We start from the raw sequence: 115343 nt of genomic DNA, 5'->3' as shown, positions 1-115343 counted from the left end.
ACTGTACCGATGCGGATCGCGGTGGCGTCCGAGTCCGCCAAGTCCGAGACCCGGGTGGCGATGTCCCCGGAGACGGTCGGCAAGGTCGTGGCGCTCGGCTACGACGTGACCGTCCAGTCCGGGGCGGGTGCGCCGGCCGGGTTCGACGACGCCGCGTACGCCGAGGCGGGCGCGGAGGTGGTCGACGGTCCGGTCTGGGATGCCGACGTCGTCGTGATGATCAACGCGCCCGGCCCGGAGGAGATCGGCAAGTTCCGGTCGGGGTCGGCGCTGATCGCGATGCTGGCGCCGCGGTTCTCCGAGGAGCGCACCGCCGCCCTCGCGGCCCAGGGCGTGACCGCGCTGTCGATGGACGCGGTGCCGCGCATCTCGCGCGCCCAGTCGATGGACGTGCTGTCGTCGATGGCCAACATCGCGGGCTACCGGGCGGTCATCGAGGCGGCCCACGCGTTCGGGCGGTTCTTCACCGGTCAGGTCACCGCGGCCGGCAAGGTTCCGCCGGCCAAGGTGCTGGTCGCCGGTGCCGGTGTGGCCGGGCTGGCGGCGATCGCCGCGGCCAACAGCCTGGGCGCGATCGTGCGCGCCACCGACCCGCGCGCCGAGGTCGCCGACCAGGTCAAGTCGCTGGGTGGTGAGTACCTGGCGGTGGAGGTGGAGCAGGAGGCGTCCACCGACGGCTACGCCAAGGCCACGTCGGAGGCCTACGACAAGCGGGCGGCGGAGATCTACTCCGAGCAGGCCGCCGACGTCGACATCATCGTGACGACCGCGCTGATCCCGGGCCGTCCGGCGCCGAGGCTGATCACCGCGGCCGACGTGGCGTCGATGCGTCCCGGCTCGGTGCTCGTGGACATGGCCGCCGCGCAGGGCGGCAACGTCGAGGGTTCGGTGGCCGGGGAGGTCGTCACCACCGAGCATGGTGTGACGATCATCGGTTACACCGACCTCGCGGCCCGGCTGCCCGCGCAGGCCTCGCAGCTCTACGGCACGAACGTGCTGAACCTGCTCAAGCTGATGACCCCCGGCAAGGACGGGCGGCTGACGCTCGACCTCGACGACACGGTCGTGCGGGGGCTGACCATCGCGCACGGGGGTGAGGTGCTCTGGCCGCCGCCCGCGGTGTCGGTGAGCGCGGCCCCCGCCGCACAGCCCGCAGCGGCGCCGGCTCCGGTCAAGGAGGAGAAGGAGCGTTCGCCGCTGGCCAAGGCGTTGCCGCCGGTCATCGGTGCGGTCGCGCTGTTCCTGGTCACGGCGTTCGCGCCGGCGGAGCTGGCCGGGCACCTCACGGTGTTCGTGCTGGCCATCGTGATCGGCTTCTACGTGATCGGGAACGTGCACCACGCCCTGCACACGCCGCTGATGTCGGTGACCAACGCGATCTCCGGGATCATCGTCGTCGGCGCGATCCTGCAGATCGGTACCGGCGGCAGCGGGCTGGTGCTGGGTCTGGCCGCGGCGGCGACGCTGCTGGCGTTCATCAACATCGTCGGTGGCTTCGCGGTGACCCGCCGGATGCTGTCGATGTTCTCGCGCAGCCCCGGGAGGAGCTGAACCATGCAGACGTGGACGACGGCGGCGTACCTGATCGCCGCCCTGCTGTTCGTGGTCAGCCTCGCCGGGCTGTCGCGGCACGAGACGTCGCGCTCCGGTGTGGTGTTCGGTATCGCCGGGATGACGATCGCGCTGGTCGCCACCGCGATCGTCGCGTTCGGCTCGGCCTCCGGGCTGGGCATCACGCTGCTGCTGGTCGCGCTGGTCATCGGTGCGGCGATCGGGCTGTGGCGGGCCCGGGTCGTCGAGATGACCGGCATGCCCGAGCTGATCGCGCTGATGCACAGCTTCGTCGGTCTCGCCGCGGTGCTGGTGGGCTGGAACGGCTACCTCGAAGTAGAAGGCGGCGCAGCGGAAGGCGGCGCCGGTGGCGAGGCCACCGAGTTGAGCGGGTCGCTGCTGGGTATCCACCACGCCGAGGTCGCCATCGGCGTGTTCATCGGCGCGGTCACGTTCACCGGTTCGATCATCGCCTACCTGAAGCTGTCGGCGAAGATGAAGTCTGCGCCGCTGATGCTGCCGGGCAAGAACGTGCTGAACCTGGGCGCGCTCGTCGTGTTCGCGGCGTTCACCGTGTGGTTCGTGATCACCCCGCAGCTGTGGATCCTCGCCGTGCTCACGGTGCTGGCGCTGCTGCTCGGGGTGCACCTGGTGGCCTCGATCGGCGGCGGTGACATGCCCGTCGTGGTGTCGATGCTCAACAGCTACTCGGGCTGGGCCGCCGCGGCGTCGGGCTTCCTGCTGGGCAACGACCTGCTGATCATCACCGGTGCGCTCGTCGGCTCCTCGGGTGCGTACCTGTCCTACATCATGTGCAAGGCGATGAACCGGTCGTTCGTCTCCGTCATCGCCGGCGGGTTCGGGGCGACGGCCACGTCGGCCGCCGCGGTCGAGGGCGAGCACCGCGAGGTCAACGCCGCCGGGGTGGCCGAGCTGCTGGCCGACGCCCGCTCCGTGGTGATCACGCCGGGCTACGGCATGGCCGTGGCGCAGGCGCAGTACCCGGTCGCCGAGCTGACCCGCAAGCTGCGTGATGCCGGTGTCGAGGTGCGCTTCGGGGTGCACCCGGTCGCGGGGCGGCTGCCGGGGCACATGAACGTGCTGCTGGCCGAGGCCCAGGTTCCCTACGACATCGTGCTGGAGATGGACGAGATCAACGACGATCTCGCGTCGACGGACGTGGTGCTGGTGATCGGGGCCAACGACACGGTCAACCCGGCCGCGTCGGAGGACCCGGGCAGCCCGATCGCGGGGATGCCCGTGCTGACGGTGTGGGAGGCCAAGGACGTGATCGTGTTCAAGCGGTCCATGGCCACCGGCTACGCGGGCGTGCAGAACCCGCTGTTCTTCCGGGACAACACCCAGATGCTCTTCGGCGACGCCAAGGCCCGCGTCGAGGACATCCTCGCCGAGCTCGGGGCGCACGTCCGCACCGGCTGACGCCACCGCCCCGCCGAGCCCCCACCCAGGTCGGGGCTCGGCGCGGGCGGCCGGTCCGGCCCCGTCCTACTGCGCCGCGGCCGGGTCGGTCGCCTCCTGGGCGCGGACCGCGATGGGTGCACCGGCGAGGTCCTCGTCGTTGCACAGCAGTTTGACCTCGTAGTAGACCCCGTCGGGGCTGTCGTCGTAGTCGAGGTGGACACCGATGACGTCGACAGGCTCGCCGAGCCACTCCTGCACCTCGCGCAGCCAGCGGGCCGACCGCTCCAGTGCCGAGGGCAGGTCGTCGTCGCGGAAACCGACGGGTCGGAACGGAACGTCCTGGATCGCGTCGTGGCGGTGCAGCGGGCGGGGAAGGCCCCGGGCCAGACCGGCGTCGTCGAGGTCCAGGGCGACAGAGTTCTCACTCACGCGTCCAGGATGACGCCGGAACGCGGTGACGGCAAACACGACGACCCCGGACGGTCCTGCGTCTGCCGTCGACACGTCGCTGCCGTCACACGTCGCTGCCGTCGACACGTCGCCGGCGCCGATGTCCGGCTTCGGCCATCACGACTACGCGGTGTCGGGGATTGTGGTCGAGCGTGGCCGACGACGACGTGCCGGGCTCGGGGCCTGGTGTGCTCGGCGAGGACCTCGCCGTCGAGGTCGGTGACGATGATCGTGTCGCCGGGCCGGTTTCCGTCGCTGACGACGAGGACCTGTGTGAACGCGTGGGCGCCACCGACCTTGTAGGTCGCCCTGTCGAGGCCGATGGTGCCGGTGGAGCTCACCGTTCGTGGGTGTGTGCCGGCGGGTAGGCCTGCGGGCGTGCTCGGCCGGGGCACCATGGTGGGGGCCGGCGGCCTGTAGACGGGCCGGTCGGGTTTCGGGCGTGATGGATCGGCTTTCGGGGGCGTCTCCCACGCGGCCAGCGGTGTGATCCGCCCGGGCGGCCCTTGGTGGGGGCGCCCGGTGTTGTCGATGTGGTCGAACGCGTCGATCGGGCCTGGAGGCTGGGCGTGTGGCCGCCGAGGGTTGCTTGTCGAGGTAGCGGAACAGGGTCTGGTGGAAGCTTGTCCGGCTTGCCGGTGATCGCCTCGACGCCCAGCGCAGCGACATGCCCGACGAGCCGCCCGACCAGACCACGACGTGAGGGGTTGGGTTGAGCGCGAGCCCGTTGTCGGTCAGCAGCCGTTGTGGGACGCCGTGGGCGGTCACGGCCCTGGTCGGAGACCGCGATCGCATCCTGGGCGGTCTCACCGGCCGCGGCGTGGGAGGCGAGCGCGTAGCGGGGGTGGTCGTCGATGAGTTGGAAGATCACGCATTTGCGTCCGCCGGTCAGCACGTACTCGGTGGCGTCGAGTTGCCAACAGGCGTTCGGCGCCGGATAGACGAACCGCCGCCACGCCGAGCGGGGCTTCTTGCGCGGTTCGCGCCGGGCGACACCGGCCTCGCGGAAGATCCGTGCCAGCGACGCCGTCGAGGGCACCGGGCTCAGACCCATCGCGCGCATCTTGTCGTGAACGCTGATCGGGCCGTGGTCCAGACCGGATGCCTCGAGCGCGGCCCGCACCGCGACAGCCTGGGCCTTGACCTGCTCGGTCAGCTTCGACGGGCTCGAGCGCAGCCGTCTGGACCTGGGCTCGAGCACCGCCGCAGGCCCTTCGTCCCGAGCGGGTTTACGCAGCTCGTAGAACGACCTACGCGAGATGGCGTGCTCGGTGCAGAACGTCGAGACCGCCCCGCGCGGCGCGTCGTCAGGCACCGCCGCAGCCTTGCCACCGAAGTGTCACCACCACGTAGACCCACAGTGTCACCGATGTACTGCGACATGACAGGCTCGCCCGCCTGCGCGGAAAAATATCGAACGTGTGTTCGAAAGATGGCGGTTGAGCTGGTAAGATCGGCTCATGACCGCAATCGTCGACGATCTCTCCCCGGCAGAGTCCGGGGGACTTTCGCGAGCGCGGCGGGCTGAGCGGGTCGCCCGGATCGAGCAGCTCGTCCGGCTGCGCAACTCGCTCGACGCGGAGATCGCGGCGGAGGTGCGGGAGTTCGCGCTCGAGGAGGTCGAAGCTCGCCTCGAGGAAGTCGTGGTCGCGCCGGAACGGGTGGAGGCCGGGATCGTCGCGCAGCTCGGGTTGGCGCTGAGGGTCTCGCCCACGCGCGCTCGTGTCCAGCTGCGGTTGGCCCGGGACCTGCGTGCGGGTCTGGATCGGGTGCGGGATGCCTTCGCCGCCGGGGACCTCGACGAGCGGAAGGTGGCTGCCATCGTCGCCGCCGCAGCGCATCTCGGCCCGGACCAACGTGCCGAGGTGGACCGACGGTTGTCCGAGCGGGACCTGTCCGCGTTCGGCCATCGCCGGGTCGCCGATCTGGCCCGATCGATCGTCGCGGCCGTTGCGCCGGAACGCTTCGCCGAACGTGCTCGGGCCGCCCGCGCCGACCGGCACGTGTCCATCCGGCCTCTCGAGGACGGCATGGTCCGGCTCAGCGCCGTCCTCCCGGTGGAGCAGGGGGTCGCCTGCTATGCGGCGCTGCGCAGAGCCGTCGTCGAGCACTGGGTCGACCCCGACCCGGTGACCCGCACCCGCGGGCAGGTCATGGCCGACACCCTCGTCGAGCGGCTGACGGGTCTGGATGCCGCTGCCCCGGTCGCGGTCGAGATACAGGTGCTGGTCCCGGTGGAGGCCCTCCTCGATCCGCAGGCCCCGCTACCCGCAGAGATCCCCGGCTACGGCCCCACCGACCTCCTCGACCGCGCCGTCGTGGCCGGCTGGCGGCGGTTGGTCACCCAGGACGGCATCGTCGTCGGCGGAGACTCGCGTCGGCGCGCCTTCACGGGGGTTCTCGCCGACCTCGTCCGCATCCGGGACCGTGGACGATGTGGCGAGGTCGGATGCGACGCCCCGATCCGGCATCTCGACCATGTCGCCCGCTGGAGCGACGGCGGCCCGACGTCGCTCGGCAACGGGCGTGGCGTCTGTGTGTTCCACAACCTCGTCCGCGAACAGCCGGGCTGGAGAGTCGAGAGCCGAGGCGGCACCCGCACGACCACCACACCCAGCGGGCGCAGGTACGCGCTACGCCTGTAGCCCGGCCGGGTCGACTGTGTCGCCCGGCGTCGTTCAGACGGTGGGAATGGCTGACGGGGACGAAGAATCGTCGGGGTCGGCTGCATGGAGGAGGAGCTACCGTGTCCGGCGGTCCGCACGCCCGGCCGTCTGCGTTGGGCGAGTCCGGGCTGACGTGCGTGTTCTTCCGCGCCGAGAACGGCCTTCCGCCCCCGGGGCTGCGGCCGCACCTCACTCCGGCGATGGTGCAGGCAGTCGGCGGGCTCGCCCCGGCCGACGCCGGGCACCTCTGCCGGGGCCACGGGTGCCGCGGTCACCGGCCTCGGCCAGTCTCGGATCGGCGACGTGCAGGTCCGGCATCTCGCGGCGCGGGTCGGCACACGCGACGGCGCCGAAGGGTGGGAGCCCCCTTCGACGAGTGAGTCGTGTCGTCTCCGGGTGACCGGTGCGGGGGCGTCGGCACCGGTGACGCGGCGGGTGTAGCGGAGGGTCGCCGGGGCGGCTCGTCAGGAAGTCGCCGTACTCGCCGCGTTCTGCGCCGGTGCGCCCGCGATCAGGAAACCGATGAGGATGCCCTTGGCCGACATGGCTTCTCCGTTTCTTCTCGGGCGGCGGGGCCGGGCGGCGGGGCCGGGGCGGCTCCCTTCCTGATGTCGACGGTCGCGTGCCCGGACCTGCGGAACATCCCCCATGTCGCCCGTTCGCGCGCCCGGCCGTCTCGGTGACATGGCGGATGTTCCGTGTCGCCGGGGCACGGTCCGGCGCGCACGTCGCCGGGCCCCCGGGTCGGTCGGACGCCCGGCGAGCGCGTCAGCCGCCTGCCAGGGTGGCCCGTACGTCGTCGGGCCACGGGGTCGCGGCCGGGGCGTCGGGCGTGGCGTTGACGACCGTCGTCGACCCGGCCGCGGCGATCGTGGATCCGGAGCGGACCTCGAAGTCGTAGCGCATCGACGTGGTGCCGACGTGTCCGATCGTCAGGTCGATGTCGACCGCGTCGCCGAACCACAGCCGGGCGCGGAAGTCGGCCTCGTAGCGGACCCGCGGGATGCGGCCGAAGAGGCCGGCGAGACCGAGCCGGCCGAGCAGTTCGGCCTCGGCCGCCTCGACCCAGCGCAGGACGACACCGTTGTAGTAGTGCCCCGACGCGTCGGTGTCGGACCACTCGACCGTCCGCCGGATCGTGACGGTGGGCCGGGTCGCGGCCGCGGTCACGGGGGCGCCCCCGTCACAGGGCGACCGTGGCGGGCGGGTCGGCCAGCGCGTACCCGCCGCCGAGCAGCGCGCCACCGAGGGGCGCGACCGCGGGCAGGTCGAGTGCCCGCAGCATGCGGTGGGTCGTCGCGACGGCCGCCGACAGCACCGGTTTGCCCAGCAGCTGCTGCACCTCGTCGATCACGTCGAGCGAGGGCATCTGGACGCATGCCGAGAGAACGACGGCGTCGGCGTCGGACCGGTCCAGCTCCTGCGCGTGCGTGATCAGCCCGCGCGGGTCGAGCGCGGCGACGTCGAGGTTGTCGGGCACGCCGAGCGCGCGGTGGTCGAGCACGTCGACGCCTTCGGCCTCGATGTAGTCGACGACGGTGCGGGTCAGCTCGGGCAGGTACGGCGCGATGAGCACGATCCGCCGGGCGTCGAGTACCCGCAGCCCGTCGACGAGCGCTCCGGCGCTGGTCACGACGGGTGCTGGTCCGCCGTTGTCGACGGTCCGCGCGTGCAGCCGGCGTTGCGACTCGCGGTGGTAGCCCGGTCCCATGCTCATGATCGCGACGAGGCAGGCGTAGCCGAGGACGTCGACGCGGGCGTCGGAGAGCTCGACGGCGCAGCGGTCGGACTCGCCGTCCATCGCAGCCAGTTCGTCGGCGGTCACCCGGGTCATGCGCATCCGGCTGGAGTGGAACGTGAACCGCTCGGGCGCGACGGTTTCGCGCGCCCGTAGCAGCGCCGGGATCTCGGTCTCCATCGTCACGTTGGAGCTGGGGACGATCTGGCCGATCCGGAAGGGACGGCTCATCGGGCGTCGACCACCGGGTTGCGCAGGGTCCCGATGCCCTCGACGGTCGCCTCGACGACGTCGCCGGGGCGCAGGAACTGTGGCGGGTTCTGGGCCGCGCCGACGCCCTGGGGTGAGCCGGTGGCGATGACGTCGCCGGGTTCGAGGGTCATGCCGGAAGAGATGTCGGCGATCAGTTCGGCGACGGTGAACAGCATGTGGGCGGTGTTGCCCTTCTGCTTGACCTCGTCGTTGACCTTCAGCCCGAGGGCGAGGGCCTGCGGGTCGGGGACCTCGTCGGCGGTGCGGACGGCGGGGCCGAAGGGGGCGTAGGAGTCCTGGCCCTTGGAGAAGAACCACTGCCCGGAGCGGCGTTGGTCGCGGGCGGAGATGTCGTTGACGATCGAGTATCCGAACACGTGGGTGAGCGCGTCCTCGCGGGACACCTTCCGCGCGGCCCGCCCGATGACGACGGCGAGCTCGCACTCCCAGTCGAGCTGCTCGGTGAGGGTGCCGTCGTGCAGGATCGGCTCCCCGGGCCCGACGATCGCGGTCGCGGGTTTCGAGAACAGGACCGGGCGCGTCGGCAGCTCCTTGTGGGTGTCGAGGGTGCGGGCCGACTCGTCGACGTGTTCGACGTAGTTGAGCCCGACCCCGACGATCTTCCCGGGGCGGAACGGGGCGTGCAGCTGCACGGAGTCGCGTGCGACGCGCGGGCCGTCGAGGGGCGGGAGCGCCGCGCCGAACAGCCCGCGCAGGTCGGTGACGTGCGCGGACAGGTCCACGACCTCGTCGCCGTCCAGGGCGCCGGGCCGGGGCGGACCACCGTCGACGGAGAAGGTGACCAGGAGCATGGGAGGTTCCCTTTCAGACGGTCTGGTGGCCGTCGTTGTCGGCGTAGGCCTCTTCGCGGTAGAAGCCGAGCGAGCGCATCACCGGGAAGTCGGTGAACGAGAACAGGCACGCGTCGTCGGACGTGCTCGCGTTGGCGTGCTCGTGCCAGGCCCACGACGGGATGGCGAAGATGTCGCCCTCGGTCCAGTCGTAGTGGACCCCGTTGATGATCGTGTGGCCCGAGCCTTTGGCTGCGGTGTAGACCTGCGAGCCGACCTGGCGGTGGGCCAGCGTCCGCTCGCCGGGGCGCAGCATCTGCATGTGCGCGCTCATCGTCGGCATGACGGATCCGCCGGTCAGCGGGTTGGAGTACTCCATGATGATGCCGTCGTAGGGCGAGCCGTCCGACGCCTGCGCCGCGTTCTGCAGCGCCTCGTAGGTGGGCTCCCACGGGTAGGCGGTCAGCGGTGAGTACCGCTTGTCCCACGGGTCGCCGACGGGCCGTAGCTGGCCGGCGCCGTAGGTGAGCACCGACGAGTTCGTGACGCCGTCCTGCTTCTGGTAGACGTCGGGGTGCACCTCGTAGAACGGGGCGTCCAGGGCGTTGACCAGTGGGATGTCGAGTCCGTCCTGCCAGATCACGGCGCCCTCGGACTCGAGGCCCTCGTTGCCGTGCTCGTGCCACGTCCAGTTCGGGGTGATCGCGAAGTCGCGGGGGCCGACCTTGAGCTTCTGTCCGTCGACGATCGTCCAGGCCCCCTCGCCTTCGAGCACGAACCGCAGTGCCGACGCCTGGTGGCGGTGCGCGGTCATGGACTCGCCGGGGGCCATGACCTGCAGTCCGGTGTAGAGCAGCCCGCAGGTGGCGGCGATGTCGCGCAGGTCGGGGTTGTAGAGCGCGACGACGCGGCGGCCGGCGTCGTCGCCGCTGACCAGGCCGAGTGCCTCCAGCACGAGGGGGCGCAGGTCGGCGTAGCGCCACAGCATCGGGCGTGAGCGCGGCTGCGGGTACCAGGGCTCGATCTTGTTGGCGATCTTCCACAGGGCGCCGGCCTCGAGGTCCTCGAGACGGCGGTAGTAGGCCTCCAGCTCCGCGGTGTCGCGCACGCGGGCACGCCCGAGGACGTCGTCACTCAGGTCGGTCATCACGTCTCCTCGTCTCTCGTCGCCGACTCAACATAGCGTCTTTTCGACGACAGCAACAGATGCTAATGTTGCGTCCACTCAACCAGCGTCAGGAGTGAGGAATATGAGGATCGCCGTCGTGGGTGGAGGTCCGGGCGGCCTCTACCTCGCCGCGCTGGCGAAGCAGCTCGACCCGGCGCGCGAGGTCGTCGTGTTCGAGCGCAACGCCGTCGACGACACGTTCGGCTTCGGCGTCGTCTTCTCCGACGAGACCCTCGACGGGCTCGAGCAGGCCGACCCGGTCCTGTTCGCCGCGGTCTCGGCCCGGTTCGCGCGCTGGTCGGACATCGACGTCGTGCACCGCGGCGAGACGGTCACCTCCGGCGGGCACGGGTTCTCCGCGATCAACCGCCGCGTGCTGCTGGAGCTGCTGGCCGAGCGCTGCGCCGAGGTGGGCGTCGACCTGCGGTTCCGCACCGTTGCCCCGCCCGTCGAGCAGCTGCGCGCGGAGTACGACCTCGTGGTCGCCGCCGACGGCGCCCGGTCCGCGATCCGCACCGCGCACGCCGACGTGTTCGGCCCCGACCTCGACGTCCGTGGCGCCCGCTACATGTGGCTCGGCACCGACCGGGTGCTCGACGCGTTCACCTTCGTGGCCAAGCAGACCCCGCACGGCGCGCTGATGGTGCACGCCTACCCGTTCTCCGACGAGCGGTCGACGTTCATCGTCGAGACCTCCGAGAACACCTGGCGCGCACTGGGGTTCGACGGGGTCGACGCCGACGCGCTGCCGCCGGGGGTCAACGACGAGGCGAGCATCGCCGCGATCGCCGAGCTGTTCCGCGAGGAGCTGGCCGGTGCCGCGCTCGTCGCGAACAACTCGAAGTGGCTGCGGTTCACCACGGTTCGCAACCGGCGCTGGCACGACGGCAACCTCGTGCTGCTCGGCGACGCCGCGCACACCGCGCACTTCTCCATCGGCTCGGGCACGAAGCTCGCGATGGAGGACTCGCTGGCACTGGCCGCGGCGCTGCGTCGCCACGACGACGTGCCGACGGCGCTGGCCGCCTACGAGGCCGAGCGCCGGCCCGTCGTCGAGTCCACCCAGCGGGCCGCGCAGGCGAGCCTGGAATGGTTCTCCGACGTCGACCACGTGACCGGGCTCGACGCGGAGCAGTTCGCGTTCAACCTGCTCACCCGCAGCCGCCGCGTCACCTTCGACAACCTCGCGGTCCGCGACCCCGACTACGCCGCGCGCGTGCGCACCCACTTCGCGCCCGGGGCGCCGCCGCTGTTCCAGCCGTTCACCCTCGCGAACATGCTGCTGCCCAACAGGATCGTCGCCGCGCCGGTCACCGTCGACGCCGCCCGCGACGGGGTGCCCGGCGACGCCGAGATGCTGATGCTGTCCGCGGCGGCCGTCGGCGGGGCGGGGCTGGTGCTCACCGGCGGGACCGCCGTCGGACCCGATGCCCGTGCCGCGAAGGAGAGCAGCGGGCTCTGGTCCGATGAGCATGTCGCGGCCTGGCGCGCGATCACCGACCGCATCCACGCGACGTCCGACGCCCGGATCGGGGTCCAGCTCACCCACGCGGGCCGCCGCGGTGTCGCGCCCGTCGCGCCGACGCCCGTCCCGTACCGGGCCGGGGAGGCGGAGCCGGGACCGGTCGACGAGGACGCCGTCGTCGCCGCGTTCGCCGCCGCCGCCCGCCGCGCCGCCGACGCCGGGTTCGACGCGCTCGAACTGCACGCCGGCCACGGTCACCTGCTGTCGACGTACCTGTCGCCGCTCACCAATCCCGGCGCACTCGCCGACCGGCTACGGTTCCCGCTGCTGGTCCTCGACGCCGTTCGCGGCGCGTGGGCGGGTCCGCTGCTGGTCCGCATCTCCGCGGTCGACCACGCGCCCGGCGGGCAGACCGTGACCGATGCTGTCGAGATCAGCCGGGCCCTCGCCGAGCACGGTGCCGACGCCGTCGACGTCTCGTCGGGCGAGGTCGTCGCCCACCAGCGGCCCAACTACGGCCGCAGCTACCAGACCCCGCTGGCCGAGCGGATCCGCCACGACGCCGGCGTCCCGGTGATCGCGGTCGGCGGCATCTCCACCGCCGACGACGCCAACTCCATCGTCCTCGCCGGCCGCGCCGACCTCGTCGCCGTCGGCCGGGCGATGCTGCACGACCCCGCCTGGGCCCTGCACGCCGCCGTCGCGCTGGGCTGGGACGACGTCGAATGGCCCGCCCACCTGCGCGCCGGGGCCACCCCGCCGCCCACCGCCCGGCGCGTCCCGCCGCGGCTCACGCTCACCGATCCCGAGCCCGCGCCGGTCCACCGGCGCTGGCGTCCGCTGCTCACCTCCGCGAAGGGCTGACCGCCATGCTGGAGCTGCCGCGTTTCACCGCCGCCGCCGTCCAGACCGCACCCGTCTACCTCGACGCGGCGGCCACCGTCGCGAAGGCCGCCGACCTGATCGCCGAGGCGGCCGGGAACGGTGCGACGCTCGTCGCGTTCCCCGAGGCGTTCGTGCCCGGCTACCCGTACTGGAACTGGACGATGAACCCCGTCCAGGGCTCGCCGTGGTTCGAACGCCTGTACCGCAACGCGATCGACGTCCCCGGCCCCGAGGTCGACACCCTGCGCGACGCGGCGCGGCGCCACGGCGCCACCGTCGTCATCGGGGTGAACGAGCGCGGCGCGCACAGCATGGGCGTCCTCTACAACACGATGCTCACGATCTCGCAGGACGGCGAGCTGATCGGGGTACACCGCAAGCTGGTGCCGACGTGGGCGGAGAAGCTGACCTGGACCGGCGGCGACGGCAGCTCGCTCGTCGTGCACGAGACGCCGGTCGGGAAGCTGGGGGTGCTGGCCTGCGGGGAGAACACCAACACCCTCGCCCGGTTCGCGCTGCTGGCCCAGGGCGAGCAGGTCCACGTCGCGTCCTACATCGCGCTGCCCGTCGCGCCGGAGGACTACGACATGGCCGACGCCATCGCGATCCGCACCGCCGCGCACGCCTTCGAGGGCAAGGTCTTCTCGGTGGTGTCGACGTCGGTGGTGTCCGAGGAGATCGTCGACGCCGTCGCGGGCGACGACGAGACCGTCCGCAAACAGCTGTCCCGGCCCCGCAACGCGCTGTCGGGCATCTTCGGGCCCGACGGCCGCCCGGTCGTCGAACCGTTGATCGACGACGAGGGCATCGTCTACGCCGAGATCGACCTCGCGCGCAGTATCCAGGCCAAGCAGATGCACGACATCATCGGCCACTACAACCGGTTCGACGTGTTGTCGCTGCACCTCGACGCGACCCCGAAGGTCCCGCTCGTGGTGAAGGGACGTCAGGAGGCCGACCGATGACCGCCCATGTCGACACGTTCTGCCGCGACGGGCTGCCACCGGCCGACCAGCAGCCCGAGTTCGTGTTCGACCTTCCCGAGCTGCAGTACCCACAGCAGCTCAACGCAGCGACCGCGCTGATCGACGACACGATCGCGCGGTTCGGCGCCGACCGCCCGTGTCTGGGCTCGCCCGGCGAGACCTGGACCTACGGCGACGTCCTCGCCCGCGCGAACCGCATCGCGCACGTCCTCACCGCCGACCTCGGTGTCGTCCCCGGTAACCGGGTCCTGCTCCGCGGGCCGAACACGCCGTGGCTCGCGGCGTGCTGGCTCGCCGTCCTCAAGGCCGGGGCGGTCGCCGTCGCGACGATGCCGCTGCTGCGCCGTCACGAGCTCGACAAGATCAACGCGACGGCCCGTCCCGCCGTCGCGTTGTGCGACGAACGGTTCCTCGACGAGCTCCCGCCCGAGGTGGCGGTGGTGTCGTTCGGGACGGACCTGCAGGCCCGTTGCGCCGCGCACCCGGTGACGTTCCCGGACGTCGCCACTGCTGCCGACGACGTCGCGCTGCTGGCGTTCACCTCCGGCACGACGGGGCGTCCGAAGGCGACGATGCATGTCCACCGCGACGTGCTCGCGATCGCCGACACGTTCTCCGCGCACGTGCTCAAGCCCCGGCCCGACGACGTGTTCGCCGGGACGCCGCCGCTCGCGTTCACCTTCGGGCTGGGTGGGCTGTTGGTGTTCCCGTTGCGGGCGGGGGCGTCGGTGCTGCTGGTGGAGCGGGCGACGCCCACCGAGCTGGCGGCGATCGCGGCCGAGCAGGGGGTGACGGTCCTGTTCACTGCGCCGACGGCGTACCGGACGATCCTCGATGCCGGTGTCGGGCATCTGCTCGCGGGGGTGCGGCGCGCGGTGTCGGCGGGGGAGGCGCTGCCCGCGGAGGTCGCGGTGCGTTACCGCGAGGTCGTCGGGCGGTCGTTGATCGACGGTATCGGCGGCACGGAGATGTTGCACGTGTTCATCTCGGCGGCCGACGACGACGCCCGTCCTGGGGCCACCGGCCGGGTCGTCCCCGGTTTCCGGGCCGAGGTGCACGACGTCGACGGCCGCCCGGTGCCCGACGGGACGCCCGGCCTGCTGGCGGTGAAGGGCCCGACGGGGTGCCGCTACCTCGACGACCCACGTCAGCGCGACTACGTGCGCGGCGGCTGGAACCTCACCGGTGACGTCTACGTGCGTGACGCCGAGGGCTGGTTCCATCACGTCGCGCGGGCCGACGACATGATCGTCTCGTCGGGGTACAACATCGCCGGGCCGGAGGTGGAGGAGCTGCTGGCCACCCATCCCGACGTCGTCGAGTCCGGTGTGGTCGGGACCCCGGATCCGGAGCGCGGGGCGGTCGTGACGGCGTTCGTCGTGCTCCGCGAGGGAGCTGTTCCCGGTCCGGCGACCGCGCGGGCGCTGCAGGACCACGTCAAGGCCGTCGGGGCGCCGTACAAGTACCCGCGTCGGGTCGAGTTCGTGGATGCGTTGCCGCGCAACGCCTCCGGCAAGCTGCTCCGGGTCGCTCTACGCGAACGGGCGGCCGCGTCGCCCACCGAGCCCGAGGCCCCGGCCGCCCACCCGACCCCTCGCGCAGCCGCCACGGCATGAGGCGCGCCCTGACGAACCCTGTGAGCGGTAATAGTCGCTATAGCGACTATTACCGCTCACAAGGGTCGTCGGCCGTGCGAGGGCAGCCTGACGGGTCAGCCGGCGGCCGGGAGGGTCTCCGCGGGCCCGAGCAGGGCCTCGACGTGGCGGGCGGCGGGCTCGCGCAGCCGGGCCGAGAGTGTCGCGAACAGCTCGTGGGCGCGTTCGCCGTTCCAGCCCGCGGGCAGCAGCTCCAGCGGCAGTCCCGGGTCGGCGTAGGGCAGCCGCCGCCACGCCGTGAGCATGTCGACGAGATCGACGAAGGCGCGGGCGTCGTCGACAGCGCCGTCCCCGCCGGCGAGCCACCGCGCGCCGACCGGCTCGAAGCGGTCGAGGAAGTCGGCGTAGAGCTCCTGGAGCCCGTCGAGGTCCCACCAGGACGCGACGAGCTCGGCCAGCTCGCCGCCCGCGACGTGCGGACCGGCGAAGACCTGCGTGAACCCGGCCAGCCCCGCCCGCTGCAGCGTCTCGACCGTCGCGGTCTCCAGATGCCGCGGCGCGATCCAGGTGCCGGGGGAGACGGTGCCGAAGCCGAGCCGGGTCAGCATCGAACGCAGCTGGTAGCGCTTGGCGCGTTCGGTGTCGGGCACTGAGAACACGACGAGCAGCCAGCCGTCGTCGGCGGCGCCTCGGGTGTGGCCGAAGATCCGGACGTCGCCCTCGGCGAGCAGGCCGTGGGCGTCGTCGGACAGGGCGTACCCGGCGGCGTCGGCGCGGCGTTCGGCGTCGACCAGGCCGCGCCGCTTGAGCCGGTGGATCGCCGACCGCACGGCCTGCACGTTGATGCCGACCTCGCCGAGCAGCCGGACGAGCCCGGCGATGGGCAGCCAGCCGCCGCGTTCGCGCGCGTACAGGCCGTACACGGTGAGGATCAGCCGGCCGGGCTGGCCCGCGGCACCTCCGCCGTCCTCGTCCTCGATCGCCACGGCGACAACACTACTGGCGACGTTCAGCGGTGCCGCTGCAGCGTCTCCGACGGCAGCTCGCCGAAGCGGTCGCGGTACCGGATGCGTGAGGGGGCGCGGGACTGCGACGGCGCCACGACCTGAGGTGACACGACCCGCCCGGCGACCCGGCCCCGGTCGGACTTGTTTCGCCTCGGTTGGTTTGGACGTCGACTGCTCGGGCAGGCGACTGCGGGCCCCCGATCCGGCGGTCCGCAGCGGTCCAGCCTCGCGCCGCCATCCCCGGCTCACCCCCCACACATTGGAGGACCGTCCGTGTTCCTGCACCGTCAAGAACTGCAGTTCACGTCCACCCCCGACAAGCCCGACGCCGTGTACGCCCGCAAGCTGCAGGAGGTGCTGGGCGGGCAGTACGGCGAGATCACCATCGCCATGCAGTACATGTTCCAGGGCTGGAACATGCACGTGCCCGGGAAGTACCGCGACCTGGTGTTCGGGATCGCGTCCGAGGAGATCGGGCACGTGGAGATGCTCGCGACGATGATCGCGCAGCTGTTGGAGAAGTCCCCGCTGGGCATCACCTCCGATGCGGTGCAGGACGACCCGACCGTGGCCGCGATCGTCGGTGGAACCGATGTGCAGCACGCGATCGTGGCCGGTGCGGGCGCTCGTCCCGTCGACAGCAACGGCAACCCGTGGCAGGGCTCCTACATCACCGGTTCGGGCAACCTCTTGGCCGACTTCTCGCAGAACGCCGCTGCGGAGATGCAGGGGCGCGTCCAGGTCGCGCGCCTGTACCACATGATCGACGACAAGGGTGTGCGCGATCTGTTGGCGTTCCTGCTGGCCCGCGACACGATGCATCAGAACATGTGGCTGGCCGCCGTCGCGGAACTGCAGGAGGAGGGCGCGGAGAAGCTGCCGGCGCCGAGCAACTTCCCGCAGTCCAAGGAGCACACTGAGGTCTCCTACCAGTACCTCAACTTCTCCGACGGTGCGCACGCCGCGGAGGGACGGTGGGCCAAGGGGCCCAGCCCTGACGGGAACGGTGAGTTCACCTATCACGACGGGCCGACGACGAGCGCGCCGATGCCGCCGCCCACCCACCCCGACAGCCGCTTCTACGGCACGACCGAGCTGCCCAACGCGGTCGAGAAGGTCGCCGGGGCCGCGCAGGATGCACTGAACAAGGAGTAGCGGCGGGTTCTCAGGGGGTCCGGTCGCGCAGCCAGGTGGTGCTGCCGGCCGCGAGCCCGCGGGACTTCGGCGTCGACCCCACCGGCGTGACCAGCAGCGCGGCCTCGTGGGGCAGGCACCACTTCACGGCGTGGTAGACCGCCGACAGCGATGCGGAGCTCTCGATCAGCAGCAGCCCCGGCGCCGCCTCCCGGGCCTCCTCCCACGGCCCGACGAGGTCCACCGGTGGGTGCGAGGTCCAGGCGAGGTAGACGGCCACGGGCGTCACGTACCCCGGACGTCCGTCCGGCACCCGTGGCTCCACCGGTCGCGGGAGCGCTGGGGGTGCGACGATCGCGGCGTGGCGGAGGACGCATGGGCGGAGCTGGCGGACGCGTTCGTCGACGGCGCGTACGCCACGGTGAAGGGCCGGGTGCGGACCCACGTCCTGCACCGCCAGCTGCTCGGCCATCTTCCGCCGCCGCCCGCGGCGGTGCTCGACGTCGGTGGGGGAGCGGGGCACCAGTCGCTGCCGCTCGCCCGGCTCGGGTACGACGTGACGATCCTCGACCCGTCGCCGGCGATGCTGGCGCGCGCCGCGACGCGGGTCGCGGCGGAGCCCGACGAGGTGCGCGGGCGGGTCCGGCTAGTGGAAGGACCCGGCGAGCGGGCCGACGAGCTGACCGCGGGGTCCGGGTTCGCGGCGGTCCTCTGCCACGGCGTCCTGATGTATCTCGACGACCCACGCCCGACGGTCGACGCGCTGTGCCGCTGCGCCGCGCCCGGCGGGATGGTGTCGGTCACGGCGCTCAACGCGCGGACGCTCGCGGTCCGCCCGGCGCTGGAGGGCCGGTGGGACGACGCGCTGGCCGCGTTCGACGCCACCACTGAGATCGGGGTGCTCGGCGCGCCGACCCGTGGCGACACCGTCGACGGCCTGTCGGAGTTGTTGCGCGCCAACGGGGTACGTCAAGAGGCGTGGTGTGGGGTGTGGCTGTTCGTCGACTGGGCGCAGATCCCCGACGACGCGGACGCGCAGGCCGTCGCCGAGGTCGAGCTACGGGCGGCCGCGCAGGATCCGTACCGCACGCTCAGCCGCGTGTTCCATCTGGTCGGCAGACGGGGATGAACCGCGGGCCGGCCGCCCCTCCGCAGCCGGCCCGCGGAGGCTCAGCTGTCCCCGGAGCCGCTGTCGTCGGCGCCGCTGTGCTCGGCCTCCCAGGCCCGGACGCCGCCGAAACCGTAGGTCGGGCCGTCGTAGCTCTGGCCACGTGCTTCGAGCTCCTCGGACGCCTTGACGACCTGCACCGCGTCGCCCAGCTGCAGGTAGTCGTACCAGGCCTTGGCGTCGTCGGTGGCGAGGTGGATGCACCCGCCCGACGCGGCCTCGGGGTCGCCCTCGTGGAAGGCGATGCCGCCGTCTTCGAAGAACACCGAGTACGGCATCGGGTCGGCGACGCCGTTGGTGAAGGACTCGCCGCTGACGTGGTCGATGTCCTTGAGGTAGACGTGCAGGTCGTGCCCGACGGGCGTCGGCTCCGTCTTCCCACCCGACGCGACGTTCACCGGGCCGCGGGTCACCACCCCGTCGTTGATGAGCCAGGCGCGCTGCGAGTCGAGGTCGACGCACGCCTTCGCCGTCACCGAGCACGGGGTGCCGGGCACCAGGGCCTGGGAGCGGACGGCCGCGGTCGCCGCCGACTCGCCCGTCGCTGGGTCGGGTGCGGTGTTCGCCGCGAACGCGGTGCCGGCGAGCAGGACGCTCGTCGCGACCGTGACGACCCCGAGCCCGACCGCGCCGTACGCGTGCCGCCTTCTCACAACCGCTCTCCTCTCGTGCCGGCCGTCGAACACATCGACCGCCGATACAGGTGGAGACGATCGTCGGCTGATCGGGTTGCGCGTCGGCACCGGAAAACCGCTCGTCGTCGCCCAGCTGCGTCGGGTTCGCACCGACTCGTCGCGGCATGGGCGGTTCGTCCGCGGCGCTCGGCCGGAGCTCGGTGCGGCGGCCGGTCGAGCGGTCGTCGAACGGCGCTCTCCGTGTGGGCGACAACCACGCGGTGACGTCAGAACCGCCACGTCGTCGCGCCGCCGGGTTCGACCGTCTGCAGCGCCGTCGCCGACTCCGGCGTGATCCGGTAGACCCGCCACGGCGGTGTCCCCGCCGACGGAGCGCTGAACGGCGCCGTCAACGCCGCACCCGACCCGTCGACCTCGCACGGCCAGCCCCCGGCCGCCCAGTCGGCCGCCCGCGCCGCCACGACCTCCCGGTCGGTGACCATCTCCGCCCGGCCGCGGACCACGAGGTCGAACGTCGTCGTCGCCACGCTCAGGGCGCACCGCGGATCGCGGGCGATGTTGCGCCCCTTGCGGGTGCGCTCCCCGGTCTCGAACCAGAACGCGCCCTCGGCCCACAGCGCACCGATGCCCGTCACGTGCGGGCCGCCGTCGGCGTCCAGCGTCGTCAACCAGCAGGTGTGCCGGTCCGGGCCGCCCTCACCCGGCGCCTGCGGGAAGCCGGCGTCGAGCCCGGTCCGGATCGTCTCCCAGTCGAGCGCGGGGACGTCGTACAGGTCTGCGAGGTTCGTGGTGTCCATGACATGAGGACCGCGGTGAGCGCCGGAACTCATCTGTGCGGGCCGCAGCGGCTCGACGGCGGCCGTCAGCGGAGACGTTCCGCGTCCGGCGGCGTCGCGAGCAGGTCCTCCGTCAGCGTCTGCCAGGGGACGTCGAGATTGATGTCGAAGTGGTGATGGACAGGTCGGTCCCGGCATCCGGGCGGCAGCGGCCACGGCACCTCGGGGTGGTCGGTGCGGACATCGGGGCCGACGTGCTCCGCGGCTCCACCGACGATCTCGACCAGCTTCGCCGACGCGAGCCGGAGCGGCTCGTCCTCGTCGAGGTCGGTGCGGGCTCGACCCGTGCTGTCCGCGACGGCCTTCGTCCGGCATCGCGGAGATGCCGCAGCCGGACCCCGTCCTCAGGCCGCATAGAAGGGGCGTGCAGCAGTAGGCCGGGGGTACGGCCCGGGAGGAACTCGACGAGCAGGTCGACGTCGCTGGTGGGGCCGAAGGCCGTGGCCAGCGCGGAGCCGTAGAGCGCGAGCCGGCTGATGCCGTGCCGCACGGCGAAGTCGTCGACGACGTCATCGTCGACGACGACGCCCTGTCGGATCTCCATGGACGCGTTGTGCCGCAGTGCCGGGGCGGACGAGGGCACCCGCACGCCGACGTGTTGTCCCGGACGACGTTCGTCGAGGACGTCGCCGCGCGGTGACCTGATTCCCGGCCCGGGGCGCCGATCAGGAGCCGTCGAGGACCCTGCGCAGGGTCGCCGCGAACTCCTCGGGCTTGCCGGGGTAGCCGAACTCCCCGCCTGCGAACCCGCCGTGGTGGCTGGGGAACACGGTGACCTCCTGCCCCAGCTTCTCGGCGAGCGCGGTGGCGGTCCGGCCGGCGAACACGCCCTCGGACTCCTCGCCGACCGCGGCCACCACCCGCGTCGGCGCCGCCAGCAGGGCCTCGATGTCGGGACTGTAGCTGCTCACGGCCCACGAGATGTCGGAGAGCAACGGGTCGTCGCGCCGGCCGTCGTCCTCCGTCGGCATGCCGAACATCGCCGGGTCGGGCGCGGGCGCGGCGAAGTACTCGTCGGTGAACTCGCCCTTCCAGCTCGTCATCGCGATGAACGCGGCCATTCCGGCGTTGCCGCCCTTGGCGTTGTAGACGTCGAAGAACCCGGTGCGGGCGCGTTCGGCGGCCGCGGCGTCGGGCAGCAGGGGGATGGCGGGCGGCTCGTGGGCGACGAGGGTCCGTACGTCGCCGGGGTGGGCGGTGACGAGGGCGAGCCCCACCACGGCACCGCCGCTGCTGCCGAAGAGGTCGACCGGTCCGGCGCCCAGCTCCTGGATGAGCCGGTGCAGGTCCTCGGCCTGCACTTCGGGCCGGTGGTCGGTGCGGCCGTCCTTGCGGACGCTGCGGCCCAGCCCGCGAGGGTCGTAGGTGACGACGGTGCGGTCGGTGAAGTGCGCGGCCAGGGTCGTGAAACCCTCGGCGGTCATCGGCTGGCCGATCATCAGCAGCGGTGGCCGGCCGTCGGCGGTGGGCAGCGGGCCGATCACGTCGTAGGCGAGGTCGACGTCGGGGGTCGCGAGGGTGTGAGTCGTCATGTCAGCTCAGACGCCGCCCGCGCACGGAACTCATCGGTCCCGGGCACAACGGTCGTGAGTGGCGATGGTCGCCATGGCGACCATCGCCACTCACAGCGTCACACCGCGGTGAGGCGGCCCAGTGTCGCGACGGTGTCCTGGTGGTCGGCCGGGACCACCGCCGAGTAGAGCGCCGTCCAGCACGACGGGCAGCAGTACTGGCGGAACACCACGGGCGCGTCGACGTAGTCGGCGGCCGTCGCGATGATCTGCGGCCCCGCCTCGGTGGGCGGGCCCTCGTACAACGCCAGGGCGAGCGGCTCCTCGTTGTCGCCCAACGTCTCCGAGCAGTGCCGGCAGGCGACGGTGCCGTCGCCCACCTCGACGAGGTTGTCGTCGAGGCGCCGCGCGGCGGCGAGGTCGGCCCGGCCGCGGGTCTCGCCCAGCAGACGGGAACGGTCCCGGCGCTGCGTCCGCCGGCTGTCGCGTTCGGCCGCGGTGGCGGCGTCGTCGATCTCCGTGCCGTTCGCGACGACCCCGTAGACCGCGCGTGCGCCCGCGGCGGTGATCTTCTGCTCCCGCAGGTCGCGGGCCACGGCGGCGGGGTCGCGGGTGAGCGGGTCGCCGTACCCGCCGCCACCCTGCCAGGTCATCGCGAACACCTCGCCGGGCGCGAGGTAGCTCGACGCGTAGTTCTGGCCGGGTTCGAGCGTGTCGCTGATCTCGGCGAGGTCCGACGGCATCCGGCCCGCGGCCAGCAGCTCGGCGACGCGGCTGCGCCGGGCGACGACGTCGAGGCCGCTGTTGCCCGGGTGCCCGCCGGACAGGCCGGCGTTCTGCGCGACGGCCTTGCCCGCCGACGCCAGCACGAGCCCCATGGGGACGCTGGTGCCGTGGGGGGTGATCGCCACCGATGCGCCGAGCCCGCCGCGGTGCCGCCCCGGCCCGCCGGAGTCGGGCTCCTCGCGCCGCCACAACGTCAGCACGGGGTAGAGGAACTCGGTCATCTCGACGTCGGGCACCCGGCCCATCGGGATGCAGAAGAGCCCGCCGGTGTCGATGCCGTCGGCGTGGGGGCGGGCGCCGTAGCCGCCGGCCATGGGCTCCATGATGATGTTGAGGAACGGCGCCGGTTGCTCGCCCCGTTCGTCGAGGCCCGCGATGACGGCGGTGTCCCAGGTGCCGCAGCAGGTGGCCTGGACGTTCCTGCCGAGCTCCAGGTCGCGGTCGAGCATCTGGGCCAGGCACTCGGCGACGAGGCTGCCGGTCAGCCAGGCGGGGCCGATGGGGCCGCGGCCGACGGCGGCGGGGAAGGTCGCGTTGTTGATCGTGCCTTCCTCGGTGACGAGGTCGAAGCAGCGCATGAGCCCGCCGGCCGACCACGGGATGTCGCCGGCGAGGATCGGCAGCAGCGCGAGCATGACGCCGCCGCGCATGCCGGCGTAGGTGCAGTTGATGACGCCGGCCTGCGGGTCGGTCCCGGTGAAGTCGAAGCTCAGGTGGTCGCCGGACTTCGTCGTCGTCACCGTGATCTTGTGCAGGTTGCGGTCGCCCTCGTGGGACTGGTCCTGGTAGCCGGTGGCCGACCACGAGCCGTCGGGCAGCGCGGTCAGCTTGGCCCGCAGCCGGGACTCGGCGTCGGACATCATGCGCTTCATGACGGCCTTGACGGTGTCGGGCCCGTACTGCGCGATGAGGGCGTGCAGGCGCTCGGCGCCGACGTTGTTGGCGCCGATCTTGGCGCGCAGGTCGAGCCCGATGAGCATGGGGACGCGGGAGCGGCGGACCCACAGGTCGGCGACGTCGCGCTGGAGCTGCCCGCCGCGCACGACCTTGACCGGTGGGGTGGGCAGGGACTCGGAAAACACGTCCTGCGCTGCGGGGGAGAAGGAGCCGAGGCCGACGCCGCCCAGGTCGGGCTGGTGGGCGATGGCGCTGGTCCAGGCGAACAGCTTCCCGTCGTGGAACACCGGCTGGTAGACCATGACGTCGTTCTGGTGCAGCCCGCCGCCGACCCAGGGGTCGTTGGTGAGGAACATGTCGCCGGCCTCGATGCCGGGGTTGACCGCGCGGTTGCGCAGCGTCCAGTAGATGGCCAGGTCGACGGCGCCGACGAGCATGGTGTTGTAGAGCCCGACCTGGACCTCCTGGCCGAGCTCGTCGGAGATGGCGAAGTCGAAGTCGTTGGCGTCGGTGACGATCGGCGAGCCGGACATGCGCTTGAGCGCCTCGCCCATCTCGTCGGTCACCGACCAGAGGCGGTGCCGGACGACCTCGTAGGTGAGCGGGTCGAGGGCGTCGACCTGTTCCTGGGTCACCGAGTGCACCGGGAGCGACGACGGGAGACTCCTCGCCAACTCGGAAGGGTCGACTGGACGGCTGGAGAAGGCCTCCGAGCCGGGGATCGGCATGGTCATCTCAAGCACTCCTGCGGATCGTGAGGTTGCCGAGGTGGTCGACGGTCCCGGTGGTGCCGCCGGGGACGACGACGGTCGTGGTGGGCACCTCGACGATCGCCGGACCGGTGAGGACGTGGCCCGCGCGCAGCTCGCGGTAGTCGTAGATCGGCGTGTCGACGTAGCCGAGGCGGGCGTCGAGCTGGACCGGGCGCGTGGTCGTCGGGGTCGCGTCGGACTCCGCGGGCGGGATCTCGGGAAGTTTCGGGCTGAACGGCAGCACCCCGACGCCGCGGACGCGGAAGGTGATGGCCTGGATGCCGGCCTCGCGGAACCCGGCGTCCTTGCCGAACAGCTCGGCGTAACGGGCCTCGAACGCGGCCGCCGCGTCCTCGATCGCCGCCACGTCCAGCGGGCCGTCGGCCACCGGCGCGGTGACCTCGGCCAGCTGCATCGAGTACCGCATGTCGACCTCGCGGAACAGCTCGACGGTCTCGAACGTGACGCCCTGGCGTTCCAGGCCGTCGCGGACGCGCTTCTCGAGGTCGGCGAAGTTGCGTTCCGCGCGCTGCGGATCGAACGGGACGACGGTGGGGTCGGACAGCTCGGCGGCCAGCACGATGTCGCTCGACGCCAGCCCGAAGGCGGAGAACGCCGACGCCACCGGCCCGAGCGGGACGACGACCTCGTCGCAGCCCACCTCGGCCGCGTACCCGGCGCAGTGCGCGGGGCCGGCACCGCCGAAGGCGTAGAGCACGAAGTCGCGCGGGTCGTGGCCCGCCTCGACGACGGTCTTGCGCAGCAGGTCACCGGTCTGCGCGTTCTGCACCGTGTAGATGGCCGCGGCGGCCTCCTCGACGGTGAGGCCCAGCGGTTTGGCGATCTGGGTGTCGATGGCCTGGCGCGCCAGGTCCAGCGACAGCGGTTTGCGCCCGCCGAGCAGGCCCCGCTCGGGCAGGATGCCGAGGACGAGGTTGGCGTCGGTGTTGGTGGGCTCGGTGCCGCCGTTGCCGTAGCAGGCGGGGCCGGGGACGGCCTGCGCGCTGCGCGGGCCGATCCGCAGGTTGCCGCCCGCGTCGAGCCAGGCGATGGCGCCGCCGCCGGAACCGATGGCGTCGACGTGCAGGGTGGGCACGTTGATGGGGTGGTGGTTGATCACCGTGGTGGTGTCGCGCACCGGTTCGCCGTCGACGATCAGCCCGGCCAGGAACGTCGTGCCGCCGACGTCGGTGGAGATGATGTCGCGGTGCCCGAGCTGTCGGCCGAGCGCGACCGATCCCACGACGCCGCCGGTCAGGACCGACCCGACCGTGCTGATCGCGGTCGCCGGGGCCTGGGCGGCCGCGACGGCGCCACCGTTGGACTGCATGACGAGCAGCGGGCCGGTGAGGCCGTTGTCGCGCAACGACGACTCGAGCGTGCCGAGGTAGTCGCGCAGGCCGGGCCCGATCTGGGTGCTCATGATCGTGGTGGCGTTGCGGGCGAACTCCCGGATGCGGGGGCTGACCTCCGACGACAGCGCCACGAACAGGTCGGGTGCCTCCTCGGCGATGAGCTCGCGCAGCCGGCGCTCGTGCACCGGGTTGCGGAACGACCACAGCAGCGAGACCGCGATCGCCTTCACGCCGTCGGCGAGCAGGGCGCGGATCGCCGCCCGGGCCTCGTCCTCGTCGAGGGCGACGACGACGGTCCCGTCGCGGTCGATGCGCTCGGTGACCTCCAGGGCGTGCCGCTTGGGCAGGAGGGAGTGGTCCTTGGCCTGGCCGAGGACGTGCTGCAGCTCGTGCGGTGAGCGGCCCAGGTAGCGGCCCTCGACGTTCATGATGTAGATCGAGTCGCGGTGGCCCTTGGTGGTGAGGAACCCGACGGGCGGTACGTCACCGGTCACGAGCGCATTGAGCGACGAGGTCGTGCCGTGCGCGATGTGGTGGGTGTCGGCCAGCATCTCCGGCAGCGTCCGGCCGAGCTGCTCGGCGAGCAGCCCGAGCACGTCGAGGACGCCGCGGGAGTAGTCGGGCGGGGTCGAGGGGGACTTCGCGGCGAGCACGGTGCCGGCGTCGTCGTCGAGCACGGCATCGGTGAACGTGCCGCCCACGTCCACGCCGATGACATAGGCCATGACTCACGCTCCTTCGCGCGACGAGAGAGCCGCGTCGGCGCCGGGAGACCCCGGACCGCGGCATCTGACGGTTGCGTAGACTATTCAACACATTCGCTAACAGTCAAGCGGCCGAGGCGCTTGACGACCGCACCATCCATATCGTCGAATAGTCGACGTAATAGTCAAAGTCGGTGGCTGTGCCGCTGCCGGCGGGGGAGGTCGGGATGGATCTGCATCGCGTCGCGGTGCTCGGCGGTGGACCGGGCGGGCTCTACGCCGCACGACTGCTGAAGCTCGCGAACCCCGGGTGCGAGGTGGTCCTGCACGAGCAGGGTGAGCCCGACACGACGTTCGGCTTCGGGGTCGGACTCGCCGCGGGGACGCAGCGCAAGCTGGAGGCCGCCGACCCCGACACCCTGCGCGAGATCGTCGCCGCCGGGCTGCGCCACGACATGACGATGACCGTCGACGGGGGCATCGCGCGCGTGCGCAACGACCGGCTCGTCGGGATCGCCCGCACCGAGCTGCTGGCCGTCCTGCAGCGGCACGCCGAGAAGGCCGGGGTCGACCTCCGCTTCGGTGACCGTCGTGCGGCCGCGGACCTGGACGCCGAGGTCGTCGTCGCCGCGGACGGGGTCGGCAGCGCCACCCGCGAGGCGGGCGACTTCGGCGCGTCGATCGACGTCGGCCGCGGGCTCTACCTGTGGTGCGGCACCGACTTCGCCCTCGACGACGCCGTGTTCGCCCCGGTCCGCACCGAGCACGGCGTGTTCGTCACCCACGCATACCCGTACTCCGGCGCCGGTGCGACGGGCACGAGCACCTTCCTCATCGAGACCGACGAGGCGACGTGGCGGCGCGCAGGCTTCGACGCCACCACGGACGCGACCGACGCCTCCGACGACACCTCGTTGCGGTACCTGCAGGACGCGTTCGCCGGCACGCTGCGCGGGCACCGGCTGATCGGCAACCGCACCCGCTGGTTGCGGTTCCGCACGGTCCGCTGTGACCGCTGGTCCGACGGGCGCACCGTGCTGCTCGGCGACGCCGCCCACACCGCGCACTTCTCCATCGGCTCGGGCACCAAGCTCGCCATGGAGGACGCGATCGGGCTCGTCGACGCGCTGCGCGAGGAGCCCGACCGCGCCGCGGCGTTCGCCCGCTACGAACGCGTCCGCAGACCGTCGGTCGAGCGGCTGCAGGAGCTCGCGCGGCGCAGCCGGCTGTGGTGGGAGTCGTTCCCCGACCGGCTCGACCTGCCCGTCGAGCGGCTCATGGTCGCCTACATGTCCCGGGCGGGGAACGTGCCCCTCGAACGGTTCGCGAGCACCGCACCGGACGTCGTCGCCGCAGCGCTCACGCAGTACGGCGGCGACGGCCCCCCACCCGCGGGCGCGATCACCGACTGGGTGCTCGACCGCACCCGCCCGGCCCCCGCCGCGATGCGGGAGCTCCACGCCGACCTCGACGACCCCTGGTCTCCCGAGGGGGACGCGATCGTCGCCCGCGCCGCCGCCGGCACCGGGGCCGTCGTCCTCACCGGGGCCGCGGACCGGCCCGCCGTCCTCACCCGTACCGATCTCGCCGAGCGGGTACGGCGTGAGGCAGGGGTGCAGGTGGCCGTCGCCGCGCCCGCCGCCCTGCGTGACGACCTGGCCGCCGCGCTGGTCAGCGGCAGGATGGACCACATCGTGCTCACGGAGGAGCGATGACCACCGACCCCCGCCTGGTCCGCTACCCCGCCGACGACGCCGCCGCCTACCGCGCCGCCGGGCTGTGGGGCACTGCCACGATCGCGAACGAGCTGACCCGCGTCGCCGCCGCGCACCCGGACCGCGACGCCGTCGTCGCCCTCGACGGCCGGGTCACCTTCGGCGAGCTCGACACCCGCACCGACCTGCTCGCCGCCGGGCTCCTCGACCTCGGGCTGCGCCCCGGCGACCCCGTGCTGTTCCAGCTCACCAACCGGCTCGATGCCGTCGTCGCCTGGTACGGGGTGCTCAAGGCTGGGCTCGTGCCCGTCTGCACGCTCGCCGCGCACCGCGGCCACGAGATCGGCGAGATCAGCCGCCGGGTCGGTGCCGTCGCGCACCTCGTCGAGGCCGGCACGCGCGGGTTCGACCTCGTCGGGTTCGCCCTCGACCAGCAGCGCGACCACCCGACGCTGCGCCAGGTACTGGTCGTCGGCGACGACGACCGCGGCGTCCCGGTCACGTCCCTCGGCGCGGGGACCGACCCCGCCGCCGCGCGCGTCGCCGTCGAGAAGGTGCAGGCCGCGATCGACCCCGACGACGTCGCCGTCTTCCAGCTCTCCGGCGGCACGACGGGCGTGCCCAAGGTGATCCCGCGGCTGCACGCCGAGTACTGGTACAACGCCGCCGAGTACGCCCGCTCCTGGGGCTGGGACTCCACGACCCGCGTCGCCCACCTCATCCCGATCATCCACAACGCCGGGATCGTGTGTGCCGTGCACGCCCCGCACAGCGTCGGGGCGGCCCTGGTCCTGGGCACCGCGGACCTCGACGAGTCGTTGCCGCTCATGGCCCGCGAGGGCGCGACGCACGTCCTGCTCGGCCACGGCCACTTCCGCGCCGCCGACCATCCCGGGTTCGCCGCCGCGGCCGCCGCGCTCACCCAGGTCGTGCTCTCCGGGGCCAAGGTCCCACCCGCGCTGTTCGACGCGATCGAGGCACGCGGCATCTGGTCGGGACAGCTGTTCGGGATGGGGGAGGGCCTGTTCCTGACGACGCGTCCCGGCGCGGCGCGCGAGGCCCGCGCGACGACGGTGGGCACCCCGCTGTCGCCGCACGACGAGATCCGCATCCTCGTGCCGGGCAGCGAGGACGAGGTGCCCGACGGGGAGGTCGGCGAGCTCGCCTGCCGCGGCCCGTACACGCTGCGCGGCTACTTCGACGCCCCCGACCACAACGCCCGCGCCTTCACCTCCGACGGCTTCTACCGCACCGGCGACCTCGCCGCGGTGCGCAGCATCGGCGGCGACCGGTGCGTGTCCGTCGAGGGGCGGATCAAGGACCTGATCAACCGTGGCGGGGAGAAGATCAACGCCGAGGAGGTCGAGCTGCTCCTGCTGCGCCACCCCCGCGTCGCCGCCGCGGCGGTCGTCGCCATGCCCGACCCGCGGCTGGGGGAGCGGACCTGCGCCTACGTCGTCGTCCGCGGCGAGCCGCTGGACCTGCCCGAGGTGCAGGCCCACTTCGCAGCGCTCGACGTCGCCAAGTTCAAGTGGCCCGAACGCATCGAGCACCTCGACGAGATCCCCCGCACGCTCGTCGGCAAGACCGACAAGAAACGGCTGCAGGCCGCGATCACCGCCACGCTGACCGAGGAGAACCCATGACGCCGCACCGCATCGGGCTGGTCGTCCCCAGCTCGAACGTCACCGTCGAGACGGAGATCCCGGCGCTGCTCGCCAGGCACGCCGACGCGACGTTCTCCTTCCACGGCAGCCGGATGCGGATGCACCGCGTCTCGCCGGAGGAGCTGCGTGCCATGAACGCCCAGCGTGAACGGTGTGTCGACGAGCTGGCCGACGCCGGCGTCGATGCCCTGCTCTACGCGTGCCTGGTGGCGCTGATGGCGCAGGGGCCGGGGGAGCACCAGCGCGTGGAGGCCCTGGTGGGTGACCAGCTGCCCGACACCGTCGTCCGGTCCAGCGCCGGCGCGCTGGTCGAGGGGCTGCAGGCGCTGGGCGCGCGGCGGATCGCGCTGGTCACGCCGTACCTGCGGCCGCTCGCCGAGCAGGTCGTCGGCTACCTGGAGGCCGAGGGCTTCGAGGTCGTCGACTGGGCGGCACTCGAGGTGGGCGACAACGCGGAGGTCGGCTGCATCCCGGGCGAGCGGGTCATGACCGCCGCCCGCGGGCTGTCCATGGCGGGAGCCGACGCGCTCGTCATCTCGGCGTGCGTGCAGATGCCCTCGCTCGACCTCGTGGCCCCCGCCGAGGCGGAGTTCGGCCTTCCGGTGCTGTCGGCCGCGACGGCGGGTGCCTTCTCGCTGCTGCGGGCGCTGGACCTGGATCCCCGGCTGCCCGGCGCGGGCACGCTGCTCGCCGGGGCCGGCTCGTCGGTCGGGGCCTCTACGATCGCGTCATGAGCGGTGCGGAGTTCCGGGGACGGCGTGCGGCCGGTGTGACGACGCGGCGCGAGCTCGTCGAGAACGAGCTCCTCGAGCACGCCACCCGGCTGTTCGCCGAACGTGGTTTCGCCGGGACGAGCCTGCAGGACATCGCCGACGCCCTCGGTATCACCCGGCCCGCCCTGTACTACTACGTGAAGAGCAAGGACGAGCTGCTCGCGAAGCTCGTCACCGAGGTCACCAACGGTCCACTCGACGAGCTCGACGCGCTGGCCGCCCGCGCGGACGTCGACGCGGTGGCCAAGCTGCGCGGTGTCGTCGAGATCATCGCGGGCCGCAGGGTCACCCAGCCCGAGCAGTTCCGGCTGCTCATCCGGTCGGAGGCGGAGCTGCCGGCGGAGCTCACCGAGGCGTACGCCGCATCGCGCCGCGACGTGCTGCGCACCATCGCCGGTGTCGTCGAGGAGGGGGTGCGCGCGGGCCTGTTCCGTCCCGTCGACGCCCGGGTCGCGGCCCTCGGGGTCCTGGGGATGTGCAACTGGGTGGCGTGGTGGTTCCACCCGGGTGGGCGTGACTCCGGGTGGTCGGTGGTCTCGCAGCTGGCCGACATGGCCGTCGGGGCGCTGGCGAGGCCGGACGCGCAGACGCTCGACGGTGAGGGTCCGGCGGCGGCGCTGAAGATGCTGCGCCAGGACCTCGACCATCTCGAGCGCGTGCTCGATCTCTGAGGCCCCGAGGCCCCAAGGCCCGAGGTCTCTGAGGCGAGGTGTCCAGAGGGCTCTCCACCGCTGGTGGAGGGCCCTTTTCGCGTGCCGCGACGGCGGATGATTCAGCGCATGCGTAGAACTGTTGACGCAACCGTAAGCGCGCGCGTACCGTCGGGCTCATGACGGAACAGGACCATCGGGTCCGCGGCGTCGACCACGTCGCCTTCCCGACCTTTGATCCCGCGGCGACGGTGCGCTTCTACCGCGACGTCCTGGGCTTCCCGGTCGTGCACTCGATCTGTGCCGCGGGCTGGGGCCCGGAGAACCACCCGGACTTCATCCACTTCTTCTTCGACATCGGCAACGACGACCGGATCGCGTTCTTCTACTACTTCGGTGCGACGCCGCAGGTCGGCGGCCCGGTGGGGGAGAAGGGCGACGTCTACGCCCGCTTCGGCGCCGACGTGCCGGAGTACTTCGTCCGTTCCCGGCACCTCGCCATCCATGTCGACTCCGAGGACGACCTGCTGGAGTACCGGCGCCGCCTCGACGCCAGCTCCTGGCCCGTCGAGATGCAGATCCAGCACGAGACCATCGAGTCGATCTACACCCACGACCCGAACGGCTACATGTTCGAGATCACCCGCGCCATGCGGCCCGTGACGCCGCAGGAGGACGACGACGCCGCCCTGACGATCGACGCGCTGCTCGACGTCGTCGCCGGCCCCGAACCGACATTCGGGAAGCTGTTGGCGCGCAAGGCCGAACTCATCGTCGAGCGGGTGCCGGTGTGACCACCCTGTACGTGCTCGACGTCCCGGAGAACACCGCTGTCGTCAAGATCGCCGATGAGGACCCCGAGGTGACCGTCGGGCGGCGTGGCTGGTACTTCGAGATCAGCTCGGCAGGCTCGATCGTCGTCGACCGGCGCGCGACCGGCTGCCGCCACGCCGTCTGGTACTCCTGCGTCGCCGGGGTGGGCCGTGATGGCCGGATCACCCAGCACGACAAGAACGCCCTGCGCGTGGACCCGGTGTGAGCACCGGCCTGGGCGCCGGGCGCTACCTGGCCGCGGGCCGACGGCCGGCCTCGACGACGACCACGGTCCACGAGCTGACCACGGCCGACGGCGCGACCGTCCGCGGCGTGCTGGCCACCGTGCCGGGCGCGCGGACCGTCGTCGGCCTCATGCACCCGCGCCAGGACCTCACCCATCACCCCCTCGTGCCCCTGCTGCTGCAGGCCGGTGCCGCGGTGTGGACCCAGCACACCCGGTCGGTCAACAACGACCTCACCCTCGTCCACGAGCAGGCGCTGCTCGACGTCGCCGCCGGCATGGTCTTCCTGCGCGACGAGGGATTCGACTCGGTGGTCACGCTCGGGCACTCCGGCGGCGGCACCCTCTACGCCTTCTACCTGTCCCAGGCCTCGCTGCCTGCGGCGCAACGGCTCACGCGCACCCCGGGGGGTCGTCCCGTCCCGTTGGCCGACGCCGACATGCCCGTCGCCGACGGCGCCGTCTTCCTCGCCCCCCACCCCGGGCAGGGGGCGCTGCTGCTGGGCTGCATCGACCCGTCGGTGGCCGACGAGGCCGATCCGCTCTCGGTCGTTCCCTCGCTCGACCCGTTCTCCCCGGACAACGGGTTCGCCGCGCCGCCGCGCAGCTCGTCGTACTCCGCGGAGTTCCTCGACCGGTACCGCGCGGCCCAGCGCGACCGGGTCGCGCGCATCGACGCCGTCGCCCGCGCGTCGCTCGCCCGCACGGCCTCGGCCCGCGCGGCGTTCAGGAGCACCGGTGATGCCGCCGACCGGCGGCGTGCCCTCGCGCCGCGGATCCTCACGGTCTTCCGAACCGACGCCGACCCGCGCACCGTCGACCTCTCGATCGACCCCAGCGACCGGCCGTACGGGTCGCTCTTCGGCACGCGTCCCGACCTGATCAACTACGGCCAGGTCGGGTTCGGCCGGCTCACCACGCCCGAGGCGTGGCTCTCGACGTGGTCGGGCCTGAGCTCGAACGCGGACTTCGCCCGGTGCGCCCCCGGGGTCACCGTGCCCACGCTGTTCGTCGAGCTCACCGGTGACCAGGCCGCCTTCCCGGCCGACTCGCGCCGCATGACCGCCGCCCTCGGTGCCGCCGACCTCACCGTCGAGACCGTGCGCGGGTTGCACTTCGGCGGTGCCCTCGCCGAGGGTGAACCGACCGGCAACGAGCTCGCGGCCGCTCGCATCGCCGACTGGCTGGGCGAGCGCTACGGGCTGGCGCCGCCGGGCTGAGCAGTGTCCCTCGGAGCCGGGCCCGCCACGGTGGGCCCGGCGCGTCCGTGTGCGCGAAAAAGCATTGCGCGACAACGGAATTGGGCCGCACGAGCGCTGGCTTTTCAGCGGGTTCGTCGAATAACCTACGAATGAGTCGCAAGGTCTCGACGCGCAAAGGAGCGTGCGATGGTCGCCAGTGAACGGACCGCTTTCAACCCCCTCGCCCCGGCCGGTCGCGACGAGGTGCGCCGTGGTCTCGCCGACGCCCGCGGGGGCGGCTGCCCGGTCACCGGGGTCGCGCCCGGCCTCGGGTTCGTCTCCCACCACCGGCACGCCCGCGAGGCCCTGCTCGACCACGGCAGCTTCAGCAACCACGGCAACTTCGTCCTGGAGAGCGACGGCGACGGCCCGGCCCCGCCCGACCTCATCACCCAGAGCGACCCGCCCGAGCACACCCGGCTGCGCGCCCTCCTGCGCCCCGGGTTCGCCCGCGCCGCCATCACCGACGCCGCCCCCTGGATCGCCGAGTACGTCGACGAGCTCATCGACGGCCTGCCCGACGGCGGGCCCGCCGACATCGTCGGCGACCTCGCGCTCCCACTGACCGCGCGCGTCATCGGCCGCCTCGTCGGGGTCCCCGCCGACGACGCCGCAGAGCTCGCGCAGCTCTCCCTCGACATCACCGCGATCCTGCCCGCGAGCTTCGTCGGTACCCGGATGTGGGCGCGGCTGGAGGAGTACTTCACTGCCGCCGCCCGGCAACGACGCACCGCCGACACCCCGCCCGACGACCTCGTCACCCTGCTCGCCCTCGGTGAGATCGACGGCAGGCCCCTCACCGACCGGGAGGTCGCCTTCCACGCCTGGCAGCTGTTCGTCGCGGGGCTGGAGAGCACCGCCTACACGATCGGCTCCACCGTCTGGGAGCTGCTGGCCGACCGCAGCCGGTGGGAGGCGCTGCTCGCCGACCGATCGTTGCTCGACAACGCCCGCGAGGAAGGCCTTCGCCACGGCTCCGCGATCCGCTGGGTGCTGCGCACCGTCACCGGCCCCGCCCACGTCGACGGCGATTCCGTGGCCGCCGGCGACCGGCTGATCGTCGGTCTGGAGTCGGCCAACATGGACGAGGAGGTCTTCGGACCGGACGCCGCCGACTTCGACCTGCACCGCTCGACCGCGCGCCGCCACCTCTCGTTCGGCCACGGCATCCACCTGTGCCTCGGCGCCGAGCTGTCCCGCATCGAGATCTCCACGGCACTGGGCGCCCTGCTCGACCGCATGCCGGGGCTGCGCCTGGCCCCCGACGCGACCCGTGTCGACGTCGCGAGCCCGATGTTCTGCGGTCCCCAGCGCGTCGACGTCGTGTGGTGACCCCGCGCTGTGGCCCGACAACGGGTCCACGTCATCGGTCTGTGCGTGCCCCGGATTGTCGTAGGTCGACGTCGGAGTCGGCGACATGACCGCTGTATCGGCCGACGGGGAGAGCAGGCTGCCGTTCGGCGACGCCGCGCCCGCGCAGGTCCGGGCCGAGCTGACCACCGAAGATGCAGCAGCGTTCGGCCGGCAGTCGCGGCGGCTGATGGGCTCGATGACGCCACACCGCGCGGGGACCGCGAACCCCCCGCCGTGGGTCAGCGGATACGCGCGCCGTACACGTGGTCGACGGTCATCGTCATGAGGACGCGACGGTCCTCCACCATGACGCGGCGGTACTCGTCCCAGTCCGGGTGTTCGCCCGCGGCCGCGCGGTAGTACCCGACGAGGGCCTCCACCTCGGGGCCGTCCGGGTGCCGGGGCCGACGAGCGTCGCCACACCCTCGACCGTCGCCCAGCCCCATCCGTCGGCGCTGGTGACCTCCAGGGTCGCGCGCGGGTCGCGGCGCAGGTTCGCGGTCTTCGCGCGACCCTCCGTCATCGACACGTGCAGCAGTCCGGCGTCACGGTCGTAGAAAGGGGTGACCGGCGAGAGCTGCGGGCGGCCGTCGGACTTGATCGTCGCCAGGACACCGAGCCGACTCTCGGCGAGCAACGCGTGCGGGTCGAACGGGGACGAGGTCATGCCCGTGCCAACCCCGCCCGCGAGGTCGGAATTCCGCGGTTCAGTGGAACGGTTTGTGCGGGATCTCGGCCTCGTTGAGCTGTTGGTCGGCGTCGACCCAGATCGCGTCGTCCTCGATCTTGCACGCGTACACCGGGATCGGGCTGACCGCGGGCACCCCGCGGGGCTCACCGGTCCGCAGGTCGAAGCAGGAGTTGTGCGCCGGGCAGATGAGGGTGTCGTCCTCCTGCAGGTACCCCTCGTTGAGGGGCTGCTGCTGGTGGGTGCAGGTGTTGTGGACGGCGACGGCCTCGTCCTCGTAGAGCCGCACCACGCAGATGGGCTCGCCCTTCATCTCGACGACCATCATGTCGCCCTCTTCGAGCTGGTCGAGGTCCGCGACCGCTTCCCATGCCATGGCTGCCTCCTAGGTGGTGGTGGGGGCACTACGGGTCCGGGTGCGGCCCTCCGCGGGCGCGGCGCCCGACCGGGTCCCGCGCGCCCGCGGCTGCGAGCCCCGCACCTCGACCCAGCCGTTGCGGATCCGGGTGGGCAGCACGGGCTGGGGGTGGTGGGCGGGGCCGCGGACGATGTGTCCGTCGCGCAGGTCGAACAGCGACTCGTGCAGCGGGCAGGAGATGACGCAGCCGACGACCTCGCCGCGGCTGAGCAGGCCACCGGCGTGGCTGCACAGGTCGTCGAGGGCGTGGACGGTGTCGCCGGAGCGGTGGAGCACGACCTGCCGTCCTTCGACGGTGACGCCGGTGGTGGCGCCGTCGGGCAGGTCGGTCTCCTCGACCGCCTTGACCCACCGGTTGGGACCGGCGGTGTTCGCGACCCGGTTGACCATGAGGCCGCGACCCTGCACGAGGTGCCCGCCGACGTAACCCGCCGCGGCGGTGACGGCCATACCGGCCATGCCGAGTGCCTGCGCGGGACGGCGTCTCCCGGCGACGCGGGCGGCCAGCGACGCCGCGGCCAGGGTGGTCCCGGCGAGGTTCATCATCCCGTGCAGCAGACCGACGCGGCGGTCCTCGCCGTCGCTGACGGTCCAGTCCGTGGCGCCGGTCGCGACGGTGGCGGCGGCCGCGGCGATCCCGGCGGCGCTGAGCGCCCCGGCGGGGTCGAGTCCCTTGCCTGCGGCGCCGACGTCCTTGCCGAGGACGTCGAGCACGACCGACCCGGCCCAGAACCCGATCGGCAGGTCGCTCAGCGCGGCGTGCAGCGAGTGCCCGGCCCACCGGCCGCCGTGCATGAGCTCGACGACGGGGTTGGAGCGGTGCCGGTCGTAGACGGGCAGGACGGCGGCGGCGACCTTCTCGTCGGCGTCGCGCAGCCAGGGCCATGAGGTGATCGCGGCGAACAGGTCGCGGTGCCAGGTCGTCAGCCGGGACGCGCCCCCGGGCGCGTCGGCGCCTGACGGTGTGTCCGAACTCGACATCGCTGCTCCGCTCGTTCCAGTGCCGCTCGTCGTGCTGCCGCGTCGTTGCGACGACTCGCATGATCGCACCGCGCAAGTGTGTCCACCATCACCGTGTTTCTCGCCGAGTGATGATCGGACGGTCCGCTGACGATCACCCCAGGTCCGGGCCCGGTCCGGATTCACCGCACGTCGAATGGTGGATGTCCCGGCGGTCGGGGTGGGGCAGGGTGGACCGGTGACCGGACCCGTGTGGGTGCTCGACGAGGACGACGCGCTGGAGGTCCTCGCCTACCTGGTCACCGCTGCCCGCACCCAGGTCGACGAGGCCGCCGAGTACGGCCCGATGCGGCTGCTCACGGCCGCCCGCAAGGTCGCGGACCGGCTCGCGTCGAGGGCCTCGGAGCCGACGGCGGCGTTCGCCCGCGACCACGTCGACCCGATGCCCGAGCTCGCCGTCCCGCGGGAGGGTCGCGAGGAGTACCTCGCCCGTCTCGACGCCCTCTGCGCCGAGCTGGGTTCGGTGCTCGCGGCCCGCTACGTGCCGGGCCGCTCGTCGTGAACGACGCGAACCCGGTGCTCGCGGCGATCCGCAGCCGCCGCGTCGTCCGCGCGATGACCGACGAACCGTTGCCGCGCGCGACGCTCGAGGAGATCCTCGACGCCGCCCGGTGGGCGCCGACGGCCGGCAACCGGCACCTGCAACGGTTCGTCGCCAGCGACGATCCGGGCACGTTGCGGGCGCTGCGCATGGTGTCGCCGGGCATGCTGCAGCGGCCGGTGGCCGTCGTCGCGATCTGCGTCGACCGCGACCTGGCCGTCGACTACGGGTTCGCCCGCGACGCGCACAGCCTGTCGGTCGACGTCGGTACCGCGGCCGCGACGGTGCTGCTCGCCGCCCACGCGCTGGGCGTCGGTGGCGGACCGGTCACGTCGTTCAGCCGGGCCGCGGCCGGCGTGGTGCTCGACGTCCCCGCGGGCTGGACGCCGGAGTTCCTCGTCTGCCTCGGCCACCCGGCCCAGGGCGGGCCGGGGGAGATGCGGCGGGGCACCCGGGTGACCTGGCAGGACCTGACGGTGTGGGCGCCCCGCGCGTGACGGGTCAGGGGACCCGCCACCCGAACCTCACAGGGAGTCGAGCGCCACGCCGACCGCCGGGAACGTGCGGAACCGCAGCAGCAGGTGCCGGTCGCGGCCGCTGAGGGCGACTGTGTGCTTGGACGTGCCGACGAGGTCGACCGTCAGACCGTGCGCCTGCGCGACCTCCCGGGCCCGGTCGAGGACCGTGACCGAGCCGGGGGCCACCGACGTCACACCGGACAGGTCGACGAGCACGTGCCGTGTCACGCAGCTGCCGGCGGCGACGAGCCGGCACCGGGCGTCGACGAGGCGCAGCACCCGGTTCGCGGTGGCGGTGTCGAGGTCGCCGGTCACGCGGACGAGGTGCACCGCCGGGGCGGGCGACTCGATTGCCAGGAACGCGTTGTGCGCGAGCGTCATTCAGCGCCTCCGTGGGAGAGGAGGCGGCTTCTTCACCCCGGGGAGCGGGCGTCGGCAGGACGCCCTGTGACGCAGGCTACCCGGATCCGGCGCGCGCGAGCACGTCGCGCGCGGAGCGCACGACGGCCTCGTCGAGCATGCGGCCGGTCCGCGGGTCGATCGCGATGCCGGACCCGGCGGCGTCGAGGGTGTCCACGACCGCCCGCGCCCGGTCGAGCTCGTCGGCGGTCGGCGTGAACGCGGCGTTGATCACCGGGACCTGCTTGGGGTGCACGGCGGTCCGGGCCCGGAACCCCTGCCGCAGCAGCGCGGCGGTGCTCGCCGCGAGGTCGTCGTCGGTGGCGGTCAGGTCGGTCTCGACGGGCGCGACGGGCGCGACGAGCCCTGCCGCCGCCGAGGCGACGACGATCGCCGCCCGGTGCGGCGCCAGCTCGGCGCGGTCGGGCCCGGGCACCAGCCCGAGGTCGGCGGCCAGGTCGGCCTCGCCGATCGCGAGCCGCTGCACGCGGGGCCCGCGGGACAGCGCGGCGACCTCGAGGAGCCCGGCCGCCGTCTCGACGACCGGCACGACCGCCACGGACCCGGACTGCACGCCGGCGGCCCGTTCCGCGTCGAGGAGCAGGGAGTCGGTGCGGCGCAACGACTCCGGCGTCGCCTTGGGGAGCAGGATGCCCGCCAGTGCGACGCCGGTGACAGCGGCGACGTCGTCGGCGAGCCGGTCGGCGTTCACCCGCACCCAGCGCTCGGGGCCGTCGCCGGCCGGTGCCGCCCGCAGGTGCGCGGCGACGGCGGCCCGGGCGGCGTCCTTGGCCGGCGGGGCGACGGCGTCCTCCAGGTCGAACACCAGTGCGTCCGCGCCGCGCTCGCCGGCGCGGGCGAAGCGCTCGCCGCGGTCGCCCGGCACGTAGAGGTAGCTGCGCGGACGCACCGGCTCAGCTCCGGCCGGTCGGACGGTGCAGGTAGCCGCCGACGGGTTCGCCGACGACCTTGCGGTCGGCGAGCACCTGGTGCCCGCGCACGAACGTGTCGGTGACGACGGCGTCGAGCTCGAAACCCTCGAACGGCGTGTACTCCTGCGCGGACTCGGAGTCGGCGGCGCGGACGGTCCAGTGGACGTCCGGGTCGAGCAGGGCGACGTCGGCGTCGAAGCCGACGGCGATGGCGCCCTTGGTGCGCAGCCCGAATCGCTGCGCGGGGTTCCACGCGGTCAGCTCGGCCATCCGCTGGGTCGACAGCCCGCGCTTCGTGCCCTCGGAGTACAGGCCGGCGAGCAGGTACTCGGCGCCGCCGAACCCGGACTTGGCGACGAACACGTCGTCGCGCGGGTCGCCGAACTTCATCTCGTCGCGGCAGCAGGCGTGGTCGGAGACGACCCAGTCGAGCTCACCGGCGAGCAGGTGCGTCCACAGCGCCTCGACGTCCTCGCGGGGGCGGATCGGCGGGTTCACCTTGGCGCCCAGGCCCGACGCGGTGTCGACGTCGGCGAGCAGGTGCCCGATCGTCACCTCGCGGCGGAAGTCGATGTGCGGGAAGGCCCCTGCCATGCGCAGCGCGGCGTCGACGGCCTTGGCCGAGCTCAGGTGCAGCAGGTTGATCTTGGGCAGTCCGGTCTCGTGCGCCAGGTACGAGGCGATGGAGACGGCGAGGCCCTCGGAGTGCGGCGGGCGCGACGCCGAGTAGGCGCGCAGCCCGGTCAGCGAGTCGTCGGCCTCGACGATCTTCTGGTACGCCGTCATGATCTCGGCGGTCTCGCAGTGCAGGCCGAGCGAGATCTCCTCGGCGAGGTCCGGGAACCGCTCGCGGGCGGCCTGGATGCCGCGCATGACGAACTCGAAGTGGGCGATGTCGTAGCGCTCGCCCTCGGGGGTCATGAGGAACGAGCTCTGGTCGTTCGAGCGCCCGTGCAGGCCGTGCCCGCCGTAGAACATGAAGATCTTGAACGAGGTGACGCCGAACTCCTCGATCAGGCGCGGGATCTCGTCGATGTGCTCGCGCATCATCGGGGCGAGATGGAAGGCGTAGTCGACGAGCGCGCGCCCGGCCGAGGCGTCGAGGACCTCGGGGAAGAAGTCGCGGTAGGGGCCGCCCTTGTTCAGGTAGTACTGCCCGGTGCGCATGTAGTTCAGTGCGGTGGTGACCCCGCCTTGCGCGCACGCGCGGCTCTCGATGGAGGTGTCCTCGGACAGCGGGTTGTAGATGCCCCAGTGCTGGTGGGCGTCGACGACGCCCGGGAAGGCCAGCTTGCCGGCGGCGTCGACGACCACGGTCGCGTCCTCGACCGGGATGCCCGGCTCGAGGCGGACGATCTTCCCGTCGGACACGCCGATGTCGAGACGGTCGGGCTCGGGCCGGTCGTGACCGGCGACGGCGGCGTTGGTGATGAGCAGGTCGAGAGCCACGTGCTACTCCTCGGTCGAGGTGGGGGTGAGCCGGGCCAGCAGGCGCCCGACGACCGCGGCGTCGTCGGAGCCGGCCAGGCCCAGCACGGTGTCGGTGACCTCGTCGGCGACGGCGGAGGCCACGTCGGCGGGCAGCGTCACCGCGAGGTTGTCGCGGAACTTGCGGGCGTGCTCGTCGTCGGTCAGCGGCCGGTCGGGGCCGCCGCGGTTGGTGAGCACCTCCTCGGTCCACTCCGTCCCGTCGGCGGTGGTGACGCGCAGGACCGCCGGGAACTGGTGGGGGAACACGGCGTCGCACCGCTCGTCGGCGATGACGTCGACCTTCGACATCAGCGCCCGCCGGTCGGGGTCGGCGGCGAGCGCGTCGGTGTAGTCGCCGAGCGCCGCGCCGAGCCCGCCGCCGCCGAACAGGCCGACGGCCACGGCGTAGGGGCCGGAGAACTGGGCCTGGTACCCGGTGACGGGCGCCCGCTTGGTCTCGATCGGCTCGCCGATGGTGCGGATCACCGCACCCGGCACGCCGAGCACCGCGGCCGTGACGTCCTGCGGGCGGACGCCCCGCTCGCGCAGCCGGGCGGCGGCGTCGACGGCAGTGTGGGTGAAGTGGTTGGCGGGGTAGGGCTTGAAGAAGATGCCCGGCACCGCCCACTCGTCGCCGAGGCCGTCGGTGATGGCGCGGTGGTCGGCCTCGCCGCGCAGGAACGCCTCGAAGAACCCGAACCGGCCCTCCAGGACCGTGGGCGGGCCGGTGAACCCGCGGCGGACCAGCTGCGCGGCGGTGACGGCCGAGTGCGCCGCCCAGCCGCAGTGCAGCCGCTTCACGGTGCCGCCCGTGCGGTTGGCCTCGATGACCCCGGCCGCCATCGACGCGGTGATGCCGAGCGCGTCGCGCACACCGTCCTCGCCGAGGTCGAGCAGGAGCGCGGCCGCGGCGGCCCCGCCCATCGCCCCGCAGATCGACGTCGCGTGCTGGCCGTGTTCGAAGAACACCGAGTTGCCGAGCGCCTCGTCGTAGCCGGCCATGCCGAGCCGGACGGTGATCTCCAGCCCGACCGCGACGGCCTCGACGGTCCGGGCGCCGGACGCGCCCGCGTACTCGGCCGCGGCGAGCGCGGCCGGCACCACGGCGGCGCTGGGGTGCAGCACCGACGGCAGGTGGGTGTCGTCGTAGTCCAGCGAGTGCGCGGTGACGCCGTTGGCGAACGCCGCCCACGCGGCGGGCACCGCGGCGCGCAGCCCGACGGCGTGGGCCTGCGGTGCACCGCCCTGCTCGGCGACGTGCTCGAGGGCGGCGCGGCTCGTCGGCAGGTCGAGCGCGGCGACGCAGAGCCCGAGGACGTCGAGCACGCGACGACCGACGCTCGTGGTGACGTCGTCGGGAAGCGGGCTCTGGGTGGACTTCGCGGCGAAGGCCGCGAGGTGTTCGGACAGCGTGCGCTCAGCCACCGCTGACCACCGCCAGTGGCCGGACCGGGGAACCGGTGGCGCCGAACAGGGCCAGCGGGCTGAGCACGAACAGGAACTCGTGGACGCCGGCGGCGGCGAGGTCGTCGAGCGCCATCGCCTCGATGATGTAGATGCCCGCCTCGACGAGCAGCACCCGGTGCGCCGGCAGCACCGCGTGGCCGGCGCCGGGGGCGAGCCGCTCGAAGGCGATGGTGTCGGCACCCGCGGCGTGCAGCCGGCGCTCGGCCAGCCACTGCGCTCCGGCCTCCGACACCCCGGGGACACCGGAGTCGTGGCCGACGTAGACCTTCGGGTCGGGGTCGGTGAAGTGCCGTCCCCAGCCGCTGCGGACCAGGACGACGTCGCCCTCGGCGGGCACGGTGCCCTGGCGCTGCACGGTCGCGTCGAGGTCGTCGCGGGTGATCTCGTAGCCGTCGGCGCAGTGCGCCACGCCGAGGGTGGTGGGGACGTCGAGGAGGATCCCGCGGCGCACGATCGGCGCGATGGTGTGCGCTCCGAGGTCGGCGTAGCGGCCGCCGATGCCGGCCTCGTGCGCGTCGGACCCGTCGTGGAGGCGGCCGTCCTGGGAGACGTGGGAGAACGCGTCGATGTGGGTGCCGACGTGCGTGCCCATCGTGATCATGTCGTTGGCCGCCGAGGCGCCGTCGCTGCGCACCCGGTCGCCGTGGCGGCGCGGGAGCGTGTGCCAGTACGGCGGGTGGTTCGGCGACTGCGGCATGCCGATGGTCAGCGGGCGGCCCAGGTCGTGGACCGTCACGCCGCCGGCGAGGGCGGCCAGGAGCGGGTCGGCCCGCTCTGTCGTCGTGGGGGTCATGCGTCCTCTCCGTCTCGCGGGAGGCGTCGTCAGGCGACGACGCCGCGCTCCCGCAGCTCTGCGACGGCGTCCGGGTCCATGCCCAGCTCGCCGACGAGCAGCTCGTCGGTGTCGGCACCCGGTGGGCGCCCGGTGAACCGGATCGACCCGGGGGTGCGCGACATCCGCCACATCACGTCGTGCATGGCGATCGGCCCGAGGTCCGGGTCCTCGACGGTCGTGATCATCTTCGTTCCCCGCACGTGCGGGTCGGCGACGATGTCGCTCGCGTCGTAGATCGGGGCGACGGCGGCACCGGCGGCGGCGAACGCCTCCGACACCTCGTCGCGGGTGCGCGCGGCGATCCAGTCGCCGACGTAGCTGTCGAGCAGGTCGGCGTGCTCGGCGCGCTGGGCACCCGTGGCGAACCAGGGCTCGTCGATCACCTCGGGGTGCCCGACGAGCTCCATGACGCGCTCGGCGACCTTCTGCGCGCTCGTCGACACCGCGACCCAGCGGTCGTCCTTGGTGCGGTAGGTGTTGCGCGGCGCGTTGTTGGCCGAACGGTTGCCGTTGCGCATGCCGATCTCGCCGAGCTGGTCGTACACCGTCGGCCCGGGCCCGACCGCGGTCAGGATCGGGGCGAGCAGGCTCATGTCGATCACCTGGCCGCGGCCGCGCTCGTCGCCGGAGCCGTGGTCGCGGGCGTAGAGCGCCATCGACACCGCCGACGACGCCGCGATCCCGGCGATGCTGTCGGCCAGCCCGAACGCCGGCAGGGTCGGCGGCCCGTCGGCCTGCCCGGTGAGGTGCGCGAACCCGCTCATCGCCTCCGCGAGCGTGCCGAAACCGGCGCGCGAGGCGTAGGGGCCGGTCTGGCCGAACCCGGTGACACGCACCAGGACCAGGCCGGGGTTGAGCTCGTGCAGCACGCCGGGGCCCAGGCCCCAGCGTTCGAACGTGCCCGGCCGGAAGTTCTCGACGACGACGTCGGCGCCGCGGACCAGCTCCTTGAACACGGCCGCGCCGCCCGGGTCGGACAGGCTCAGCCCGATCGTGCGCTTGTTGCGGGAGATCTCCTTCCACCACAGCGGGACGCCGTCCTTGGACCGGCCGTGCCCGCGCATGCTGTCGCCCGCGACGGGGTGCTCGATCTTGACGACGTCGGCGCCGTAGTCGCCGAGGATCTGCGCGCACAGCGGCCCGGCGAGGATGGTCGAGGCGTCGATGACGCGGACGCCGGCGAGCGGGCCGGCCGGGGCGGTGGGGGAGCTGGTCACAGCGCGTCCACCACGCCGTCGGGCTGCCAGCCGAGCTCCAGGCTGATCTTGTGCGCGGCGGCGACGACGCGGGTGCCGTAGTCGGCTGCGACGTCGGGGCCGAACCGGTCGACCGGCCCGCACAGCGACACCGCGCCGAACACACCGCCGTCGGCGAGCAGCACCGCGGCGGCGACGCTGCCCGCGCCGTGCTGGCGCTCCCCCCGGCTCGCGGCGTACCCGCACTCGCGGATCGCGCGCAGATCGGCGCGCAGCGCGTCGGCGGAGGTGATGGTGTTCCCGGTGACGGCCGCGAGGGCGTGCGCCTCCAGGTACTCCTCGACCTCGGTGTCGGAGAGCGCGGCGAGGATCGCCTTCGACGACGAGCCCGCGTGCAGTGCGTGTGCGGTGCCGAGCGCGACCGACATCCGGATCTCGTGCGGGGACAGGACCTGGTCGATGTAGACGCGGGCCGCGCCCTGGCGGGCCGACAGCGTCGCGGTCTCGCCGGTCTCCTGCACGAGCCGCTGCAGATGCGGCCGGGCGATGCGTGGCACGTCGAGGCCGCGCAGCGCGGCCATCCCGACCTGCAGCGCGCCCGTGCCGAGCCGGTAGCCCTTCGTCACCTCGTCGAAGGCCAGGAAGTCCAGCGCGACGAGCTCCTTGAGGATGCGGTGCGCGACCGTCTTGGACAGTCCCAGCTCGCGCGAGATCGCCGAGACCCCCATCGCCTCGGGCGCCCGCTCGGACAGCGTGCCGATCACGGCCAGTGCCCGGGCGAGGCCCGAGCGGGAACCGGCGTCGGTCGCGCCGGGGTCCTGCGGCGGATCGCCTCCCGTCGACAACACGTGCATGTCCCCCCTGTCCTTCCCGGTCACGGCGCGCCCCGGACGTCCAGCGTCACGGTCGCGCCGACGCGCAGCGCGTTCGAGTACGGGCACACCTGGTGGGCGCGCTCGACCAGGCCGGCCAGTGTCGCCTGCGGGCAGTCGGGCGCGTCGACGGTGAGCGCGGCGCTGATCGAGTACCGGCCGTCCTCGCCGGCGTGCAGCGAGACCGCGGCGGTCACCGTCGGGTCGCCGATCTTCTCCTTGGCGGTGCGCGCGGCGCCGTGCAGCGAGCTCAGGAAGCAGGCCGCGTACCCGGCGGCGAACAGCTCTTCCGGGTCGGTGCCCTTGCCGGTGCCGCGGGTGGCGGGCCGGGCCAGGTCGAGGTCGAGCGACCCCGACGCCGAGCGGGCGTGCCCGTCCCGGCCGCCGGTCGCGGCGACCTCGGCGGTGTAGAGAGGGGCCGTCATCGGGCACCGCCGGCGTGGGCCGGTTCGCGCAGCACGTAGCGGGTGAGCTCGTCGGCGAAGGCCTCGGGCTGCTCGTCGGCGACGAAGTCCGTCCCCCCGGGGATGGTGACGAGCTGCGCGTGCGGCAGTGCGGCCGTGACCTGTGGGGTCATCCGGTCGACGAGGTCGTCGCCGCCGTGGAGCAGCAGCACCGAGAACGTGTCGAGCCGGTCGGTGTCGACGACGTGGTCGAACACGGCGCGGTAGGCCGTCGCGTAGTCGGGGCCGGTCTGCAGGTACTCGACGACCTGCCGGTCGGTCTCGGCGACGTCGAGGCGTGGGTACAGGCCCTTGACCCGGTCACGGATGACCTGCACGTGGCTGCCGTCCTCGGCCGGCTCGTAGGGCGGGGCGTAGACCGTCTTCTTCTGGACGCGCTCGGCGTCGTCGTAGAGCGGCAGGCCCTGCAGCACGATGCCCTCGACGCGCTCGGGCTGCTGGAACGCGGCCTCCGCGGCGATCACGGCGCCGGTGTGCTGGCCGAGCAGGTGCACCCGGCCGAGGCCGACGGCGTCGGCGAACGCCCAGGCGGCCTCGGCGTACTCGGGGATCGACCACGTCGTCGGCGTCGGGTCGGACATGCCGAAGCCCGGCGTGTCGGGCGCGACGATGCGCAGCCCGCGCTCGGCGAGCGGCTCGATGACGGCCTCGTAGGTCGCCGACGACAGCGGCGACTGGTGCAGGACCAGCACGGCCGGCGCGTCGGGGTCGCCGCCGTGGCGGTAGTGCACCTGGCCCCACGGCAGGTCGACGTACCCGCGCCGGGCCCGGCCTCCGAGGCTCCTCACGCCGACTCCTCACTGTTCTCGGTGGCCATCGCGGCCATGATCTCGATGACGTGCTTGATCCCGGCCCGGTAGTCCTCGAGCAGGATCTGCTCGTTCGGGCCGTCGACGCCGGAGTCGGCGCGCGAGACCCCCACGCCGACGATGGGCCGGTCCGCGAGCACGCCCTGGTTGCCGATCCACTGCGTGTAGGGCTCGATCACCGGCTCGCTGCCGTAGGTGCGGCGGGCGGCGTCGGCCACCAGCGCGACGAACGGGTCGCGATGGTCGGTGAGGCTGGGCCGGCTGGTCGCCATGACGTCGATCTCGACGTCGGCGAAACCGGTCGCGTCCAGGTGCGCGCGGATGGCGTCGACGACCTGCTGCGGGTCCTGTCCGGCGACGAGCCGGACCTCGATCTTCGCGGTCGCCGTCGCGGGGATGCCGAGGGTGACGTCCTGGCGGTCGTCGCCACCGGAGAGGCTCGCGACGGTCAGCGTCGGGCGGGTGCGGATGGCGACGGCGGCCTCGCGGTCGTCGACGTCGCCGAGGAAGCCGTCGACGCCCGCGCGGCGCCGCAGGAACTCGCCGTCGAACTCGACGTCGCCGAGCAGTTCGAGCTCGGCCTCGGTCGGTGGGCGGGCGCCGTCGGCGAAACCGGGGACGAGCACGGTGCCGTCGGGGGCGACCATCCCGGCGATCGCGCCGACGAGCCGCGTCGTGGCCGAGGCGAGCAGCGCGGTGTTCTGGCTGGTCAGCTCACGGGGCAGGGTGCGGACGTTCAGGCGCAGGTACAGCACGCCCTTCTCGCCGAGCTTGAGCAGCGGGCGGCCGGTGCTGTCGCGCCACGAGTTCTCCCACAGCGCGGCGTCGGAGGCGAGCCGGTCGGCGTGCGCGGCGGTGAACGAACCCAGTCCGGGGGAGTGCAGCATCTGCTTGCCCTCCATGATGAACACGCTGGTCACCGGCGGGGTGAGACCCGCGAGCCGCCACGCGGCCACGGCGTGCAGGCGCGACATGATCGCGCCCTTGTCGTCGGCCACCCCGCGGGCGTAGAGGGCGCCGTCGCGGATCGCGGCCTCGTAGGGGCCGCTGACCCACTCGGAGTCGTCGCCGGCGGGCTCGACCTCGACGTCGTAGTGGGTGAAGTGCAGCAGCCGCTTCGGCCCGCCCGGGGCCTCGGCCAGCACATAGGGGTGCGAGTGCTCCCATTCGATGACGTCGGCGGTCGCGCCGTGGCGCCGCGCCGACCCGGCGAGCCACTCGGCGGTGGCGGCCATCTTGTCGGGCTCCTGGCGGCGGCTGCGGAACCGGCACAGCTCCTGCAGCTCGGCGACGAACTCGTCGAAGTGTGCGTCGACCGCGGCGAGTGCGGCGTCGACGTCGGCACGGCTCGGTGCCGGGGCCGTGCTCACCTGGGTGCTTCCGGGCGCGTCGCCCACGGTGGTCCTCCGGGAGGTGTCGGGGAATCGGGGAACGGGGTCAGTGGATCGTGACGCCGCCGTCGACGAAGATCGTCTGGCCGGTGACCATGCCGGCCGCGGGGCTGAGCAGGTAGGTCACCGTGTCGGCGACGTCCTGCGTCTCGGCCATGCGGCCCAACGGGATCGTCGCCATCTTGTCGGCCATGTACGCGTCGTTGCCGCGCAGGTCCGACGTCATGTCGGTCGGCACGATCGTCGGTCCGACGGCGTTGACGCGGATGCCGTCGGGCGCCCACTCCAGGGCGAGCACCCGGGCCATGTGCATCACGCCGGCCTTGCTGACGCAGTAGCCGAGCGTGTTCAGCACGGCGATGTGGCCGTTGGTCGAGCCGATGTTGACGATCGAGCCGGACGTCTGCGCCAGCGCGGCACGGGCGGCCCGGCAGACGCGGAACGTGCCGGTCAGGTTGACGTCGAGGACGTCGGTGATGTCGGTGTCGGTCATGGTCGCCGCCGGGCCGCGGCGCACGATGCCCGCACCGTTGACGACGTGGTCGAGCCGCCCGTGCCGGGCGAGTACCTCGGCGACGACCGCGTCGGCCGACTTCTGTGACCGCACGTCGAGGGTGTGCCGTGTGTGCGGCGCGCCGAGCGCGTTGGTCCAGTCCGCGGCAGGCAGCACGTCGGCGTTCGCGACGGTCGCGCCGCGCTCGGCGAGTGTCTCGGCGATGGTCTGTCCGATGCCGCGGGCCGCGCCGGTGACGAGCGCGACCCGGCCGGCGAAGGAGTTCGGGTCCTGCCTGGTCACGCCGCGATCACCCGGCTCTCCTCGGCCCAGAACGCGACCTTGCGCTGGGTGAAGCGGATCAGCGAGTGCGCGAGCAGGCCGAGCACCGAGAGCACGACGAGCACGGCGAACATGCCGGCGATGTCGAAGTTGTAGTTCGTCTGCAGGAGCAGGTACCCGAGGCCTTCCTTGGCGCCGATGAACTCGCCGACCACCGCGCCGAGGATCGCGAACACGATGCCGATGTCGAGCCCGGCGAAGATGAACGGCATCGCGCTCGGCAGCCGCACCATCCGGAAGATCTGCAGCTTGCTCGCACCGAACACCGTCAGCATCTGGATGCGGTCGGCGTCGGCGGCCTTCAGACCCTCGATGACGTTGATCAGCATCGGGAAGAACGAGATGACCGCGGCCATGACGATCTTGCTGGTCAGGCCGAAGCCGAACCACACGACGAACAGCGGCGCGAGCGCCACCTTCGGCACGGTCTGGAACGCGACGACGTAGGGCATCAACGTCTTCTCGACGAGCCGCACCTGCGAGATCGCGGTGCCGAGCAGGACCGCGGTCCCGACGCCGATGACGAAGCCGATCAGCGACTCGCGCAGCGTCACCTCCAGGTGACCCCAGAACAGCGCGTCCGTGAGCTGCGACCACAGGGACTCGACGATCCGGGACGGGACCGGGAGCACGTAGTCGTCGACGAACAGTGGGATCACGAACTCCCACAGCACGATCAGGACGACGAACACGCCGGGGACGAGCAGCAGCTCGGGGCGCTCGCGGACGTCGAAACGACCGCTGCGCCGCTGCTTCGCGGCCTTCTTCGCGGCCTTCTTCGCCGCCGGGCCCGGCGGGCCGGCGACGGGTGCGCCGGTGGGTGTCGCGGTGGTCATGCGGGTCCTCCTCTCCAAGCCGCGCCGGGCTCAGTCGATGACGCTGGTCGCGTTGAAGTGCCGGCGGATGCGCTCGACGTAGATGCCGGCCCGGTCGCTGGCCATGACCGACAGCTCGCGGGGCCGGTCGAGCTCGACGTCGATGACCTCGGCGATCCGGCCGGGCCGCGCGCTGAGCACGACGACCCGGTCGGACAGGAACACCGCCTCCGGGATGGAGTGCGTGACCAGGACGATCGTCTTGCCGCTCTGCTGCCAGATGCGCAGCAGCTCGACGTTCATGTACTCGCGGGTCATCGCGTCGAGGGCACCGAACGGCTCGTCCATCAGCAGCACCGCGGGGTCGTGCACCAGCGCGCGGCAGATGCCCGCGCGCTGCTGCATGCCGCCGGACAGCTCGTAGGGGTAGCTGTTCGCGAACTCGGCGAGGCCCACCATCTCGAGCAGCTCGTCGGCCCGTCTGCCGAACTTCTCCTTGTCGAGGCCCTGGACCTCGACGGGCACCAGCACGTTCTGGCGGACGGTGCGCCACGGCAGCAGCGTCGCCGCCTGGAACACCATGCCGATCTGGGGCAGGGGCCCGCGGACGTCGGTGCCGGCGATCTCGACCTCGCCCTCGCTCCGGCCGACGAGGCCGGCGAGGATCTTGAGCAGAGTCGTCTTCCCGCACCCCGACGGGCCGACCACCGAGACGAACTCGCCGCGGCGCACCGACAGGTCGATGCCCTGCAACGCGACCGTCGGGTCGGAGCGGCGTGCCGGGTAGGTCTTGTCGAGACCGGCGACGCGGATCCACGCGTCGGTGTCGGTCCCGGCCGCAGTGGCCGGACTGGTCTGCCGGCCGGGTGCGCGCAGGCTCACGGCGTGTCCTCCATGGTCGGGGGTCGGCCCGTCAGTGGGTGTGCGGGATCAGGGCGTGTAGTCGGCGGCCTGCTTGACGACGGCGGCCGAGTCGAACTGGTTGGCGGTGGCCAGCTGCGAGGGGTCCCACAGCTCGTCGATCTGGATCGGCGCGGTGATCTGGCCGGCCTCCTGCGTGTAGCTCTGGGTCTTCGCCCACTCGGCGTCGCTGATCGCGCCCCAGTCCTTCCACGACGACGGCTCACCGGTCGTCGGGGTCGCGGTCTTGATCCAGGCCTCGAGGGTCTGGGTGTCGCCGGCCAGCCGCGTCGCCGGGTCGGCGCCGCCGAGGATCTGCGGGAACACCTCGTAGCCGATGCGCATGGCGGCCTCGGGGTTGGAGGCGGAGAACAACATCGCCTTGTACGCGGCACGCAGGAACTTCCCGTAGGCCTCGGGGTTGTCCTTGAAGGCGTCCGTCGCGACGGTGAACGTCAGCGAGCGGATGCCGTCGAAGATGTCGGGGTTGTCGAGGTAGGCGAGCTTGGTGCCGGCCAGCTCGATCACGGTGTAGGCCTGCGTGTAGAGGGCCAGCGCGTCGACCTGTCCGCCGTTGAGGGCGGCCGCGGCCTGGGCGCCGACACCCACCGGGACGAGCTCGACGTCGGTCGCCGGGTCGAGGCCCGCGGACTTGACGAACGCCCGGGCGTAGGGCGCCGAGCCGGACGCGAGGCTGATCACGCCGAGCTTCTTGCCCTTGAGGTCCGCGGCGGCCTTGACCGGCGAGTCCGGCTTGGTCGCGATCTGCCACGGCCAGTTCTGGACCAGGCCGCCGATCGCGGTGATCGGGACGTTCTTCTGCGCGGCGGCGAGCCCGGAGCCCGCGTCGGCCGCGGTGATGCTGCCGCTGCCCGAGGCCACGGCCTGGATCGCGGCGACGGAACCGTCGGCGTTGATGGTGTCGACGGTCAGGCCCTCCTCGGAGAAGTAGCCCATCTTCTGCGCGACGGCGTAGACGGCCACCTCCTCCTTCGGCCCGATGACCGCCGAGGCGATGGCCATCGTGAGCTTCGTCGGCTCGCCGCCGCCACTGCTGCTGCCACCGTCGGCGCTGCCGCCGCCACAGGCGGAGAGCAGCAGGATGCTGCCGGCGGCGAGCGCGCCGAGCAGCCGTCGTCCGTTCTTCATGAGGTCGTCTCCAGGGGGAGGGGGGACGCCGCGTCCGCCGCGGCGATCGAGAGGTCGTTGAACACGTGCTGCTCGGCGATGCGGTCGCCGTCGAACACGAACACGTCGACGAAACGGATCCCGGAGAAGGACGTGCCGTCGAGCCACCTCCCGGACAGGGTGCCCAGACAGGTGACGGTGGTGGCCCCCGAGCCGTCCGAACCGGCGAGGTAACGCCGTTCGGGCTTGCCGACCTGCAGATATCGACCCTTCGCCGCGGCCACCATCGACGGCAGGTCGGTGAAGACCACCCCGCCGGGGAACACGAGCCGGGCGTCCGGAGCGAGCAGCGTGGCCGCCTCGTCGAGGCGGCGCTGCTCGCACAGCGTCAGGTACTCGTCGACCCTGTCGACGGCGGCCGCGGACGACATCAGCCCGCCTTCGTGGCGAGGGCGTCCTCCCACTGCTCGCGCAGCGGGTGCTCGGCCGGGCCGGACTCGGTGATGATCCGGACGAGCCGGCGGGTGTAGGCGTCGCGCTCGCGATCGAGCGTGGCGGCCTCGTCGGCGGTGGCCCGGAAGGTGTCCAGGTCGCCGGCGGTCAGGGTGCCGGAGCGCACGAGCAGCGCCTCCAGCGCACGGGTGCGCTGGCGTCCGACGTGGACCTCCGTCGCGAGCTGCAGGACCAGGTCGAGCAGCTTGGAGATCCGGCGGTCGCCCAGGTAGTCGAACTCCTCGCTCACGAGGCCACCTCGGTCTTCTCGGCGGGACGGGTCGCGGTCAGGACGGCCCACGGGAAGTGCCACTCGGGACGCGGTCCCCAGCCCTGGGGGCGCATGCCCTCCAGGCGCTCGTCGAACGGCGTCCAGCGCGCATCGGTGAGGCCGTGCTTCGCGCACAGCGCGACCAGGTCGTTGTCGAACAGGTCGTGGAAGAACGGCTCGTTGTTGCGCTCGGCGTGCTCGACGACCGTCGCGTCGCGCAGTGCCTCACCGGTGGGCTGGAACTCCAGGAACGCGACCGTCCCGCCGGGCTTCACGACGCGCGCCGCCTCGGCGATGGTCTCCTCGATGACCGTGGCGGGCATCTCGTGCAGCAGCATCGTTCCGGTGACGACGTCGCAGGTGCCGTCCTCGATGCCGGTGGTGCGGGCGTCGGCCTGCCGGTACCGGACGTCGATGTCGGCGTCCGCGCTCTCCGCGTGGGCCAGCCGCAGGTTCGGCGCGGCCAGGTCGACGCCGATCACCTCGGCCGTCGGGTAGCGCAGCTTGAGCGGACGGGTGCTCTTGCCGAAGCCGCAACCCATGTCGACGACACGGGTGGCCTCGGGCAGCTCGGGCAGCGCGGTCGTCGCGAACAGCTGGTGGAACTTGTAGCCGTCGTTGTCGCGCAGCATGACGATGCGCGCGCCGAACTCGTAGACGTAGGCCGACAGATCGTCGGAGAACACACCGCCGGGTTGGACGTGGATGTCGTAGTCGGTGTACCAGTCCGGCAGATCCAGGTCGGGATCGAGCTGCAGGCTGCCGTCGGGACCGGCGGGGGTGTCCTCCAGCTGGCCGAGCAGTTCCTCGCGGCGGCTGATGACCGCGTCGCCCGCGATCTTCCACAGCATCTTCTGCTGCACCCGCTCGAGGTGGCTGAACCACGGGTAGAGCGGCAGGTCGTGCAGCGCCGAGCCCGCGTCGGAGGCGGTGGCCGGGTCGGCCCCGGTCGCCGCGAACTCCGCGACCAACGCGGGGTAGATCGTGTCCGACCAACGCTTGCGCATGGTGAGCACGAAATCGACGGCGGACCGCTCGTCGAGCGTCAACTGTTCCTCGATGTCGAGCACGAGATGACCTCCGGGGTCGTTGGCCGGCGGGTGCCGGCACGGTGCGTTCGGTGTGGTCGGCGTCGTTCGGGTCGGCGTGGTTCGGGTCGGTGTCGTTCGGGTCGAGGAGGCGGTCGGTGTTCCGGTCCGCCCGGGGTTCAGCGGGTCAGCGCGAGCAGGAAGGGGGCCGGGTCGGCGATCGTGGTGTGCACCGCCCCGGCGAGCCGCCCCTCGTAGAGGGCCTCCAGGGCCGTCCGGGGGGAGTTGGCGTCACCCGCGAGGTGCAGCCGTGGTCCCGGCCCGCCGTCGACCAGCGCGTCGAGGGCCCGGTGCAGCTCGTCGTCGGCGGAGCCGGAGCCCGCGTCGACGACGAGGGTGACGCCCTCGACCCGCGTGCGGGCACCGCCGACGACCTCGACGAGGTCGACGGCGTCCGGGCCGGCAGCCTCGGGCGTGCACATCAGGTGGACGTGCACGCCGAGGTCCGACAGCCGCGGGACGAGCGCGAGCTTGGAGTAGGTGGTGATCTTCGGGCTCAGCGGCGCCGACGGCGAGACCAGGTGGACCTGTGCGCCGCGGCCGGCGAACCGCTCGGCGAGCGAGGCCCCGGGCCAGCCGCCGTCGTCGTCGAGCACGAGCACGGTGCCCGTCGGGGCCTGCTCGGCCTCGACGAGGTCGACGGCGGTCCAGATGTCGACGACCCGGGGGCCGCCGGGCAGCTCCCGGCGCGCGGGCCGTGACCCGGTCGCGACGACGACGTCGTCCCAGCCGCCGTGGACACTGTCGCCGTCGACGACCTCGGCCGGGCTCACCCGGTGGCCGGTGACGATCTCGACGCCCGCGGCGCGCACGGCGCGCACGAGGTCCTCCACCAGCAGTGCGAGGCGGTCGCGGCCGTGGACCCGAGCGGCGGTGCGGATCTGGCCGCCCAGCTGCTCGGTGGCCTCGACGAGCCGGACGGTGTGGCCTGCCCGGCGGGCGGACAGCGCCGCCTCCAGGCCCGCCGGGCCGCCGCCGACGACGAGTACCCGCCGTGCCGGGGCCGCCGCGGCGCGCTCCCGGTGTGCGGACCACTCGCCCTCGGCACCGACCTCGGGGTTGACGACGCACGAGATCGGCAGACTCTGCTCGACGCGCGAGATGCAGCCCTGGTTGCACGCTAGACAGTTGCGGACGTCCTGCGCCCGGCCCGCTGTCACCTTGCGCACCAGGTGCGGGTCGGCGATGTGCGGACGGGCGAGCGCGACCAGGTCGGCGTCGCCGTCCGCGACCAGCTCGGCCGCCTCAGGCAGCGTGTCGAGCCGGCACACGGCGATGACGGGCAGACCCGCCAGCGCGCGGCGGAACGCGGCGGCATGGTGGCGGAACGGCGCGTGCCCGAAGCTCATGTCCGCCATCTGCGTCGAGAGCGACCAGCTGCCGTGGTAGGCGGAGTGGCTCACGTGGACGTAGGCGAGCGGGAACTCCTCACGCAGCAGCCCGACGATCTCGACCATCTGCGCGACGTCGAGGCCGCCGGGCAGGAACTCGTCGGCGCTGATCCGGATGCCGACGGGGAGGTCGGTGGCGCCGCGGACGGCCCCGAGGACCCGGCGGGTGAGCCGCATCCGGTTCTCCAGGGATCCGCCGTACTCGTCGTCGCGCCGGTTGGTGACGGGGGAGAGGAACTGCTGGAGCAGGTGCCCGTGGCCGAGGTGGACCTCGAGGCCGTCGAGCCCGGCCAGCTGCATGCGGGTCGCCGCCGCACCGAAGGCGTCGACGACGGTGTCGAGGTCGCGACGGCCCATCGCCCGCGGAACCTGCGCACCCGAGGTCCAGCGCAGCGGCGACGCCGACCAGGCGACGGTGCGCGTCGCGTCCCCGTTGGCCTGCCGGCCGGCGTGCATGATCTGCGCGAACAGCTTGGCGCCCTCGGCCTGCACCGCCTCGGCCATCGCTGCGAAGGCCGGGATCGACGAGTCGTCGAAGCTGCCGAGGCTGATGTGGCGCCCGGCGCTCGTCGGATGCACGCGGACGGCTTCGGTGACGATCAGCCCGACGCCGCCGCGGGCCCGCTCACGGTGGTACTCGACGTGGCGGGGGGTGGGGAGGTTCGCGTGCCCGAAGTTGGTGGTGTGTCCCGGGACGACTACGCGATTGCGGAGCGCGACGCCGCCGATCTCCGTCGGCGACAGCACCGCCTTGATCGCGTCCACCCCAACCTCCTTGTTCCGGTGAGCCGTACGGCATTCCGATGAGAGGAACGTAGAGGCGGGCTGTCCGAAAAGTCAACGATCGGTCGGTAACCGTCGTGTTTCGGCCAACTGAATCGATCTGAAATGGCTTTGTTACGGAAGTCATGTGCGGGTCCGCAGAGTCTGGACGCCGTCGACGCCGTATCCGACGCCCGCGGCAGCCGCGATGAAACGGATTATCAGGACAATCCGACGGGCGAGGCGTCGTCATGCGTCAGGCGACTGCCGAGGCCCGACAGGTTCAGTCGGCGGCGAGCCCGTCGGCCACCCGCGTGGCCGTGGCGACGACCTCGTCCGCGACGCGTACGCGCCCCGCGATGCGCCCTGGGCCGTATGGTCGGGCCGGATCGGTGCGCTGCGCATCCGCCACCGCGATGACCCTGCGGCGCACGTCCGCGCAGCGCGGACCCGACGCGCTCCCGCTCCTCATCCGCTGACGCCCACCCGACGCCCCGCGAGGGAGAACCGTTGAAGATCTGGTTCCAGAAACACACGATCATCGGGCGCAACCCGTGGCTCGACGAGACCTATCCGAAGCACGCGCAGGCGATGCTCGAGGACCGCGCCGAGGTCACGTTCGTCGGTCTCCCGGACGCGGTCTACGACGACCAGATCCCGGCCGACTACGTGCGGTTCGGCCAGATCGAGGTCTTTTTCTCCTGGTACTTCGCCTCCCAGGCGGTGAAGGCCGAGCGCGCCGGGTACGACGCCTACGTCATCGGCACCAGCCAGGACCCGGGGCTGGCGATGGCCCGATCGCTCGTCTCGATCCCGGTGCTGGCCTACGGCGAGACGGCGTTCTCCCTGGCCCGCACGCACGGGCTGCGCTTCGGCGTCGTCGGGTTCATCCCCGAGCTGCAGGAGGCGCTGACCGCCAACATCCGGCGGCTGGGGCTCGCCGAGTCCTGCGCAGGCTTCGAGTACCTGCCCGGTGGCCGCGACCTGGTCACGGCCGCCACCCGCGACGGCTCCACCGGCGCGCTGGCCGCCGCGATGGACGAGGCCGCCGCGGCGCTGCGCGCGCAGGGGGCGCAGTGCATCGTCCCCGGTGAGGGGCTGCCCAACGAGATGCTCTGGGCGGCCGGGATCCACGAGGTCGGCGGCCTCCCGGTGATCGACTGCGACGGTCTGGTGATGCTCACCGCCGAGATGCACGCCCGGGCCCGCCGGCTCCACGTGTGGGCGGCCGACGACGACAGCTATGACACCCGCCGGGCGCCCGACGACGTGATCGACCGGATGACGGAGATCTTCAGCCCGGGCGGCGGCAGGTGGTGAGCGCGGAGCGGTCCATCAACGCCCCGCCGAGTTCGACGTGGGACTGGTTCGATCATGCTCGGGGCCAGTCCCAGGTCGAACTCGGCGCCGGGGGTCAGGCTTCGTCGCGCTCGGCCGCGAGCGTGATGGCGACGTCGATGATCATGTCCTCCTGGCCGCCGACGTACCCCAGCTCACCGCAGCGGCGCAGAATGTCGTGGGCCGGGACCTTGTAGCGCTCGCCGGCCCGCTCGGCGTGGAGCAGGAACGACGAGTACACCCCCGCCCAGCCCTGCACGACGGCGTTGCGGTCCATCTTCGGCCAGCGCTGCAGGTACGGGCGCACGACGTCCTCGGCCGCGTCGAGCAGCAGGCCCGCGTCGACGCCGGCGTCGATGCCGAGGCGGTCGAACACCGCGGCGAGCACCTCGGTGGGGGAGTTGCCCGACCCCGCACCGAGCGCGCACAGCGACCCGTCGATCGACCGGACGCCGGTCTCGTAGGCGATCACCGAGTTCGCGACGCCCATCGAGAGGTTCTGGTGACCGTGGTACCCGACGAGCGCCTCGTCGCCGACCTCGTCGAGCAGGGCCTCGAAGCGCGCCTTCGCCTCGTGCATCAGCAGGGCGCCCGCGGAGTCGGTGACGTACGGGCACTCGCACCCGGCGTCGACCATGATCCGGGCCTGCTTCGCGAGGTCGGCGGGGTCGGTGCGGTGGGCCATCATCAGGAACCCGACGGTCTCCATGCCCAGCTCCCGCGCCGCGGCGAAGTGCTGCGGCGACACGTCGGCCTCGGTGCAGTGCGTCGCGACGCGCACCATCTCGGCACCCGCGTCGTGGGCGCGCTTGAGGTCGTCGACGGTCCCGATGCCGGGCACGAGCAGCACCGCGATCTTCGCGGTGCGGGCTTCCTCGCGGGCCGCCGCGATCAGCGTCATCTCGTCGGTGCCGGAGAACCCGTAGTTGAACGACGAGCCGCCGACGCCGTCGCCGTGCGACACCTCGATCCACTCGATCCCCGCCGCGTCGAGCGCCCGGACGGTGTCACGGACCTGGGTCTCGGTGAACCGGTGCGCCATCGCGTGGCTGCCGTCGCGCAGGGTGGTGTCGATGATCCGGACGTCGTTGCGGAGGGCGGGCTTGGTCATGCGAGAGCTCCCAGCTCGGCGCGGGCCATCAGCTCGCCGGTGCGCGCGGCGGCCGCGGTCATGATGTCGAGGTTGCCGGCGTAGGGCGGCAGGTGGTCGCCGTTGCCCTTGACCTCCAGGAAGACGGCGACGCGGGCGTGCCCGCCCCACTCGTCGGTGGGCTCGTCGAACTGCGGCTCGGCGCGCAGCGTGTAGCCCGGCACGTACTCCTGCACCTTCAGCACCATGTCGTGCACCGATGCGGTGATCGCGGCGCGGTCGGCGTCGGCACCGATCATGGCGTAGACGGTGTCGCGCATGATCATCGGCGGTTCGACCGGGTTCAGGACGATGATCGCCTTGCCCCGGTCCGCCCCACCGACCTCCGCGACCGCGCCACCGGTGGTGTGGGTGAACTCGTCGATGTTGGCACGCGTACCCGGTCCCGCCGACCGCGACGAGATCGACGCGACGATCTCCGCGTAGGGCACCGGCGTCACCCGGGACACCGCGGCGACCATCGGGATCGTCGCCTGCCCACCGCAGGTGATCATGGAGACGTTCACGGCGTCGAGGTGGTCCTCGCCGTTGACCGCCGGGCACACCATCGGGCCGAGGTGCGCGGGAGTGAGGTCGACGGCGCGGATGCCGGCGGCCTCGTAGCGCGGGGCGTTGGCGGCGTGCGCCTTGGCCGAGGTGGCCTCGAAGACGATGCGCGGCAACGGGTCCTGCGCGAGCAGCCAGTCCACGCCGCCCGCCGAGGCCTCGACGCCGGCCTCACGGGCCCGGGCCAGGCCCTCGGACTCGACGATGCCGGCGACGTAGCGCAGGTCGAGCACGTCGCTGCGCTGCAGCTTGACCAGGAGGTCGGTGCCGATGTGGCCGGGCCCGACGATGGCGACCGGCACCTTGGGGGTGTCCATGCCTGGACGATGGCACCGGCATGGCGCACGCTGGAAGGCGTGCGGTCCACTCAACGGAACACCTCTCGCGAGGTCCCCAACTCCGTCCTCGGGCGTGCGCTCACCGTGCTGACCGCCTTCGAGCTGGGCGACGACGAGCTCTCCCTGGCCGAGCTGGTGCGCCGGACCGGGGTCGCGAAGGCCACCGTCCACCGGCTCGTGACGGAACTGGCGGAGTGGCGTGTCGTCGAACGCACCCCCGGCGGTGGGGTGCGCCTGGGCATCCGGCTCTTCGAGCTGGGGCAGCTCGTGCCCCGCCAGCTCGGCCTGCGCGAGGCCGCCGCCCCGTTCCTCGCCGACCTGTTCGAGGCCACCCACGAGACCGTCCACCTGGCCACACCCGACGGCACCGAGGTCGTCTACGTCCAGAAGCTGGAGGGGCGCGCCGGGCCGCGGGTGCCGTCGCGGGTGGGTGGGCGGATGCCGATGCACTGCACCGGCGTCGGCAAGGCGATGCTCGCGTTCGCGCCACCGGAACTCGTCGACGAGGTGCTGCGCGCCGGCCTGACCCGCCGTGCCCCGCGGACGATCATCGCGCCCGGTCTGCTGTCCGCGGAGCTGGAGCGCATCCACGAGCGCGGCGTCGCCTACGAGCGCGAGGAGTCGGGGATCGGCGTCACCTGCGTCGCCGCGCCGGTCCTCGACGCCGACAGCCGCGCCGTCGCCGCCTTGTCGATCACGGGCTGGGTCAACCGCTTCGACCCCGAACGCCTCGCCCCGGCCGTCCGCACCGCCGCCCTGGGCCTGAGTAGGCGCCTCCGGCACCTGTGAGCGTGAGGACCTGCGTGCGCGGGCCTGCTCAGGACGCGACGTCCTTCGCCTGCAGGAGGCGGCGCTGGGTCAGCCAGCCGACGACCGCCAGTCCGATCCACGCGACCGCGGCGATCGCCGACTGCCAGGCGGAGACGGGGGTGCGGAGGAAGCCGAGGGCGTCGGGGAACGCCCGCGCGAGCCCGCTGAGGACGAGGCCGGCCCCACCGAGTGCACAGACGACGGCGAGCGCGGTCTGCCGGAAGCGCTGGGTGACCAGGCCTCCGATGAAGGCCGTGGCAGCGACGAACAGGACGGCCAGCAGGACGCTGCCGCCGTCCGGTTGGAGGAGTCCGAAGACCTTCGCCCCGATCACCGCACCGGCAAGACCACCGACGAAGAACAGCGCGACACGGAAGACAAGGTGGGCGAGAGCCCAGGCGCCGACGGCGGCGGCGGCCGCCACGACGAGAGCGGTGAGGACGGTGGCGTCGAACGGTTCGGTCAGCAGCCATCCGACCGCGAAGCCGGATGCCAGGACGGCGAGGTTGAGCGATCTGGCGCCGGCGAAGCAGAGCAGCAGACCGACGACCAGCACGCCGAGTCCCGTGGTTTCCATGGTTTCGGCCTCCCTTCCCCCGGGATCGTGGGGCGCAGGGGAGGCCGGCCACGTCATTCGGGACGGATGATCCGCGGGCCGTGGGCGTCGGCGCAGCCTCTCGGTATGGGCGTGACACGGGCGGGGTCGGCCGCCGAGCTGAGTCGGCGGGCACAGAGTTCACCACCCGAGGCGAGGAGTGTGCAGTGAGGACCGGACTCGGACCGATCGAGATCATGGTGATCAGCTTTCCCGGCAGCCGCTTCAACGGCACGGTGCTCGACGAGGTCAGGACGCTCGTGGACCGTGACGTGGTCAACATCGTCGACGGCCTGCTCATCCGGAAGGGTCTCGACGGCGTGGTCGACTTCGTCGAGTTCGACCAGCTCGGGCTCGAGGACGACGTCGCGCCCCTCGCCGCCCTGGTCGGGGAGGTCGTCCACGATCTCGTCTCGGCAGAGGACGTGATGGAACTGGCGGCGGGCGTGGAGCCCGGTTCGTCGGCGGCGCTCGTCGTGTTCGAGCACGAGTGGGTGAAACCGTTGCGCACCGCGATCGTCGACTCGGGCGGCGTGCTGGTCGCCGACACGCGGGTGCCCGGGCCCGTCGTCGACGCCGTACTGGATGCCCTGCGCGCCACCGGGTCGCAGACCGACACCGCAAGGAGCTCGTCATGATCATGCGGCGGAGGTTCGGACGGCCGGGGCTGCTCGGCACGATGGCGCGCACGGCGGTCGTCGCCGGGACCGCGCAGGCGGTGACCGGGGGGATGGCGCGGCACGCGGCCGAACGGGATGCCGAACGCGACGCCCAGGCCCAGGCGCAGGAGACGACCTACCAGTCCCAGGCCGAGATCGCCCATCTGCGTCAGCAGCTCGACACCGTCCAGGCCCAGCAGGCCGCGGCGCCGGCGGGGCCCGCCCCTGGTGGCGGCGGGGACATGGTCGCCGAGCTGGAGAAGCTGGCGTCGCTGAAGTCGGCGGGTGTCCTCAGCGACGACGAGTTCGCGGCGGACAAGGCGAGGCTGCTCAGCTCGTAGCCGGGCCCGCGACGGGGGTGGCAGCCGGTCGAGGACGTCGGGTCCGCACGGTGTCGGATCATCCACCGCGTGTGATGGTGGGCGACGGGCCCCCTGCGACTGTCGCCGAATGACGACTCAGCCTCGGCCCGTAGCCCCCGCCATCGTCGAGCAACAGGCGGCGCTCCTCGCACGGCTGCCCTTCTCCGACGACCAGGATTTCGAGGACGCCAACCGCGGGCTGGTCGCCCCGATCGACGACCCGGTCGTCGACGAGGACGGAAAGGTCCTGTGGGACAACGCGACCTACTCGTTCCTCGACGGCGATGCCCCGGACAGCGTGAACCCCAGCCTGTGGCGGCAGTCGAAGCTCGCCGCGATCGGAGGGTTGTTCGAGGTCGTCGAGGGGATCTACCAGGTCCGTGGCATGGACCTGTCGAACACGTCCTTCGTCGAGGGCGACACGGGTGTCATCGTCATCGACACCCTGCTGTCGGCGGAGACGGGTGCGGCCGCGTTGGCCCTGTACCGCAAGCACCGCGGCGACCGCCCGGTCAAGGCGGTGATCTATACGCACTCCCACGCCGACCACTTCGGCGGGGTGAGGGGTTTCGTGACCCAGGACGACGTGGATACCGGGGCCGTGAAGATCTTCGCGCCCGAGGGCTTCATCGAGGAAGCGGTCTCCGAGAATGTGTATGCGGGGACCGCGATGAACCGTCGCGCGGCGTACATGTACGGGGCCGCGCTGGCCCGCGGCCCGCAGGGGCAGGTCGGGGCCGGGCTCGGTCAGACGATCTCCATCGGAACAGTGTCGCTGATCGCGCCGACAGACATCGTCACCACGACCGGGCACGAGGAGACCGTGGACGGCGTGCGGATGGTCTTCCAGATGGCGCCGGGCACCGAGGCGCCGGCGGAGATGCTGATCTACCTGCCGGGCTTCAAGGCGCTGTGCGCGGCCGAGGATGCCACGCACAACCTGCACAACCTGCTGACGCTGCGTGGCGCGGTGGTGCGCGATCCGCACGCGTGGGCGCGCTACCTCACCGAGACGATCGACCTGTTCGGCGGCGACGCCGACGTCGTCTTCGCCTCCCACCACTGGCCGACCTGGGGGACCGAGCGGGTGGTGGGGTTCCTCTCGACCCAACGCGACCTGTATGCCTACCTGCACGACCAGACCTTGCGCATGCTCAACAAGGGGCTGGTCGGGCCGGAGATCGCCGAGGAGATCGTGCTCCCGCCCGCACTGGAGAACGCCTGGAACGCCCGCGGCTACTACGGATCGGTCAGCCACAACGTCACGGCCATCTACCAGCGCTACCTGGGCTGGTTCGACGGCAACCCGGCGCATCTGTGGGAGTACCCACCGGTCGAGAGGGCCACGCGCTACGTCGAGTTCATGGGCGGTGCCGACACGGTCGTCGACAAGGCACGCGCCGCCTTCGACGCCGGTGACTACCGTTGGGTCGCCGAGGTCGTCAACCATGTCGTCTTCGCCCAGCCCGACCACGCCGCGGCCCGGGAGCTGCTCGCCGACACCTTCGAGCAGCTCGGGTACGGCTCGGAGAACGGCACGTGGCGCGACTTCTACCTGTCGGGAGCGACCGAGCTGCGCGACGGGTCGTTCGGAACGCCGACGGAGACGACCGCACCCGACGTGATCGGCCAGCTCAGCCCTTCGATGCTGTTCGATGCGATCGCCATCCAGGTCGACGGGCCGCGGGCGTGGGAGGAGAACCTCACGGTCGACGTCGTGCTCAGCGACGCCGACGAACGGTACCGGCTGCGTCTGGCCAACGGTGTCCTGACCTACAGCCCCCGGCCGCAGAAGGGCGACGCCGACGCCGTGCTGCGGACCACCCGGCGTGCCCTGCCGACGCTCGCGTCGGGCGGCCTGAGCCCCGATGGCCTGGCTGACGCAGGCATGGAGCTGACCGGCGACGCCTCGGTACTTGCGCGGCTCGCCGCCGTCCTGGACCCGGGCGACAAGAACTTCGCCATCGTCACACCGGACTGAGCCGTTCTGCCGCAACACCGGGGAGCCGGCCCGAGCGCACGTCGAGCCGGCTCACGGTGGAGCGGATGGCCCCGTTCCCGGTCGCGGGATCCATGCCGTCACGATCTTGCCGACAGCGGCGATGAGATAGAACTGGCCGACCACGATCTCGAGGACGGTGGCGGTCTCGGTCGCCCAGCCGATCGGGACGAGGTCGCCGTAACCGGTCGTCGACATCGTCACGAAGCTGAAGAACAGCAGATCCGACATCCGGACCGGGGCGCTGAAGGCCGGGTCGGCGCTGACGACGTCGATGAGCCGGTAGAGGAACGCGAAGAACAGGCCGATCTGGAGGTAGGCCGCGACGGCGGCGAGCACGGTGCCGCCGTCGCCGCGGCCGGAGATCGCCACGTCGTGGACGATCACGATGGGGGCGACCAGGTACAGCGCCATGTTGAGACTGAAGAGCGCCACGACCAGGCCGGCCGCGGCCGGGCCGGGTGTCGGGGCTGCGACCGCCGCGATGACCGCGGTGACGGTGGTGATCGCCAGGATCGCGGTCGCCGGAACCAGGACTCGACGTTCCGCGCGCGCCCAGCGGAGCACGACCCACACGACGGCGACCTGAAGCACCGCCGCGCACGCCGAGCCGATCAGGCCGTCGGCGGCGAGTGTCACGGCGTAGGTGGCGAGGACGAGGACGGTCACGACCGCATAGCTGACCCGCCGCTGCGACGCCCTGCGCACCTCGGCGACGTTAGGGACGCCCGGGGTGCGTTGCGTCGTCCGGCGCGGATGAGGTGAGGGCGGTCTGCCGGAAGGGGGTGGCCGCGGTCGCGGTCCCCCTTCTGCTCGCCGCGGCTACGGCGTGACGATCGCGAAGTCCGGGTCGGGGGCGTCGAGGACGCTGAGCAGGCGTTCCAGCACGTCCGCGGGGCCGTCGACGGTCAGGTCGCCGGTCGTCGCCAGGTCCCCGGCACCGGCCTGCCCGGAGAACAGCGCGAGCAGGGCCTGCCTGCTGACGCGGATCGTGGCGTCGGCGTGGCCGCGACCGGAGCCGGGGCCGTGGATGAGCACACCGTTGCGCAGCCGGGACCAGTGCTGGTCCTCGGCGCCGTCGGGTCCGGTGATGGTCCAGTCGATCCCGAGCGTCTCGTCCCACGCACGGGGCCCGTCGACCCGGATCGCCGCGCTGTCGAACAGCTGTCCGAGTGAGAGCTGGGCGAACAGGTCCGGTGCGGCGGTCTGGGTGGGGGTGCCGATCGAGCCGTTGCGCAGCTCGTAGGCCCCGGTGAGGAAGAAGTTGCGCCAGGTGCCGTTCTCGGCGCCGAAACCGAGCTGGTCGAGGGCGGCGGCCTGCAGCTCGCGGGCGGCGCTGTTGTCGGGTGCGGCGAAGACGAGGTGGCCGACGAGCTCGGCGACCCAGCGGAAGTCACCGTCGGCGTAGGCGCGGCGGGCGATTTCCAGGAGTGCGTCCGGCCCGCCGAGCGCGTCGACGTAGCGGCGGCCGGCCTGCGCGGGTGGGTGCGTCCACAGGTGGGCGGGGTTGCCGTCGAACCAGCCCATGTAGCGCTGGTAGATGGCCTTGACGTTGTGGCTGACCGAGCCGTAGTAGCCGCGGGTGTTCCAGGCGTTCTCCAGCGCGGGGGGCATCTGCAGCTGCTCGGCGATCTCGGCGCCCGTCTGCCCCTGGTTGAGCAGTCGCAGGGTCTGGTCGTGCTGGTAGGCGTAGAGGTCGCGTTGCTCGGAGAGCAGCCGCTCGATCCGGTCGCGGCCCCACGTGGGCCAGTGGTGGGAGGCGAACTCGACGTCGGCGGCATCGCCGAACAGCTCGATCGCCTCGGTGAGGTAGTGCGCCCAGGCGTGCGGGTCGCGGACCAGCGCCCCGCGCAGGGTGAGCAGGTTGTGCAGGGTGTGGGTGGCGTTCTCGGCCATGCACAGCGCGTTGCGGTCGGGGAACAGGAAGTTCATCTCCGACGGCGCCTCGGTGCCGGGGGTGACCTGGAAGACGATCCGGACCCCGTCGATCGTTTCCTCCTGACCGGTGCGGGTGATGTCGACCGTGGGCGGGATGAGGGTGACGGTTCCGGTCGAGGTGGTCATCCCGAGTCCCGCGCCCATCTGCCCGGCGGGCCCGACGGGCAGTGCCGCGCCGTACATGTAGGCCGCGCGTCGGCCCATCGCGGTGCCCGCGTAGACGTTCTCGGCCACCGCATGCTCGACGAAGCCCTCGGGGGCCAGCACCGGGACGCGCCCGGCGGCGACGTCGTCACCGGAGATGACGCCGCGGACACCGCCGAAGTGGTCGACGTGGCTGTGGGTGTAGATCATCCCGGTGACCGGGCGCTCGCCGCGGTGGGCGCGGTAGAGGTCCAGCGCCGCGGCGGCGGTCTCGGTGGAGATCAGCGGGTCGATGACGATCACGCCGTCGCGCCCCTCGACGAGGGTCATGTTCGACAGATCCATCCCGCGGACCTGGTACACCCCGTCGGTGACCTCGTAGAGGCCGTGCAGCGCGACGAGCTGGGCCTGACGCCACAGGCTGGGGTTCACCGTGTCCGGGCGGGGGCCGTCGAGCACCGTCGACCACGCGTCGGCGTCCCAGACCACGCGGCCGTCGTCGGTGGTGACCCGGCCGGGGCGATGTGCACCGAGGAAGCCGCGCTTGGCGTCGTCGAGGTCGGCGGTGTCGGTGAACGGCAGCGCGGACTCCATCGCTGCCGCGGCCGTGAGGATCCCGGGGCTCGGGGTGGTGCCGGGTGCGGTCGTCTCGGTCATGGTTCCCTCTCCGCTGTGGGTGATCACGATGTCCGCGCGAGGCCGCGGTCGCTCACCACAGCGTCACCGGGGTTCGGTCCGCCAGGCGTCCTCCTGGCCGGATGAGCTCGGGTCACGCGGTCGCGGGGCCCGCGGCGTGCCTACCCTGCGTGGGCCATGGCTCCTGCTGTGCCTCGGCCCGAGGCTCACCCGGGTCCGGTCTGCATGGCGCCATCCCCGCGGGGTGAGGTGCGGTGGGTGAGCTCGACGCCGATGACCGCGGAGGCGACGAGGAGCAGGCCCAGGACGATCAGCGCCGTCGATCGCCATCGTCTCCCCGGGGAGGCCGGACAAGAAATTGCCCGGACAAGCAATTTGGACGATCTTTCCGGAATTTGAAGTGGCTCTCCTCCTCCCCTGCGGATGAGTTCGGCAGACAGATAGGACTCGCATGTGACGGACCCGAACAGTATGGTGTCGATAATATGATCAATTCGTCTGTCTGCGGCATTTGGGCTAGGTAAGACCCGCCATCCGTCCGAGCGGAATGGCGCTCGACGAGGGGGACCATCGAATGGTGGCTCGGGGGCAGACCGCACATGTGACCATTCCGCCGTCGAAGATCGGCGTACCGCGGGTTCCGGTGGCGGTGATCGCGCGTCCACGGTTGTTCACCGCGTTGCAGTGGGACGGTTCAGCGGATTCATCGCGGGTAGCGCTGATCTGTGCTCCCGCCGGGTACGGGAAGACGACGCTACTGGCCCAGCACGCCGGGAGGCTGCGCGGTGAGGGGCGGCTGGTCGCCTGGATGAGCTGCGACCGCCATGATTCGGATTCGGCGCCACTATGGCGGGCGGTCCTGGCCGCGCTGTCGGCGGCGGTCTGTCACGAGTCGGCTGGTGATATCGAGGACCCCTTCGATGCCCTGACCGTCCCGCCGACCATGGACCGCGCGTTCCTCGCCGAGTTGACCGAGGCGGTGGACGCTCTCCCGGTGCGTATCGAGCTCGTGCTCGATGACTTTCACGAGATCGGCGATGCGGTCACCCTCTCCGGGGTCGCGGATTTCCTCCGCAACCTGCCGGACCGTCTCAGTCTGATCATCAGTAGCCGCCGGGATCCGGCGATTCCACTGCACCGGCTGCGGCTCGACGGGAGGTTGCGGGAGATCCGTGGCAGCGATTTGGCCTTCGGGACCGACGAGATCGACCAGGTTCTGCGCGGTCAGGACGTGCGGCTCGAGTTGGCCGAGCTGAAGAAGCTCTGCTGCCGGACCGAGGGATGGCCTGCTGCCGTGCGGTTGGCGTCGATGGCTCTGGCTGACGAGCCGGACCGGCCGCGGTTCGTCGCGGAGTTCGCCGGTGACGACAGCGCGGTGTCGGCCTATCTGGTGGCCGAGATCCTCAGCCGTCAACCGGAGGCCCTGCAGCGGTTCCTGCTCGACACCTGCGTCGCCGACGAACTGACCGTCGAGCTGGCGGCGAGGTTGTCCGAGCGGGCGGACGCGGGCGCCGTGCTCGACCGGCTGGAGAAGGCGAACGCCCTGGTACAGCGCCTGGGCCGCCACGGAGACTGGTATCGCTACCATGCCCTGCTGCGCTCCTACCTGCTCGCGGAGCTGCGCCGCAGGGATCTCGACGCCGCGCGCACCCGACACCGCAGCGCTGCGCTGTGGTTCGACGACGCGGGCATGCCGCGTCCTGCGATCGAGCATGCCGTGGCGGCGGGCGACGAGGGTCTGATCCGCGGGCTGCTGTCTCAGCACGGTCTGTCGTTGATGCTCGCCGGAAACGGGACGCTGCTCTCGCGCGCCGTGGCCGACAGCCCCGCCGCGGTTCGCGACGACCCCGAAGTCCTCCTGCTCACCGCTGTGCTTGCCTACGATGCCGCGGACTGCCTTACGGGTGATCGGGCGTTGGATCACGTCCGCGGTGGCCCGATCATGGGAGACCGGGCCCGCCGGCTCGCCGAGGTCGCGCATCTCTACCAGGCGCGACTGCGCGGGGACACCGAGATCCTGGGCGTTCCCGGGGGGCCGGCTTCCCTGAGCGGTGCAGCCGAGGACGACGTCGCGCTGCTCGCATTGGTCAACCGCGGGGCGCTGCGCATCGCGGCCGGCGACTACGTCGAGGCCCGAGCCGATCTCACTGCGGCTCTCGACCTCGGACTCGCCCGCGGCCACGATCGCCTCGCGCTGGACTGCATGAACCAGTTGTCCGGGGTCACCGGGGCGGTGAGCCTGATCGGCGAGTCCGCCTCGTGGGCGCGCCGCACTGCCGCGCACGCCGCCGACCACGGTTGGGCGACGTCTCCGCAGCTGGCCTACTCCTACGCGTTGGGGGCATGGTGCGCGCATCTGGTGCTCGACCTCGACAACGCGAACCGTCAGGCGGGGATCACGATGGCGGTGCTCCAGGGCGGTGCCATCGAGCCGGAGGCGGAGCTGGCCGCCCGCTCCAGCGCCGCGGTCGTGACCTTCGACCGGTACCCACACCGTCGCCGCGCGCTGCGGGACATGGACGCCGTGTGGGCACCGGTCGGCGATGTGCTGCCCTCGCCTGCGCTCATCGCGTTCGCCCAGCTCGCCGAGATGCGGATGTGCCTGACGCTCGCGGATCGGGGACTGGCTGCGGCGGTCGTGTCCCGGGTCGGCCGACTCCTTGCAGGCACCGGCGATGCGCTGGTCATCCGGGCCCTCGACGTCATGGACCACCAGCGCCACGACCGGGCGCGTGCGCTGATCGCGCCGGTGCTGGCCGGGGACGTCCCCGTCGTGGTCGTGACCACGCACATCACGGCATGGCTTGTCGAAGCGCTCGCCACCACCAGGAACGGGATGACCGAACCCGCCCACCGGGCCCTGCTCGCGGCGTTGGCGCTCGGCGAGAGCAGCGGTGTGCTGCGCCCGTTCTACGACCTGGGGCAGCCGGTGCACGACCTGCTCGTGGGTGCGCTCGGGCGCGTCGGTCACCTCGAGCCGTTCCTGGCCCACCTGCTCGAAGCGTGGCGTGAGGCCGAGGCCTGGCAGAACCGCGTGTCCGGGCACGGCGGGGACACCGAGCACGGCGGCGGCCGGCCCACGGCCGCGGTCGCCGCCCCGCTGACCGCGCGGGAGATCGAGGTGCTGCGCGAGCTGCCGTCGCTGCTGACCGCCGACGAGATCGCGGTGCAGCACCAGGTCAGCGTGAACACCGTCAAGACCCACATGCGGTCGCTGTACCGGAAGCTCGGGACGGCGAACCGCCGTGAAGCCGTTGCGGTGGCGCGCAGGCTCAGTCTGCTGTGAGCCCCGGCGGTCGGGACGCGTCGCGGACCGCACCGAGCTCTCTCAGCGCCGCCTCCTCGGCGGCGGCGTCCTCGCTCACCCGACTCTGGCCGGTGCTGCGCCGGTGGGCCAGCCAGGAGGCGACCGGCAGCTCGACGACGAGTCCGACCAGCAGAATCCCCGACACCGCCGCGAGGATCGCGGGATCGTTGCCGAAGGCGATCGCCACCGCGGCGAATGCCGGGCCGGCGTTGCGCGTCGGCGCGATCAGCGCCGTCGTCGTCCGGACCGCCTTCGTCCCGGCCGACAGGGCGAACCCGACGGCGATGCCGACCACGGTGAACACAGCCGCCGCCAGCAGCGTCAGGGACCCGAGCAGGTCGATGATCTGTTGCCAGCTGCCCAGCACACCCAGCGCCAGGACCCCGACGAAGGTCAGGTTGGACACCCGGCCCGCAGGTGCCGTCCACGACGCCGCGGTGCCGGGCGCCCACGCCCGCAGCGCGAGCCCCACCGCGAAAGGAACGAGCTGGAGCACGGCGACGCTCAGGACCAGACGCCCGACCGGGAGACTGACGTCCTCGCCCAGCCCAGCCCATCCGAGCAGCAGATTCGCCGTCACCGGAAAGGTCAGGCTGCCGATCGCGGCGAGTACCACCTGCAGCACCGAGCCCGTGACGACGTCCCCCTTCTGGATCATCGCCATCTTCGCGCCGAACGGCGCACCTGGCGAGGACGCGACGAGCACCAGCGCCACCGTCGCGGCCGAGGACAGCGCGAACACCAGCCCGACAACCAGTCCCAGCAGCGGGACGACGACGAGGTTGGCGACCAGGACCAGGACGACCAGCAGCCCGTTGCGCAGCACCGCGACCAGCGCCGCCACCTGGGTGCGCAGGCCGGCGACGAACATCGTCGCGACCACGAACACCACGAGGACCGTGTTCAGCAGCGCGTTCATCACGTCCACGTAGAGCTCCTTCCCCGGACCACCGGCCACCCGAAGTGTCGACAGGTCACCCCGCGCGACACGTCGCCTGCCGAGGATGAGCCGCGCCCACCGCGCGTGACAGTGCCGGCTGCCATGAGCCGTCCACGGGCCGGTGGCGTCGGTGCCGCGGTCGAGGATCCGGTCGCCGATGCCGGCGTGGTGGTCGCGGTCTCGTCCGCGATGGATGAGGACGCCGGCGGTGCCGCGGGAGGAACGTCGTCCACCGTGATGCCCGGGGAGCACACCTCCCATCCGCCGCCGGGAGGAGGGATCCGGTTGAGGTACGAGTTCGTCATCGCCGCCAGGTTGTCCGACACGGTGGTCGCGGCGTTCCCGGAGTTGAAGGTCTCCGAGCGGCCCGGCACCGGCACGACGTTGTTCGGGCCGGTGACCGACCGGGCCCACCTCGACGGGCTGCTGGCCCAGTTCAGCGACCTCGGTCTGGAGCTCGTCGACATGCACCGGCTCCCCGACTGAACAGCCCGATGGTTCACGCCGACCACATCTGGAGGACACCCGTATGGCCACGCTCACCGTCTGGAAGTTCGACAGCGCCATCGGCGCCGACGACGCCGTCACGACACTGCAAGGGCTGGCGAAACAGCAGCTGATCACGGTGCACGACGCGGCGACCGTGTCCTGGGTACAGGGCGCGAAGAAGCCGAAGACCCGCCAGCTGAACAACCTCACCGGTGTCGGACCACTCGGCGGCATGTTCTGGGGCCTGCTGTTCGGGCTGATCTTCTTCATCCCGCTGATCGGGGCGGCGATCGGTGCCGCCACCGGCGCGCTCGGCGGGGCCCTGCGCGACGTGGGCATCGACGACGACTTCATCAAGCAGGTCCGGGACCAGGTCACGCCCGGTACCTCGGCACTGTTCGTGATGACCTCCGACGCCGTCCTCGACAAGGTCCACCAAGCCTTCGAGGGCCAGGCACCGAAGCTGATCAGCACGAACATGTCCACCGACCAGGAGAACGCCCTGCGGTCGGTGTTCGCCGACTGATCCGGCGCGCGCAGCCGGTGACGCGTGCCGGGCTGCACGCCCCGCCCACATCGAGAGAGGCGCGTGATGACCCAGACCGTCCCGGGCGACCGCGGCGACGAGGTCCTCCCCACGGGGATGCCGCGCGGGCTGGTCGTCGTGCTGGCGGTGACGGGCCTGCTGGTCAGTACCCTCGCCCTCCAGCAGTTCAGCTCGATCGTGGCTCCGGTGCTGCTGGCGCTGATCCTGGTCATCGGCGTGCATCCCCTGACCGGGAACCTCACCAGACGGGGTGTGCCGCGATGGCTCGCCGCGACGGTCAGCCTCGTCGTGGTCCTGGCGATCATCATCGGGCTCGCGGCGTCGCTGGCGCTGTCGGTGGCCCGGCTCGGCACGCTGCTGCCGATGTACCAGGATCGTTTCGTCGCGCTCCTGGACGGGCTGCGCGCCTGGCTCGCCGGCCTGGGTGTGGGCCCCGAACAGCTGCAGAATCTCGTCGGCCAGATCGACTTCGGCAAGGTCGCGGGCGTGGTAACCGATCTGCTGGCCGGGCTGGCCAGCACGTTCACCAACCTGCTGTTCCTCATCTTCGTCGTGCTGTTCATGAGCGTCGACGCGCTCGGGTTCTCCCACCGCCTCCGGCAGGTCGGGGGCCGGCAGCCCGCGATCGTGTCCGCGCTGCGCGGGTTCGTCACGGGTACCCGCAGCTACCTGTTCGTCGCGACGCTGTTCGGGCTGATCGTCGCGGTGGTGGACACCGTGTTCCTGTGGATCGCCGGGGTGCCGTTGGCGCTGCTGTGGGGGCTGCTCGCGTTCGTCACGAACTACATCCCCAACATCGGGTTCATCATCGGTCTCGTGCCGCCGGCGCTGCTCGCGCTGCTCGAGGGCGGGCCCAAGCTGATGCTCATCGTGATCGTGGCCTACTGCGTCATCAATTTCGTGATCCAGTCGCTGATCCAGCCCAAGTACGTCAGCGACGCGGTGAACCTCTCGCTCACCTTGACCTTCCTGTCGCTGGTGTTCTGGGCGTTCGTGATCGGCCCGCTCGGTGCGGTACTCGCGATCCCGCTGACGCTGCTCACCAAGGCGCTCCTGCTCGATGTCGACCCCCGGACCCGGTGGATGTCGGCGTTCCTTGTCGGCGGCAAGGCCGGACCGGACGAACCCGCGTCCTCCGGATCACCCCCTGACGGTCCGTCCGCAGACGTGGCGTCCCCGGACCGAGCAGCGCCCGTTCCCGCGGTCCCCGATCCCCAGGAGCGAGACGTCGACGCGTCACCGACACCCCAAGGCCCCCCCAGCTCGCGACGATGACCCGACGAGAGGAGCAGGAGCATGAGCACCACGAACCCGGACCCACCCTCACCCGCAGGTGCCCGCCCCCTACCGGAGCCGACACGTCGACCATGGGCGACCGGGCTCGCGCTCTTCGCCGGTGTCGTCATGCTCGTGACCGGGGTGCTGGCCGCGCTGGCCGGGATCGCGGCGCTGCTCGACGACGACGTGTATGTCGGTGTGCAGGGCTACGTCTATGCCTTCGACCTCACCGGGTGGGGCTGGATCCACCTGATCCTCGGCGTGCTCGTCGCGGCTGCGGGGGCCGGGGTCCTCGCCGGACAGCTCTGGGCCCGCGGCATCGGAATCCTGCTGGCGAGCCTGAGCCTGATCGCGAACTTCCTGTTCCTGCCCTACTCGCCGTGGTGGTCGATCCTGATCATCGCGCTCGACGTCGCCGTGATCTGGGCCCTCTCGGTCTACCGCACCGAGGGTGCGCGCGGCTGACGGTGGCCAAGCCGACACGCCCCCGGTTCAGGTCGCCGCTGACCGATCTGCGCCGGATCGCCGACCGCCGGGTGCTGCGCCGCGACCTCGCCGCCGGGGTCGTGCTCGGGATCGAGAGCGTTCCCGACGGGCTGGCCCGCGGTCTGCTGGTCGGCGCGGCGCCGCTGTCGGGGCTCTACGGCTACCTGTTCGGGATGGTGGCGGCCGCGGTGGTCACGGCCACCCCGCTCGTCGTCGTCCAGGCGACCGGAGCGTTGGCGATCATCGTGGCCGATGTCGATCTCGCGGCCTTTCCCGATCCTGCACGCGCGCTGGCCACCCTGACGGTGCTGACCGGCGGAGTGCTGGTCGTCGGCGGGCTGTTGGGGGTCGGCGGCCTGCTGCGGTTCGTCTCGACGGCGGTGATGACCGGGTTCGTCGCGGCTGTCGGGGTGAACATCGTGCTCAGCCAGCTCGGCACGCTGACCGGTGCCGATCTGGGGGTGGGCAACCGGCTCGAGCAGCTGCTGCGCCTGCTGACCGCGCCAGGACGCATCGATCTCGCCTCGACCGCCGTCGGCGTCGTCACCGTGGTCCTCGTCGTGCTGCTCACCCGGACCCGGCTGGGGGCGCTCGGGATGGTGGTGGCGGTCGTCGTGGGTTCGGCGCTGGCGGCCCTGTTCGGCGGCCTCGGCCACCCCGTGCAGCTCATGCGGGACCTGGTCGACGTGCCGCGGTCGCTGCCCGGGGCCGTCCTCCCGGCCTTCGGCGAGAGTCTCGCGCTGCTGCTGCCCGCGGTGTCGCTGGCTTTCGTCGGTGCCGTGCAGGGTGCGGCGGTGTCGGCGTCGGTGGCCCGCCGCGAGGACGCTCCCACCAACCCGTCGCGGGACATCACGGGCCAGGGTGTCGGCAATCTGGTCTCGGGCCTGTTCCAGGGCATGCCGGTCGGTGGGTCGTCGTCGGCGAGCTCACTGGCCGCTGCTGCCGGCGGCCGGACCCGGCTCGTGCCGCTCTCGGCCGCGGTGGTCATGGCGCTGGTGATCGTGCTGCTCGGCGGCGCCGTCGGGCTGGTCGCGATGCCCGCGCTGGCCGGCCTGCTGGTCGTCGTCGGGGCCTCCACGGTCCGCCCCGCCCAACTCGTCTCCGTCGCCAGGGTCGGGCTGGTCCAGCTCACCGTCCTGACGGTCACGTTCGTGCTGACCATGATCGTGCCGCTGCAGTACGCGGTGCTGGTCGGGGTCGGGCTCTCGATCGTCCTGCACGTGGTGCGCCAGTCCGGCACGCTGGTGCTCGTCCAGGCCCATCTCGTGGCCGGCGGTCGCATCCGCGAGTCCGAACCGGTCGCCGAGGTCCCGGCCGGGCAGGTCGTGGTCCTGCAGCCCTACGGCAGCATCTTCTTCGCCTCCGCCGCAGCACTCGAGGCCCGGCTCCCCACGGTCACCCCGGAGTCGCGCGGGAGCGTGGTGATCCTGCGGCTGCGCGGCGTCGAGGACGCCGGTGCGACCTTCACCGACGTCCTCGACCGCTACGCCGCTGCGCTGCGCGCGGCCGGGTCCCGGTTGGTCATCGTCCTCGACAGTCCCCGACTGCTCCGCCAGCTCCGGGTCACCGGCGTGCTGGACGTCCTCGGAGAGGAGAACGTCTACCGTGGCAACGAATGGGTCGGGCACGCGCTGCGACGGGCCCACCGCGATGCCCACGCCTGGGTCACCGAGCAGGGCGGGTGAGTGGCCGTGCTGAAGGGCTGGGCCGCGGTCTCGCCGCGGCGTGACGTCCTCGCCGGGCTCACCGTGTGGGCGGTCCTGGTCCCGGAGTCGCTCGCCTACGCCACGATCGCCGGGGTCTCGCCGGTGGTCGGGCTCTACGCGGCCGTGCCGTCGTTGCTGATCTACGCGCTGCTCGGCAGCTCCCGGCACCTCGTCGTCGCCCCGATGTCGGCCACCGCCGCGCTCTCGGCGGGCACCGTCGCGCTGTTCGCCGGCGGCGACGCCGCCCGCTACGTCGCTCTCACGACAGCCCTGGCCGTCGTTGCCGGACTGGTCGCGCTGCTCGCCGGACTGCTGCGGCTCGGGTTCCTGTCGACGTTCATCTCCGAACCGGTGCTCAAGGGCTTCATCATCGGGCTTGCCCTGACGATCATCGTCGGGCAGGTGCCCGCGCTGCTCGGCGTCGACAAGGGCGAGGGTGAGTTCTTCGGCGAGGCCTGGCACGTCCTGACCGAGCTCTCGACGGTCAACTGGCCGACCGCCGCGGTCGGGCTCGGTTCGTTGGCCGTCGTACTGGTCCTGCGCCGCACCCTGCCTCTGGTGCCCGGGTCGCTGGTCGTCGTGGCGCTCGGCATCGTCGCGGTCGCCGTGCTGCACCTCACCGACCACGGCGTCGAGATCGTCGGTCCGATCGAGTCCGGGCTGCCCGCACTCGGCCTCCCCGACGTCGGCATCAGCGACTACCTGGATCTTGCGGGACCCGCCGCCGGGGTCGTGCTGGTCGGTTTCGCCGAGGGTCTGGGCGCCGCCAAGACCTACGCCGCTCGGCGCGGCTACACGATCGACCCGAACACCGAGCTGATCGGCCTGGGTGGGGCCAACCTCGGGGCGGGCCTCGCGTCCGGGATGGTCGTCAACGGCAGCCTGTCCAAGACCGCGGTCAACGGCGGTGCCGGCGCCCGTTCCCAGCTCAGCGGAGTCGTCGTCGCCGCGCTCACGGTCGTCACGCTGCTGCTGCTCACGGGCCTGTTCGAACAGCTGCCCGAGGCCACCCTCGCCGCCGTCGTGATCGCCGCGGTGATCGAGCTCGTCGACCTCGCCGCACTCCGCCGGTTCCGCGCGGTCTGGACGACCCGGCTCGGCCGGATCTACCGCGGTGCTGCCCGCGCCGACTTCCTCGCCGCACTCGCCACGCTCGTCGGAGTGCTGCTGTTCGACACCCTGCCCGGGCTGCTCATCGGGGTGGTCGCCTCCATGGTGCTGCTCCTGCAACACGCGTCCCGGCCGAACGTGCCGCGCTTGCGCCGCGACTCGGCGGGCTCGTGGGTCGACGCCACGGGGCGTGCCGACGGCGAGGAGGACGCAGACATCGCCGTGGTCCGGATCGAGGGCGGACTGTTCTTCGCGAACGCCGACCACGTACGCCAACAGCTCCTCGCCGCGGCCGGAACGGGTGTCCACACCGTCGTCATCGCCGGGGAGACGATCCCGACCGTCGACCTCACCGGTGCGGCCATGCTCGAGGAGACAGCGACGCGGCTGCGCGAGGAGGACGTCGCCCTCGTGCTCGCGCATCCGATCGGGCAGGTCCGCGACGTCCTCCAGACCGCCGGCGCACAGGCGCTCCTCGTGGTCGACACTGTGGATCACGCGATCGCCCTCGCGCGACCCGAGCACCCCGCCCGCCCGGCAACCGGCGAGCGCCCGAGTCCATCGGCCGAGCCGAGCGACGAGTCGTGAACGACGCCTCACGAGGCACGAGCGGCCTCCGCGGCCTGCACTCCGACGACCGGGGCCAGTCAGGTGTGAGCTCTTGCATACAAACCTCCTACAGGATATTTTCTATTCACTGCAGCGAGCGTCGGAGGGAGACTCCCGTGAGCCGGTACCACCCGCGTTACCTGCAAGATTTGCCTTGTGACCGATCCTGAGGTTCCGACCCACCAGACGAAGTCGGAGCTGGCCCTGCGGGTCCTGCGCGAACGAATCCGCAGCGGGCAGCTGGAGGTGGGCTACCGCCTGCAGGTCGACGAGCTGGCGCGCGAGCTGGGGATGAGCCCGACCCCCATCCGGGAGGCGCTGCGTCTGCTGCAGGCCGACCGGCTCGTGCACTACGAGGCCCATCGGGGTGTCGTGGTCGCCCGGCACTCGCCCGAGAAATTGTCCGATGTGTATGCAATGCGCATGGCGCTGGAGCCCCTCGCCACCCGCCTGGCGATCGAGCGCATGACCGACGAGCAGAAGGGGGAACTGCAGACGATCCATGAGAACTTCCTCGCGGCCGGTCGCGCCGGCCGCGGGAAACGGATGGCCCAGCTCAACTCCGCCTGGCACCTGGCGATCTACCAGGCCGCGGGCTCGGACATGCTGCAGCACTTCACCGGACGGCTCTGGGACGTCTTCCCGTGGCGGACCAACTGGGCCGTCGAGCAGCGGTCGTCGGACAGCATGCGCGAGCACGACGAGGTGATGGCCGCCGTGGCGGCGGGTGACGCCCAGGCCGGTGCGGACGCGATGTGCGCGCACATCGGCGCGGGAGCAGCCTCCGAGCAGCCCGAGCTGGGCGAGGAACCGAAGACGACGGAACCGAAGACGTAGTCCCTTACACAGCAGTGAGGACCCCGATGACCTTGCAGTTCACCGAAGCCGACGTGCCCGGCCCCCGGCGCGACCTCATCGGGTACGGCGCAACGCCCCCGGCCGTCGAGTGGCCGGGTGGGGCGAAGATCGCCGTCAACATCGTGGTGAACGCGGAGGAGGGCTCCGAGGTCTCGTGGGCCGCGGGCGACGCGCGCAACGAGGGCCTCGGCGAGATCCCGTACGGCATGCCGGCCGAGTACCGGGACCTGTGTGTCGAGTCGATCTACGAGTACGGGGCGCGGGCCGGTGTGTGGCGGCTGCTGCGGCTGTTCTCCGAGTACCGGGTCCCGACGACGTTCTACGCCGCGGCGGTCGCGTTCGAGCAGAACCCCGAGCTGGCGAAGGCCGTGGTCGCGGGTGGGCACGAGGTGTGCAGCCACGGCTGGCGGTGGGAGGAGCCGTGGACGCTGAGCCGCGACGAGGAGCGCGAGCACATGCTCGAGGCCATCGCGTCGTTCGAGCGGACGTGCGGCACCCGGCCCGTCGGGTGGTACTGCCGGTACGGCCCGAGCGTGCACACCCGTGAGCTGCTGGTGGAGGAGGGCGGGTTCCTCTATGACTCCGACGCCTACAACGACGACCTGCCCTACTACGTCAGCGTGGGCGACGAGCGCCAGCTCGTGGTGCCGTACACGATGGTCTACAACGACGTGAAGTACGCGATGCCGCCCGGCATGGCCAGCCCGACCGACTTCTTCGACGTCTGTGCCCGTGGTTTCGACGAGCTGTTGCGCGAGGGCCGGGGCGGGCATCCGCGGATGATGTCGATCGGTCTGCACCCGCGGTGGGCCGGCCAGGCGGGACGGACGTCGGCGTTGCGGGAGTTCATCGAGCACGCCCAGCAGCAGTCCGACGTGTGGTTCGCGACCCGCGAGCAGATCGCTCGGTTCTGGTTGGAGAACCACCCCGACGAGGGCGCCGCATGAGCGCCGCTCCCGGGGTCGAATCCGCAGGCGGCCCGCTGCAGGGCCTCAAGGTCGTCGACGCGGCGTCGATCTTCGCGGGCCCCGTCGCGGCGACGCTGCTCGCCGACTTCGGCGCCGACGTGCTCAAGGTCGAGCACCCGCGCGGCGACAGCCTGCGGTCGATGGGCTGGAACGTCGAGGGCGAGTCGCTGTTCTGGGCGCTGGTGTCGCGCAACAAACGCTGCGTCACCCTCAAGCTGTCGGCGCCCGAGGGCGCGGAGATCCTCAAGAAGATCGTCGCCGACGCGGACGTGTTCGTGGAGAACTTCCGGCCCGGCACCCTGGAGCGCTGGGGGCTGGGTCCCGACGTCCTGCACGAGATCAACCCGGGCCTGGTCATCCTGCGTACCACCGGGTTCGGCCAGACCGGCCCATACGCCAACCGGCCCGGGTTCGGCACGCTGGCCGAGGCCATGTCGGGGTTCGCCCACATCAACGGCTGGCCCGACAAGCCGCCGGCGTTGCCGCCGTTCGCGCTCGGCGACTGCATCGCGGGGTTCACCGGCTGCTTCGCGATCATGTTCGCGCTGTGGTGGCGCGAGCACGGCGGCAACGGCAAGGGCCAGGTCATCGACCTGTCGATCTACGAACCCATGTTCTGGATGCTCGGTCCGCAGACGATCCTCTACGACAAGACGGGCGAGGTCGTCGGCCGGTCGGGCAACCACACGCCCTACAGCGCGCCGCGCAACGCCTACCAGACCAAGGACGGCCGCTGGCTCGCCCTCTCGGCGACGGCGCAGTCGATCGCGGACCGCGTCGTGAAACTGGTCGGGCGACCCGATCTCGCGGAGCAGCCGTGGTTCACCGGCAACCCGGGACGCATCGCCCACACCGAGGAGCTCGATGACGCGATCGGCGGCTGGATCGGCGAACGCACCGCGGAGGAGGTGCTCGCGGAGTTCGAGACCGCGGAGGGCGCGATCGCCCCGGCCTACACCGCGGCCGACATCGTCGAGGACCCGCAGTACCTGGCGCGGGAGACCATCGTCCGGGTCCCGCACGAGGGGCTGGGTGACGTCCTGATGCAGAACGTGGTGCCCGTCCTGTCCGACACCCCCGGCAGGGTCCGGCACGCCGGCGCCCCCAAGGGGTCGAGCAACCACGAGGTCTACCGCGACCAGCTGGGGATGACCGACGAGCAGCTGGCGGCCCTCGAGGCCGACGGCGTGATCTGACGGGCGGACACATGAGCTTCGACGAGGTCGGCGAGTTCTACGCGCAGCGCGGCATCGGCGCGACCGGCGGCGTGGGCACACGGCCCGCGGTGCTGGTCGTCGACGTGTCGCGGGCGTTCACCTCGAGCGCCTACGGCGTCGGTGCCGACGACGTGCCCGCGGTCCCGCACATCGCCGGGCTGCTGGGCCACGCCCGCGACGCCGGGCTGCCGGTCGTGTTCACGACGATCGCCTACGCCCCGGGTGAGGACGGGGCGTCGTTCGCCGCGAAGGTCCCGGCGCTGCGCGAGCTGCGCACCGACGACCCCGCGGCCGTGGAGATCCATCCGGAGCTGGCCCGCCGGCCCGACGAGCTGGTGCTGGTCAAGAAGTTTCCGTCGGCGTTCTTCGGGACGCACCTCACGTCGTACCTGGTACAGCGTGGGGTCGACACCGTGGTCGTGACGGGCTGTTCGACGTCCGGATGCATCCGGGCGAGCGTGATCGACGCGGTGTCCTACGGGTTCCGTGTCGTGGTCCCCGAGGAGTGCGTCTTCGACCGGGCCGAGGAGCCGCACCGCGCGAACCTCTTCGACATCGGTTCGAAGTACGCCGACGTGGTGCCGCAGGACGAGGTGGAGAAGTACCTGGCGTCCAACGCCGACGGCGGCCGGTAGACCGGTCGTCGGACCCGTGCGCTCTCGAGGAGGAGAGATGCTGTCCAGCACTACGAAGAGACGGGTGGCGACGGCCGCCGCGGCCGTCGTGATGCTCGGCCTGGTGGCCGCCTGTTCGTCGGGTGGTTCGGAGTCGGGTGCCGCGGCCGCTGGTGGTGGCGGCGCGAACTGCGACCTGACGCAGGTCGGCGCGGCGCTCGACAAGCACTCGGCCGTCCCGACCTACACCGACCCGGGTCCGCCCGTCGACATGACGGCGGCCGAGGGCAAGACGATCTTCAACATTCAGGAGTCCAGCGCCAACCCGTTCACCCAGGCGCTGACGACCTCGATGACCGAGGCCGCGGGCAAGGTCGGGATGAAGGTCGTCGACTACCCGAACCAGGGTGACCGCACCCAGTGGATCCAGGGCATGAACGCGGCCATCGCGCAGAAGCCCGCCGCGATCACGCTGACCGGCGGCACGATCAGCCCGACCTACTTCCAGCCGCAGGCCGCGGCCGCGAAGGCGGCGGGCATCCCGATCATCACGGTGCTCAACGAGGACCTGACCCAGCCGCAGGGCCCCGAGGTCACCGCGCGCGTCGCGCAGCCCTACGACCTGGCCGCGCGTCTCTCGGCCGACTTCATCATCAAGGACACGAACTGCGCGGCGAACGTGCTGGTCCTGACATCGAAGGAGGTCATCGGCAGCCCGGCGTCGATCGACGCGACCAACGACGAGTTCGCCAAGTACTGCCCGGACTGCAAGCTGACGTTCCAGAACGTGTCGGTGCCGGACTGGTCGACCCAGATCACGAACATCACGCGCTCGGCCATCCAGGCCGACCCGAACATCAACTACATCATGCCGCTCTACGACTCCATGTCGCAGTTCGTCGTGCCCGGCATCCAGCTCGCGGGCGCGACCGGCAAGGTGCACATCTCCACGTTCAACGGCACCCCGTTCGTGCTGAAGATGATGCAGGACGCCGACGTCGTGAAGATGGACGTCGGGGAGAACCCGTCGCAGGTCGGGTACGCCGTCGTCGACCAGATCGGGCGCATCCTGTCCGGTCAGGGGCCGATCGCCTCCGGCGACGAGGGCATCCAGCTGCGGGTGTTCACGAAGGCCAACGTCAACGAGGCGGGCACCCCGCCCGAACTGGGCAAGGGCTACGGCGACTCCTTCGTCGAGAGCTACCTGAAGCTGTGGGGCAAGGCGCCCTGATGTCGGTTCCGGCGCACGCCGGCGGAGCGTCCCGCGTGGGCGCTCCGCCGGTCGTCGAGGCGCGTGGCGTCTCCAAGTCCTTCGCCGGGGTGCGGGTCCTCGACTCCGTCGACCTCGACGTCCTGCCCGGCGAGATCCACGGCCTGCTCGGGGAGAACGGCTCGGGCAAGTCGACGTTCATCAAGGTCCTCGCCGGCTTCCACGAGCCCGACCCGGGCAGCGGCTTGCGGATCAACGGCGAGGACGTGCCGCTGCCACTGGCCCCGGGCGCGTTCCGCGACTACGGGATGAGCTTCGTCCACCAGGACCTCGGGCTGATCACGAGCTTGTCGGTGCTGGAGAACCTGCGGCTCGGCACGTTCAGCCGGGCGCGGGACTGGGCCATCGGGTGGCGGCGGCAGCGGGCCGACGCGCGGACGTTGTTCGAGGAGTTCTCCGTCGACCTCGACCCGACGGCGCGTGTCGCCGACCTCGACGGCACGCAGCGGGCGCTGCTCGCGATCGTGCGGGCCGTCCACGAGATGCGGACGTTGCGCGGCGGCGCCCGCACCGGTCCCGGGATGCTGATCCTCGACGAGCCGACGGTGTTCCTGCCGGAGACGGGTCGCCGCCAGCTGTTCTCGCTGATGCGCGAGATCGCGGGCGGCGGCTCGGCCGTGCTGTTCGTGTCCCACGACCTCGACGAGGTCCGCGAGATCACCGACCGTGCGACGATCTTCCGCGACGGCAGGCTTCGGGCGACGGTGCAGACGTCGTCGGTGACCGACACCGAGCTCGTCGAGCTGATCATCGGCCGCGAGTTGCCCGAGCACGGCGGCGAGCGTGAGGACGTCGCACCCACCGCCGCGGACGCGACCGTCGTCGTCGACGACCTGTCCGACGAACGGGTCGAGTCGGTGTCGTTCGCGCTCGGCGACGGCGAGGTGCTCGGCATGACCGGGCTGCTCGGGTCGGGCTTCGAACGCATCCCGTACCTGCTGTTCGGGGCGTTCCCGGCCGCGACCGGGACGCTGCGCACCGGGGACGGGACGCTGTCGCTGCCCGCGATGGACCCGGTGAAGGCGATCGCGCACCGGATGGCGCTCATCCCCGCCGACCGGCAGAGCAACGGCAGCGTCGGCAGCATCAGCGTGCGGGACAACGCGATGCTGCAGGTCATCGACCGCTACACGACGTGGCGGGGACTCTCGCGTCCGCAGCTGGCCCGTGACTGCCAGGAGACCCTGGACCGGTTCGACGTGCGGCCGCCGATCCCCGGGATCGCCTACCAGTCGTTGTCGGGAGGCAACCAGCAGAAGGTGCTGCTGGCCAAATGGCTGGCCGCCGACCCGCGGGTGCTGCTGCTGCACGAGCCGACCCAGGGCGTCGACATCGGTGCCCGCGCGCAGATCTACGAGGTCGTCCACGACGCGGCCCGGTCGGGCTGCGCGGTGCTGTGCGCGAGCTCGGACTACGAGCAGCTGGCCGCCATCTGCGACCGTGTCCTGATCTTCGACCGGGGCCGCGTCGCCCGGGAGCTGCGGGGCGCCGACATCACGAAGGACCGCATCGCGCACGAGTGCTACACGCTCGCCGACCGCGCGGTCCCCGCAGGCCCGGTGGGGCCGACCGAAGGTGAGGGTGACGGGTGATGACCCGGACGAAGAACTCCGAGCCGGTGACCGACGTCGACGTCGCGTCCGGGAGGTCGGGGGGCGGCACGGTCGCCCGCTCGCTCGCGCAGCGGTTCTCCATCGTGATCGCGCTGGTCGTCGTCGTGGCGGTGTTCGGGTCGCTGCGGCCCGACACGTTCCTGACGACGTCGACGCTGCAGGGCATCCTCGGCTCGCAGGCCGTGCTCGTCGTCCTCACGTGTGCGCTGCTGATCCCGCTGACCGCGGGCGACTACGACCTGTCGGTCGCGGGCGTGCTCATGACGTCGCAGATGCTGGTCGGGGTCCTCAACGCCCAGCACGGGATGAACATCTGGCTGGTCATCGTCCTGTGCCTGCTCGCGGGTGTCGTGATCGGCCTGCTCAACGGCGGGTTCGTGCTGCTGTTCGGGGTCGACCCGTTCATCGTGACGCTGGGGACGGGCACGATCCTGTCGGGCGCGGTGCTCTGGCTGGGCGACTCCACGACGATCAGCGGCATCTCGACGGGCCTGACCGACTGGGTCATCGTCAACCGCTTCCTCGGGGTGCCGCTCGCGTTCTGGTACGGCCTGCTCATCACCGCGGGGCTCTGGTACTTCCTGGAGTACACCGCGGCCGGGCGACGGCTGCTGTTCGTCGGCCGTGGCCGTGCGGTGTCGCGGCTGTCGGGGCTGCGGGTCACCCGGATCCGGTGGGCCGCGCTGGTCGCGTCGGCCACGCTCGCGTCGCTGGCCGGCATCCTCTACGCCGGCACGACGGGCGCGGCGGACCCGGTGTCGGGCGAGGCGTTCCTGCTGCCGACGTTCGCCGCCGCGTTCCTGGGCTCGACGGCGATCCTGCCCGGCAAGTTCAACTCGTGGGGCTCGTTCATCGCCGTGTACTTCCTGGTCGCGGGCACCACGGGGCTCACGATGCTCGGCGCCCAGTCCTACGTGTCGGACCTGTTCTACGGCGGCGCGCTCGTCGTCGCGGTCTGCGCCTCGCGCTACAGCAGGCGCAAGGAAGTCAGGGAGTCAGGCTCCCTCTGAACACGGAAAGCAGCACCATGCCGTTCACCGAGCGCCCCAGCCGGGCGCTGTACGAGGGCCCGGAGCGCGCCGCGGCACGCTCCTACCTGCGCAACATCGGTTTCACCCCCGACGACCTGCGCAAGCCCGTCGTCGGGGTCGTCCACAGCTGGACGGGCACGATGCCGTGCAACCTCAACCACCGCGACCTCGCCGCGCACGCCTGCGACGGGTTGCGCGCCATCGGGTGCACGCCGATGGAGGTCAACACCATCGCGATCTCCGACGGGATCACGATGGGCACGCCGGGGATGCGGGCGTCGCTGGTGAGCCGCGAGCTCATCGCGGACTCGGTCGAGCTGGTGGCCCGGGGCCACATGTTCGACGGGATCGTCGGCATCGCGTCGTGCGACAAGACGGTGCCGGCCATGGCGATGGGCATGGCGCGCGTCGACCGGCCGTCGGTGCTGCTCTACGGCGGCACCATCCTGACCGGCCGGTTCCGGGGCCGGGTCGTCGCCGTGCACGACGTGTTCGAGGCGGTCGGCGCGCACGCCGCGGGCACGATCAGCGACGACGACCTCGACGAGATCGAGGCCGCGGCCTGCCCCGGTGCCGGGGCGTGCGGCGGGCAGTACACCGCCAACACGATGGCGATGGTCATGGAGGTGCTCGGCCTGTCGCCGGCGCGGGTCAACGGCATCCCGGCCGTGGACGCGGACAAGCCGTCGGCGGTGGCGGCGGCGGCCGCGCTCGTCGAGACGGCGGCGACGAAGGACCTGCGCCCCAGCAGGTTGCTCACCCGCCCCGCGTTCGAGAACGCCGTCGCCGCGGTCGCTGCCTCGGGCGGCTCGACCAACGCGGTGCTGCACCTGATCGCGCTGGCCGCCGAGGTCGGCGTCCCGCTGAGCCTCGACGACATCGACCGCATCTCGCGGCGCACCCCGCTGCTGTGCGACCTGATGCCCGGCGGCACCTACAGCGCAGCCGACCTGCACGCCGCCGGCGGGACGATGCTGCTGGTCGCCCGGCTGGTCGAGGGCGGGCTCGTCGACGGCTCGACGATGACGGTCACGGGCCGGACCCTCGCCGAGGAGGCGGCGGCCGCCACGGAGACCGACGGTCAGCGCGTCGTCGCACGCCTGGCCGAGCCGTTCGCCGCCGAGGGCGGGCTCGTCGTGCTGCGCGGCAACCTCGCGCCCGACGGCGCGGTCGTCAAGATCACCGCGCACACCCCGCGCTCCCACACCGGCACCGCGCGCGTCTTCGACGGCGAACGCGCCGCCCTCGACGCCGTCCTCGGCGGCGGCGTCGGGCCGGGGGACACCGTCGTCATTCGCAACGTCGGTCCGCGCGGTGGACCGGGCATGCCCGAGATGCTGCAGGTGACGTCGGCGATCGTGGGTCGCGGGCTCGGCGAGACGGTCGCGCTGGTCACCGACGGCCGGTTCAGCGGCGCGACCCGTGGTCTGATGGTCGGGCACGTCGCCCCCGAAGCTGCCGCCGGTGGGCCGATCGGGTTGCTGCGCAACGGCGACCGGATCGTCCTCGACGCCGACACCCGCACCATCGCCGTCGAGGCGGAGCTGTCCACCCGGACGCCACCGCCGCCGGCGGAACCGGAGTTCACCTCCGGTGTTTTTGCCAAGTACGCCGCCACGGTCGGGTCGGCGGCGACCGGCGCGACGACATCTCCCTGGAATGGAGCCCCCGTATGACCGACCCCCGCTCACTGCTGTTCGTGCCGGCCAACCGGCCCGACCGGTTCGAGAAGGCCTCCCGCAGCGGTGCCGACGCGGTGATCCTCGACCTGGAGGACTCGGTCGGGGTGAGCCAGAAGGCGGCCTCGCGCGACAACCTGCAGGCCGCCGCCGACCTCGCCGTCGCCGCAGGTCAGTCGGTGTACGTGCGGGTCAATCCCGTCGACACGCAGTGGCACGCCGAGGATCTCGCCGCCGCGGCCCGGATCGGCGCGCGCGGCGTGGTCGTCCCCAAGTGCGAGGACGCCGACGTCGTCGCCGGCATCGACCGCGACCTGGCCGCGGGGCTCGAGCTGGTGCTGATCCTCGAGACCGCCGCCGGGGTGCTCGACGCCGTCGCGCTGGCCCGCCCGACCGGCCGCGTCCGCCGGGTCTCCTTCGGCGCCTACGACTTCGCGCTCGACATGGGCGTCGTCCCCGAGCAGGCGCATCCGCTGATGACGTCGTCGCGCATCCACGTCGCGATGGCCGCCGCCGCCGCCGGGGTGCAGGCGATCGACACCGCGTTCGCCGACGTGCGCGACCCCGCCGCGATGCGCCGCCAGACCGAGGAGGCCCACGGGATGGGCTTCACCGGCAAGTTCGCGATCCATCCCGGCCAGGTGCCGATCGTCAACGAGGTGCTCTCGCCGAGCCCGGCCGAGATCGATGTCGCACAACGCATCGTGGCTGCCTTCGACGAGGCGGAGCGGGACGGGATCGCGGCGATCACCGTCGACGACAAGCTCGTCGACTACCCGATCGCCCAGCGCGCGCAGGCCACGCTGGAGCGGGCGGCGCAGTTCGGGCTGGTGACGTCGTGAGCACGACCGCGCGCAGGTCGGCGTCCGGCCTGGACCTGCACGTCCACACCGGCGACGGCTCCGGCGCGGCGCCGATCGTCGCGCTGCACCCGTGGTTCGGCTGCTGGCAGTTCTGGCTGCCCGTCGTCGAGCTGATGCCCGAGCGCGACTGGGTGCTCGTCGACATGTACTCGGGCGCCGCCACGATCCCCGCCGACGACAATGCCTTCGACGGTCTCGCCGCTGCGATCACCTCGGCGATCGAGGAGTACACCGACCAGCCCGTCGTGCTCATGGGCAACTCGACGGGCGGGCTGCTCGCGCAGGTCATCGCCATCGCCGGGCGGCCGCCGCTCGACTCGCTGGTGCTCGTCGGCACCGGCGCGACGGCGGCCGGGGTGAAGGCGCCGTTCCGGGCGACCCTGGGGGAGTGGCTCGACGCGGGCGGCGACGCCGCGCCGGCTTCGACCGCCGCGGTCGTGCGGTCGCTGGTGTACCGCGACCCGCCCGCCGCCGACATGGCGCTCTACGCCGAGGCCGTCGAGACCGCCGACTACCCGTTCCTGTCTGCTGTGCTGCGCGGCGTGCTGGGGGGCGACGTCGTCGACGGGCTGCCGCAGATCTCGGTTCCGACGCTGGTGATCCGGGGTGCCGAGGACGCCGCCCGCACCGAGGAGCACGTCGCCACGCTGATGGCGGGAATCCCGGACTGCCGGGCCGTCGAGATCCCGTTCGCCGGGCACTCGCCGCAGGTCGACACCCCGGCCGAGGTCGATGCCGCGCTCCGGGACCTGTTGGGGGGCAGGGCATGACGGGTCCGGGCGGGCGCGACGTCGTCGGTTACGGGCCGAACCCGCCGACGCGGCGGTGGCTCGGCGACGACCGGCTCGCGATCTCGCTCGTCGTCAACTACGAGGAGGGCTCGGAGCGGTCGCTGCCCGCGGGGGACGCCACGCAGGAGGCGCTGACGGAGTGGGGCGCCTACCCGTTCCCCGACGGCGTGCGGAACCTCGCGATGGAGTCGATGTACGACTACGGATCCCGGGTCGGCGTGTGGCGGATCCTCGACGTGCTGCGCCGCCACGGCGTGCCCGCGACGTTCTTCGCGTGCGCGCAGGCGTTCGAGATGGCCCCGGCCGTCGCGGAGGCGGTCGTCGCCGCGGGGCACGAGGTGTGCAGCCACGGCTGGCGCTGGGAGGAGGTGTGGTCGCTCTCCGAGGAGGAGGAGCGCGAGCACATCCGGATGGCCGTCGAGTCGCTGGAACGCGCGACCGGAAGCAGGCCCGTCGGCTGGTACTGCCGGTACGGGCCCAGCGAGCGGACGCGGCGGCTCGTCGTCGAGGAGGGCGGGTTCCTCTACGACTCCGACTCCTACGCCGACGACGTGCCCTTCGAGGTCGACGTCGACGGCACGTCGCACCTGGTCGTGCCCTACACGGCGGACACGAACGACATCCAGTTCTGGCTCGCCGACCCGCTCGCGACCTCGAAGCAGTTCTTCACCTACCTCAAGGACGCCTTCGACACGCTCTACCGGGAGTCGGCGCAGGCGCCGCGGATGATGTCGGTGGGCCTGCACTGCCGGATCATCGGCCGCCCCGCGCGGATCGCGGGCCTGGAACGGTTCGTCGAGTACGCCTCGGGGTTCGACGGTGCCGTGTTCACGACGCGCGAGCGCATCGCCCGCGGCTGGCTCGCCTCCGGGGACCCTGTACCGGCGCCCGTCACCGTGCTGCCCGCGGAGCCGGCGGGCGACGGCTCGTGGGCGCGGATGATCGTCGACGCCGACTCGGTGCCGGGCGCGACCACGACGCTGGGGCGCTCGCACGTGCTCCCCGGTGGGTCGACGCCGATGATCCGGCACACGACCGAGGAGGTCTGCCTGGTCGTGGAGGGGTCCGGGGTGCTGCGCACCGACCTCGGCGACGTCGCGTTCACCGCGGGCGACGCACTGCACATCCCGGCCGGGCGGCCGCACGCGATCGTCAACACGGGCGACGTCCCGACCGGGATGGTGTTCTCGTTCCCGGGCGCCCGGCGACCGCGGACCGAGGATGTCCCGTGTCGGTGATGGGGCGTGTCCCGAATAGCGACGACTAACCTCTTGTCGGGTCGGACCGCAGAGGTCTAACCTCTCGCCATGCAGAGGACGGGCCAATCGCGAACGCGGCTGTACGTCGCCGTGGCCCAGCAGCTGCTCACGGCCATCGCCACCGGGGAGTACCTCCCGGGGACCCGGCTGCCGGGCGACCGTGACCTGGCCGAGCGCCTCGACGTCTCCCGCGCCACCGCGCGGGAGGCGATCCTCGCGCTCGAGCTCGTCGGCGCGGTCGAGGTCCGCCACGGCGACGGCACCTACGTGCGCGCCCACCCGGCGGTCGAGGCCATCGAGGAAACAGCGCTCGACGTCGCCCCGCGTGAGCTGATCGAGGCCCGCCGCAGCGTCGAACCCGCCGTCGCGGCCCTGGTTGCGACGCGGGTCGACACCGACACGATCACCCGGTTGCAGCGCATCGTCGACGAGTCCGCCGAGATCGTGGCCGACCCCGCCGCGCTGACGCGGTTCCTCGCGCTGGGCCTGAGCTTCCACGCCGAGCTGGCGCTGGGCTGCGGCAACACCATCCTGTCCGGGATCGTCGGCCAGTTCGTCAGCGCCGAGTCGCACCCGCTGTGGGTGCTGATCAACCAGCTGGCCGTCAGCTCGATGGCCGCGCGGCAGGGCCAGCTCGACGACCACCGCCGCATCGTCGCCGCCATCCGTGCCGGCGACACCGCCGAGGCGTCGCGGGTCATGACCGACCATCTCGCGGCCGTCGACACCGTGATCTTCCATCCCGCGGCGAGTGAGGCCGCCCCACCCGCGAGCTGATTCGCCCCAGAGCCGAGGAGAGTCACCCATGAGCGCGCCCGCGCACGCCGACCTGGTCGTCCACGGCGGCACCGTCGTCAACGCCGGAGGCAGCGGCCCGGCGACGGTCGTCGTCTCCGGTGGCCGCATCGTCGCGGTCCAGGACCCGTCGCTGCCGCTGCCCCCGCACGAGCGCGCGATCGACGCCACCGGCTCGCTCGTGCTGCCCGGCGGTGTCGACCCGCACTGCCACATCGGGCAGCGCCTCGGCGAGTACGCCGCACTCGACGACTACGAGTCGGCCAGCATCGCCGCGCTGTGGGGCGGCACGACGACCGTCATCGACTTCGCGATCCCCGACCCCGGCCAGCGCCCGATCGACGCCGTCACCGAGCGTCGCAAGCTCGCCGAGATCTCGCGCTGCGACACCGCGCTGCACGGCTGCGTCATCGACTGGGACGACACGACCCCGGCCCAGATCGCCGAGATGGCCAACACCGGGGTGCGGACGATCAAGCTGTTCACGACGTACAAGGACGTCGTCATGGCGGGCCCCGACACGGTGCTGGAGGTGCTGCGCACCCTGCACGCCCAGGGCGGCATCGCCTACGTGCACGCCGAGGCCAACCACGTAATCGAGGACGCGCAGGCGCTCGCGGTCGCGGCGGGCGAGGCGGCCGCGGGCCACATGCCACGCACCCGCCCGGAGCTCGCGGAGGCGTCGGCGGTGTCGCAGGTGCTGGCCACGGCCGAGCACGTCGACGCGCCCGTCTACTTCGTCCACCAGACGACGGCCGAGGCGGTCGACCTGGTCCGCGCGGCTCGTCGGCGCGGGGTGCGTGCCTACACCGAGACGTGCCCGCACTACCTGTACCTCGACGAGCGCACCTACTCGTCGGAGCATCCCGAGCGGTTCGTCTGCTGTCCGCCGCTGCGCGCGCCGGAGACGGTCGCGGCGCTGCGGTCCCGCGCGCTCGTCGGCGACATCGACACGCTCGGCTCGGACCACTGCTGCTACTCGGCGAGCCAGAAGACCGAGCACTCCCACGACGTGCGGGTCATGCCCAACGGGCTGCCGGGCGTCGAGACGCGGCTGGCGGTCACGTTCACGCAGCTCGTCGTGCGCGGCGGGATGCCGGTGGAGCGGTTCGTCGGCATGTTCGCGACGAACCCGGCCCGGCTCAACGGTCTCACCGGCAAGGGTGTCGTCGCCGCCGGTCACGACGCGGACCTCGTGGTCGTCGACCCGGCCGCACGCCGCAGCGCCCGCACCGGCGACCTGCACATGGCCACCGACTACACGCCCTACGAGGGCGAGGAGCTGGCCGGCTGGCCGTCGGTCGTCGTGAGCGGCGGGCGTGTGGTGCTGGACGCCGACGGCTTCCACGACCCCGGCCCTGTCGGCCGTGCGCTCGAGGCCGACGCGATGCCCGACCACCTCATCACCTGACGTTCGTTCCACCGTCCAGCTCGTCCGCAGGAAGGCACGCCCGACACGCGCACGCGACACCGTTCGGAGTCCGACATGAGCAGCTCGGCCACCGCGCCCCGGCCAGGACCGTCGTCCGACGGCGCCGGTTCGTGCGCGGCGGCAGGGCCTTCGCGCTCGCCGGGTCCCGGCCGGGGTCCGGCGAGGACCCGTACGCCCGCCGGCGCCGCTGCGTTCGGCATGTTCACGATGGTCGGCGCCATGGCCGTGGTCATGGCGGCGGCGGTCCGCTCCGGACCCAGGCGGGGCAGCTCGCCCGACGACATCACCGAGTTCACCGGGACCGGCCGGGTGTGAGCGGGCGGCCGCTCCGCGCAGGAGCGGTCCCGCGGTCACGGCGCCGTCGTGGCACCGGCCGGAGACGACATCCCGACACCTGCGGACGGTTCGGCGACGCCCGCGGAACGGCTCTGCGCGCCCGAGCAACCACGCCGGGACGTGGAGTGGCTGCGCGCTGTAGCGGTTCCAGATTGCATACCGAACGGGCACAGTCACCGCCTGCTTACGAAACTCAACAGTTACAAAACGGTCGCCAGATCTGTTGACTGAAGAGCAGAAACCCGCTTCGATTGGCCGATCGGGGGACTGAATCTGGTCCGAGAAGAGGGCAGCACATGTATACACGTAGAGCCCGGCGCTGGGTGGCAGGAGCAATCGCCGCCGTCGCCGTGGTGGCACTTGCCGCCTGCTCCAAGGGCGGGTCCACATCGACGTCGACCGACACCAACGCGTCGGCGGCCGCCGTGCCGCAGGCGGTGACCGACCTGATCGCGAAGTACAGCGGTCCGTCGACGTTCACCGCGCCCGGCCCGCCGATCGACGTCACGCCCCTCAAGGGCAAGAAGATCTTCGACATCCCGTCGGTCCCGAACCCGTTCGTGCAGTCCATCTCGGCCTCCATGAAGGAGGCGGCCGAGAAGGCGGGCATGACCTACACGAAGTTCGACAACCAGGCCCAGGTCTCCCAGTGGGTCCAGGGCATCAACCAGGCGATCGCGTCCAAGCAGGACATCATCGTCCTCAACGGCGCGCCCGACCCCCGCGCGCTCGGGCCGCAGCTGCAGGCCGCGAAGGCCGCCGGCATCCCCGTCATCGTGATGCACTTCCACGACAACGACATGCCGGCCGTGCCCACGTGTGAGGGCTGCACCGACATCACCGCCACGGTGACCGCCCCGTTCAACGAGGCAGGCAGGGCTGCGGCCGCCTGGATGATCAAGGACTCCGGCGGTGCGGCGAACGTGCTGATCGTCGGCGGCAGCGACATCCTGCCCAGCCCCGGCACCATCAAGGCGATGCAGGACGAGTTCGCCGCGAACTGCTCCGGCTGCTCCAACACCGTCATCAACATCCCCGTGGCGGACTGGAACACCAAGACCCAGGGCATCGTGCAGTCGGCCCTGCAGTCCAACCCGAAGGTCAACTACGTCTACGTGCTCTACGACGCCATGGTCGCCGGTGCGATCCCCGCGGTGCAGACGCTGGCCAAGACCGGCCAGGTCAAGATCACGAGCTACAACGGGTCGCCGTACGCGCTCGACGCGATCCGCCAGTCCAACGGCGACCTCGTCGCCATGAACGTCGGCGAGGACACCCCCGGTATCGGCTACGCGACGATGGACCAGGTCTTCCGGGTCCTGCTCGGCCAGCAGCCGGTCGCGGAGCGCACGCCGATCCGCATCTGGGACAAGACCAACGTCGCCGAGGCCGGCACCCCGGCCGAGGCCGGCGTGGGCTACGGAAACGCCTACACCTCCGGGTTCCTCAAGCTGTGGGGCCTGGGCGGCGCCTGACCGTCGCGTGAAAACCGCTCCCTGACGATCCCGGGCCGGCCGCCCCACGCGGCCGGTCCGGGACTCGGGTGATCAGCCCCTTCCACCGCGTGCCTGCCGAGGAGGACAGACATGACGAACCCGACGACCCCGCTCGTCCGGATCCGTGGGCTCACCAAGATCTTCGGTGGCCAGCGTGCCCTCGACGGCGTCGACCTCACGATCATGCCGGGTGAGGTGCACGGGCTGCTGGGGGAGAACGGGTCGGGCAAGTCGACCCTGATCAAGGTCCTGTCCGGGTTCCACACCCCGGACGGGGGCACCCTCGAGGTCGCCGGCCGCGACGTGCCGCTCCCGCTGCTGCCGGGCCAGCACCGCAGCCTCGGTTTCGAGTTCGTCCACCAGGACCTGGGACTCGTGCCGTCGCTGTCGGTCACCGAGAACCTGATGCTGGGCGAGATCGCCGCGTCCCGGAAGGCCGCCTACTCCTGGCGTGCCGCCCGCGAACGCGCCGCGAAGATGTTCGCCCGCTACGACGTCGACATCGACCCCGACGCCACCGTCGAGCGGATCCGTCCCGTCGACCGGGCGATGCTCGCGATCGTGCGTGCCGTGGAGAGCATCCGCGACGGTGCCGCCGCCTCCGGCGACGCCGGGGCGAACATGCTCGTCCTCGACGAGCCGACGGTCTTCCTGCCCAAGCAGGAGGTCGGCCAGCTGTTCTCGCTGGTCAAGCGCATCACCTCCGACGGGTCGAGCGTCCTGTTCGTCTCCCACGACCTCGACGAGGTCCGCGAGATCACCGACCGCGTCACCGTCCTGCGCGACGGCCACACCTCCGGCAGCGCCGTCACCAGTGAGACCTCCGGCCGCGAGCTGGTCACGATGATCATCGGCCGTGAGCTCGCCGAGCATCCGCACGAGACCTCGGCCACCACGGCAACCGGCCGCGACGTGGTGCTGTCGGTGCGGGGGCTGTCCCACGGCCCGCTGCAGGACGTCTCGTTCGACCTGCACGAGGGCGAGGTGCTCGGCTTCGCGGGGCTCGTCGGCTCCGGGTACGAGGAGGTCGTGTACTCGCTGTTCGGCGCCTCACCCGGTGCCACCGGCGCGATCAGCGCGGGCGACCGCACGGTCGACATCGCGAACCTGACGCCGCGGCGCGCCATGTCGCTGGGCATGGCGCTCGTCCCCGGGGACCGCAAGAACGCCGGCAGCGTCGGCACCCTCTCCCTCGGCGAGAACATGAACCTGACGGTGCTCGACCGGTACTTCCGCGGCTGGCGGCTGCGGCACGGGACGATGCGCGACAACGTCCGCCAGCTCGTCACCGAGTTCGACGTCAGGCCGGCCCTGCCGGACCTGGAGTACGGGTCGTTCTCCGGCGGCAACCAGCAGAAGGCCCTGATGGCCAAGTGGCAGCAGATTCAGCCGAAGGTGCTGCTGCTGCACGAACCGACCCAGGGCGTCGACGTCGGTGCGCGCCAACAGATCTTCGACATGATCCGGGGCAGCACCGCCACCGGCGCGACGATCTGCGCCAGCTCCGAGTACGAGCAGCTCGAGACCATCTGCGACCGCGTCGGCATCTTCGTGCGCGGCCGGCTCGTCACCTTCGTGACGGGCGACGACATCACCAAGGCCCGCATCGCCGACCTGTGCCACGGACAGGCGTCGGCACCCGTCCCGGCCCCATGAACGAGGAGAGAGGCGCCGACATGACGACCGTGCGCAAGGACGTCGAGACCCCCGAGGCGGCGGGGCCGTCCACCGACACCGCCGCCGGCACGGCGGCCGACCCCGCCGAGAAGGCGGCCCGGCGCCGGCCCACGGGCCGGCTCGAGGCGATGGCGCTGCCGCTCACGTGGCTCGCCGTGATCATCGTCTTCAGCATCGTCGAGACCGACACGTTCTTCACCTCGGCCAACGCCGCGTCGATCCTGGCCTCGCAGGCCGTGCTCGTCGTGGTGACCCTGGGCCTGATCGTGCCGCTCATCGCGGGCGACTTCGACCTGTCGATCGGCGCCGTCGTCGGCATGTCGGCGCTGATCATCGCGATCCTCAACGCCCAACACGGGTGGAGCATCTGGGCGGCGATCCTCGTCGCGCTGATCGCGGGCATCGTCGTCGGGTTGGTCAACGGGGCGCTGACGGTGCTGCTCGGCATCGACAGCCTCATCGTCACCCTCGGCATGAGCACGCTGCTGGCCGGTGTGGCGCTGTGGATCAGCGGCGCGAACACCATCACCGGCGTCGACCAGACCCTGATCGACATCGTGATCTCCTACCGCCTGTTCGGAATCCCGCTCGAGTTCTACTACGCGATCATCTTCGCCCTGATCCTCTGGTACGTGTTCGCGTTCACCCCGCTCGGCCAGCGGTTGCTCGTCGTCGGCCGCAACCGCGAGGTCGCCCGGCTCTCGGGCATGCGGGTGTCGACGCTGCGCATCGGCGCGCTGGTCACGTCGGCGTTCGTCGCCGCGCTGGGCGGCGTGCTCATCGCGGGCACCTCCGGCTCCGCGGGCCCGACCACCGGTCTGGACCTGCTGCTGCCGGCGTTCGCGGCGGCGTTCCTCGGATCGACGACGATCAAGCCCGGCCGGTTCAACCCGTGGGGCACGGTGATCGCGGTGTACTTCCTCGTCACCGGCATCACGGGTCTGCAGCTGCTGGGCCTGCAGTCGTTCGTGCAGAACATCTTCTACGGTGGCGCGCTCATCCTCGCCGTGTCGTTCTCGCAGATCATCCGGCGCCGCCGGATGAAGCGCGGCGTCTGACGAGGTGCCGGTACGCCCACCCTTCGCCCTCCGTGAGGGTGTCGCACTCTCGGTACTGGCCCTGGCGGCCGGCGGCTTCGCGGTCGTCGGCGCCTCGGCCAACGCACCACTGATCCAGGCCGACCTCGGCCTGTCCGAGGTGGGCGTCGGCGCGATCGCGTCGGTCGCCTACCTCGGCGCCATGCTCACCGCGCGTCCCGCCGGGCGGGCCACCGACCGGTTCGGCCCCGCCGTCGTCCTCGCGACGGGACTGCTCGTCCTGGCCGCGGGGGTCGCCGTCGTCGCGACCGCACCCGCCGCCGTCGCGTTCTACGCCGGGATCGCGGTCGCGGGACTCGGCTACGGCATCGTCAACCCGCCGACGAACGTCCTCGCCAACCCCGGCCGCGCGCAACGCCGCGGGCTCGTCATGAGCGTCAAACAGGCGGGCGTGCCGCTCGGCGGCATCCTCGCCGGCGCGGTGCTCCCCGCCCTGGGCTCGGTGCACGGCTGGCGGTGGGCCGCCGTCGTCCCGCTCGCGACGTGCGCGCTCGCCGGCCTGCTCATCGCGGCGCGCGGCCGGGTGCGGTCGTCGACGGCAGGATCGGGTGCGGCGCTGCTGCGTCCCGACCTGCGGATGCGCCTGCCCCACGGCTACGGCTACGGGTTCGTGATGGCGGGCGCGCAGGTGAGCATCTTCGCGTTCACCACCGTCTACCTCGTCGCCGACCGCGGCCTGTCGGTCGCGGAGTCCGGCTTCGGGGTGGCGTTGCTGCTGGCGGGCGGGGTGTGCGGGCGCCCGCTGTGGGGCTGGTTCTCCGACCTGCACCCCGAGCTGCGGCTGCGCCACCTGCAGGTGGTGTCGGCGCTGGGCGCAGTCGCCGTGACCCTGCTCTGGGTGGTGCCCGCCGGCCTGCTGCCGGTGGCCCTGCTCGTCGTCGGGCTGTGCGCGGTCGGCTGGAACGGCGTCTACGTCGCCGCGATCGCCGAGGCCGCCGAACCGGGCGAGGTCGGCACCACCACCGGCGCGTCGCTGACGCTGATCAACCTGGGTGCCGTCGCGTGCCCGTTGCTGATCGGGTTCGTCGTGTCGCTGGCCGGCCACTGGTCCTGGGGCTGGGTCGTGTGTGCCGCGCTGAACCTCGCCGGTGCGGGGATCGTCGCGGCCTCGCGCGCCGCGCCTGTCGCCGCGCTCGAACCTTCGGAGGAGACATGACCGTCGTGGACCGGGACTGGGCCCTGCTGGGCCGCACCGGACTGCCGATCACCCGCTTCACCCTCGGCACCGCGACGTTCGGTGGCCAGTGCGACGAGACGCAGTCGCACGCCATCCTCGACCGAGCCGACGACCTCGGCATCGCCGTCCTCGACACCGCCGACAAGTACCCCATCGGCAGCGACTGGGACCGGGCCGGCGTCACGGAGGAGATCGTCGGCAGCTGGCTCGCCGACGGGCGGCGCGACCGGTTCCTGCTGGCCACGAAGGTGCACGGGCGGACCGGGCCGCGGCCGTGGGACGGCGGCCTGTCGCGCAAACACGTCGTCGAGGCCGCGGAGGCGTCGTTGCGGCGGCTGCGCACCGACCGCATCGACCTCTACCAGCTGCACCGCCCCGACCCGGCGACGCCGATCGAGGAGACCCTGCACGCCCTCGACGACCTCGTCACCGCGGGGAAGGTCCGCTACGTCGCGTGCTCGAACTTCCTCGCCTACCAGGTGGCTCGCGCCCTCGGGCGCAGTGCCCTGCACGGCTGGGCGGCGTTCGCGTCGGTGCAGGCGCGGTACAACCTGCTGTTCCGCGAGCACGAGCGCGAGCTGTTCCCGCTGTGCCGCGAGGACGGGCTGGGAGTGCTGGCCTACAACGCCCTGGCGGGCGGGATGCTCACCGGCAAGCACCGTCGCGAGGGCGGCACCGCCGACGGCACCCGGTTCACCGACGCCGGCGCGGGCGCGCTCTACCGCGGCCGGTACTGGCACGACGACGCGTTCGACGCCGTGGCCCGCATCCGGGAGCTGGCCGACGCCGCGGGCCTGACGATGCCCGTGCTGGCGACGGCGTGGCTGCGGTCGCGGCCCGGCGTGACGTCGGTGATCCTCGGCGCGACCCGCCCCGACCAGCTCGACCTCGCCGCCGCGGCGGCGGACGTCGAGCTCGACGAGTCGTTGCTCGCCGAGCTCGACGCCCTGACCGCGCGGTTCCGGACCGGCGACGCGATCCAGTGAGCTCCTACTTCTGCAGGGCCGAGTTCCCGCGGGCCGGCGCGTCGATGTGCTGCAGGGCCAGCTCGTGGAACTCCTGGTAGGTGCCGTACTTCGACACCCGGCCGTAGGTGGGCAGGCCGATGATCTCGGCGGTCCGCTCGGCCGCCTTGCGCACTGCGCCCAGGTCCACCCCGGTCGGGATGCCCATCTCGTCGAACATGTTGACGACGTCCTCGGTCGGCACGTTGCCCATGCCCAGCACCGACACCGGCATCGAGATGCCGCCGCCGTAGCCGCCCGCGCACGTCTCGAACAGGGTGGCACCGTTGTCGAACGCGGCCACGATGTTGGCCAGCGCCATGCCCGTCCGGTCGTGCATGTGCATGCCCAGCGTCAGCTCCGGCCAGCGCGACGTGATCGCCTTGACCCGCTTGCCGACCATCCGCGGGTTCGCCATCCCGATGCTGTCGGCGATGCTCACCTCGGTGATCCCGAAGCCGACGAACGTCTCGATCAGGCCGAGGATGTGCTCCTCGGACTGCTCGCCCTCGTAGGGGCACAGGAAGCAGCAGCCCATGCTGACGTTGACCACGACGTCCTTCTCGGACTTCGCCAGCTCGGTGATCTGGCGGATCTGCTCGACGTTCTCGGCGAGCGTCATGTTCGAGTTCTTCTTGTTGTACGTCTCGCTCGCGACGATCAGCGCCGACAGCTTGGTGCAGCCCGCCGCGATGGCACGCTGGGCGCCGCGCAGGTTGGGCACCAGCGCGCGGTAGACCGTGCCGGGACGGTCGGGCAGCCGCTGCACGACCTCGCTCGCGTCGGCCAGCATGGGGATGACCTTCGGGTGGACGAACCCGGTGACCTCCAGCTCGGGGATGCCCGCGTCGGCGAGCATCTCGATGAGCTCGAGCTTCTCCTCGGTCGTCGGGACGTGCCAGTCCGACTCGTAGACCATCGTCTGCAGCCCGTCGCGCAGCAGGACCTCGACGATGCGGGCCTGGGGCTCCTCGGCCATGCGGGCGTCCTCTCGGTGGGTGGTGATTCCCGCTGAATGTATACGATCGCCTCCGCCGAGGCCATGGTTTCGGCGCGTGGTCCTCTTTGCCGAATCGGGCACTCGATCAGGCTTTTCTCGATATCGAACGATGTGCGAGGGTGAACGTGCGGCACGGGCTGCGCGGTGCAACTCGCATACAATTGGAGCGTTCGTGACGGAAGTGCGCGTGGGGTGGGGCCGGGTACTCACGGCCGTCACCTGCTCGGCCACGCTGACCATGCTGCCGGTGTTCCTCCTCGGCGCCACCGCCCCCGCCGTCGCCGCCGACCTGCACTTCGACGCCGGCCGCCTCGGCCTCGCCGTCTCCGCCTTCTGGATCGCCATGGCCGTCGCCGGGCTCGCCGGCGGACACGTCGCACACGCCCTCGGCCCCCGCGTCACGACGCTCACCGGCATCGCGATCGGCATCGCCTCCCTCGCCGGCCTCGCGACCGCCGCATCGTTCCCGCTGCTGGTCGTGTTCGCCGTCGTCGGCGGGATCGCGACCGCCCTCGCCACCCCCGCCGGCGACATGGCACTGTTCGCCGTCCTGCCCGCCGACCGGCGCGGCCTCGCCTACGGCGTCAAACAGGCCTCCCTGCCCGGGGCGTCCCTGCTGGCCGGGCTCGGCGTCCCACTCGTCGTCCTGACCGTCGGCTGGCGCTGGGCCTTCGCCGCCGCCGTCCTCGTTGCGCTCCCGGCGCTGATCGCGTTGCCCCGCAGGCTTCCCCGCTCCCACACTCCCGCGTCGTCGTCAGCGGCGCCCGCGCCGCGCCGCGCGGTGAAGCCGCGCGGGCTCGTCCCCGTCTCGGTCGCCGTCGGCCTCGCCATGGCGGCGGTCTCGGCGACCGGCGGCTTCTACGTCGTCGCCGCCGTCGACGGCGGCACCGCCGCCCCCACCGCGGGATTCCTGCTCGCGCTCGGCGGGGTCTGCGGGATCGGGGGCCGCTTCATCGCGTCCTGGCGGTTCGGGACGGCCCGCCGTCCCATGATCGTCTGCGCCGGGCTGATGGCCGCGGGCGGCCTGGGGACGGCGGGCCTCGCGCTCACCGGTTCGACGGGCGGGCTCGCCGCCGCGACCGTCCTGGCGTGCGGGGCGGGCTGGGGCTGGAACGGGCTGCTCACCCAGGACGTCGTCGCCTCGCACCCCGAGGCCACCGCCCGCGCCTCCGCCGCGATCATGGTCGGCGCCGCGACCGGTGGTGTCGCGGGCCCGGCACTGTTCGGCCTGCTCGCGACGGGCGCCGGCTACACCGTCGCCTGGCTCTGCGCCGGCGGGTGCCTGCTGCTGGCCGCGACGGTCCTCGTCGTCCGCGAGGCCCGCCGCCGGGTCCCCGCAGCTCAGCGCCTGTGAGCGGCAATAGTCGCTATAGCGACTATTGCCGCTCACAACCGTTGTGGAGCCGCTGACCGCCGGGGCGGGTTCTCTCGGTGTTCGGGGTCGGGCATGGAAGTGCCCGGGCCCCCCACCGCGAGGGCCCGGGCACCGGCAGGGGCGGCTACTCGCCGCCCACGTCCAGCAGGATCTTGCCGTAGTGCTTGCGCGCGACCAGCTCCTCCTGCGCCTTGGCCGCCTCGGCCAGCGGGTACACCGAGTGCACCCGCGGTGAGAACGTGCCGTTGGCGACGAGCCGCAGCACGGTGGTCATCTCGTCGCGGGTCTGCGTGTGCGAGGAGATGTAGGAGATGTGCCGCCGGAAGAACTCGATGATGTCGAACGGCACGACCTCGCCCGCGTGGGCGCCGATGCTGATCAGGCGGGCGTAGGGCCGCATGACCTGCATCGACTTCCCGAACGCCTCACCACCGACGACGTCGAACACCAGGTCCACCCCGCGGCCGTCGGTGGCGTCGAGCACCTCGGCGTAGAGGTCGGGGGAGGTCCTGTAGTTGATGACGTGGTCGGCGCCGTCGGCCTTGGCACGTTCGAGCGTGGCGTCCTGGCTCGCCGTGCCGATGACGGTCGCGCCCGCGGACTTGCAGATCTGCAGGGCCGCGGACGCGACGCCGGAGCCGATCGAGTGGATCAGCACCGTCTCGCCGAGCTTCAGGTCACCACGCGGGACGAGCGCGTGGTACGCGGTGCCGAACGCGGTCAGCGAGGCGGCGGCGTCGGCGAACGAGAGCCCGTCGGGAAGGGGCAGGCAGTGGTTCGCCGGCGTCAGCAGCTTCTCGGCGTAGGCGCCGCGGATGTGTTCGCCGTAGAGCTTGCGGTTCTCGCACAGGTTGTCCTGCCCGCGCTTGCACCACTCGCAGTACCCGCAGGTGCGGATGTAGGAGACGGCGACGCGGTCGCCGACCTTCGGCGACTCGACACCCTCACCGACGGACGACACGACGCCCGCACATTCGAGCCCGAGGATGTGGGGCATCTCGAAGTCGAAGCGCGACACCCCTTCGCGGATGTCGATGTCGACGTGGTTGAGCGCCGTGAACCGCACGTCGACGACGACCTCGCCCGGTCCGGCGACCGGGTCGGGCATGTCGGTGAGGCGCAGGACCTCCGGGCCGCCGAAGGTGTCGAAGACGACGGCCTTCATCCCGCACCCGCCCGGGCCGCGGCGACCGCGTTGATGGCCGCGATCGCCTCCTCGCTCGTCACGACGTCGGCGTACTTGCCGTCGAGGTCGATCAGGTTGGCGCGGTGCTGCTCGGGGCTGCGGTCGCCGACGGCGTCGGCGACCACGACCGAGCGGAACCCGTAGGCCTGGGCGTCGACGGCGGTCTGGCGGACGCAGCCCGACGTCGAGCAGCCGACGTTGATGATCGTGTCGATCCCGCGGTTCTGCAGCACCTGCTGCAGCTCGGTGCCGATGAACGAGCTGCTGTGCCGCTTGGTCAGCAGGTAGTCGCCGTCGGCCATCGCGACGCGCTCGTCGATCTCCACCCACCGGCTGCCCAGCGTCAGCGCACCGAGCGCCGGCACCTTCTCGACGAAGAGGCCGCCGTCGGCGAGGTCGGGCCGGTAGGCGACCCGGGTGTAGACGACCGGCACGCCGGCCTCGCGGGCCGCCGCGAGGATGCGCTGCGTGACCTCGATCGGCGCGTCCTGGTTGGCCGAGCCGAGCGGGCACTCGGGGTCGGTCATGCCGTACTGGAAGTCGATCACCAGCACGCAGGGGTTGGCACCGAAACCGGTGCGCCGACGCATGCCCCGGGAGGCGTAGTCGTCGAGCGTGGTGTCGTCGATCGCCGCGGGTCGCGTTGCCGTCACGGGGCTCAGACCGTCTCGGGTGTCGACGCCGGGACGAACCGGCCGATGTTCTGCGGGCCGACGAAGGCGCCCTTGTCGATCATCACGTTGCCGCGCAGGATCGTCGTCACCGGCATGCCGTTGACGTCCCAGCCGTCCCAGTTGCTGTAGTCGCAGTCCGAGTGCAGGTTCTCGCCCTGCTTGTAGGTGTGGGTGAAGCCGTCGTCCATGAGCACGATGTCGGCGTCGGCGCCCGGGCGCAGGACGCCCTTCGTGCCGTAGAGGCCGAAGATGCGGGCCGGGTTGGCCGAGGTGAGCTCGACGAACCGGGGGACCGACAGCCTGCGCTTGCGCACACCCTCGGACCAGAACACCGACATGCGGGTCTCGACGCTGTTCGTCCCGCCGGTGACGTTGTCGACGGTGTCGCCCATCATCTTGTTGTCCCACGGGATGGTGTAGTCGTCGCTGGCGAGCGTGTGCAGGTCGCCGGACTCGCACGCCGCCCACAGCGCGTCGCGGTGCTCGATCGTCTTGTTGGGCGGGTAGTTCATGTAGCGCTGGCCGTTGGGGCGCTGGTAGAGCTCGGGGTCGAACACCAGGTTCGGGTGCAGGACCTCCCCGAAGGCGTGCGTCCCCTTCTCGCGGAACTCGCCGATCGCCTCGATCGACTCCTTGGCCGAGACGTGGACGATGTAGAGGGGCGAGTCGGTGCGCTGCGACAGCAGCAGCATGCGGCGCACCGCGGCCTCCTCGGCCAGCGGCGGGCGGGCCTCGCCGATGTTGGAGAAGTGCTCGCGGCCCTGGCTGTAGAGCTTGCGGACGTTGTAGTCGATGATGCAGTCGTCCTCGCAGTGCACCATCACGATGCCGCCGTGCTGCTGCGTCTCCAGCATCGCCGAGTAGATGCGGCCGTCGTCGGTCATCATGCCGCCGATGGCCTCGCTGCCGCCGAACGTCGTGAAGAACTTGAACGACGTGACGCCGCCGCTGATCGCCTCACGGATCCGGTCGGCGTTGGACTGCGGCCAGTTGCCGGTCATGATGGCGTGCAGCGCGTAGTCGCTGTAGAGGTTCTGCGAGTTCGTCTTCTCCATCTTCGACTGGATGGACTCGACGAGGTCCTCCTCGCCCCACGACATCGAGAAGTCGATGTAGGTCGTGGTGCCGCCCCAGAGGCCGGCCCGCGAGCCCGCCTCCGAGGACTGGGCCTTCATGGCCTCGGAGATCTGCAGGTCGTAGTGCACGTGGCTGTCGATGCCGCCGGGCAGCACGTACTTGCCGGCCGCGTCGACGACGGTCGCGGCGCCCGTCTCGGAGAACTGGCCGTGCGTGCCGACCGCGACGATCTTCTCGTCCTTGACGGCGATGTCGAGGGGCTGCACCGTACGGTCGTCGGCGACCAGCCCGTTGGTGACGATGAGGTCGTACATTCTCGCTCCCTTGCCCTGCGGTGGGTTGTAGCTCAGATGGCCCCGACGTCCTTGAGCTTCTGGTACTCCTCCTGCGACAGCCCCACCTCGTCGAGGTAGAAGCTCTCGTTGTCCTGTCCCATCACGCCACCGAGGTGGCTGACCCCGCCCGGTGTCTCCGACAGCCGCGGGTGCACGTGCGTCACCGACGTCGGTCCCAGCTCGGGGTCGTCGATGCGCTGCAGCAGTTCGCGGGCCTGGAAGTGCGGGTGCTCGGCGACCTGCTTGATGTCGTGCACCGCCGCGGCGGCGACGCGGGCCTCCTCGAAGCGGCGCAGCACCTCCTCCTGCGGGTGCTTCGCGACGAACTCGGCGATGGCCTCGTCGAGGTCCGCGACGTTGCGCAGCCGCGCCTCGTTGTCGAGGAAGCGGCGGTCGGTGATGAGCTCGGGGCGGTCCATGACCCGGAACATGCGCTCCACGATGGCCTGGGTTCCGCCGGAGATCGAGATCCAGTGCCCGTCCGAGCACTGGTAGGTGTTGCGCGGCGCCAGGTCGGCCAGCCGGTTGCCGGAACGCTGGCGGACGACGCCGCGCTTCTCCCAGTCGAGCATCGTGTAGTCGATGAGCCGGTAGGTGGCCTCGGTGATGGCGTTGTCGATGACCTGGCCCTTGCCGCCGTTGACGTCGCGCCAGTAGACGGCGGCCAGGACGGCCATCGCGCCGGTGAGGGCGGCGACACCGTCGGCCAGCGGGTAGCCCGCGATCGAGGGGGGCCGGTCGTCGGCGCCGGTGATGTAGGCCAGGCCGGAGAACCCTTCGGCCAGGGTGCCGAACCCGGGGCGCTCGGCGTAGGGGCCGGTCTGCCCGTAGCCGGAGGTGCGCAGGATGATCAGTTTCGGGTTGATCTCCTGGAGGACCTCGGGCCCGAGGCCCCACCGCTCCATGACGCCGGGCCGGAAGTTCTCGATGAGGATGTCGAACTCCGGGACCAGCCGGCGTACGAGCTCCTGGCCCTCGGGCTTGTTCAACGCCAGCGTGATGAGCCGCTTGTTGCGCGCCAACGTCTTCCAGGCCAGGGACACGCCTTCGAACTGGGTGCCCCACTTGCGGACCGGGTCCCCGGTGCCGGGCAGTTCCGCCTTGACGACGTCGGCGCCGTAGTCGGCGAGGTAGGTCGCGGCCCAGGGTGCCGCCATCATCGTGGCCAGGTCGAGGACCCGCAGGCCCTCGAGCGCGCCGCGCCCCTTCTCGACGGGCGAGAGCGCCGAGACGTCGACGGTGTGCTCTGTCATGACAACCTTCCGGTCTGCCCTGGTGGGCGTGGGCGCTGGTCAGCGGGTGGGGACGGCTGCGCGTGCGGTGTGCCAGTCGGTGACGTCCTGGTACGCGCACGCGATCTGGAACAGGACGGCCTCGCCGAAGCGGGGCGCGGTGATCGCGACCCCGACGGGCAGGCCGCTGCGGGGGTGGAAGCCGATCGGCAGGCTCAGCGTCGGCCCGTCGTGCAGCGCCCACGGGTAGGTGATCCGGCCGAGCTGCAACGTCTGCGCGCGGGAGTCGGGGCCACCGGCCATCGGGACGTCGACGGGCACGACGGGTGTGACGATGACGTCGAGGTCGGCGAAGACCCGGGCGAGCCGGGTCCGGTACTCGGCGCGGAACGCCAGGGAGCGGGCGAGGTCGACCGCGGGGATGTCGAGCCCGGCGGAGACGCGGCCGAACACGTCGGGGGAGAAGTGGTCGGGGTGGGCGAGCAGCCGTTCCTGGTGGAACGACGCCCCTTCGCTGCCGACGATGCGTGTCCAGTGCTCGTGTGCGCCGGTCGCGCCGAAGTCGGGGACGTCGGCGGTCCGGGTGCCCTGGTCGGACAGCCAGCCCAGGAACGTCTCGATGCGTTCGCCGACGCCGTCGTCGAGGTCGTCGAAGAAGAAGGTGCGTGCGACGCCGACGGTGAGGCCGTCGAGGGGCTTCCCGATCGCCGACGTGGCGGGGGCGCCCGTCGACACCACCGAGTAGGGGTCGGCCGGGTCGTACCCGACGAGCGCCTCGGTCAGCCGGGCGGCGTCGATCGCGTAGCGGGCCATGGGGCCGACGGTGTCCTGGGTCTTCGCGGCCGGCAGCACACCGTCGATGGAGATGGCGCCGACGCTGGGCCGCAGCCCGACGACACCGTTGAGCGCGGCGGGGATGCGGACCGAGGCGCCGGTGTCGGTGCCCAGCGCGAGGTCGCAGTAGCCGGCGGCGATCGCCGCGCCGGACCCGCCGGAGGAGCCGCCGGGGATGCGGTCGAGGTCCCACGGGTTGCGGCAGGCGCCGTAGGTCAGGTTCTGGGTCGTCGCGCCCCAGGCCAGTTCGGCCATGTTCAGCTTGGCGTTGACGACGGCACCCGCCGCGCGCAACCGTCGGACGACGGTCGCGTCGTCGGTCGCGACGTTGTCGGACAGGAAGGAGGCGCCCGCGGTGGTCCGGACGCCGGCGACGTCGATGTTGTCCTTGAGCGCGACCAGCGCGCCGTCGAGGGGGCCCAGCGACGCACCGGTGGCGCGGCGCCCGGCGGCGGCCTCGGCGTCGGCACGCGACGAGTCCACCCAGGTGATGACGGCGCGGACCCGGTCGTCGACCTCCTGATACCGCGCGTGTGCGGTGTCCCAGCCCTGCGGACCACCGAGCGGTGCGCGGTCATCGGGGAGCTGCACGCCCGACCTCCTGTTGTCGAGGGGGGCCGCAGACCCGGCGCGGCCGTCCCAAACTGTATGCAACTCGCGGCTGTGGCGTCAACGGCCGGAAGGACGGTTCTGGCCGTGAATCCGCAGCCAGTGGCCCCCGGCGTACGTAACCCTCCGGAAACAGTTGTGCGGATCGCGTGCCGCGAACTGTGCACAAAGTTCGAGGATCTTCGAGGTTCCGGAGCCCGAGTGGGTGGCGTGGGCCGTGCGGACCTGTACCGTCTCGCCGGGTGACGTCGAGTAACGAACGGGCGGCCGACCGGGCGTACCGCATGATCCGGGCGGACATCATGTCCGGCGACCTGGAGGGCGGGTCCCGCCTGGGCGAGGCCAACATGGCCGAGCGCTACGGCCTGTCCCGCACCCCGGTCCGCGAGGCGCTGCGCCGCCTGCAGTCCGAAGGGCTCATCGAGGCGCTGCCCCACCGCGGTGCCCGGGTGGTCGACTGGCGCTCGCTCGACATCGCCGCGATCTACGACCTCCGCGCCGTGGTCGAGGGCTTCTTCGTGCGTCGCGCCGCGATCACGATGCCCGACTCCGAGATCGACCGGCTGTCGGGCCTGTGCGACACCGTCGAGCGCCGCACCGCCGAGCTCTCGCTCAGGGATCCCGAGCTCATCGACCTGACCGCGGAGTTCAACCGCGAGTTCCACGGCTCCATCGCCCGTGCCGCGGGCGGGGAGATCTTCGCGGCGGTGCGCGGCAGTGTCGTCATCGGCCCGCTGGTGCTGCGGACCGTGCACGACTACACCCGCGAGGACCAGCAGCGCAGCAACCGCCATCACCGCGAGATCCTCGCCGCGTTCCGGGCGCGCAGCCCCGAGTGGGCGGAGTCGGTGATGCTCGCGCACGTCTACTCGGCGAAGACCCGGCTGCTCGAGGGGCGCGAGCAGCTGCTCGGTCCTGCTTCCGTCGAGGCGAGCTGACTGCATACAATCCGCGGGCTCTGCGCTGCGTCTGAGCGTGACCACCCTGAACGGAGCCCGCATGCCCGCGCCGCCCGCCCCCGCCTCCTACGAGGTCGTCGTCCTGCCCGGCGACGGCATCGGCGTCGAGGTCACGGATGCGGGCGTCGCCGTCCTCCGCGCGGTCGCCGAACCGCTCGGCCTGCGCTTCGACCTGGACTTCCACCAGGCCGGAGCCGGCGCGTACAAGGAGACCGGCGTCGCGATCGCCGAGACCGTGACGACCGCGGCCGGCGACGCCGACGCCATCCTCTTCGGCGCCATGGGTCTGCCCGACGTCCGCCGCGACGACGGCACCGAGATCGCCCCGCAGATCGACCTCCGCGAGCGCTTCGGTCTCGTCGCCGGCGTCCGGCCTGCGACGCTGCTCCCCGGAATCGACCCCGTGTTGTATGCACCCAAGGTCGACTTCGTCACCGTGCGGGAGAGCACCGAAGGCCTGTTCGCCGGCCGCAACGACCCGCCGTCGGGGGACCCCGACGTCGAGCACGACCGTATGACCATCACCCGCGCCACGAGCGAGACCCTGTTCGAGGTCTCCTTCTCCCTGGCCGCCGCCCGGCGCCGCACCGGTGGTCCTGGCCGGGTCACGCTGTTCGACAAGGCCAACGTGCTCAAGAGCCAGGCCTTCCTGCGCCGCATCTTCGATGAGGTCGCCGAACGCCACCCCGGCATCGAGACCGAGCGGGTCTACGTCGACGCCGGCGTCATGATGATGGTGCGCGAACCCGAACGGTTCGACGTCGTCGTCATGGAGAACATGTTCGGCGACATCGTGTCCGACCTCGCCGCGGGCATCACCGGCGGACTCGGCCTCGCCCCCTCGGCCGACATCGGCCGCGACCACGCCGTCTTCCAGCCCTGCCACGGCAGCGCCCCCGACATCGCCGGTCGCGACCTCGCCAACCCCGTCGGCATGATCCTGTCCGTCGCGATGATGCTCGACTGGCTCGGCGACCGGCACGACGACGCCCGCTGCCTCGACGCCGCCCGCCGGGTCCGTGCGGCCGTCGACGCGACCCTCGCTGCCGGGACCCGCACCCGCGACGTCGGCGGCACCGCGGGTACGACGTCGTTCACCGAGGCGGTCGTCGCGGCCCTCTGAACCCCTGTGAGTGGCAATAGTCGCTATCGCGACTATTGCCACTCACAACCTCTGGCCAGGCACGATGCGTCAGGATTCGGTCAGGTTGCCCCGCGGCGCCGGGTAGTCGCGCAGGTCGACGTCGGTGGCGTAGTCGTCGGTCATCCGCATCATGAGCCACAGCATGGGCCGGAAGCGGAACAGCGCGTTGCGCGTCCACATGCCGTGGCGGGTGCGGGGCGCCAGGAACGGGCCCGCGTTCCCCGCCTTCGCGACCTTCGCGTAGCGGCGCATGAGCACCTCGTACTGCGCGAACGCCACCTCGTGGTCGCCGCGGGCGGCGGCCAGCTCACCGGCGAGCACATACGCACCGACGACCGCGAGGCCCGTCCCGAAACCGCCCAACGTGTTGCCCCACGCCGAGTCGCCGAGCAGCACGACCCGCCCCGACGAGTAGCGGTCGATGCGGACCTGGCTGATCGAGTCGAGGTAGAAGCCCGTCGACGCCGGCATCCTGTCGACGATCTCGCCCACCCGCCAACCCGCGCCCCGGTAGGCGTCGGCGAGCATCCGCTGCTGGGCGGGGACGTCGTCGCGGGCGGCGTCGAGCTGCGCCGCGGTGTCCTTCGACGCGAACACGAAGAACGCGGGGGCCTTCGGGCCGCCGACCGCGCACATGCGGCCGCGCTCGTTGTACATGACACCGCCGTGCACACCCTCGACCTCGCCGATGTCGGCCAGCGCGTAGTGGAAGCCCAGGTGGTGGACGTAGTCGGCCTCCGGCCCGAACGCGATCCGGCGTACGGCGGAGTGGATGCCGTCGGCCCCGACGACGAGGTCGAACGTGCGCGGCGCGGCGTCGCGGAAGGTGACGTGCAGGCCGTCGGCGGTCTCGGTGAGCGAGGTGATCGTGTCGCCGAAGACGTACTCGCAGTCCTCCACGGTGCGTTCGTAGAGGATCGCGGCCAGGTCGCCGCGGCGGATCTCGACGTCGCCTCCGGTGAAGTCGCCGGGGATGACGGTGACGGGGCGGCCGTCGGCGTCGATGACGGTCTGGTCGTGGCCGCCGGTGGCGCGGCGCTCGATCTCCTCCCAGAGACCCATCTTGTCGAGGACCGCGCGGTGGATCGCGCCCTTGAAGTCGACGGCCTGGCCACCGGTGCGCAGCTCGGGCGCCCGCTCCACGATCGTGACGGTCGCGCCGTAGCGGGTGAGCCACCAGGCCAGGGCCGGTCCGGCGATGCTGGCGCCGGAGACGAGGACGGTGGTGCCGGTCAGGTCGTTGTTCGTCATGACCAGAAGGTGGCGGGTACCGCTGACAGCTCACCGACAGTCGGCTGACGAGACGCGGAGCGCCTCCTCGCGGGGGAGGGCGGCGCCGCGGGACCAGGCGGCAGAGAAGGCGTCGGGGCCCACGGCGTCGCGGGCCCGCGCCGCGACGCGGGCGACGTGCGGGTCGCCCGCCACGGCCGTCCCGCGGAGCGCGACGGCGACGCCGAGCAGGAACGCGGCCCTTTCGGGACCGACCGTCGATGCCACGCCTTCCAGGGCGTCGGCCCGCGCCGCGGCCAGCGGGGGTGCCGCGTCCAGCGCGTCGCGGTGGAGGCGCCGGGCCTCCTCGGGGTCCTCGGCGGCACGGCCGCGGGCCGTCAACGCGGCGGCTCCCTCGCCGGCGGCGGCCAGTACCGCACGGGCTGCCGGGAGGTCGCCCCGGGCCATCGCGATCTCCGCCTCCACGAGCTTCGCCTCCTGCGGCAGCGGGGAACGGCCTGCGCTCGTCCAGAGCTCGCGGGCATGCGCGACGTCGGCCGCCGCGGCGTCGACGTCGCCCCGGCGCAGCAGGCCCGTCGCCCGGTGGCACAGGACCTCCGCGCACTCGTCGAGCGCGCCCAGCTCCTCCTGCAGCCGCAGCGCCTCCGACCACAGCTCCTGCGCCCGCGCCCACTCGCCCCGGCGGCTCGCGACCAGCGCGAGCCAGTCGAGCGCCTGCGCACCGCCCCAGCGCTCGCCGAGCTCGTCGAACGCGTCGCGGGCCGCGGCGAGCCCGGCGTCGGCGGGCCGGCCGTCGAGCAGGTCGAGCAGGGCGGAGCTGAGCCGGTCGAGCGCGACGCTCCACGGGTCGGTGCCGATGAGTCGCGGGTTCGGGCCGGCTGCGGGTGGACCCGCCGCCATGCCCCACAACGCCGCCCCGAACGGGTGCCGCAGCTCGCGGCCGCGGGTGCGCATGATCGCCTCACCGCGCGCCCAGTGCTCCGGTGCCGCGCGCGGGACCGCGTGGGCGACCACGGATGCGTACTCCTCGTCCATGCCGTCGGGCGGGTCGCCTGCTCGCAGGAGTGCCGCCGCGACCGGGCCGGGTCTGCTGTGCCGCCCCGACAGCCACCAGTAGGCGGCCAGGGCTGCGACCAGCGCGAACGCCGTCGGTCGGTCGTGGTCGGCGGACCAGCGCAGCGCCGCCGTCAGGTTCGCGTCCTCGGCGGAGAGCCGCGCGAGCCACCGGAGCTGGTCGGCCCGGCGCAGCTGCGGATCGGCCTCCCGGGCCAGGGCGAGGTGGTGGCGGGCGTGGGCGGCGGCGGTCGCGTCGCGCTCCGCGGCGTCGTCGAGCCGGGCCAGGCAGAACAGCCGAACCGTCTCGAGCATCCGGTAGCGCTCGCCGTCGGTCTCGACGAGCGAGCGGTCGACGAGGTCGTCGAGAACGTCCTCGGGCACCCCGCACACCGCCTCGACGGCCTCGGCGGGTGCGCCACCGGCGAAGATCGCGAACCGCCGCGCCAGGGTCTGCTCCTCGTCGTTGAGCAGGTCCCAGCTCCACGCGACGACGGCCTCCAACGTGCGGTGCCGGGCGTCGGCGGTGGGGTCGCCGCGGGAAAGGACCCGGAACCGGTCGTGCTCGGACAGCCTGCGCGCCAAGGTGTCGACGCCGAACTGCCGCAGCCGGGCCGCCGCCAGCTCGATGGCCAGCGGGAGGCCGTCGAGCGCGGCGCAGATCGTCTCGACGGTCGCCGCGTTCGTGGAGTCGACGACGAAACCGGGCCGGACGGCGGCGGCGCGGTCGGCGAAGAGCCGCACCGCGTCCGGGAGCGGAGCGAGAGGCAGCAGGGTCTCGCCGGTGAGCCCGAGGGGTTCCCGGCTCGTCGCGACGATCCGGACGCCGGGGCAGGCCGCCAGTACCTCGCGGGCGACGGCGGCCGCGGCGGCGACGACCTGTTCGCAGTTGTCGACGACGAGCAGCAGGTGCTGCTGCTCGCCGAGCGCTGCGACGAGCCGGTCGAGCGGTGTCGTGACGCCGGTGGGGGAGTCGCGAACCCCGAGCGCGGCGAGGACGGTGGTGGCGACGGCGTCGCGGTCGGCCGTCGGCCCGAGCGGGGTGAGCTCCACCCAGCATCCGACGCCGGCCGCGTACTCGGCGGCCAGCCGCGTCTTGCCCATGCCGCCGGGGCCGAGGATCGTCACGAGCCTGCTGGTCGCGAGTGCGGCGAGCCGGTCGAGCTCCGCCGCCCGGCCGACGAACGAGGTCAGCTGCGCCGGTGCCGTGCGCGGCCGGGGTGGGGCGGGGTGCTCGGCGCGCAGGATGGCGGTGTGCACCTCGGCCAGCTCCGGCGACGGGTCGGTGCCCAGCTCGGCGCGCAGCAGCTTGCGGACCTTCTCGTACTCCTCCAACGCCTGCGCCGGGCGGCCCGCGGCGTGCAGCGCGCGCATCAGCAGGCCGCGGAGGCGTTCCCGCAACGGGTGCTCGGCTGCGAGCGCCTCCAGGGTCGCGACGGACGTGCCGTCGGGCAGCGCCAGCTCCGCCTCGGCGAGGTCCTCCTGCGCGTCGAGGCGCAGCCCGTCGAGCCGGGTCGTCGCGGGGCCGGGCGCGAGGTCGGGCAGCGCCGGTCCGCGCCACAACCCGAGCGACTCCCGCTGGAGCGCGGCAGCGTCGCTCGCGCGTCCCTCCGCGAGTGCGCGGCGGCCGTCGGCGGCGAGCCGCGCGAACCGCAGCGCGTCGACGTCGTCCGGGTCGGCCGCGACCCGGTAGCCGCCGCCGGTGAACTCGATCGTCCCGGGCGGCAGCGCGCGCCGCAGCCGCGACACCTGCGCCTGCACCGCGTTCGCCGCGCCCGCGGGCAGGTCGTCGCCGTACTGGCCGTCGACGAGCGCGTCCACGCTCACGACCCGGCCCGCCTGCAGCAGCAGCATCGTCAGCAGCGCCCGCGGGCGGGGTCCGCCGACGGCGACGTCCTCACCCGAGGAGGTCCGGACCTGCAGCGGTCCGAGGATGCCGTACTGCACCTCCCGCATCCTGCCCCACGTCTCGGCAGAAGGTGGCCGCGCCCAGGTGGGGAGCAGACCAGGTGCGGGGTCGTGAGTGGCGATAGTCGCGATAGCGACTATCGCCACTCACAGTCGGTGTGTTGGCCGAGCGTCGGCGGGTTGCGGAGTACGACGTCGGGGGAGAGGAACGGCAGCCGCGGCAGGGAGGGGGCGCCGGGAGGGGCGTCGACCGGGTCGACCAGCATCCGGCGTTCCTGCGCAACGGGGGTCGCGAGGGCCTCGTCGAGCCGGTTGACCGCGGACACCGGGACCTTGGCGTCGCCGAGGATCCGCTCCAGGTCGCGCCGGGGATGCAGCGATGTTCGTGCCTCCAGGAGCTCGTGCAGCGCCTCCCGGTTCACGACGCGCTCGCCGACGGACCCGAACCGTGGATCGTCGGCGACCTCGGGGACGCCGAGGGCGGCGCACATCCGTCGGAAGATCGCGTCGTTGCCCGCGGCGACCATCAGCTCGCCGTCGGAGGCGCGGAACGTCTCGTAGGGGGCGGCCATCGGCGTGACCGCACCGGTCTTGACGGGCGGGCGCCCCGTCGCGACGAGGTTGACCATCTGATGGCACATGAGGGCGAACCCGGAGTCGACGAGCGCGACCTCGACCCGCTCCCCGCGGCCGCTCGCGGAACGGCGGGCCAGCGCGGACATGATGCCCATCGCCGCCCACATGCCGGTCGTGAGGTCGACGACCGACGCCGGCACCCGCGCCGACGGCCCGCCGGGGTGGCCGGTGGCGTCGACGATGCCGGTGAAGGCCTGGACGACGGGGTCGTAGCCGGGCAGCTCCGCGCCGAGGGGCCCGCGCCCGAACGCGGACACCGAGCAGTAGACGAGCCGCGGGTTGCGCGCCGAGAGCGTCTCCCAGGACAGGCCGAGCGTGTCGAACTTGCCGGGCCGGTAGCTCTCCATGACGACGTCGGCCTGGTCGCACAGCCGCAGCGCCGCATCGAGACCGGAGGGGGTGGTCAGGGCGAGGACGACGCTGCGCTTGTTGCGGTTGAACGTCGTGAAGATCGTCGAGATGCCGTCGTCGGCGAAGGGGGCGAGGCGCCGCGAGTCGTCACCACCGGGCTTCTCGATCTTGACGACGTCGGCGCCCTGGTCGGCCAGGATCATCGCGGCGTAGGGCCCGGCGATCATGGCGGTGAAGTCGACGACCCGCAGCCCGGCGTAGGTGGAGCCCTGCCCGCTCACGGGAGCCGGGGGTCGAGGACGGGCTTGATCTCGGCCATGGCGTGCATGGCGTCCATCGCGCGGTCGAGGTCGGACAGGCCGTAGGTGGTGCCGAGGATGCGGTTCCAGTCGAAGCGGTCGGCGAACCGGTCGAGCGCGTCGAGGGCGACGGCGTAGTCGCCGATGTCGCCGCTCATCGAGCCGCGCAGCTGCAGCCCGTACCCGACGATCCGGGCGACGTCGACCTGCTGGCGCTCGCCGCCGAGCGTGCCCATGAGGACGTAGCGGCCGTTGCGTCCCATCATGTCGACGCCCTCGGCCGCGGCACCGGGTGCGCCCGCCATCTCGAAGGCGACGCTCGGTCCGCCGCCCGTCAGGTCCCGCACGATCTCGACCCGATCCACAGGGTCGGGATGCTCCTCGACGGACACGACGTCGGTGGCGCCCCACTCCTGCGCGACGGCGAGGCGGTCGGCCGGGCCGCCCACGACGACCAGCGTGCGGGGCTCGTGCAGGGAGGCGAGTGCCGTCGTGAAGAGCCCGACCGGGCCCGCCCCCTGGACGAGCACGGTGTCGGAGAAGTCGATGCGCCCCAGGACGTCCAGGGCCCGGACGACGGTGCGGACCGCGCAGCTGCCGGCGGCCGCCCAGGTGCTCTCGACACCGTCGGGGATCACCAGCCGCCCGGCGCGGGGGACGACGTAGCCGACCTCGGCGAAGGTCCCGGTGAAGTGGGGCGGGCGGCTGCAGTCGGACATGTAGCCGATGTAGCGCTGCGGGCACAGCGTCGGCTCCTTGTCGAGGGTGCACTGGCGGCAGCGCCCGCACGGGGTGTGCGCCCAGACGATCCGGTCGCCGATCCGGACGGGGTTGCCGAGGCTGTCGACCTCGGCTCCCGCGCCGATCGCGGTGACCCGGCCGGCCATCTCGTGGCCGAGGATCAGGGGCGGGGAGATCGGGAGGCGTCCTTCGAGGTCACCGGCCCACACGTGCACGTCGGAGCCGCAGATAGTGGCGGCCTCGATGTCGACGACGAGCGCCCCGGGCTCGGGTTCGGGGCGCGGGAACGTCTCGACGGTGAAGGGGGCGCGGTACCGGGTGAGGACGGCTGCTCTGGCGTCGGTCACGTTCCCCTTCCTAGCCGATGACACGGCGCCGCGCCCGGTTCTCCGGGGTCTCGGGCGTCGCCCGCGATCGGGTGAGGTGCGGGGTCCGGGGGTGAGGGGCTGCCAGGGTGAGGACATGGGCGGCGGTGCGGGGCGCGTCATGACCAGGTTCGTGCGCGCCCTCGTCGTGTGCGCGGTGCTCGCGGCGGGGCTCGTCGCGACGACGGCGGCGGCGGCCCCGACCGCACCCGCGGCCGCTCCCGAGGGGATCACCATCTCCGGGGTCGACCTCCACGACGGCATGGTCCTGCAGGCCGACGGCGTCTACCTGCTCTACGGGACGATGTACGGCTGCGGGTTCGCGTGGGGTGTCGCGTCGCCGTGGTGCGGGTTCGGGGTCGCGCAGGCGACGAGCCCGTCCGGGCCGTGGTCGGCGCCGACCCGGCTGTTCTCGCCCACGTCCGTCAGCCCGTTCCGGGGTGCGGTGTGGCAGACGATCTGCGGCGACTCGGGCGCGGGCTGCTTCAACCCGCGGATGGTGCAGCGCACCGGCTGGGGTGCCGACGACGGCGCCTGGATCCTCTGGTTCAACGCCCCCGACGACTTCAACCGCCTGCGCGCCAACGCCTACTACTCGATGGAGTGCGCGGGCCCGACCGGGCCGTGCGGCGGCAGCGGACGCGCCACGACGAAGCCGTCGATGTACGACTGCACCGACAACGGCGACTTCTCGATCGTCGTCGACGCCCCGCGCCCGCCGGTGATGCTGTGCACGATGGCCGACCAGACGCTCGCGTCGGAACGGCTGACCCCGGCCGGGACCGCGGGCGCCGGGGGTGGTGCGCGCCGGCTGGCGGGGCTGACGAACACCGAGGCGCCGGGCGCCTACCGTGATCCGTCGACGGGCACGTGGATCATGACCTACAGCGACCCGCACTGCGGGTACTGCGCGGGCGCGCCGACCGGGTACGCGACGGCGTCGTCGCTCGCCGGGCCGTGGACCGCACCGCCCAACACCAACCCCGACTGGGGTGCGCCGCCGGCTGGGCGCCGGGCGGTCTCGGCGACGTCGTGCGGCGGACAGGCGCGCACCGTCGTCACCTTGTCGGGGCAGGCCTACCAGTTCATCGACCTGTGGCTGGGCACCCGCAACGAGACGGCGGCGGCGGTGCGGCTGGAGCCGCTGGTGTACCGGGGCGAGTCACCGCCCGGGAGCCCGCTGCAGGCGTTCGCGCCGTGGAGGTGCGGGGCTACCGAGGGCGGACCGCACGGATCGCCCCACCGCGGGCGCGCCTAGG

Annotated in this window: 103 protein-coding genes and 2 pseudogenes (1 of these 105 running past the window's edge); 53 read left to right on the top strand and 52 right to left on the bottom strand. The window is 72.2% G+C overall.

Going from position 1 to position 115343, the window contains the following annotated elements:
• Both PSU4_RS00515 and pntB read left to right on the top strand, forming a co-directional pair.
• Positions 1-1551: the 3' portion of a Re/Si-specific NAD(P)(+) transhydrogenase subunit alpha gene (locus PSU4_RS00515; protein ID WP_281290649.1), read on the top strand. 45 nt of this gene lie to the left of the window's left edge; 1551 of the gene's 1596 nt are visible here — the last part of the coding sequence; its start codon lies off the left edge, out of view; the stop codon is at positions 1549-1551.
• A 3-nt stretch (positions 1552-1554) separates the two neighbouring features.
• Positions 1555-2991, top strand: coding sequence for a Re/Si-specific NAD(P)(+) transhydrogenase subunit beta (gene pntB / locus PSU4_RS00510; RefSeq protein ID WP_147101499.1), 1437 nt, complete (start codon positions 1555-1557; stop codon positions 2989-2991).
• 66 nt (positions 2992-3057) lie between these two features.
• Here pntB and PSU4_RS00505 read toward each other — a convergent pair whose 3' ends face one another.
• Both PSU4_RS00505 and PSU4_RS00500 read right to left on the bottom strand, forming a co-directional pair.
• Complete coding sequence (locus tag PSU4_RS00505; protein WP_147101495.1) at positions 3058-3402, bottom strand: hypothetical protein; 345 nt, start codon at positions 3400-3402, stop codon at positions 3058-3060.
• Positions 3403-3760: 358 nt separating this feature from the next.
• Positions 3761-4738 carry a hypothetical protein gene (locus PSU4_RS00500; protein WP_222596120.1) on the bottom strand — a complete coding sequence of 326 codons (978 nt, stop codon included), beginning with the start codon at positions 4736-4738 and terminating at the stop codon, positions 3761-3763.
• A gap of 145 nt (positions 4739-4883) precedes the next feature.
• Here PSU4_RS00500 and PSU4_RS00495 point away from each other — a divergent pair, with 145 nt between their 5' ends.
• Positions 4884-6068 (top strand): HNH endonuclease, encoded by a 1185-nt coding sequence (locus PSU4_RS00495; RefSeq protein ID WP_147101492.1) that lies wholly within the window; start codon positions 4884-4886, stop codon positions 6066-6068.
• A 789-nt stretch (positions 6069-6857) separates the two neighbouring features.
• Here the strand turns inward: PSU4_RS00495 and PSU4_RS00490 are convergent.
• Genes PSU4_RS00490 through PSU4_RS00475 form a run of 4 tightly spaced genes read right to left on the bottom strand, consistent with a single transcriptional unit; the run spans position 6858 to position 10017 of the window.
• Positions 6858-7259, bottom strand: coding sequence for an acyl-CoA thioesterase (locus PSU4_RS00490; protein ID WP_147101487.1), 402 nt, complete (start codon positions 7257-7259; stop codon positions 6858-6860).
• 13 nt (positions 7260-7272) lie between these two features.
• Positions 7273-8058, bottom strand: coding sequence for a maleate cis-trans isomerase family protein (locus PSU4_RS00485; protein WP_281290648.1), 786 nt, complete (start codon positions 8056-8058; stop codon positions 7273-7275).
• Positions 8055-8891: a fumarylacetoacetate hydrolase family protein gene (locus PSU4_RS00480; protein WP_147101483.1), complete on the bottom strand. Its 837-nt coding sequence runs from the start codon at positions 8889-8891 to the stop codon at positions 8055-8057. Before PSU4_RS00480 ends, PSU4_RS00485 begins: the two co-directional genes overlap by 4 nt.
• Positions 8892-8904: 13 nt before the next feature.
• Complete coding sequence (locus PSU4_RS00475; protein ID WP_147101480.1) at positions 8905-10017, bottom strand: cupin domain-containing protein; 1113 nt, start codon at positions 10015-10017, stop codon at positions 8905-8907.
• A 103-nt stretch (positions 10018-10120) separates the two neighbouring features.
• On the opposite strand from PSU4_RS00475, the gene PSU4_RS00470 reads away from it, so the two are divergent.
• Genes PSU4_RS00470 through PSU4_RS00460 form a run of 3 tightly spaced genes read left to right on the top strand, consistent with a single transcriptional unit; the run spans position 10121 to position 14990 of the window.
• A complete protein-coding gene (locus PSU4_RS00470; RefSeq protein ID WP_147101476.1) occupies positions 10121-12367 on the top strand; it encodes an oxidoreductase in 2247 nt (748 codons plus the stop codon).
• Between the two features lie 5 nt (positions 12368-12372).
• Positions 12373-13353: a carbon-nitrogen hydrolase family protein gene (locus tag PSU4_RS00465; RefSeq protein WP_147101473.1), complete on the top strand. Its 981-nt coding sequence runs from the start codon at positions 12373-12375 to the stop codon at positions 13351-13353.
• On the top strand, positions 13350-14990 hold the full coding sequence (locus PSU4_RS00460; RefSeq protein WP_147101470.1) for an AMP-binding protein: 1641 nt from the start codon (positions 13350-13352) through the stop codon (positions 14988-14990). The genes PSU4_RS00465 and PSU4_RS00460 overlap by 4 nt, the downstream gene beginning before the upstream one ends.
• Positions 14991-15085: 95 nt before the next feature.
• Here PSU4_RS00460 and PSU4_RS00455 read toward each other — a convergent pair whose 3' ends face one another.
• Positions 15086-15955, bottom strand: coding sequence for a PaaX family transcriptional regulator (locus PSU4_RS00455; RefSeq protein ID WP_147101468.1), 870 nt, complete (start codon positions 15953-15955; stop codon positions 15086-15088).
• 294 nt (positions 15956-16249) lie between these two features.
• On the opposite strand from PSU4_RS00455, the gene PSU4_RS00450 reads away from it, so the two are divergent.
• On the top strand, positions 16250-17131 hold the full coding sequence (locus tag PSU4_RS00450) for a manganese catalase (RefSeq protein WP_147101466.1): 882 nt from the start codon (positions 16250-16252) through the stop codon (positions 17129-17131).
• Positions 17132-17141: 10 nt separating this feature from the next.
• Here PSU4_RS00450 and PSU4_RS00445 read toward each other — a convergent pair whose 3' ends face one another.
• Positions 17142-17423, bottom strand: a complete 282-nt coding sequence (locus PSU4_RS00445; RefSeq protein WP_147101462.1) for a hypothetical protein — start codon at positions 17421-17423, stop codon at positions 17142-17144.
• 48 nt (positions 17424-17471) lie between these two features.
• On the opposite strand from PSU4_RS00445, the gene PSU4_RS00440 reads away from it, so the two are divergent.
• Positions 17472-18239, top strand: coding sequence for a methyltransferase (locus PSU4_RS00440; protein WP_147101458.1), 768 nt, complete (start codon positions 17472-17474; stop codon positions 18237-18239).
• 41 nt (positions 18240-18280) lie between these two features.
• Here the strand turns inward: PSU4_RS00440 and PSU4_RS00435 are convergent, their stop codons facing one another.
• The 3 genes and pseudogenes from PSU4_RS00435 to PSU4_RS32935 all read right to left on the bottom strand — a co-directional run.
• A complete protein-coding gene (locus PSU4_RS00435) occupies positions 18281-18931 on the bottom strand; it encodes a L,D-transpeptidase (protein WP_147101453.1) in 651 nt (216 codons plus the stop codon).
• Between the two features lie 248 nt (positions 18932-19179).
• A complete protein-coding gene (locus PSU4_RS00430) occupies positions 19180-19710 on the bottom strand; it encodes a pyridoxamine 5'-phosphate oxidase family protein (RefSeq protein WP_147101450.1) in 531 nt (176 codons plus the stop codon).
• Between the two features lie 65 nt (positions 19711-19775).
• Positions 19776-20024, bottom strand: a pseudogene (locus PSU4_RS32935) (HepT-like ribonuclease domain-containing protein); the annotation flags it as partial.
• A 206-nt stretch (positions 20025-20230) separates the two neighbouring features.
• Here PSU4_RS32935 and PSU4_RS31070 point away from each other — a divergent pair.
• The gene (locus PSU4_RS31070; protein WP_186816661.1) at positions 20231-20389 is read left to right on the top strand and encodes a hypothetical protein; all 159 of its coding nucleotides are present in this window, start codon (positions 20231-20233) and stop codon (positions 20387-20389) included.
• 25 nt (positions 20390-20414) lie between these two features.
• On the opposite strand, the gene PSU4_RS00420 is transcribed toward PSU4_RS31070, so the two are convergent.
• The 3 genes from PSU4_RS00420 to PSU4_RS00410 form a co-directional block, all read right to left on the bottom strand.
• Entirely contained in the window at positions 20415-21281 is an 867-nt protein-coding gene (locus tag PSU4_RS00420; RefSeq protein ID WP_147101447.1) for an alpha/beta fold hydrolase, read from the bottom strand.
• 98 nt (positions 21282-21379) lie between these two features.
• The gene (locus tag PSU4_RS00415; RefSeq protein ID WP_147101443.1) at positions 21380-23677 is read right to left on the bottom strand and encodes a hydantoinase B/oxoprolinase family protein; all 2298 of its coding nucleotides are present in this window, start codon (positions 23675-23677) and stop codon (positions 21380-21382) included.
• A gap of 1 nt (position 23678) precedes the next feature.
• On the bottom strand, positions 23679-25775 hold the full coding sequence (locus PSU4_RS00410) for a hydantoinase/oxoprolinase family protein (protein WP_147101440.1): 2097 nt from the start codon (positions 25773-25775) through the stop codon (positions 23679-23681).
• A 206-nt stretch (positions 25776-25981) separates the two neighbouring features.
• Here PSU4_RS00410 and PSU4_RS00405 point away from each other — a divergent pair, with 206 nt between their 5' ends.
• From PSU4_RS00405 to PSU4_RS00370, 8 genes are all read left to right on the top strand, one after another.
• Positions 25982-27469, top strand: coding sequence for an FAD-dependent monooxygenase (locus PSU4_RS00405; RefSeq protein WP_147101436.1), 1488 nt, complete (start codon positions 25982-25984; stop codon positions 27467-27469).
• Positions 27466-29115 carry a (2,3-dihydroxybenzoyl)adenylate synthase gene (locus PSU4_RS00400; protein WP_147101432.1) on the top strand — a complete coding sequence of 550 codons (1650 nt, stop codon included), beginning with the start codon at positions 27466-27468 and terminating at the stop codon, positions 29113-29115. The genes PSU4_RS00405 and PSU4_RS00400 overlap by 4 nt, the downstream gene beginning before the upstream one ends.
• On the top strand, positions 29112-29870 hold the full coding sequence (locus PSU4_RS00395) for a maleate cis-trans isomerase family protein (RefSeq protein WP_147101429.1): 759 nt from the start codon (positions 29112-29114) through the stop codon (positions 29868-29870). The genes PSU4_RS00400 and PSU4_RS00395 overlap by 4 nt, the downstream gene beginning before the upstream one ends.
• A complete protein-coding gene (locus PSU4_RS00390; protein ID WP_147101426.1) occupies positions 29867-30580 on the top strand; it encodes a TetR/AcrR family transcriptional regulator in 714 nt (237 codons plus the stop codon). The genes PSU4_RS00395 and PSU4_RS00390 overlap by 4 nt, the downstream gene beginning before the upstream one ends.
• A gap of 158 nt (positions 30581-30738) precedes the next feature.
• On the top strand, positions 30739-31353 hold the full coding sequence (locus tag PSU4_RS00385; protein ID WP_147101423.1) for a VOC family protein: 615 nt from the start codon (positions 30739-30741) through the stop codon (positions 31351-31353).
• Positions 31350-31598, top strand: coding sequence for a hypothetical protein (locus PSU4_RS00380; protein WP_147101417.1), 249 nt, complete (start codon positions 31350-31352; stop codon positions 31596-31598). The genes PSU4_RS00385 and PSU4_RS00380 overlap by 4 nt, the downstream gene beginning before the upstream one ends.
• Positions 31595-32836, top strand: a complete 1242-nt coding sequence (locus tag PSU4_RS00375) for an alpha/beta hydrolase (protein WP_147101415.1) — start codon at positions 31595-31597, stop codon at positions 32834-32836. Before PSU4_RS00380 ends, PSU4_RS00375 begins: the two co-directional genes overlap by 4 nt.
• 168 nt (positions 32837-33004) lie before the next feature.
• Positions 33005-34189 carry a cytochrome P450 gene (locus tag PSU4_RS00370; RefSeq protein ID WP_147101412.1) on the top strand — a complete coding sequence of 395 codons (1185 nt, stop codon included), beginning with the start codon at positions 33005-33007 and terminating at the stop codon, positions 34187-34189.
• Between the two features lie 260 nt (positions 34190-34449).
• On the opposite strand, the pseudogene PSU4_RS00365 reads toward PSU4_RS00370, so the two are convergent.
• The 3 genes and pseudogenes from PSU4_RS00365 to PSU4_RS32095 form a co-directional block, all read right to left on the bottom strand.
• Positions 34450-34877: pseudogene (locus PSU4_RS00365) on the bottom strand (PPOX class F420-dependent oxidoreductase).
• Between the two features lie 40 nt (positions 34878-34917).
• On the bottom strand, positions 34918-35274 hold the full coding sequence (locus PSU4_RS00360; RefSeq protein WP_147101409.1) for a Rieske (2Fe-2S) protein: 357 nt from the start codon (positions 35272-35274) through the stop codon (positions 34918-34920).
• Positions 35275-35283: 9 nt separating this feature from the next.
• Complete coding sequence (locus PSU4_RS32095) at positions 35284-36297, bottom strand: Rieske (2Fe-2S) protein (protein ID WP_147101406.1); 1014 nt, start codon at positions 36295-36297, stop codon at positions 35284-35286.
• Between the two features lie 217 nt (positions 36298-36514).
• On the opposite strand from PSU4_RS32095, the gene PSU4_RS00350 reads away from it, so the two are divergent.
• Positions 36515-36838, top strand: coding sequence for a DUF6092 family protein (locus tag PSU4_RS00350; RefSeq protein WP_147101403.1), 324 nt, complete (start codon positions 36515-36517; stop codon positions 36836-36838).
• Entirely contained in the window at positions 36835-37374 is a 540-nt protein-coding gene (locus PSU4_RS00345) for a nitroreductase family protein (RefSeq protein WP_147101400.1), read from the top strand. Before PSU4_RS00350 ends, PSU4_RS00345 begins: the two co-directional genes overlap by 4 nt.
• A gap of 27 nt (positions 37375-37401) precedes the next feature.
• Here the strand turns inward: PSU4_RS00345 and PSU4_RS00340 are convergent, their stop codons facing one another.
• The 19 genes from PSU4_RS00340 to PSU4_RS32710 all read right to left on the bottom strand — a co-directional run bounded on the left by PSU4_RS00340 (position 37402) and on the right by PSU4_RS32710 (position 55324).
• The gene (locus PSU4_RS00340) at positions 37402-37776 is read right to left on the bottom strand and encodes an STAS domain-containing protein (protein WP_147101397.1); all 375 of its coding nucleotides are present in this window, start codon (positions 37774-37776) and stop codon (positions 37402-37404) included.
• Positions 37777-37852: 76 nt separating this feature from the next.
• The gene (locus tag PSU4_RS00335) at positions 37853-38704 is read right to left on the bottom strand and encodes an HpcH/HpaI aldolase/citrate lyase family protein (protein ID WP_147101394.1); all 852 of its coding nucleotides are present in this window, start codon (positions 38702-38704) and stop codon (positions 37853-37855) included.
• A 4-nt stretch (positions 38705-38708) separates the two neighbouring features.
• The gene (locus PSU4_RS00330) at positions 38709-40175 is read right to left on the bottom strand and encodes a dihydroorotase (RefSeq protein WP_147101391.1); all 1467 of its coding nucleotides are present in this window, start codon (positions 40173-40175) and stop codon (positions 38709-38711) included.
• 3 nt (positions 40176-40178) lie between these two features.
• Positions 40179-41621 (bottom strand): MmgE/PrpD family protein, encoded by a 1443-nt coding sequence (locus tag PSU4_RS00325; protein ID WP_147101388.1) that lies wholly within the window; start codon positions 41619-41621, stop codon positions 40179-40181.
• The gene (locus tag PSU4_RS00320; RefSeq protein ID WP_147101385.1) at positions 41614-42456 is read right to left on the bottom strand and encodes a cyclase family protein; all 843 of its coding nucleotides are present in this window, start codon (positions 42454-42456) and stop codon (positions 41614-41616) included. The genes PSU4_RS00325 and PSU4_RS00320 overlap by 8 nt, the downstream gene beginning before the upstream one ends.
• A 29-nt stretch (positions 42457-42485) precedes the next feature.
• Complete coding sequence (locus tag PSU4_RS00315; RefSeq protein WP_147101382.1) at positions 42486-43715, bottom strand: CaiB/BaiF CoA transferase family protein; 1230 nt, start codon at positions 43713-43715, stop codon at positions 42486-42488.
• Positions 43712-44548, bottom strand: a complete 837-nt coding sequence (locus PSU4_RS00310; protein WP_147101379.1) for an IclR family transcriptional regulator — start codon at positions 44546-44548, stop codon at positions 43712-43714. The genes PSU4_RS00315 and PSU4_RS00310 overlap by 4 nt, the downstream gene beginning before the upstream one ends.
• 20 nt (positions 44549-44568) lie before the next feature.
• On the bottom strand, positions 44569-44991 hold the full coding sequence (locus tag PSU4_RS00305; RefSeq protein ID WP_147101376.1) for an Ohr family peroxiredoxin: 423 nt from the start codon (positions 44989-44991) through the stop codon (positions 44569-44571).
• Positions 44988-45818, bottom strand: a complete 831-nt coding sequence (locus PSU4_RS00300; RefSeq protein WP_147101372.1) for an alpha/beta fold hydrolase — start codon at positions 45816-45818, stop codon at positions 44988-44990. Before PSU4_RS00300 ends, PSU4_RS00305 begins: the two co-directional genes overlap by 4 nt.
• Positions 45815-47209: a M20/M25/M40 family metallo-hydrolase gene (locus PSU4_RS00295; RefSeq protein ID WP_147101369.1), complete on the bottom strand. Its 1395-nt coding sequence runs from the start codon at positions 47207-47209 to the stop codon at positions 45815-45817. The genes PSU4_RS00300 and PSU4_RS00295 overlap by 4 nt, the downstream gene beginning before the upstream one ends.
• Positions 47210-47276: 67 nt before the next feature.
• Entirely contained in the window at positions 47277-48026 is a 750-nt protein-coding gene (locus PSU4_RS00290) for an SDR family NAD(P)-dependent oxidoreductase (protein WP_147101366.1), read from the bottom strand.
• Positions 48023-48901, bottom strand: a complete 879-nt coding sequence (locus PSU4_RS00285) for an ABC transporter permease (RefSeq protein ID WP_147101363.1) — start codon at positions 48899-48901, stop codon at positions 48023-48025. The genes PSU4_RS00290 and PSU4_RS00285 overlap by 4 nt, the downstream gene beginning before the upstream one ends.
• Before the next feature lie 30 nt (positions 48902-48931).
• Entirely contained in the window at positions 48932-49762 is an 831-nt protein-coding gene (locus PSU4_RS00280) for an ABC transporter ATP-binding protein (RefSeq protein WP_147101360.1), read from the bottom strand.
• Positions 49763-49810: 48 nt separating this feature from the next.
• On the bottom strand, positions 49811-50929 hold the full coding sequence (locus PSU4_RS00275; RefSeq protein ID WP_147101357.1) for an ABC transporter substrate-binding protein: 1119 nt from the start codon (positions 50927-50929) through the stop codon (positions 49811-49813).
• A complete protein-coding gene (locus PSU4_RS00270; RefSeq protein WP_147101354.1) occupies positions 50926-51339 on the bottom strand; it encodes a nuclear transport factor 2 family protein in 414 nt (137 codons plus the stop codon). Before PSU4_RS00270 ends, PSU4_RS00275 begins: the two co-directional genes overlap by 4 nt.
• On the bottom strand, positions 51339-51650 hold the full coding sequence (locus PSU4_RS00265) for a hypothetical protein (RefSeq protein ID WP_147101351.1): 312 nt from the start codon (positions 51648-51650) through the stop codon (positions 51339-51341). Before PSU4_RS00265 ends, PSU4_RS00270 begins: the two co-directional genes overlap by 1 nt.
• Positions 51647-52741, bottom strand: coding sequence for a class I SAM-dependent methyltransferase (locus PSU4_RS00260; protein ID WP_147101348.1), 1095 nt, complete (start codon positions 52739-52741; stop codon positions 51647-51649). The genes PSU4_RS00265 and PSU4_RS00260 overlap by 4 nt, the downstream gene beginning before the upstream one ends.
• Before the next feature lie 137 nt (positions 52742-52878).
• On the bottom strand, positions 52879-54915 hold the full coding sequence (locus tag PSU4_RS00255; RefSeq protein ID WP_147101345.1) for an oxidoreductase: 2037 nt from the start codon (positions 54913-54915) through the stop codon (positions 52879-52881).
• A gap of 280 nt (positions 54916-55195) precedes the next feature.
• Positions 55196-55324, bottom strand: a complete 129-nt coding sequence (locus PSU4_RS32710; RefSeq protein ID WP_281290647.1) for a hypothetical protein — start codon at positions 55322-55324, stop codon at positions 55196-55198.
• Positions 55325-55422: 98 nt separating this feature from the next.
• Between PSU4_RS32710 and PSU4_RS00250 the strand changes: the two genes are divergently transcribed.
• On the top strand, positions 55423-56232 hold the full coding sequence (locus PSU4_RS00250) for an aspartate/glutamate racemase family protein (protein ID WP_147101341.1): 810 nt from the start codon (positions 55423-55425) through the stop codon (positions 56230-56232).
• Between the two features lie 94 nt (positions 56233-56326).
• Here the strand turns inward: PSU4_RS00250 and dmpG are convergent, their stop codons facing one another.
• Both dmpG and PSU4_RS00240 read right to left on the bottom strand, forming a co-directional pair.
• Positions 56327-57361, bottom strand: a complete 1035-nt coding sequence (gene dmpG / locus PSU4_RS00245; RefSeq protein ID WP_147101338.1) for a 4-hydroxy-2-oxovalerate aldolase — start codon at positions 57359-57361, stop codon at positions 56327-56329.
• The gene (locus PSU4_RS00240) at positions 57358-58263 is read right to left on the bottom strand and encodes an acetaldehyde dehydrogenase (acetylating) (RefSeq protein WP_147101335.1); all 906 of its coding nucleotides are present in this window, start codon (positions 58261-58263) and stop codon (positions 57358-57360) included. The genes dmpG and PSU4_RS00240 overlap by 4 nt, the downstream gene beginning before the upstream one ends.
• Before the next feature lie 39 nt (positions 58264-58302).
• Between PSU4_RS00240 and PSU4_RS00235 the strand changes: the two genes are divergently transcribed.
• Complete coding sequence (locus PSU4_RS00235) at positions 58303-59073, top strand: IclR family transcriptional regulator (RefSeq protein WP_222596116.1); 771 nt, start codon at positions 58303-58305, stop codon at positions 59071-59073.
• Positions 59074-59101: 28 nt separating this feature from the next.
• Here the strand turns inward: PSU4_RS00235 and PSU4_RS00230 are convergent, their stop codons facing one another.
• Positions 59102-59671, bottom strand: coding sequence for a DUF4203 domain-containing protein (locus PSU4_RS00230; RefSeq protein WP_147101330.1), 570 nt, complete (start codon positions 59669-59671; stop codon positions 59102-59104).
• 185 nt (positions 59672-59856) lie between these two features.
• Between PSU4_RS00230 and PSU4_RS00225 the strand changes: the two genes are divergently transcribed.
• The 3 genes from PSU4_RS00225 (at position 59857) to PSU4_RS00215 (ending at position 62691) form a co-directional block, all read left to right on the top strand.
• Positions 59857-60327, top strand: coding sequence for a DUF6325 family protein (locus PSU4_RS00225; RefSeq protein WP_147101327.1), 471 nt, complete (start codon positions 59857-59859; stop codon positions 60325-60327).
• On the top strand, positions 60324-60689 hold the full coding sequence (locus PSU4_RS00220) for an SHOCT domain-containing protein (RefSeq protein WP_246114873.1): 366 nt from the start codon (positions 60324-60326) through the stop codon (positions 60687-60689). The genes PSU4_RS00225 and PSU4_RS00220 overlap by 4 nt, the downstream gene beginning before the upstream one ends.
• Before the next feature lie 109 nt (positions 60690-60798).
• Complete coding sequence (locus PSU4_RS00215; RefSeq protein ID WP_147101324.1) at positions 60799-62691, top strand: alkyl/aryl-sulfatase; 1893 nt, start codon at positions 60799-60801, stop codon at positions 62689-62691.
• A gap of 51 nt (positions 62692-62742) precedes the next feature.
• Here PSU4_RS00215 and PSU4_RS00210 read toward each other — a convergent pair whose 3' ends face one another.
• Together PSU4_RS00210 and PSU4_RS00205 are read right to left on the bottom strand one after the other, a co-directional pair.
• A complete protein-coding gene (locus PSU4_RS00210) occupies positions 62743-63417 on the bottom strand; it encodes a potassium channel family protein (protein WP_147101320.1) in 675 nt (224 codons plus the stop codon).
• 114 nt (positions 63418-63531) lie between these two features.
• Positions 63532-65448, bottom strand: a complete 1917-nt coding sequence (locus tag PSU4_RS00205; protein WP_246114872.1) for an alkyl/aryl-sulfatase — start codon at positions 65446-65448, stop codon at positions 63532-63534.
• A gap of 526 nt (positions 65449-65974) precedes the next feature.
• Between PSU4_RS00205 and PSU4_RS00200 the strand changes: the two genes are divergently transcribed.
• A complete protein-coding gene (locus PSU4_RS00200) occupies positions 65975-68713 on the top strand; it encodes a winged helix-turn-helix domain-containing protein (protein ID WP_147101317.1) in 2739 nt (912 codons plus the stop codon).
• Here the strand turns inward: PSU4_RS00200 and PSU4_RS00195 are convergent.
• Positions 68700-69653 (bottom strand): bile acid:sodium symporter family protein, encoded by a 954-nt coding sequence (locus PSU4_RS00195; RefSeq protein WP_246114883.1) that lies wholly within the window; start codon positions 69651-69653, stop codon positions 68700-68702. The two genes, PSU4_RS00200 and PSU4_RS00195, sit on opposite strands and share 14 nt — an antisense overlap.
• A 306-nt stretch (positions 69654-69959) precedes the next feature.
• Between PSU4_RS00195 and PSU4_RS00190 the strand changes: the two genes are divergently transcribed.
• The 24 genes from PSU4_RS00190 to PSU4_RS00075 all read left to right on the top strand — a co-directional run bounded on the left by PSU4_RS00190 (position 69960) and on the right by PSU4_RS00075 (position 97058).
• On the top strand, positions 69960-70160 hold the full coding sequence (locus tag PSU4_RS00190) for a DUF8691 family protein (protein ID WP_222596115.1): 201 nt from the start codon (positions 69960-69962) through the stop codon (positions 70158-70160).
• Positions 70161-70203: 43 nt separating this feature from the next.
• Positions 70204-70689 (top strand): DUF1269 domain-containing protein, encoded by a 486-nt coding sequence (locus tag PSU4_RS00185; RefSeq protein WP_147101311.1) that lies wholly within the window; start codon positions 70204-70206, stop codon positions 70687-70689.
• A gap of 66 nt (positions 70690-70755) precedes the next feature.
• On the top strand, positions 70756-71985 hold the full coding sequence (locus tag PSU4_RS00180) for an AI-2E family transporter (RefSeq protein WP_147101308.1): 1230 nt from the start codon (positions 70756-70758) through the stop codon (positions 71983-71985).
• A gap of 21 nt (positions 71986-72006) precedes the next feature.
• A complete protein-coding gene (locus tag PSU4_RS00175) occupies positions 72007-72453 on the top strand; it encodes a DUF7144 family membrane protein (protein ID WP_147101305.1) in 447 nt (148 codons plus the stop codon).
• Positions 72454-72455: 2 nt separating this feature from the next.
• A complete protein-coding gene (locus PSU4_RS00170; RefSeq protein ID WP_222596114.1) occupies positions 72456-74159 on the top strand; it encodes a SulP family inorganic anion transporter in 1704 nt (567 codons plus the stop codon).
• On the top strand, positions 74160-75878 hold the full coding sequence (locus PSU4_RS00165; protein ID WP_147101300.1) for a SulP family inorganic anion transporter: 1719 nt from the start codon (positions 74160-74162) through the stop codon (positions 75876-75878). It begins immediately after the preceding gene.
• A gap of 177 nt (positions 75879-76055) precedes the next feature.
• On the top strand, positions 76056-76736 hold the full coding sequence (locus tag PSU4_RS00160) for a GntR family transcriptional regulator (RefSeq protein ID WP_147101294.1): 681 nt from the start codon (positions 76056-76058) through the stop codon (positions 76734-76736).
• 26 nt (positions 76737-76762) lie between these two features.
• A complete protein-coding gene (locus tag PSU4_RS00155) occupies positions 76763-77704 on the top strand; it encodes a polysaccharide deacetylase family protein (protein ID WP_147101290.1) in 942 nt (313 codons plus the stop codon).
• A complete protein-coding gene (locus PSU4_RS00150) occupies positions 77701-78921 on the top strand; it encodes a CaiB/BaiF CoA transferase family protein (RefSeq protein WP_147101285.1) in 1221 nt (406 codons plus the stop codon). The genes PSU4_RS00155 and PSU4_RS00150 overlap by 4 nt, the downstream gene beginning before the upstream one ends.
• Positions 78922-78932: 11 nt before the next feature.
• Positions 78933-79577 carry an isochorismatase family protein gene (locus PSU4_RS00145; protein WP_147101281.1) on the top strand — a complete coding sequence of 215 codons (645 nt, stop codon included), beginning with the start codon at positions 78933-78935 and terminating at the stop codon, positions 79575-79577.
• Between the two features lie 37 nt (positions 79578-79614).
• Positions 79615-80787: a sugar ABC transporter substrate-binding protein gene (locus tag PSU4_RS00140; protein ID WP_147101279.1), complete on the top strand. Its 1173-nt coding sequence runs from the start codon at positions 79615-79617 to the stop codon at positions 80785-80787.
• A gap of 35 nt (positions 80788-80822) precedes the next feature.
• Complete coding sequence (locus tag PSU4_RS00135; protein ID WP_222596113.1) at positions 80823-82418, top strand: sugar ABC transporter ATP-binding protein; 1596 nt, start codon at positions 80823-80825, stop codon at positions 82416-82418.
• The gene (locus PSU4_RS00130) at positions 82418-83449 is read left to right on the top strand and encodes an ABC transporter permease (protein WP_147101273.1); all 1032 of its coding nucleotides are present in this window, start codon (positions 82418-82420) and stop codon (positions 83447-83449) included. The genes PSU4_RS00135 and PSU4_RS00130 overlap by 1 nt, the downstream gene beginning before the upstream one ends.
• A 17-nt stretch (positions 83450-83466) precedes the next feature.
• Positions 83467-85146 carry a dihydroxy-acid dehydratase gene (locus PSU4_RS00125; RefSeq protein WP_147101270.1) on the top strand — a complete coding sequence of 560 codons (1680 nt, stop codon included), beginning with the start codon at positions 83467-83469 and terminating at the stop codon, positions 85144-85146.
• Entirely contained in the window at positions 85143-85991 is an 849-nt protein-coding gene (locus tag PSU4_RS00120) for an HpcH/HpaI aldolase/citrate lyase family protein (RefSeq protein ID WP_147101268.1), read from the top strand. Before PSU4_RS00125 ends, PSU4_RS00120 begins: the two co-directional genes overlap by 4 nt.
• Complete coding sequence (locus PSU4_RS00115; protein ID WP_147101265.1) at positions 85988-86782, top strand: alpha/beta fold hydrolase; 795 nt, start codon at positions 85988-85990, stop codon at positions 86780-86782. Before PSU4_RS00120 ends, PSU4_RS00115 begins: the two co-directional genes overlap by 4 nt.
• Positions 86779-88041: a polysaccharide deacetylase family protein gene (locus tag PSU4_RS00110; RefSeq protein WP_147101262.1), complete on the top strand. Its 1263-nt coding sequence runs from the start codon at positions 86779-86781 to the stop codon at positions 88039-88041. Before PSU4_RS00115 ends, PSU4_RS00110 begins: the two co-directional genes overlap by 4 nt.
• A gap of 69 nt (positions 88042-88110) precedes the next feature.
• A complete protein-coding gene (locus PSU4_RS00105) occupies positions 88111-88839 on the top strand; it encodes a FadR/GntR family transcriptional regulator (RefSeq protein ID WP_147101257.1) in 729 nt (242 codons plus the stop codon).
• A 28-nt stretch (positions 88840-88867) separates the two neighbouring features.
• Positions 88868-90268: an amidohydrolase family protein gene (locus PSU4_RS00100; protein WP_147101253.1), complete on the top strand. Its 1401-nt coding sequence runs from the start codon at positions 88868-88870 to the stop codon at positions 90266-90268.
• A gap of 680 nt (positions 90269-90948) precedes the next feature.
• A complete protein-coding gene (locus PSU4_RS00095) occupies positions 90949-92100 on the top strand; it encodes a sugar ABC transporter substrate-binding protein (protein ID WP_246114871.1) in 1152 nt (383 codons plus the stop codon).
• Positions 92101-92211: 111 nt separating this feature from the next.
• Positions 92212-93777, top strand: a complete 1566-nt coding sequence (locus PSU4_RS00090; RefSeq protein WP_147101244.1) for a sugar ABC transporter ATP-binding protein — start codon at positions 92212-92214, stop codon at positions 93775-93777.
• A 20-nt stretch (positions 93778-93797) separates the two neighbouring features.
• Positions 93798-94856 (top strand): ABC transporter permease, encoded by a 1059-nt coding sequence (locus PSU4_RS00085; protein ID WP_246114870.1) that lies wholly within the window; start codon positions 93798-93800, stop codon positions 94854-94856.
• 4 nt (positions 94857-94860) lie between these two features.
• The gene (locus PSU4_RS00080) at positions 94861-96051 is read left to right on the top strand and encodes an MFS transporter (protein WP_147101237.1); all 1191 of its coding nucleotides are present in this window, start codon (positions 94861-94863) and stop codon (positions 96049-96051) included.
• Positions 96048-97058 carry an aldo/keto reductase gene (locus PSU4_RS00075; RefSeq protein ID WP_147101234.1) on the top strand — a complete coding sequence of 337 codons (1011 nt, stop codon included), beginning with the start codon at positions 96048-96050 and terminating at the stop codon, positions 97056-97058. Before PSU4_RS00080 ends, PSU4_RS00075 begins: the two co-directional genes overlap by 4 nt.
• A gap of 4 nt (positions 97059-97062) precedes the next feature.
• Here the strand turns inward: PSU4_RS00075 and PSU4_RS00070 are convergent, their stop codons facing one another.
• Positions 97063-98055 carry a hydroxymethylglutaryl-CoA lyase gene (locus PSU4_RS00070; protein WP_186816660.1) on the bottom strand — a complete coding sequence of 331 codons (993 nt, stop codon included), beginning with the start codon at positions 98053-98055 and terminating at the stop codon, positions 97063-97065.
• A 193-nt stretch (positions 98056-98248) separates the two neighbouring features.
• Here PSU4_RS00070 and PSU4_RS00065 point away from each other — a divergent pair, with 193 nt between their 5' ends.
• On the top strand, positions 98249-99430 hold the full coding sequence (locus tag PSU4_RS00065) for an MFS transporter (RefSeq protein ID WP_186816659.1): 1182 nt from the start codon (positions 98249-98251) through the stop codon (positions 99428-99430).
• 145 nt (positions 99431-99575) lie between these two features.
• Here the strand turns inward: PSU4_RS00065 and PSU4_RS00060 are convergent, their stop codons facing one another.
• The 5 genes from PSU4_RS00060 to PSU4_RS00040 are packed head-to-tail and all read right to left on the bottom strand — an operon-like array spanning position 99576 to position 105380.
• Positions 99576-100616, bottom strand: coding sequence for an alcohol dehydrogenase catalytic domain-containing protein (locus tag PSU4_RS00060; RefSeq protein ID WP_147101219.1), 1041 nt, complete (start codon positions 100614-100616; stop codon positions 99576-99578).
• Positions 100613-101290, bottom strand: coding sequence for an isochorismatase family protein (locus PSU4_RS00055; protein WP_246114869.1), 678 nt, complete (start codon positions 101288-101290; stop codon positions 100613-100615). Before PSU4_RS00055 ends, PSU4_RS00060 begins: the two co-directional genes overlap by 4 nt.
• Before the next feature lie 5 nt (positions 101291-101295).
• Positions 101296-102702 (bottom strand): amidohydrolase family protein, encoded by a 1407-nt coding sequence (locus PSU4_RS00050; RefSeq protein ID WP_147101216.1) that lies wholly within the window; start codon positions 102700-102702, stop codon positions 101296-101298.
• 32 nt (positions 102703-102734) lie between these two features.
• Positions 102735-103976 (bottom strand): CaiB/BaiF CoA transferase family protein, encoded by a 1242-nt coding sequence (locus PSU4_RS00045; RefSeq protein ID WP_147101213.1) that lies wholly within the window; start codon positions 103974-103976, stop codon positions 102735-102737.
• Positions 103977-104015: 39 nt separating this feature from the next.
• Positions 104016-105380: an amidase gene (locus PSU4_RS00040; RefSeq protein WP_186816658.1), complete on the bottom strand. Its 1365-nt coding sequence runs from the start codon at positions 105378-105380 to the stop codon at positions 104016-104018.
• Positions 105381-105640: 260 nt separating this feature from the next.
• Here PSU4_RS00040 and PSU4_RS00035 point away from each other — a divergent pair, with 260 nt between their 5' ends.
• Together PSU4_RS00035 and PSU4_RS00030 are read left to right on the top strand one after the other, a co-directional pair.
• Positions 105641-106336, top strand: coding sequence for a GntR family transcriptional regulator (locus PSU4_RS00035; protein WP_147101207.1), 696 nt, complete (start codon positions 105641-105643; stop codon positions 106334-106336).
• A gap of 61 nt (positions 106337-106397) precedes the next feature.
• Positions 106398-107480, top strand: a complete 1083-nt coding sequence (locus PSU4_RS00030) for an isocitrate/isopropylmalate dehydrogenase family protein (protein ID WP_147101205.1) — start codon at positions 106398-106400, stop codon at positions 107478-107480.
• A 69-nt stretch (positions 107481-107549) separates the two neighbouring features.
• On the opposite strand, the gene PSU4_RS00025 is transcribed toward PSU4_RS00030, so the two are convergent.
• The 4 genes from PSU4_RS00025 to PSU4_RS00010 form a co-directional block, all read right to left on the bottom strand.
• Positions 107550-108752 (bottom strand): FAD-dependent monooxygenase, encoded by a 1203-nt coding sequence (locus PSU4_RS00025; RefSeq protein WP_147101202.1) that lies wholly within the window; start codon positions 108750-108752, stop codon positions 107550-107552.
• A 30-nt stretch (positions 108753-108782) separates the two neighbouring features.
• Positions 108783-111740: an AfsR/SARP family transcriptional regulator gene (locus PSU4_RS00020; protein WP_147101199.1), complete on the bottom strand. Its 2958-nt coding sequence runs from the start codon at positions 111738-111740 to the stop codon at positions 108783-108785.
• 89 nt (positions 111741-111829) lie between these two features.
• Positions 111830-112960: a CaiB/BaiF CoA transferase family protein gene (locus PSU4_RS00015; protein WP_147101196.1), complete on the bottom strand. Its 1131-nt coding sequence runs from the start codon at positions 112958-112960 to the stop codon at positions 111830-111832.
• Positions 112957-114066, bottom strand: coding sequence for a zinc-binding dehydrogenase (locus PSU4_RS00010; RefSeq protein ID WP_186816657.1), 1110 nt, complete (start codon positions 114064-114066; stop codon positions 112957-112959). The genes PSU4_RS00015 and PSU4_RS00010 overlap by 4 nt, the downstream gene beginning before the upstream one ends.
• 139 nt (positions 114067-114205) lie before the next feature.
• On the opposite strand from PSU4_RS00010, the gene PSU4_RS00005 reads away from it, so the two are divergent.
• Entirely contained in the window at positions 114206-115342 is a 1137-nt protein-coding gene (locus PSU4_RS00005) for a glycoside hydrolase family protein (RefSeq protein ID WP_186816656.1), read from the top strand.
• Position 115343 lies beyond the last annotated feature (1 nt).

Source organism: Pseudonocardia sulfidoxydans NBRC 16205, assembly GCF_007989085.1.
Taxonomy (GTDB): Bacteria; Actinomycetota; Actinomycetes; order Mycobacteriales; family Pseudonocardiaceae; genus Pseudonocardia; species Pseudonocardia sulfidoxydans.
Note: the sequence above shows the minus strand (reverse complement) of the source record. Positions and strands in the feature narration are given on the sequence as shown.

What these genes read in the sequence shown, in the direction of transcription:
- PSU4_RS00130 (WP_147101273.1), top strand. Translation starts at nt 82,418, where the DNA reads ATGACCCGGACGAAGAACTCCGAGCCGGTGACCGACGTCGACGTCGCG.
- PSU4_RS00050 (WP_147101216.1), bottom strand. Translation starts at nt 102,702, where the DNA reads ATGTACGACCTCATCGTCACCAACGGGCTGGTCGCCGACGACCGTACG.
- dmpG (WP_147101338.1), bottom strand. Translation starts at nt 57,361, where the DNA reads ATGACCAAGCCCGCCCTCCGCAACGACGTCCGGATCATCGACACCACC.
- PSU4_RS00085 (WP_246114870.1), top strand. Translation starts at nt 93,798, where the DNA reads ATGACGACCGTGCGCAAGGACGTCGAGACCCCCGAGGCGGCGGGGCCG.
- PSU4_RS00150 (WP_147101285.1), top strand. Translation starts at nt 77,701, where the DNA reads ATGAGCGCCGCTCCCGGGGTCGAATCCGCAGGCGGCCCGCTGCAGGGC.
- PSU4_RS00215 (WP_147101324.1), top strand. Translation starts at nt 60,799, where the DNA reads ATGACGACTCAGCCTCGGCCCGTAGCCCCCGCCATCGTCGAGCAACAG.
- PSU4_RS00310 (WP_147101379.1), bottom strand. Translation starts at nt 44,548, where the DNA reads ATGCACGTGTTGTCGACGGGAGGCGATCCGCCGCAGGACCCCGGCGCG.
- PSU4_RS00075 (WP_147101234.1), top strand. Translation starts at nt 96,048, where the DNA reads ATGACCGTCGTGGACCGGGACTGGGCCCTGCTGGGCCGCACCGGACTG.
- PSU4_RS00415 (WP_147101443.1), bottom strand. Translation starts at nt 23,677, where the DNA reads ATGACCATGCCGATCCCCGGCTCGGAGGCCTTCTCCAGCCGTCCAGTC.
- PSU4_RS00195 (WP_246114883.1), bottom strand. Translation starts at nt 69,653, where the DNA reads ATGAACGCGCTGCTGAACACGGTCCTCGTGGTGTTCGTGGTCGCGACG.
- PSU4_RS00420 (WP_147101447.1), bottom strand. Translation starts at nt 21,281, where the DNA reads ATGACGACTCACACCCTCGCGACCCCCGACGTCGACCTCGCCTACGAC.
- PSU4_RS00370 (WP_147101412.1), top strand. Translation starts at nt 33,005, where the DNA reads ATGGTCGCCAGTGAACGGACCGCTTTCAACCCCCTCGCCCCGGCCGGT.
- PSU4_RS00005 (WP_186816656.1), top strand. Translation starts at nt 114,206, where the DNA reads ATGACCAGGTTCGTGCGCGCCCTCGTCGTGTGCGCGGTGCTCGCGGCG.
- PSU4_RS00100 (WP_147101253.1), top strand. Translation starts at nt 88,868, where the DNA reads ATGAGCGCGCCCGCGCACGCCGACCTGGTCGTCCACGGCGGCACCGTC.
- PSU4_RS00070 (WP_186816660.1), bottom strand. Translation starts at nt 98,055, where the DNA reads ATGGCCGAGGAGCCCCAGGCCCGCATCGTCGAGGTCCTGCTGCGCGAC.
- PSU4_RS00180 (WP_147101308.1), top strand. Translation starts at nt 70,756, where the DNA reads ATGACCCAGACCGTCCCGGGCGACCGCGGCGACGAGGTCCTCCCCACG.
- PSU4_RS00390 (WP_147101426.1), top strand. Translation starts at nt 29,867, where the DNA reads ATGAGCGGTGCGGAGTTCCGGGGACGGCGTGCGGCCGGTGTGACGACG.
- PSU4_RS00270 (WP_147101354.1), bottom strand. Translation starts at nt 51,339, where the DNA reads ATGTCGTCCGCGGCCGCCGTCGACAGGGTCGACGAGTACCTGACGCTG.
- PSU4_RS00090 (WP_147101244.1), top strand. Translation starts at nt 92,212, where the DNA reads ATGACGAACCCGACGACCCCGCTCGTCCGGATCCGTGGGCTCACCAAG.
- PSU4_RS00285 (WP_147101363.1), bottom strand. Translation starts at nt 48,901, where the DNA reads ATGACCACCGCGACACCCACCGGCGCACCCGTCGCCGGCCCGCCGGGC.
- PSU4_RS00305 (WP_147101376.1), bottom strand. Translation starts at nt 44,991, where the DNA reads ATGACGGCCCCTCTCTACACCGCCGAGGTCGCCGCGACCGGCGGCCGG.
- PSU4_RS00025 (WP_147101202.1), bottom strand. Translation starts at nt 108,752, where the DNA reads ATGACGAACAACGACCTGACCGGCACCACCGTCCTCGTCTCCGGCGCC.
- PSU4_RS00240 (WP_147101335.1), bottom strand. Translation starts at nt 58,263, where the DNA reads ATGGACACCCCCAAGGTGCCGGTCGCCATCGTCGGGCCCGGCCACATC.
- PSU4_RS00480 (WP_147101483.1), bottom strand. Translation starts at nt 8,891, where the DNA reads ATGCTCCTGGTCACCTTCTCCGTCGACGGTGGTCCGCCCCGGCCCGGC.
- PSU4_RS00220 (WP_246114873.1), top strand. Translation starts at nt 60,324, where the DNA reads ATGATCATGCGGCGGAGGTTCGGACGGCCGGGGCTGCTCGGCACGATG.
- PSU4_RS00470 (WP_147101476.1), top strand. Translation starts at nt 10,121, where the DNA reads ATGAGGATCGCCGTCGTGGGTGGAGGTCCGGGCGGCCTCTACCTCGCC.
- PSU4_RS00140 (WP_147101279.1), top strand. Translation starts at nt 79,615, where the DNA reads ATGCTGTCCAGCACTACGAAGAGACGGGTGGCGACGGCCGCCGCGGCC.
- PSU4_RS00155 (WP_147101290.1), top strand. Translation starts at nt 76,763, where the DNA reads ATGACCTTGCAGTTCACCGAAGCCGACGTGCCCGGCCCCCGGCGCGAC.
- PSU4_RS00105 (WP_147101257.1), top strand. Translation starts at nt 88,111, where the DNA reads ATGCAGAGGACGGGCCAATCGCGAACGCGGCTGTACGTCGCCGTGGCC.
- PSU4_RS00110 (WP_147101262.1), top strand. Translation starts at nt 86,779, where the DNA reads ATGACGGGTCCGGGCGGGCGCGACGTCGTCGGTTACGGGCCGAACCCG.
- PSU4_RS00045 (WP_147101213.1), bottom strand. Translation starts at nt 103,976, where the DNA reads ATGACAGAGCACACCGTCGACGTCTCGGCGCTCTCGCCCGTCGAGAAG.
- PSU4_RS00275 (WP_147101357.1), bottom strand. Translation starts at nt 50,929, where the DNA reads ATGAAGAACGGACGACGGCTGCTCGGCGCGCTCGCCGCCGGCAGCATC.
- PSU4_RS00360 (WP_147101409.1), bottom strand. Translation starts at nt 35,274, where the DNA reads ATGGCATGGGAAGCGGTCGCGGACCTCGACCAGCTCGAAGAGGGCGAC.
- PSU4_RS00400 (WP_147101432.1), top strand. Translation starts at nt 27,466, where the DNA reads ATGACCACCGACCCCCGCCTGGTCCGCTACCCCGCCGACGACGCCGCC.
- PSU4_RS00145 (WP_147101281.1), top strand. Translation starts at nt 78,933, where the DNA reads ATGAGCTTCGACGAGGTCGGCGAGTTCTACGCGCAGCGCGGCATCGGC.
- PSU4_RS32095 (WP_147101406.1), bottom strand. Translation starts at nt 36,297, where the DNA reads ATGTCGAGTTCGGACACACCGTCAGGCGCCGACGCGCCCGGGGGCGCG.
- PSU4_RS00320 (WP_147101385.1), bottom strand. Translation starts at nt 42,456, where the DNA reads ATGACCCCCACGACGACAGAGCGGGCCGACCCGCTCCTGGCCGCCCTC.
- PSU4_RS00340 (WP_147101397.1), bottom strand. Translation starts at nt 37,776, where the DNA reads ATGACGCTCGCGCACAACGCGTTCCTGGCAATCGAGTCGCCCGCCCCG.
- PSU4_RS00465 (WP_147101473.1), top strand. Translation starts at nt 12,373, where the DNA reads ATGCTGGAGCTGCCGCGTTTCACCGCCGCCGCCGTCCAGACCGCACCC.
- PSU4_RS00405 (WP_147101436.1), top strand. Translation starts at nt 25,982, where the DNA reads ATGGATCTGCATCGCGTCGCGGTGCTCGGCGGTGGACCGGGCGGGCTC.
- PSU4_RS00205 (WP_246114872.1), bottom strand. Translation starts at nt 65,448, where the DNA reads ATGACCGAGACGACCGCACCCGGCACCACCCCGAGCCCCGGGATCCTC.
- PSU4_RS00185 (WP_147101311.1), top strand. Translation starts at nt 70,204, where the DNA reads ATGGCCACGCTCACCGTCTGGAAGTTCGACAGCGCCATCGGCGCCGAC.
- PSU4_RS00475 (WP_147101480.1), bottom strand. Translation starts at nt 10,017, where the DNA reads ATGACCGACCTGAGTGACGACGTCCTCGGGCGTGCCCGCGTGCGCGAC.
- PSU4_RS00395 (WP_147101429.1), top strand. Translation starts at nt 29,112, where the DNA reads ATGACGCCGCACCGCATCGGGCTGGTCGTCCCCAGCTCGAACGTCACC.
- PSU4_RS00030 (WP_147101205.1), top strand. Translation starts at nt 106,398, where the DNA reads ATGCCCGCGCCGCCCGCCCCCGCCTCCTACGAGGTCGTCGTCCTGCCC.
- pntB (WP_147101499.1), top strand. Translation starts at nt 1,555, where the DNA reads ATGCAGACGTGGACGACGGCGGCGTACCTGATCGCCGCCCTGCTGTTC.
- PSU4_RS00120 (WP_147101268.1), top strand. Translation starts at nt 85,143, where the DNA reads ATGACCGACCCCCGCTCACTGCTGTTCGTGCCGGCCAACCGGCCCGAC.
- PSU4_RS00200 (WP_147101317.1), top strand. Translation starts at nt 65,975, where the DNA reads ATGGCGCTCGACGAGGGGGACCATCGAATGGTGGCTCGGGGGCAGACC.
- PSU4_RS00125 (WP_147101270.1), top strand. Translation starts at nt 83,467, where the DNA reads ATGCCGTTCACCGAGCGCCCCAGCCGGGCGCTGTACGAGGGCCCGGAG.
- PSU4_RS00495 (WP_147101492.1), top strand. Translation starts at nt 4,884, where the DNA reads ATGACCGCAATCGTCGACGATCTCTCCCCGGCAGAGTCCGGGGGACTT.
- PSU4_RS00410 (WP_147101440.1), bottom strand. Translation starts at nt 25,775, where the DNA reads ATGGCCTATGTCATCGGCGTGGACGTGGGCGGCACGTTCACCGATGCC.
- PSU4_RS00060 (WP_147101219.1), bottom strand. Translation starts at nt 100,616, where the DNA reads ATGAAGGCCGTCGTCTTCGACACCTTCGGCGGCCCGGAGGTCCTGCGC.
- PSU4_RS00175 (WP_147101305.1), top strand. Translation starts at nt 72,007, where the DNA reads ATGAGCACCACGAACCCGGACCCACCCTCACCCGCAGGTGCCCGCCCC.
- PSU4_RS00230 (WP_147101330.1), bottom strand. Translation starts at nt 59,671, where the DNA reads ATGGAAACCACGGGACTCGGCGTGCTGGTCGTCGGTCTGCTGCTCTGC.
- PSU4_RS00430 (WP_147101450.1), bottom strand. Translation starts at nt 19,710, where the DNA reads ATGGACACCACGAACCTCGCAGACCTGTACGACGTCCCCGCGCTCGAC.
- PSU4_RS00485 (WP_281290648.1), bottom strand. Translation starts at nt 8,058, where the DNA reads ATGAGCCGTCCCTTCCGGATCGGCCAGATCGTCCCCAGCTCCAACGTG.
- PSU4_RS00460 (WP_147101470.1), top strand. Translation starts at nt 13,350, where the DNA reads ATGACCGCCCATGTCGACACGTTCTGCCGCGACGGGCTGCCACCGGCC.
- PSU4_RS00020 (WP_147101199.1), bottom strand. Translation starts at nt 111,740, where the DNA reads ATGCGGGAGGTGCAGTACGGCATCCTCGGACCGCTGCAGGTCCGGACC.
- PSU4_RS00385 (WP_147101423.1), top strand. Translation starts at nt 30,739, where the DNA reads ATGACGGAACAGGACCATCGGGTCCGCGGCGTCGACCACGTCGCCTTC.